This is a genomic window from Zoogloea sp. JDB1, from assembly GCF_056724025.1.
On the sequence record NZ_CM161496.1, the window covers coordinates 1265172 to 1376540 of the forward strand.

At 64.7% G+C, this 111369-nt stretch carries 104 protein-coding genes and 1 pseudogene (2 of these 105 running past the window's edge); 36 read left to right on the forward strand and 69 right to left on the reverse strand.

The window, feature by feature from the left end:
* Nucleotides 1–3963, forward strand: the 3' end of a protein-coding gene (locus AC1PPK_RS05550) for a calcium-binding protein (protein WP_481116840.1). 5106 nt of this gene lie to the left of the window's left edge; 3963 of the gene's 9069 nt are visible here — the last part of the coding sequence; its start codon lies off the left edge, out of view; its stop codon occupies nt 3961–3963.
* 75 nt (nt 3964–4038) lie between these two features.
* Here the strand turns inward: AC1PPK_RS05550 and AC1PPK_RS05555 are convergent.
* The 5 genes and pseudogenes from AC1PPK_RS05555 to AC1PPK_RS05575 all read right to left on the reverse strand — a co-directional run.
* Nucleotides 4039–4176 (reverse strand): annotated as a pseudogene (locus tag AC1PPK_RS05555) (ISAs1 family transposase); the annotation flags it as partial.
* 321 nt (nt 4177–4497) lie between these two features.
* Complete coding sequence (gene lipA / locus AC1PPK_RS05560; protein ID WP_481116841.1) at nt 4498–5445, reverse strand: lipoyl synthase; 948 nt, start codon at nt 5443–5445, stop codon at nt 4498–4500.
* 5 nt (nt 5446–5450) lie between these two features.
* Complete coding sequence (gene lipB, locus AC1PPK_RS05565; RefSeq protein ID WP_481116842.1) at nt 5451–6080, reverse strand: lipoyl(octanoyl) transferase LipB; 630 nt, start codon at nt 6078–6080, stop codon at nt 5451–5453.
* Nucleotides 6077–6346, reverse strand: coding sequence for a YbeD family protein (locus AC1PPK_RS05570; protein WP_481116843.1), 270 nt, complete (start codon nt 6344–6346; stop codon nt 6077–6079). The genes lipB and AC1PPK_RS05570 overlap by 4 nt, the downstream gene beginning before the upstream one ends.
* Nucleotides 6347–6463: 117 nt before the next feature.
* Nucleotides 6464–7588: a D-alanyl-D-alanine carboxypeptidase family protein gene (locus AC1PPK_RS05575; protein WP_481116844.1), complete on the reverse strand. Its 1125-nt coding sequence runs from the start codon at nt 7586–7588 to the stop codon at nt 6464–6466.
* 127 nt (nt 7589–7715) lie between these two features.
* Between AC1PPK_RS05575 and AC1PPK_RS05580 the strand changes: the two genes are divergently transcribed.
* From AC1PPK_RS05580 to AC1PPK_RS05600, 5 genes are all read left to right on the forward strand, one after another.
* Entirely contained in the window at nt 7716–8033 is a 318-nt protein-coding gene (locus tag AC1PPK_RS05580) for a hypothetical protein (RefSeq protein ID WP_481116845.1), read from the forward strand.
* A 138-nt stretch (nt 8034–8171) separates the two neighbouring features.
* Complete coding sequence (locus tag AC1PPK_RS05585; RefSeq protein WP_481116846.1) at nt 8172–9380, forward strand: TolC family protein; 1209 nt, start codon at nt 8172–8174, stop codon at nt 9378–9380.
* A gap of 14 nt (nt 9381–9394) precedes the next feature.
* Complete coding sequence (locus AC1PPK_RS05590) at nt 9395–10597, forward strand: efflux RND transporter periplasmic adaptor subunit (protein WP_481116847.1); 1203 nt, start codon at nt 9395–9397, stop codon at nt 10595–10597.
* 9 nt (nt 10598–10606) lie between these two features.
* Nucleotides 10607–13708: an efflux RND transporter permease subunit gene (locus tag AC1PPK_RS05595; RefSeq protein WP_481116848.1), complete on the forward strand. Its 3102-nt coding sequence runs from the start codon at nt 10607–10609 to the stop codon at nt 13706–13708.
* A gap of 57 nt (nt 13709–13765) precedes the next feature.
* Nucleotides 13766–14104, forward strand: coding sequence for a P-II family nitrogen regulator (locus AC1PPK_RS05600; RefSeq protein ID WP_481116849.1), 339 nt, complete (start codon nt 13766–13768; stop codon nt 14102–14104).
* 12 nt (nt 14105–14116) lie between these two features.
* Here the strand turns inward: AC1PPK_RS05600 and AC1PPK_RS05605 are convergent, their stop codons facing one another.
* Together AC1PPK_RS05605 and AC1PPK_RS05610 are read right to left on the reverse strand one after the other, a co-directional pair.
* Nucleotides 14117–16021 (reverse strand): TonB-dependent receptor plug domain-containing protein, encoded by a 1905-nt coding sequence (locus AC1PPK_RS05605; protein ID WP_481116850.1) that lies wholly within the window; start codon nt 16019–16021, stop codon nt 14117–14119.
* 316 nt (nt 16022–16337) lie between these two features.
* Entirely contained in the window at nt 16338–17843 is a 1506-nt protein-coding gene (locus AC1PPK_RS05610; RefSeq protein WP_481116851.1) for a DegQ family serine endoprotease, read from the reverse strand.
* Between the two features lie 202 nt (nt 17844–18045).
* On the opposite strand from AC1PPK_RS05610, the gene AC1PPK_RS05615 reads away from it, so the two are divergent.
* Nucleotides 18046–18963, forward strand: coding sequence for a hydrogen peroxide-inducible genes activator (locus tag AC1PPK_RS05615; RefSeq protein ID WP_481116852.1), 918 nt, complete (start codon nt 18046–18048; stop codon nt 18961–18963).
* On the opposite strand, the gene AC1PPK_RS05620 is transcribed toward AC1PPK_RS05615, so the two are convergent.
* A complete protein-coding gene (locus tag AC1PPK_RS05620; protein WP_481116853.1) occupies nt 18953–19570 on the reverse strand; it encodes a 5-formyltetrahydrofolate cyclo-ligase in 618 nt (205 codons plus the stop codon). The genes AC1PPK_RS05615 and AC1PPK_RS05620 overlap by 11 nt on opposite strands.
* 41 nt (nt 19571–19611) lie before the next feature.
* Here AC1PPK_RS05620 and AC1PPK_RS05625 point away from each other — a divergent pair, with 41 nt between their 5' ends.
* The 4 genes from AC1PPK_RS05625 to AC1PPK_RS05640 all read left to right on the forward strand — a co-directional run bounded on the left by AC1PPK_RS05625 (nt 19612) and on the right by AC1PPK_RS05640 (nt 25960).
* Nucleotides 19612–21576, forward strand: a complete 1965-nt coding sequence (locus AC1PPK_RS05625; protein WP_481116854.1) for a lytic transglycosylase domain-containing protein — start codon at nt 19612–19614, stop codon at nt 21574–21576.
* A gap of 70 nt (nt 21577–21646) precedes the next feature.
* The gene (locus AC1PPK_RS05630; RefSeq protein WP_481116855.1) at nt 21647–22600 is read left to right on the forward strand and encodes a complex I NDUFA9 subunit family protein; all 954 of its coding nucleotides are present in this window, start codon (nt 21647–21649) and stop codon (nt 22598–22600) included.
* Nucleotides 22597–23880: a multifunctional CCA addition/repair protein gene (locus AC1PPK_RS05635; protein WP_481116856.1), complete on the forward strand. Its 1284-nt coding sequence runs from the start codon at nt 22597–22599 to the stop codon at nt 23878–23880. Before AC1PPK_RS05630 ends, AC1PPK_RS05635 begins: the two co-directional genes overlap by 4 nt.
* Before the next feature lie 49 nt (nt 23881–23929).
* On the forward strand, nt 23930–25960 hold the full coding sequence (locus AC1PPK_RS05640; protein ID WP_481116857.1) for a transglycosylase domain-containing protein: 2031 nt from the start codon (nt 23930–23932) through the stop codon (nt 25958–25960).
* Here AC1PPK_RS05640 and AC1PPK_RS05645 read toward each other — a convergent pair.
* Nucleotides 25925–26122, reverse strand: a complete 198-nt coding sequence (locus tag AC1PPK_RS05645) for a DUF2905 domain-containing protein (protein WP_481116858.1) — start codon at nt 26120–26122, stop codon at nt 25925–25927. The two genes, AC1PPK_RS05640 and AC1PPK_RS05645, sit on opposite strands and share 36 nt — an antisense overlap.
* A gap of 190 nt (nt 26123–26312) precedes the next feature.
* Between AC1PPK_RS05645 and AC1PPK_RS05650 the strand changes: the two genes are divergently transcribed.
* Nucleotides 26313–27116, forward strand: a complete 804-nt coding sequence (locus tag AC1PPK_RS05650; protein ID WP_481116859.1) for an alpha/beta hydrolase — start codon at nt 26313–26315, stop codon at nt 27114–27116.
* Nucleotides 27117–27334: 218 nt separating this feature from the next.
* Complete coding sequence (locus AC1PPK_RS05655; protein WP_481116860.1) at nt 27335–27541, forward strand: hypothetical protein; 207 nt, start codon at nt 27335–27337, stop codon at nt 27539–27541.
* Between the two features lie 57 nt (nt 27542–27598).
* Here the strand turns inward: AC1PPK_RS05655 and AC1PPK_RS05660 are convergent, their stop codons facing one another.
* On the reverse strand, nt 27599–28759 hold the full coding sequence (locus AC1PPK_RS05660; protein ID WP_481116861.1) for a class I SAM-dependent methyltransferase: 1161 nt from the start codon (nt 28757–28759) through the stop codon (nt 27599–27601).
* 114 nt (nt 28760–28873) lie between these two features.
* Between AC1PPK_RS05660 and AC1PPK_RS05665 the strand changes: the two genes are divergently transcribed.
* From AC1PPK_RS05665 to AC1PPK_RS05675, 3 genes are all read left to right on the forward strand, one after another.
* Nucleotides 28874–29623 (forward strand): pteridine reductase, encoded by a 750-nt coding sequence (locus AC1PPK_RS05665; RefSeq protein ID WP_481116862.1) that lies wholly within the window; start codon nt 28874–28876, stop codon nt 29621–29623.
* Between the two features lie 67 nt (nt 29624–29690).
* Nucleotides 29691–30626: a tRNA 2-thiocytidine(32) synthetase TtcA gene (gene ttcA, locus AC1PPK_RS05670; protein ID WP_481118185.1), complete on the forward strand. Its 936-nt coding sequence runs from the start codon at nt 29691–29693 to the stop codon at nt 30624–30626.
* 89 nt (nt 30627–30715) lie between these two features.
* A complete protein-coding gene (locus AC1PPK_RS05675) occupies nt 30716–31579 on the forward strand; it encodes an FHA domain-containing protein (protein WP_481116863.1) in 864 nt (287 codons plus the stop codon).
* Nucleotides 31580–31660: 81 nt separating this feature from the next.
* On the opposite strand, the gene AC1PPK_RS05680 is transcribed toward AC1PPK_RS05675, so the two are convergent.
* From AC1PPK_RS05680 to AC1PPK_RS05760, 17 genes are all read right to left on the reverse strand, one after another.
* Complete coding sequence (locus tag AC1PPK_RS05680; RefSeq protein ID WP_481116864.1) at nt 31661–31879, reverse strand: PsiF family protein; 219 nt, start codon at nt 31877–31879, stop codon at nt 31661–31663.
* An 85-nt stretch (nt 31880–31964) separates the two neighbouring features.
* On the reverse strand, nt 31965–32900 hold the full coding sequence (gene hprK, locus AC1PPK_RS05685) for an HPr(Ser) kinase/phosphatase (protein WP_481116865.1): 936 nt from the start codon (nt 32898–32900) through the stop codon (nt 31965–31967).
* On the reverse strand, nt 32869–33354 hold the full coding sequence (gene ptsN, locus AC1PPK_RS05690; RefSeq protein WP_481116866.1) for a PTS IIA-like nitrogen regulatory protein PtsN: 486 nt from the start codon (nt 33352–33354) through the stop codon (nt 32869–32871). Before ptsN ends, hprK begins: the two co-directional genes overlap by 32 nt.
* Before the next feature lie 159 nt (nt 33355–33513).
* Nucleotides 33514–33837 carry a ribosome hibernation-promoting factor, HPF/YfiA family gene (gene hpf / locus AC1PPK_RS05695; RefSeq protein ID WP_481116867.1) on the reverse strand — a complete coding sequence of 108 codons (324 nt, stop codon included), beginning with the start codon at nt 33835–33837 and terminating at the stop codon, nt 33514–33516.
* A gap of 16 nt (nt 33838–33853) precedes the next feature.
* Entirely contained in the window at nt 33854–35314 is a 1461-nt protein-coding gene (locus tag AC1PPK_RS05700; RefSeq protein ID WP_481116868.1) for an RNA polymerase factor sigma-54, read from the reverse strand.
* Nucleotides 35315–35329: 15 nt separating this feature from the next.
* The gene (gene lptB / locus AC1PPK_RS05705; protein WP_481116870.1) at nt 35330–36052 is read right to left on the reverse strand and encodes an LPS export ABC transporter ATP-binding protein; all 723 of its coding nucleotides are present in this window, start codon (nt 36050–36052) and stop codon (nt 35330–35332) included.
* A complete protein-coding gene (gene recX, locus AC1PPK_RS05710; protein ID WP_481116871.1) occupies nt 36039–36488 on the reverse strand; it encodes a recombination regulator RecX in 450 nt (149 codons plus the stop codon). Before recX ends, lptB begins: the two co-directional genes overlap by 14 nt.
* 25 nt (nt 36489–36513) lie before the next feature.
* Nucleotides 36514–37545, reverse strand: a complete 1032-nt coding sequence (gene recA, locus AC1PPK_RS05715; RefSeq protein WP_481116872.1) for a recombinase RecA — start codon at nt 37543–37545, stop codon at nt 36514–36516.
* 217 nt (nt 37546–37762) lie between these two features.
* Nucleotides 37763–38248 carry a nicotinamide-nucleotide amidase gene (gene pncC, locus AC1PPK_RS05720; RefSeq protein ID WP_481116873.1) on the reverse strand — a complete coding sequence of 162 codons (486 nt, stop codon included), beginning with the start codon at nt 38246–38248 and terminating at the stop codon, nt 37763–37765.
* A complete protein-coding gene (locus AC1PPK_RS05725; RefSeq protein ID WP_481116874.1) occupies nt 38248–38727 on the reverse strand; it encodes a phosphatidylglycerophosphatase A family protein in 480 nt (159 codons plus the stop codon). Before AC1PPK_RS05725 ends, pncC begins: the two co-directional genes overlap by 1 nt.
* Nucleotides 38724–39692 carry a thiamine-phosphate kinase gene (thiL, locus tag AC1PPK_RS05730; RefSeq protein WP_481116875.1) on the reverse strand — a complete coding sequence of 323 codons (969 nt, stop codon included), beginning with the start codon at nt 39690–39692 and terminating at the stop codon, nt 38724–38726. Before thiL ends, AC1PPK_RS05725 begins: the two co-directional genes overlap by 4 nt.
* A gap of 31 nt (nt 39693–39723) precedes the next feature.
* Nucleotides 39724–40203, reverse strand: a complete 480-nt coding sequence (gene nusB, locus AC1PPK_RS05735) for a transcription antitermination factor NusB (RefSeq protein ID WP_481116876.1) — start codon at nt 40201–40203, stop codon at nt 39724–39726.
* Entirely contained in the window at nt 40200–40670 is a 471-nt protein-coding gene (gene ribH / locus AC1PPK_RS05740; RefSeq protein WP_481116877.1) for a 6,7-dimethyl-8-ribityllumazine synthase, read from the reverse strand. The genes nusB and ribH overlap by 4 nt, the downstream gene beginning before the upstream one ends.
* Nucleotides 40671–40706: 36 nt before the next feature.
* A complete protein-coding gene (gene ribBA, locus AC1PPK_RS05745) occupies nt 40707–41807 on the reverse strand; it encodes a bifunctional 3,4-dihydroxy-2-butanone-4-phosphate synthase/GTP cyclohydrolase II (protein WP_481116878.1) in 1101 nt (366 codons plus the stop codon).
* Nucleotides 41804–42415, reverse strand: coding sequence for a riboflavin synthase (locus tag AC1PPK_RS05750; RefSeq protein ID WP_481116879.1), 612 nt, complete (start codon nt 42413–42415; stop codon nt 41804–41806). Before AC1PPK_RS05750 ends, ribBA begins: the two co-directional genes overlap by 4 nt.
* Before the next feature lie 217 nt (nt 42416–42632).
* Nucleotides 42633–43067 (reverse strand): CBS domain-containing protein, encoded by a 435-nt coding sequence (locus AC1PPK_RS05755; protein WP_481116880.1) that lies wholly within the window; start codon nt 43065–43067, stop codon nt 42633–42635.
* A 93-nt stretch (nt 43068–43160) separates the two neighbouring features.
* Complete coding sequence (locus AC1PPK_RS05760) at nt 43161–43295, reverse strand: hypothetical protein (RefSeq protein ID WP_481116881.1); 135 nt, start codon at nt 43293–43295, stop codon at nt 43161–43163.
* Between the two features lie 197 nt (nt 43296–43492).
* On the opposite strand from AC1PPK_RS05760, the gene AC1PPK_RS05765 reads away from it, so the two are divergent.
* Nucleotides 43493–47404 carry a CheR family methyltransferase gene (locus tag AC1PPK_RS05765; RefSeq protein ID WP_481116882.1) on the forward strand — a complete coding sequence of 1304 codons (3912 nt, stop codon included), beginning with the start codon at nt 43493–43495 and terminating at the stop codon, nt 47402–47404.
* A 16-nt stretch (nt 47405–47420) separates the two neighbouring features.
* Here the strand turns inward: AC1PPK_RS05765 and AC1PPK_RS05770 are convergent, their stop codons facing one another.
* Together AC1PPK_RS05770 and AC1PPK_RS05775 are read right to left on the reverse strand one after the other, a co-directional pair.
* Nucleotides 47421–48437, reverse strand: a complete 1017-nt coding sequence (locus tag AC1PPK_RS05770) for a zinc-binding alcohol dehydrogenase family protein (RefSeq protein ID WP_481116883.1) — start codon at nt 48435–48437, stop codon at nt 47421–47423.
* Nucleotides 48434–49549, reverse strand: coding sequence for an alkene reductase (locus tag AC1PPK_RS05775; RefSeq protein WP_481116884.1), 1116 nt, complete (start codon nt 49547–49549; stop codon nt 48434–48436). The genes AC1PPK_RS05770 and AC1PPK_RS05775 overlap by 4 nt, the downstream gene beginning before the upstream one ends.
* Nucleotides 49550–49650: 101 nt before the next feature.
* Between AC1PPK_RS05775 and AC1PPK_RS05780 the strand changes: the two genes are divergently transcribed.
* Nucleotides 49651–50556 carry a LysR family transcriptional regulator gene (locus tag AC1PPK_RS05780; RefSeq protein ID WP_481116885.1) on the forward strand — a complete coding sequence of 302 codons (906 nt, stop codon included), beginning with the start codon at nt 49651–49653 and terminating at the stop codon, nt 50554–50556.
* Nucleotides 50557–50558: 2 nt separating this feature from the next.
* On the opposite strand, the gene AC1PPK_RS05785 is transcribed toward AC1PPK_RS05780, so the two are convergent.
* Complete coding sequence (locus AC1PPK_RS05785) at nt 50559–50999, reverse strand: NUDIX hydrolase (protein ID WP_481116886.1); 441 nt, start codon at nt 50997–50999, stop codon at nt 50559–50561.
* 348 nt (nt 51000–51347) lie between these two features.
* Between AC1PPK_RS05785 and AC1PPK_RS05790 the strand changes: the two genes are divergently transcribed.
* From AC1PPK_RS05790 to AC1PPK_RS05800, 3 genes are all read left to right on the forward strand, one after another.
* Nucleotides 51348–52523 (forward strand): ATP-binding protein, encoded by a 1176-nt coding sequence (locus AC1PPK_RS05790; RefSeq protein ID WP_481116887.1) that lies wholly within the window; start codon nt 51348–51350, stop codon nt 52521–52523.
* Nucleotides 52524–52607: 84 nt separating this feature from the next.
* On the forward strand, nt 52608–53531 hold the full coding sequence (gene ppk2, locus AC1PPK_RS05795; protein ID WP_481116888.1) for a polyphosphate kinase 2: 924 nt from the start codon (nt 52608–52610) through the stop codon (nt 53529–53531).
* A gap of 161 nt (nt 53532–53692) precedes the next feature.
* A complete protein-coding gene (locus AC1PPK_RS05800; RefSeq protein WP_481116890.1) occupies nt 53693–55312 on the forward strand; it encodes an inorganic phosphate transporter in 1620 nt (539 codons plus the stop codon).
* A gap of 79 nt (nt 55313–55391) precedes the next feature.
* Here the strand turns inward: AC1PPK_RS05800 and AC1PPK_RS05805 are convergent, their stop codons facing one another.
* The 17 genes from AC1PPK_RS05805 to AC1PPK_RS05885 all read right to left on the reverse strand — a co-directional run bounded on the left by AC1PPK_RS05805 (nt 55392) and on the right by AC1PPK_RS05885 (nt 70152).
* Nucleotides 55392–56969: a methyl-accepting chemotaxis protein gene (locus AC1PPK_RS05805; protein WP_481116891.1), complete on the reverse strand. Its 1578-nt coding sequence runs from the start codon at nt 56967–56969 to the stop codon at nt 55392–55394.
* A 146-nt stretch (nt 56970–57115) separates the two neighbouring features.
* Nucleotides 57116–57811: a hypothetical protein gene (locus AC1PPK_RS05810; protein ID WP_481116892.1), complete on the reverse strand. Its 696-nt coding sequence runs from the start codon at nt 57809–57811 to the stop codon at nt 57116–57118.
* A gap of 186 nt (nt 57812–57997) precedes the next feature.
* Nucleotides 57998–59281 carry an MFS transporter gene (locus AC1PPK_RS05815; protein WP_481116893.1) on the reverse strand — a complete coding sequence of 428 codons (1284 nt, stop codon included), beginning with the start codon at nt 59279–59281 and terminating at the stop codon, nt 57998–58000.
* Between the two features lie 9 nt (nt 59282–59290).
* Nucleotides 59291–59638 carry a DMT family protein gene (locus tag AC1PPK_RS05820; protein ID WP_481116894.1) on the reverse strand — a complete coding sequence of 116 codons (348 nt, stop codon included), beginning with the start codon at nt 59636–59638 and terminating at the stop codon, nt 59291–59293.
* A gap of 17 nt (nt 59639–59655) precedes the next feature.
* On the reverse strand, nt 59656–60342 hold the full coding sequence (locus AC1PPK_RS05825) for a hypothetical protein (RefSeq protein ID WP_481116895.1): 687 nt from the start codon (nt 60340–60342) through the stop codon (nt 59656–59658).
* Between the two features lie 166 nt (nt 60343–60508).
* The gene (locus AC1PPK_RS05830; protein ID WP_481116896.1) at nt 60509–61858 is read right to left on the reverse strand and encodes a sigma-54-dependent transcriptional regulator; all 1350 of its coding nucleotides are present in this window, start codon (nt 61856–61858) and stop codon (nt 60509–60511) included.
* Nucleotides 61843–63141: a sensor histidine kinase gene (locus AC1PPK_RS05835; protein WP_481116897.1), complete on the reverse strand. Its 1299-nt coding sequence runs from the start codon at nt 63139–63141 to the stop codon at nt 61843–61845. Before AC1PPK_RS05835 ends, AC1PPK_RS05830 begins: the two co-directional genes overlap by 16 nt.
* Nucleotides 63142–63247: 106 nt before the next feature.
* Nucleotides 63248–63703 carry a DUF4411 family protein gene (locus AC1PPK_RS05840; RefSeq protein WP_481116898.1) on the reverse strand — a complete coding sequence of 152 codons (456 nt, stop codon included), beginning with the start codon at nt 63701–63703 and terminating at the stop codon, nt 63248–63250.
* A gap of 10 nt (nt 63704–63713) precedes the next feature.
* The gene (locus AC1PPK_RS05845) at nt 63714–64862 is read right to left on the reverse strand and encodes an ImmA/IrrE family metallo-endopeptidase (protein ID WP_481116899.1); all 1149 of its coding nucleotides are present in this window, start codon (nt 64860–64862) and stop codon (nt 63714–63716) included.
* Nucleotides 64863–64987: 125 nt separating this feature from the next.
* A complete protein-coding gene (locus AC1PPK_RS05850; RefSeq protein ID WP_481116900.1) occupies nt 64988–65278 on the reverse strand; it encodes a YciI family protein in 291 nt (96 codons plus the stop codon).
* 172 nt (nt 65279–65450) lie between these two features.
* Nucleotides 65451–65711: a hypothetical protein gene (locus AC1PPK_RS05855; RefSeq protein ID WP_481116901.1), complete on the reverse strand. Its 261-nt coding sequence runs from the start codon at nt 65709–65711 to the stop codon at nt 65451–65453.
* A gap of 420 nt (nt 65712–66131) precedes the next feature.
* On the reverse strand, nt 66132–66707 hold the full coding sequence (locus tag AC1PPK_RS05860) for a DUF4166 domain-containing protein (RefSeq protein ID WP_481116902.1): 576 nt from the start codon (nt 66705–66707) through the stop codon (nt 66132–66134).
* Nucleotides 66704–67183 (reverse strand): DUF2269 family protein, encoded by a 480-nt coding sequence (locus tag AC1PPK_RS05865; RefSeq protein ID WP_481116903.1) that lies wholly within the window; start codon nt 67181–67183, stop codon nt 66704–66706. Before AC1PPK_RS05865 ends, AC1PPK_RS05860 begins: the two co-directional genes overlap by 4 nt.
* The gene (locus AC1PPK_RS05870; protein WP_481116904.1) at nt 67180–68046 is read right to left on the reverse strand and encodes a complex I NDUFA9 subunit family protein; all 867 of its coding nucleotides are present in this window, start codon (nt 68044–68046) and stop codon (nt 67180–67182) included. The genes AC1PPK_RS05865 and AC1PPK_RS05870 overlap by 4 nt, the downstream gene beginning before the upstream one ends.
* Entirely contained in the window at nt 68043–68387 is a 345-nt protein-coding gene (locus tag AC1PPK_RS05875) for a hypothetical protein (protein ID WP_481116905.1), read from the reverse strand. The genes AC1PPK_RS05870 and AC1PPK_RS05875 overlap by 4 nt, the downstream gene beginning before the upstream one ends.
* Nucleotides 68388–68519: 132 nt before the next feature.
* The gene (locus AC1PPK_RS05880; RefSeq protein WP_481116906.1) at nt 68520–69545 is read right to left on the reverse strand and encodes an AraC family transcriptional regulator; all 1026 of its coding nucleotides are present in this window, start codon (nt 69543–69545) and stop codon (nt 68520–68522) included.
* A gap of 169 nt (nt 69546–69714) precedes the next feature.
* A complete protein-coding gene (locus AC1PPK_RS05885) occupies nt 69715–70152 on the reverse strand; it encodes a hypothetical protein (protein WP_481116907.1) in 438 nt (145 codons plus the stop codon).
* 438 nt (nt 70153–70590) lie between these two features.
* Between AC1PPK_RS05885 and AC1PPK_RS05890 the strand changes: the two genes are divergently transcribed.
* Together AC1PPK_RS05890 and AC1PPK_RS05895 are read left to right on the forward strand one after the other, a co-directional pair.
* Entirely contained in the window at nt 70591–71058 is a 468-nt protein-coding gene (locus tag AC1PPK_RS05890) for a hypothetical protein (RefSeq protein WP_481116908.1), read from the forward strand.
* A gap of 407 nt (nt 71059–71465) precedes the next feature.
* Nucleotides 71466–72107: a hypothetical protein gene (locus AC1PPK_RS05895; RefSeq protein ID WP_481116909.1), complete on the forward strand. Its 642-nt coding sequence runs from the start codon at nt 71466–71468 to the stop codon at nt 72105–72107.
* 58 nt (nt 72108–72165) lie between these two features.
* Here AC1PPK_RS05895 and AC1PPK_RS05900 read toward each other — a convergent pair whose 3' ends face one another.
* The 11 genes from AC1PPK_RS05900 to AC1PPK_RS05950 form a co-directional block, all read right to left on the reverse strand.
* The gene (locus AC1PPK_RS05900) at nt 72166–72426 is read right to left on the reverse strand and encodes a hypothetical protein (RefSeq protein WP_481116910.1); all 261 of its coding nucleotides are present in this window, start codon (nt 72424–72426) and stop codon (nt 72166–72168) included.
* 469 nt (nt 72427–72895) lie between these two features.
* Nucleotides 72896–73291, reverse strand: coding sequence for a hypothetical protein (locus tag AC1PPK_RS05905; RefSeq protein ID WP_481116911.1), 396 nt, complete (start codon nt 73289–73291; stop codon nt 72896–72898).
* Between the two features lie 90 nt (nt 73292–73381).
* Complete coding sequence (locus AC1PPK_RS05910) at nt 73382–73753, reverse strand: hypothetical protein (protein ID WP_481116912.1); 372 nt, start codon at nt 73751–73753, stop codon at nt 73382–73384.
* 484 nt (nt 73754–74237) lie between these two features.
* On the reverse strand, nt 74238–74606 hold the full coding sequence (locus AC1PPK_RS05915; protein WP_481116913.1) for a hypothetical protein: 369 nt from the start codon (nt 74604–74606) through the stop codon (nt 74238–74240).
* A 15-nt stretch (nt 74607–74621) separates the two neighbouring features.
* The gene (locus AC1PPK_RS05920) at nt 74622–75017 is read right to left on the reverse strand and encodes a T6SS amidase immunity protein Tai4 family protein (RefSeq protein ID WP_481116914.1); all 396 of its coding nucleotides are present in this window, start codon (nt 75015–75017) and stop codon (nt 74622–74624) included.
* An 86-nt stretch (nt 75018–75103) separates the two neighbouring features.
* A complete protein-coding gene (locus tag AC1PPK_RS05925) occupies nt 75104–75616 on the reverse strand; it encodes a GNAT family N-acetyltransferase (protein ID WP_481116915.1) in 513 nt (170 codons plus the stop codon).
* Between the two features lie 233 nt (nt 75617–75849).
* The gene (locus AC1PPK_RS05930) at nt 75850–77229 is read right to left on the reverse strand and encodes an APC family permease (RefSeq protein ID WP_481116916.1); all 1380 of its coding nucleotides are present in this window, start codon (nt 77227–77229) and stop codon (nt 75850–75852) included.
* An 11-nt stretch (nt 77230–77240) separates the two neighbouring features.
* Nucleotides 77241–78014 carry a TIGR01458 family HAD-type hydrolase gene (locus AC1PPK_RS05935; protein WP_481116917.1) on the reverse strand — a complete coding sequence of 258 codons (774 nt, stop codon included), beginning with the start codon at nt 78012–78014 and terminating at the stop codon, nt 77241–77243.
* A gap of 39 nt (nt 78015–78053) precedes the next feature.
* The gene (locus tag AC1PPK_RS05940) at nt 78054–78473 is read right to left on the reverse strand and encodes a hypothetical protein (protein ID WP_481116918.1); all 420 of its coding nucleotides are present in this window, start codon (nt 78471–78473) and stop codon (nt 78054–78056) included.
* A gap of 60 nt (nt 78474–78533) precedes the next feature.
* Nucleotides 78534–80060, reverse strand: coding sequence for a gluzincin family metallopeptidase (locus AC1PPK_RS05945; RefSeq protein WP_481116919.1), 1527 nt, complete (start codon nt 80058–80060; stop codon nt 78534–78536).
* A gap of 172 nt (nt 80061–80232) precedes the next feature.
* Entirely contained in the window at nt 80233–83298 is a 3066-nt protein-coding gene (locus AC1PPK_RS05950; RefSeq protein ID WP_481116920.1) for a bacteriohemerythrin, read from the reverse strand.
* Between the two features lie 177 nt (nt 83299–83475).
* On the opposite strand from AC1PPK_RS05950, the gene AC1PPK_RS05955 reads away from it, so the two are divergent.
* Nucleotides 83476–84252 (forward strand): hypothetical protein, encoded by a 777-nt coding sequence (locus tag AC1PPK_RS05955; protein ID WP_481116921.1) that lies wholly within the window; start codon nt 83476–83478, stop codon nt 84250–84252.
* Between the two features lie 72 nt (nt 84253–84324).
* On the opposite strand, the gene gatB is transcribed toward AC1PPK_RS05955, so the two are convergent.
* The 4 genes from gatB to gatC all read right to left on the reverse strand — a co-directional run bounded on the left by gatB (nt 84325) and on the right by gatC (nt 88159).
* Nucleotides 84325–85785, reverse strand: a complete 1461-nt coding sequence (gene gatB, locus AC1PPK_RS05960; RefSeq protein WP_481116922.1) for an Asp-tRNA(Asn)/Glu-tRNA(Gln) amidotransferase subunit GatB — start codon at nt 85783–85785, stop codon at nt 84325–84327.
* Nucleotides 85786–85811: 26 nt separating this feature from the next.
* Entirely contained in the window at nt 85812–86330 is a 519-nt protein-coding gene (locus AC1PPK_RS05965; protein ID WP_481116923.1) for a hypothetical protein, read from the reverse strand.
* Nucleotides 86331–86341: 11 nt separating this feature from the next.
* The gene (gene gatA, locus AC1PPK_RS05970) at nt 86342–87796 is read right to left on the reverse strand and encodes an Asp-tRNA(Asn)/Glu-tRNA(Gln) amidotransferase subunit GatA (protein WP_481116924.1); all 1455 of its coding nucleotides are present in this window, start codon (nt 87794–87796) and stop codon (nt 86342–86344) included.
* A gap of 75 nt (nt 87797–87871) precedes the next feature.
* Nucleotides 87872–88159, reverse strand: coding sequence for an Asp-tRNA(Asn)/Glu-tRNA(Gln) amidotransferase subunit GatC (gatC, locus tag AC1PPK_RS05975; protein ID WP_374481529.1), 288 nt, complete (start codon nt 88157–88159; stop codon nt 87872–87874).
* Between the two features lie 110 nt (nt 88160–88269).
* Here gatC and AC1PPK_RS05980 point away from each other — a divergent pair, with 110 nt between their 5' ends.
* The 6 genes from AC1PPK_RS05980 (at nt 88270) to AC1PPK_RS06005 (ending at nt 95048) form a co-directional block, all read left to right on the forward strand.
* Nucleotides 88270–89313, forward strand: a complete 1044-nt coding sequence (locus AC1PPK_RS05980) for a rod shape-determining protein (RefSeq protein WP_079434790.1) — start codon at nt 88270–88272, stop codon at nt 89311–89313.
* Between the two features lie 111 nt (nt 89314–89424).
* Nucleotides 89425–90333: a rod shape-determining protein MreC gene (gene mreC, locus AC1PPK_RS05985; RefSeq protein ID WP_481116925.1), complete on the forward strand. Its 909-nt coding sequence runs from the start codon at nt 89425–89427 to the stop codon at nt 90331–90333.
* A gap of 3 nt (nt 90334–90336) precedes the next feature.
* A complete protein-coding gene (gene mreD / locus AC1PPK_RS05990) occupies nt 90337–90858 on the forward strand; it encodes a rod shape-determining protein MreD (RefSeq protein WP_481116926.1) in 522 nt (173 codons plus the stop codon).
* A gap of 15 nt (nt 90859–90873) precedes the next feature.
* Complete coding sequence (gene mrdA, locus AC1PPK_RS05995; RefSeq protein WP_481116927.1) at nt 90874–92778, forward strand: penicillin-binding protein 2; 1905 nt, start codon at nt 90874–90876, stop codon at nt 92776–92778.
* Nucleotides 92771–93913, forward strand: a complete 1143-nt coding sequence (rodA, locus tag AC1PPK_RS06000) for a rod shape-determining protein RodA (RefSeq protein ID WP_481116928.1) — start codon at nt 92771–92773, stop codon at nt 93911–93913. Before mrdA ends, rodA begins: the two co-directional genes overlap by 8 nt.
* Before the next feature lie 43 nt (nt 93914–93956).
* Entirely contained in the window at nt 93957–95048 is a 1092-nt protein-coding gene (locus tag AC1PPK_RS06005; RefSeq protein ID WP_481116929.1) for a septal ring lytic transglycosylase RlpA family protein, read from the forward strand.
* A gap of 431 nt (nt 95049–95479) precedes the next feature.
* Here the strand turns inward: AC1PPK_RS06005 and AC1PPK_RS06010 are convergent, their stop codons facing one another.
* The 3 genes from AC1PPK_RS06010 to AC1PPK_RS06020 all read right to left on the reverse strand — a co-directional run bounded on the left by AC1PPK_RS06010 (nt 95480) and on the right by AC1PPK_RS06020 (nt 101510).
* A complete protein-coding gene (locus tag AC1PPK_RS06010) occupies nt 95480–95899 on the reverse strand; it encodes a hypothetical protein (RefSeq protein WP_481116930.1) in 420 nt (139 codons plus the stop codon).
* Between the two features lie 52 nt (nt 95900–95951).
* Nucleotides 95952–99350 (reverse strand): FecR domain-containing protein, encoded by a 3399-nt coding sequence (locus AC1PPK_RS06015; protein WP_481116931.1) that lies wholly within the window; start codon nt 99348–99350, stop codon nt 95952–95954.
* Between the two features lie 165 nt (nt 99351–99515).
* On the reverse strand, nt 99516–101510 hold the full coding sequence (locus AC1PPK_RS06020; protein WP_481116932.1) for a CHASE2 domain-containing protein: 1995 nt from the start codon (nt 101508–101510) through the stop codon (nt 99516–99518).
* A 43-nt stretch (nt 101511–101553) separates the two neighbouring features.
* Between AC1PPK_RS06020 and AC1PPK_RS06025 the strand changes: the two genes are divergently transcribed.
* Together AC1PPK_RS06025 and AC1PPK_RS06030 are read left to right on the forward strand one after the other, a co-directional pair.
* The gene (locus tag AC1PPK_RS06025; RefSeq protein WP_481118186.1) at nt 101554–102201 is read left to right on the forward strand and encodes a Crp/Fnr family transcriptional regulator; all 648 of its coding nucleotides are present in this window, start codon (nt 101554–101556) and stop codon (nt 102199–102201) included.
* A 98-nt stretch (nt 102202–102299) separates the two neighbouring features.
* A complete protein-coding gene (locus AC1PPK_RS06030; protein ID WP_481116933.1) occupies nt 102300–102515 on the forward strand; it encodes a hypothetical protein in 216 nt (71 codons plus the stop codon).
* Between the two features lie 242 nt (nt 102516–102757).
* Here the strand turns inward: AC1PPK_RS06030 and AC1PPK_RS06035 are convergent, their stop codons facing one another.
* From AC1PPK_RS06035 to mnmG, 4 genes are read right to left on the reverse strand one after another with little or no spacing between them, the layout of a single operon-like run.
* Entirely contained in the window at nt 102758–103627 is an 870-nt protein-coding gene (locus AC1PPK_RS06035) for a ParB/RepB/Spo0J family partition protein (RefSeq protein ID WP_481116934.1), read from the reverse strand.
* A gap of 8 nt (nt 103628–103635) precedes the next feature.
* Nucleotides 103636–104406 (reverse strand): ParA family protein, encoded by a 771-nt coding sequence (locus tag AC1PPK_RS06040; protein ID WP_079434801.1) that lies wholly within the window; start codon nt 104404–104406, stop codon nt 103636–103638.
* A 2-nt stretch (nt 104407–104408) separates the two neighbouring features.
* Nucleotides 104409–105041, reverse strand: coding sequence for a 16S rRNA (guanine(527)-N(7))-methyltransferase RsmG (gene rsmG, locus AC1PPK_RS06045; RefSeq protein WP_481116935.1), 633 nt, complete (start codon nt 105039–105041; stop codon nt 104409–104411).
* A complete protein-coding gene (mnmG, locus tag AC1PPK_RS06050; protein WP_481116936.1) occupies nt 105038–106942 on the reverse strand; it encodes a tRNA uridine-5-carboxymethylaminomethyl(34) synthesis enzyme MnmG in 1905 nt (634 codons plus the stop codon). The genes rsmG and mnmG overlap by 4 nt, the downstream gene beginning before the upstream one ends.
* 360 nt (nt 106943–107302) lie before the next feature.
* Here mnmG and AC1PPK_RS06055 point away from each other — a divergent pair, with 360 nt between their 5' ends.
* The 4 genes in view from AC1PPK_RS06055 to AC1PPK_RS06070 are tightly spaced (at most 15 nt apart) and all read left to right on the forward strand, a layout consistent with a single transcriptional unit that may run on beyond the window.
* Nucleotides 107303–107668 (forward strand): response regulator, encoded by a 366-nt coding sequence (locus AC1PPK_RS06055; protein WP_481116937.1) that lies wholly within the window; start codon nt 107303–107305, stop codon nt 107666–107668.
* A gap of 5 nt (nt 107669–107673) precedes the next feature.
* Nucleotides 107674–108960, forward strand: a complete 1287-nt coding sequence (locus AC1PPK_RS06060; protein WP_481116938.1) for a methyl-accepting chemotaxis protein — start codon at nt 107674–107676, stop codon at nt 108958–108960.
* A gap of 15 nt (nt 108961–108975) precedes the next feature.
* Nucleotides 108976–109269: an STAS domain-containing protein gene (locus tag AC1PPK_RS06065; protein WP_481116939.1), complete on the forward strand. Its 294-nt coding sequence runs from the start codon at nt 108976–108978 to the stop codon at nt 109267–109269.
* Nucleotides 109266–111369: the 5' portion of a chemotaxis protein CheA gene (locus tag AC1PPK_RS06070; protein WP_481116940.1), read on the forward strand. 92 nt of this gene lie beyond the right edge of the window; 2104 of the gene's 2196 nt are visible here — the first part of the coding sequence; its start codon is at nt 109266–109268; its stop codon lies beyond the right edge, outside the window. The genes AC1PPK_RS06065 and AC1PPK_RS06070 overlap by 4 nt, the downstream gene beginning before the upstream one ends.

Sequence of the window (111369 nt, forward strand, 5' to 3'; positions counted from 1 at the left end):
ATCCGCTACAGCACGCCTGAAAATGACGTCATCTATCTGGAGAGGGGGTTCAGGAGTGTTCATGCGGACAGCGGCGACGACGAAATATGGGGAACCAGTGATCCCGACACGATTTATGGTGATGGCGGGAATGATAGCCTGCATGGAGCGCCCGGCGTAGACAGCCTGATAGGTGGAAAAGGGGATGACACCTATTGGGTCAGCAATCAGGGCGCTGAAATACATGCGGTAACGACGCCCGAATTCGAGGACATCGTTATCGAAGAGGTTGACTCCGGCATCGATACATTGATCGTAGACACCTTTAGCGCAACCCTTCCCGATAACGTTGAGAACCTCATCGTTTCAGACATCAAGCAGCTATCTAATCGTTACGCTGGCGATTCCTGGATGCCTTGGTACAGTGCCCACTGGTACCAAGGTAACAGCCTTGATAACGTAATCGACAGCTCGGCAGCCAATCGCCCCCCCATAATCTCAAATGTCACGCTTTACGGGGGGAGTGGGGCGGATACGTTGATCGGGGGGGCAAATGACGAAACCTATATTGTGGATGATCCAACCGATGTCGTCATCGAAACAGGCTCCGGAGACACCGAGTCCACGGATGGTGTTGAGGCATCGTTCAGCTACACCCTCTCCGACCACCTGGAGAACCTGAGGCTGACAACCGAGAATACCCGTGGAGAAGGCAATTCGCTCAACAACGTCCTGATCGGCCAAGGCGGCAGTACTCTCATTGGGGGAGAGGGGGACGACACCTACTTTGCGCCAGCATCGAGTACGGTGATCGAAGAGGCCAACGGGGGCCATGATGTTCTCCATATTGTTACAGACATGTCCCTTAGCGGAATCGACGGGACTGATGAGACGTTCCGGATCACGGACTACGCCAACATCGAAGGCCTTACTCTGGCGGGCGGCGGCAACGCCAGTCTCTTGGGGGGCGACGGAAATGATGTACTGGAAATAAGCGCTTGGGCGGGGACTATTGAGGGGGCGGCTGGAGACGACAGCCTCTTCCTTTTCGCAACCACTGGCGGGCAGGTTGACGGTGGAAACGGCAACGACTATATCGAAAGCCGTCCAGACAGTAGCCGATATTTACCGATGGGTCTCATCCTCGGAGGAGAGGGCAACGATACCATCAGTCTTTTCAGCTCGGACTATGTCGTCGATGGGGGGAGCGGCAACGATTTGATCGTGCTCGATGGGCTCGGTGCCTGCATCCGCTTCGGACTGGGGAGCGGCACTGACCGAGTCGAATGCGACGAAAACGAGCGGACCGAGATCCAGTTGTCCACGGGCATCCGGCCCTCCGATATCACCTTGGCCAGGGAGAATGGCGAAACCGCCCTGTCGCTATCGGACGGTAGTCGCCTGACCATCCAGGGATACTATCCGTCCATCCGCTTCGACAACGAGTTCTGGGCTGCCAGCATGGTCGAAGCCTATTTGAATGGTGGCCAGATCATCACCGGCACGACCGGGAATGACACGCTCTCCGGCGGCGCCGGATCCGATTCCATCATTGGTGATCTTGGTAATGACTCAATACAGGGGCTTGGCGGTGATGACACCCTCAACGGGAATGGCGGAGACGACATTATCGATGGCGGCCAAGGCAATGACTCCATCACTGGAGACAGCGGGCAGGATACGCTGTTCGGCGGCGATGGCGATGATACGCTTGAAGCAGGGGACGATAGCACCACGCTCGAGGGCGGGGGCGGAAATGACTTCATTTCGATGGGGCAAGGTAGCGATCGGCTGATCCTCTCCGGTGATTTTGGGAAGGACACGGTTCGGTGGTTCAGTGACACATCGGAGTGGGGGCAGGATTCCATTGTTTTTCCCGACATTCAAAGCTTGAGTGCCCTTAAGTTCTCCGAGGACAGATCGAGTGGGGATCTTCTTATTGAGGTCCTGGGTGCCGAAAACAGCGTCAATATCAAGGAATTCTTTTCCTTCGACTTCCTCAATAACCTGAACGACGCCAGGATAGGCATATCCGACAGCACTGGCGGAGTCAGGTGGCTGACTGGAGACGAGATCAGGGCCGATCTGCTGGCCGCGACCGACGGCAACGACACACTGGCGGGCTTTAGTGGAAGTAACGACATCATCTACGGCCTGAAGGGTGACGATGATCTGACTGCCCGTGGGGGGGCCGACACTCTGATCGGTGGAAGTGGCTCGGACACTTACCGATTCGCGCTTGACGGTGGCTTCGATCGTGTCTTGATCAACAATGGAGCAGTGGATGGAGCGCCCGGTGATATCGACACGATTGTATTCGGATCGTATTCATCGTCTCTGGACTCCGTCGAATACCTCCGCGTCAAAGATGATCTGATCCTCAACGTCAACGGCTATTCCGACTCCCGCCGCGTGCAGGTAGCTGGCTATTTCTCTCTGGATGGGGCGACGGATAGCACCGTCGACTTAATCGCACTTGGGGAGCCCGGCGCCCCTTCAAGTGGATGGGCCTACTCCCAAGTCAAGACAAAGGCCGTCACGGTAAATGGCTTGGCAATTGAAGGTAACGACGACGCAAACAGTATTGTTGGAACAGCAGGAGACGACACACTGGACGGCGGCGCTGGAAACGACTCAATCGACGGCGAGGCAGGCGACGACCTCCTGGCCGGAGGCCTGGGTGACAACACCTACTTCTTCGGCAAAGGAGACGGGCAGGACGTCATTTCCTCCTTCGACGATACGATGGTTGGCAGGCTCAACACCCTGCAATTGCAACCCGGCGTGCTCGCAGGTGAAATCCTGGTCAGCCGGTTAGGCGAGGATCTGTGTCTTCGCATCAGTGGCACCAGTGACTCGGTCACGGTCAAGGACTTCTTCTACCAGGACAACCCCCTCAACACCCGCAATCCCATTCAACAACTCAAATTCGCCGATGGCGCTAGTTGGGATCTAGACACTATCGTCGCCAAACTCCTCCCAGCTAATCTGGATCTTGCCGGCACGACCGGAGCGGACGCCCTGAGCGGGGGCGCGGGCAATGACACGCTCTACGGCTACGCCGACGTCGACCAACTGCACGGGCTTGGTGGCGACGACCAACTCTTCGGGGATTGTACCAAAGCCACTATCGTCGTTTCAGCTAAGGCCACGTTGGCCGTGGGTGTCGGCGCCCAAATGGAAGTCTGGCTGGACGGAAAAAAGATCGGGGCGGCAATGGTCGACTCCGCGGCCACCAAGCCCTATGAATTCCTTACTGACCTCAACGTCGGCATGGAAGCATCGAAGCTCGACATCCTGTTCTCCAACGATGCTGTCATCAGTGGGGAGGATCGAAACCTCATCGTCTCGTCTGTCAAGCTCAACGGCTATGAAATAAAGCCGACTGATCCAGGTGTCGTTCTCGACAAAGGCGTTGGCGCGGCGGCCTTTGACAACCAGAACGTTATCCCGGGGCAAGCCGGTCTTTACTGGAATGGCGCATTGCGCTTCACGCTCCCTGTCAGCGTCTTCGGCACTGCAGGCAGTGATTCGCTGTTTGGTGATCAAGGTAATGACACCCTCAATGGGGGGGCAGGCGACGACATGCTGGATGGAGGGGCCAATGACGACACTTACCTGTTCGGCCGTGGTTCCGGTGCCGATACGATTGTGGAGAACGATGCCACCGTTGGAAACACCGACGTCTTATCCATTGGTGCGGGTGTTGTGGCAGATCAACTGTGGTTCCGCCGCGTTGGTGCCGATCTGGAGGTGAGCATCATCGGTAGTTCCGACAAGACAATGATCGGAAATTGGTTCAACGGTAGTGCTTACCACGTCGAGCAGTTCAAGGTGACGGACGGTAAGACATTGTTGGACAGTCAAGTGGACGCCCTGGTCTCTGCAATGGCTAGCTTCGCACCGCCTGCTGCAGGCCAATTCACCTTGCCTGCCAATTACCAGAGCAGCTTGAACCCGGTAATCGCCGCCAATTGGCGCTGAGCCGATATCCGTGAGGCACTGCCCGCGGTGATCGAACCGCAACTACCCGGGGACGGGCCGGCGCGGCGTCCGCCGAGCCAGCTTGGCGAGCAGTTCCGGAATGGCGGTGATCTCGTTGGACTTTTCGGCTGTCGCGACCTGACCGAGCACGAGGCCGACGTCAGCGGCGAAGGCGCTGACCAGGTGCAAGGGACTTGCCGCCGCCTTGGGCGTGCCGGTGGCCTGGTTCAACCATCATCGGCTGCTCGCGCCTATTGGCTACATGCCGCCGGCTGAAGCTGAGGCAAACTATTACCGCAGTCAAACCGCTCAGGCTGTCATGGCCTGACTTAAACCAAGTGGCCTCCGCGAAACCCGGGGCGATTCAGTCCGCGGATGACACGCCGTCGGATAGTCAGGGGCAGGCGGGGTGACGATGGACGTGTTGCGGGAAACCAACCGCAGCCGACTGATGCCCGAAATGCAACAAGGGCCGGCTGCGCTAAGCAGGCCGGCCCTTGCCGTATGAGTGCTACGAACGCGTACGCGGCTTGGTTACACCACGCCGGCTCCATGCGCTTGCTGATCCGCCCAGTAACTCGAGCGGACCATCGGGCCGCAGGCGGCGTTCTTGAAGCCCATCTTCAGTGCTTCGGTCTCGAACATCTTGAAGGTGTCGGGATGGACGTAGCGCAGCACGGGCAGGTGGCCGCCGGAGGGTTGGAGGTATTGGCCGATGGTGAGCATGTCCACGTTGTGGGCGCGCATGTCGCGCATCACTTCGAGGATTTCCTCGTCGGTTTCGCCGAGGCCGACCATCAGGCCGGACTTGGTGTTGACCTCCGGGTGGCGGGCCTTGAACTGCTTGAGCAGTTCCAGCGAGTAGGCGTAGTCGGCTCCCGGGCGGGCCTGCTTGTAGAGGCGCGGCACGGTTTCCAGGTTGTGGTTCATGACGTCCGGGGTGGACTGGTCGAAGATGTCCAGCGCCACGTCCATGCGGCCGCGGAAGTCGGGCACCAGCACTTCAATGGTGGTCTTGGGGCTGGCTTCGCGGGTGGAGCGGATGCACTCGACGAAGTGCTGGGCGCCGCCGTCGCGCAGGTCGTCCCGGTCCACGCTGGTGATCACCACGTAGTTGAGGCGCATCGCGGCGATGGTCTTGGCCAGGTTGGCCGGCTCGTTGACGTCCAGTGGCTCGGGGCGGCCGTGGCCGACGTCGCAGAAGGGGCAGCGGCGGGTGCAGATGTCACCCATGATCATGAAGGTGGCCGTGCCCTTGCCGAAGCATTCGTGGATGTTGGGGCAGGAGGCTTCTTCGCAGACGGTGTGCAGCTTGTGCTCGCGCAGGGTGTCCTTGATCTCGTTGAAGCGTTCGGCTTCGACGCCGGCGCCGAGCTTGATGCGGATCCAGTCGGGCTTCTTGAGGCGCTCGGCGGGAACGATCTTGATGGGGATACGGGCGGTTTTTTCGGCGCCGCGTTGCTTGCGGCTCTCGGAATCCATTGAATCTAATCCTTTGGTAAGGCGGTGGGCGGTACTTCGGGAAAATGCCGCTGGAGGTGGCCGAGAAGCCGTTCGGCGACTTCGTCGGGGCCTTCAGTCACGCCGAAGTCCTTGAGTTGTATTGTCTTGAGCCCACTATAGCCGCAAGGGTTGATCCACGTAAACGGGGTTAAATCCATGTCGACGTTAAGGGAAAGGCCGTGATAGCTGCAGCCGTTGCGCACGCGCAGGCCGAGGGCGGCGACCTTCTCGCCGGCGATATACACGCCGGGGGCGCCGTCCTTGCGCTCGGCAACGAGGCCGAAGTCGGAGATGCAGTCGATGATGGCCTGTTCGAGCAGGTTCACCATCTCGCGCACCTTGAGGTGGCGGCGGTGCAGGTCGAGCAGCAGGTAGGCGACCACCTGGCCGGGGCCGTGGTAGGTGATCTGGCCGCCGCGGTCGATCTTGACCAGCGGGATTTCGGTGGCGTGCAGCAGGTGTTCGGGCTTGCCGGCCTGGCCGAGGGTATATACGGGCGGGTGCTGGACCAGCCACAACTCGTCCGGGGTGGTGTCGTTGCGGCTGGCGGTGAATTCCTGCATGGCCCGCCAGGTGGGCTCGTAGGGCACCAGGCCCAGGTGGCGGACGATCACAGTACGACCTTGACCATGGGGTGGGCGGTCAGCGCCCGGTAGAGGTCGTCGAGCTGGGCCTGGGAAATGGCATTGACGGTACAGGTGATGGACAGGTAGTTGCCCTTGGCCGACGGGCGCATTTCCATCAATGTGCCGTCGAAATCCGGTGCGTGCACCGTCACCACTTCCAGCACTGCCTGGGCGAAGCCGTCGACCCGCGCGCCCATGATCTTGATCGGGAATTCGCAGGGGAATTCGAGCAGGGTGGTGCGTTGTTCAGTCATGGCTGTTCCTGGTTGAGGGTGGGGCGTCAGGGCGCGTGCCGCTTTCATCTTCGTTAGATGCGGGCGCGGCCGCGCAACTTCAAGTCTCCCGACGCGCTACCACGAGCCGCGCGGTGTTCAGAACTTCTTGAACCACAGGCGGATGGCGTCCCACAGGCGACCGAACCAGCCGGCTTCCTGCACCTCGTCGAGGGCGACCAGCGGGTATTCGCCGATGGTTTTGCCGTCGACGGACAGCTGTACGCTGGCGATCTTCTGGCCCTTGGCGATCGGGGCGATCAGGTCAGGCGGGGTGACGATGTTGGTCTTCACCTTCTGGGCATCGCCCTTCGGCAGGGACAGCACCAGGTCGTTCAGCACGCCGACCTTGACGTTGTTCTCGGCACCCTTCCAGACGCGGAAATCGCTGACGGCCTGGTTGGCGGAATAGATCTTGGCGGAGTCGTAAGCCAGGTAGCCCCAGTTGAGCAGCTTCTGGGACTCTTGCGCACGCACGCTGTCGCTGGCGGTGCCGACCACCACCGAGATCAGGCGGCGGTCGTTGCGCTTGGCGGAGGAGATCAGGCAGTAGCCGGCGCTCTCGGTGTGGCCGGTCTTGAGGCCATCGACGGTGGGGTCGAGGGACAGCAGGCGGTTGCGGTTGGGCTGGCGGATCTTGTTGTAGGTGTATTCCTTGATGGAATAGATCGGGTAGAAGTCCGGGAAGTCGCGGATGATCGCGGCGGACAGCGTGGCTAGATCGCGCACCGAGGCTAGGTGGGTCGGGGCGGGCAGGCCGGTGGAGTTCTCGAAGTGGGTGTTCTTCAGGCCGAGGCGGGCGGCTTCCTTGTTCATCAGCTGCACGAAGTTCTCTTCGGAGCCGGCGATGGCTTCGGACAGCGCGATGCAGGCGTCGTTGCCGGACTGGATGATCATGCCGTGGATCAGTTCCTTCACGGTGACCGGCATGTTGGGCTCGATGAACATCTTGGAGCCGCTGATCTTCCAGGCCTTTTCAGATACTGGCACGATCTGGTCGAGGGTTATGGTCTTGTTCTTGATCGCCGCGAACGTGAGGTAGGCGGTCATCAGCTTGGTCAGCGAGGCCGGTTCGATGCGCTCGTCGGGGTTCTCGGACGTGAGCACCTGGCCGGAGCCGACATCGACAAGCAGCCATGCCCGTGCGGCGACGGTCGGCGGGACCATCTGGGCGAAGGCGAGGGTGGGAATCAGCAGCAGGAGCAGGACGAAACGACGCAACATGGTGGGGTGGGGAGAAGCAAAAGCGCAATTATAGACACCCCGTCCGGTGCCCGACGCCCGAGTTTGTAATGGTTTTTTTGCGCTGCAGCGGGAACTCCAGTAGTGTGTCCCTGTCTGGTTTGAAGCAATGCAACTCATTCGCCGCGGTCTCTCCCTCGTGCTGGCCTGTCTCGTGCTCATATGGGCAGGGGCGGCCTTTGCCGACGATTGCGTCGATGCGGCGGAAGACCTGGCCGACTACATGCAGAGTGCGGAGCAGTTCCATCCGGAGGTCGAACCGCAGGTCCCCGATCTGCATGGCGCCGACCCGCAGGACTGCCCGGCACTTTCAAGCGGCGTTCCTCTCCCTGTCCTCCATCTCGTAGAAGTCCGCCCGGAAGCCGTTCCGCCGGTGTGGCACTCCGTCTTGCCGCAGCCCGCGGCTCCGCCTCCCAGAAACGCCTGAACGACCTGCCCGTCAGGGCCGGTTGCGCCTTCACGTCTTGTTCCGGACGGGCCTTGTGTCGCCTGTCGGTTGTCGCATAACAAAACGAGAGCAGCGCCCGCTGGGTGCTGAAGAATCCGCATGTTCAGGAAGTCCTTTATGGCGGCCGCCCTTTTGCTGGCTGCCGCCCACGCCGTCGCTGACGGTCCCGCCACCTATTCCCTGCAAGCCCTGCGTGATGCCGCGCGGGCTGCTCATCCCTCGCTGGCGGCCGCCCGCGCGGCTGTCGAGGCCGGACAGGCGCAGGTGACCAGTGCCGGCGCCTATCCCAATCCCGAGGTGGAGTTTCTTGCCGGCCGCACGCGGGCCCGCACGCCCGGCGCCACCACCGGGGCGGTACAGAGCCTGGAGATCACCCAGCGCATCGATAACCCCTGGCAGCGGGAAGCCCGCATCGATGCCGCCGGTTTCGCGCTGAATGCCCGCGAGGCCGAGCGGCGCAGTTTCGAGAACGATCTGCTGGCCCGCCTCGATCAGCGTTTCTATGAGCTCCTGCGCCGGGAGGCGGAAGTGCGCGCGGCGAAGGAAGATCTGGGGCTCGCCGAGCAGATCCGTGCCCGCGTGGCGGTGCGCGTGCAGACCGGCGAGTCGCCGCGTTATGAACTTATCAAGGCCGACACCGAACTGCTCAACGCGCAGAAGTCGGCCGAAGGCGCCGCGCTGCGGGTGTCCCAGGCACGGGCGGGCCTGCGCGCGCTGGTCAGCCCGGCGCTGCCGGCTGAGTTCGCGGTGGACGGTTCGCTGGCGAGCAGTCCGGTGGTGCCGTCCCTCGACAGCCTTCGTGCCGAGGTGCTGGCCCGCAACCCGGAACTGGCGCGCAGCCAGGCCGAGGTGAAGCGTGCCGAGCGCCAGCTGGAGCTGGAGCGCCTGCGACGCCAGCCCGAGCTGGCCGTCAAGGTGACCGAGGAGCGCGACAGCGAGCTCCGTGACAGCCGCGTCGGTGTGATCCTCAGCGTGCCGCTGTGGGATCGCCGCCAGGGGCCGGTGGCCGAGGCCGGTGCGCTGCTGAGCAAGAGCCGCAGCGAGCAGGCCGGCCAGGAGCTGGCGCTGACCCAGGCGCTGGAAGGTGCCTACCGGCAGTACGAGATCGCCCGCACCCAGGTGAATGCCCTCGAGAACGGGATCATCCGCGAGGCGGAGGCCGCGCTGAAGGTGGCCGAAGCCGCCTACCGCTTTGGCGAGCGCGGCATCCTCGACTACCTGGATGCTCAGCGGGTCTTCCGCGCCGCCCGCAATGAACTCATCGCCGCCCGCTACGAACTGCAGCTGGCCGTCATCGAAATCGAGCGCCTGCGCGCTGCTCAATGATCCGGATCGCTCCCATGAAGCTTCGACCGACCACCCTGGCCACCCTGCTGGCCGCCCTCATGATTTCTGCGTGCAGCAAGGATGCTGCGCAAACCGCCGACAAACCGGCTGCCGACACCAACGGCACGGCCGCCATCGCCGAAGGCGGTGTGGTCAATGCCAAGGCGGCGCCAGCCGACCCGGCCCTGGTCACCGTACCGCCGGGTTTCGGCGCTGAACTGAAGGTGTCGCCGGCCGGGCAGAGCGCCGTTGCCGACACCCTGCGGGTGGCCGGCAAGGTGGACTTCGACGCCCAGCGCGTGACCCGCATCGGCGCGACGGTGACCGGCCGCGTCATCGACATCCAGGCCCATCTGGGCCAGGCGGTGAAGGTCGGCGACACGCTGGCGACGATCAACAGCACCGAGCTCAGCGCCGCCCAGCTCACCTACCTGAAAGCCCGCGCCCAGGCCGACCTGCAGGCTCGCAGCGTGGAGCGGGCGCGTCAGCTGTTCGCCGCCGACGTGATCGGCAAGGCCGAGCTGCAGCGCCGCGAGAGCGAGCTGGCCATCGCCTCCGCCGAACAGCGCGGCGCGGCCGACCAGTTGCGCGTGCTCGGCATGTCGTCGGCGGCGATCAATCGGCTGGGTAGCTCGGGCAGCATCAATTCGGTGATCTCGGTGGCCTCGACGATGGCCGGGGTGGTGGTCGAGCGGCCGGTGGCCCAAGGTCAGGTGGTGCAGCCGGCCGATGCGCTGTTCGTGGTCGCCGATCTGTCCCGCGTGTGGGTTACCGCCGAAGTGCCCGAGCAGCAGGCGGCGCTGGTCAGGGCCGGCCAGGCCGTGGATATCGAAGTGCCGGCCCTCGGCTCGCGCCTGACCGGCAAGCTGATCTACGTGGCCGATACGGTCAATCCGGAAACCCGCACGATCGCAGTGCGCAGCGTGGTGGACAACGCGTCCCGCCAGCTCAAGCCGGCGATGCTGGCGACCATGCTGATCCAGGCCGCGGCGGTGGAGCGGGTGGTGGTGCCGTCCCAGGCCGTAGTACGCGACGGCGACGCGGACAACGTCTTCGTCGAGGTGGCGCCGCAGCAGTTCCGCCTGACCTCGGTGCGCCTCGGCCCCGACATGGATGGTCGCCGCGCGGTGCTGTCGGGCCTCAAGGCCGATCAGCGGATCCTCGTGTCGGGGGCTTTCCACCTGAACAACGAGCGCAAGCGCAAAGAGCTGGAATAAGGACGGACCATGATCGAATCCCTTGTCCGTGCCGCGCTCCGCCAGCGCCTGGTGGTCGTGGTGGTGGCCGTGGTGCTGCTCGCCTTCGGCCTCAACGCGGCGCGCAAGCTGTCGGTGGATGCCTTCCCCGACGTGACCAATGTGCAGGTGCAGATCGCTACCGAAGCCAAGGGGCGTTCCCCTGAGGAGGTGGAGCGCTTCGTCACCGTGCCGCTGGAAATCTCCATGACCGGCCTGCCCGGCTTGGAGGAGATGCGTTCCCTCAACAAGCCCGGCCTGTCGCTGATCACCCTGGTGTTCACCGATGCGACCGACGTGTACTTCGCCCGCCAGTTGGTGATGGAGCGTCTGCTCGAAGTGGGTAGCCGGATGCCGGAGGGCGTGGTGCCGGTGCTCGGCCCGGTGTCTACCGGCCTCGGCGAGGTGTACCAGTACACCCTCGACCGTCCCGACGACGGCAACCGGGAGCTGACCGAGAAGGAACTGACCGAGAGGCGCATTGCCCAGGACTGGGTGGTGCGCCCGCTGCTGCGGTCGATCCCCGGCGTCGCTGAGATCAACTCCCAGGGTGGCTTCGCGCGCCAGTACCAGGTGCTGGTGAACCCCGACCGCCTGCGCCATTACAAGATCACTGTGCGTGACGTGTATGAGGCGGTGGCCCGCAACAACGCCAACTCCGGCGGCGGCGTGCTGCCTCAGTACGCCGAGCAGTACCTGATCCGTGGCGTCGGCCTGGTGAAGAGCCTGTCCGACATCGGCGCCATCGTGCTGAAGGAGGTCGGCGGCACGCCGGTGTATGTGCGTGACGTGGCGGAAGTGACCTTCGGCCACGAGGTGCGTCAGGGCGCGGTGGTGAAGAACGGCGTCACCGAGTCGGTGGGTGGTGTGGTGATGATGCTGCGCGGCGGCAACGCCAAGGAAGTGGTCAGCCGCATCAAGGCCCGCGTAGCGGAGATCAACGAGAAGGGCATGCTGCCCGACGGGCTGCAGATCGTGCCCTACTACGACCGCTCGGAGCTGGTGGATGCGGCACTGCATACGGTCATCAAGGTGTTGCTGGAAGGCATCGCGCTGGTGGTGGTGGTGTTGTTCCTGTTCCTTGGCGACGTGCGTTCGAGCCTGATCGTGGTGGCCACGCTGGTGCTGACGCCGCTGCTGACCTTCCTGGCGATGAACCATTACGGCATCTCGGCCAACCTGATGTCCCTCGGTGGCCTGGCGATCGCAATAGGCCTGATGGTGGACGGTTCGGTGGTGGTGGTGGAGAACGCCTTTGCGCGCCTCGGCCATGCCACCGAGCGCGGCGAGAGCAAGGTGCGGATCATCTTCGATGCGGTGCGCGAGGTGTCCACGCCGGTGATCTTCGGGGTCAGCATCATCATCCTGGTGTTCCTGCCGCTGATGACGCTGCAGGGCATGGAAGGCAAGATGTTCGCGCCGCTGGCCTATACCATCGCCATCGCGCTGGCGGTGTCCCTCTTCCTGTCCCTGACCCTCACCCCGGTGCTGTCGTCCTATCTGCTGAAGGGGGGCGCCGAGCACGACACCTGGCTGATCGCCAAGATCAAGGCGCCTTACCTGAAGCTGCTGCACTGGGCAGTGGCCAACAGCCGCAAGACCGTCACCGGCGGGGTGGTCCTGCTGGTCGTCACGCTGGGCATGTTCCCCTTCCTCGGCACCGCCTTCATCCCCGAGATGAAGGAAGGTTCGGTGGTGCCCGGCATCAACCGGGTGCCGAACATCTCGCTGGACGAGTCCGTCAAGATGGAAATGGAGGCGATGCGGCTGGTGATGCAGGTGCCGGGCGTCAAATCGGCGATCTCGGGCGTCGGCCGCGGCGAATCGCCAGCCGACCCACAGGGCCAGAACGAGTCGACCCCCATCGTCAGCCTCAAGCCGCGTGACGAGTGGCCGGCCGGATGGACCCAGGACGACATTGCCACGGCGATGCGCGAGAAGCTGAAGGCCCTGCCCGGCGTGCAGGTGGTGATGGCACAGCCGATCTCCGACCGGGTGGACGAGATGGTTACCGGCGTGCGCTCCGACGTGGCGATCAAGGTCTTCGGCGACGACCTGGACGAACTGAAGAAGAAGGCCGAGGAGATCGCCCGCGTGGCGGGCGGTATCACCGGCTCCGAGGACATCCGCGTCGAGCGGGTCACCGGCCAGCAATACCTGTCCATCGAGATCGATCGCCAGGCCATCGCCCGCCATGGCCTCAACGTGTCGGATGTGAACGACACCATCGAGGCGGCCATCGGCGGCAAGCAGGCGACCGAGGTGTATGAGGGCGAGCGGCGCTTCGCGTCGGTGGTGCGTCTGCCGGAGAGTTTCCGCGACAACGTGGAGAAAATCGGCGACATCCTGATCAGTACGCCGGGCGGCGCCCAGGTGGCACTGGAGAACCTGGCGACGATCCGCGTTGCCGACGGGCCGGCGCAGATCTCCCGCGAGCTCGCCAAGCGCCGCATCGTGGTCGGCGTGAACGTGAAGGACCGGGACCTGGGCGGCTTCGTCGCCGAGCTGCAGAAGGCGGTGGATGCCAAGGTGCAGCTGAAGGAAGGCTATTACCTGGAGTGGGGCGGCCAGTTCCAGAACCTGGAGCGGGCCATGGGCCACCTGACGATCATCATCCCGGTGACCGTCGGTGCGATCTTCTTCCTGCTCTTCCTGTTGTTCGGCTCCCTCAAGCTGGCCAGCCTGATCATCCTGGTGCTGCCTTTTGCGAGCGTCGGCGGGGTGATCGGTCTGCTGGTGACTGGGGAATACCTGTCGGTGCCGGCTTCAGTGGGTTTCATTGCGCTGTGGGGCATCGCCGTGCTCAACGGGGTGGTGCTGGTGAGCTACATCCGCAGCCTGCGTACCGAGGGCGTGCCCTTAGCTGAGGCGGTGGTGAAGGGGGCGACGCTGCGTTTCAGACCTGTGATGATGACCGCAACGGTGGCCCTGCTGGCGCTGGTGCCCTTCCTGTTTGCCACCGGTCCGGGCTCGGAGGTTCAGCGCCCGCTGGCCATCGTGGTCATCGGTGGCCTGATCACCTCGACGCTGCTCACCCTGGTGGTGTTGCCGACCCTCTACAAGTGGTTCGACGACACCCCCTACGAAGCCTGATCAAGACTTGAAAGGGCTGCCCTGCGGGGCAGCCCGCCGCAGTACGAAGGAGACATCATGAAAGAGATACGTGCCGTCATCCGGCCACAGAAACTGCCCCGCCTGCGCGAGGTACTGCGGGCCGTGCCGGGCTTTCCCGGGATGACCATCAGCAAGGCGGTGGGCTGCGGCGCCACAGTGCGTCACATACCGGCCACCATCAAGGACGAGCTGACGGATTTCAGCGACAAGGTACGGGTTGAGATCATCGCGCCCGATGAGCTGGTGGATGCGCTGGTCGAGCAGATCGTGCAGGTTGCCAGCACCGGTCAGACCGGTGATGGGTTGGTGTGGGTGGTGGATGTGGACCGCGCGGTGTTCATCCGCAAGACCGTCGACGGCGCTCCGCAGGTCTGAGGCGCCGGGCGCTCAGAGATCGATGGCGACGGACAGCCAGATCATGCTGGAGGCTGGATTCACCGGCCGGTCGGGGTGCAGGAACTGCTCCGAGCGGTCGGTGATCTCCTGGTGCGACGAGCCCAGGTTGATTCCGTTCAGCGCCACTTCCACCAGGCGTCCATCCATGCGGAAGTTGCGCGCGATGCGCAGGTCGAGGGTGGTGTAGGGGCGCGACACGTAGTCATAGCCCGCCACGTAGCCGTAGCCGCCGGCCAGCGGGCCCATGCGCAGCAGGCTGGCCGTGCTCTTCCAGCCACTGCCGTAGTCCTGCAGCCAAGTCAGGCTGGCCGAATAGGGCGAGGTGCGTTCGGCGATGGACCGGTCATTGACGCGGCGATCGATCAGCGTGTGGCTGAACAGCACTTCGCCGCCGGTCCAGGGTTTGGTGCGGAGCTGGTATTCGATGCCGCGCAGCTCGACCGGGATGTCCACATTGACGAACTGGGAGCTGGGCAGCGGTAGCGGCAGCGGGCCGGCCGGGGAGGGCACCGTCTGCCGGACGACGAAATCGGTGATGCGTTCGTTGAAAATGCGCACGTCCAGCGTGGCGTCGAGGGCCGGGAAGCGGCCGAGGTAGCCCACTTCGACGGTATCCACGTACGGCGTGCGCAGATTGGGATTGGACACGTAAGGCCAGGACACCAGGATGCCCGATTTGGGATCGTAGGCCCGCACATCGCCGTACAGGTCGAACAGGTTGCGCTGCTGCCAGGCCCGCGCGTAACCGGCCCGGAAGGTGTCACGAGGACTTGCCTGCCAGTTGAGGAAGGCGCGCGGGATGAACTGGCCGGCCATCCCGCTGTTCTTCTCCAGCAGGCCGCCGAGGTTGAGCTGCCACTCGGGGGTCAGGTGCCAGTCAAGGTTGGCGAATCCGCGATACAGGTCGAGAACCGGTGGTTTCTGGCCTGCGAACAGGAAGGATGCGTCCGTCGAATCGCGGCGCGCTTCGAGACCCCACACCATGCGGGCCTGGGAGGTCAGCGCGAAGCGATGCTGGATCTCCGCGTTGGTGCGATCACTGTCGCGGCTGCGATTCAGCGGGACGGCCGGAAAGGCGGGGGGCGCCGAGGCCAGCCATTTCTCCGTGCCGGCTTCGTGGTTGCGGTACAGGCTGACGAGCCATTCCTCGTTCTCGTCGAGCGTCCGGCGCCATGTCATATGGATTGTCGACGCCTCGGAGTCGCTATTCCGTTCCGCATTGTTGTCGAACAGCGAATCGGGATAGCCGAGCCCCCGCTGGGCGCGGCTGTACCCGGCACGCAGCGTCAGCTCGTCGCGGGCATTCAGGCGATAGTCGCTGCGCAGGCTGAGGGTCTGGGTGCGGCGGGAGTCGTTCAGGGCGCTGAAGCCGTTGTCCCGCGTCTGGGCTGCGGACATGCGGACGCCCAGCCCGTCGCTACCACCCGTCCAGCTCGCGTACAGGTCGGCGATGCCATGCTGGCCGACATTGACCTGGCCGGATGCGCCGTGGTCCTGGTGGCTGTGGCGGGTAATGATGTTGATCACGCCCAGGAAAGCGTTGGCGCCGTAGGCATTGGAGTTGGTGCCGCGGACAACCTCGATGCGCTCGATTTCCTGGATGGTGAGGGGGAGCGCGGACCAGTCGACGCCGCCGAAGGAGCTCGGCGCATATACCGAGCGGCCATCGATGAGGACCTGGATCTCCGTCGGATAGTCGCTGCCGAGGCCGTGATAGGTCACCCACTGGGCGTGGCCGCGTTCCTGGCCGACCTGCATGCCGGGAACGAGACGCAGCAGGCGGGCGACATCCCGGTAGCCGGTGGCACGGATGAACTCACGGTCGAGAATGGTCACTGCACCCGGTGCCTCGTTGAGGACCTGAGGCAGGCGGGATGCCGACAGAACTGTGGGCAACTCTTCGAAAAAAGGGGACTCCGCACTGTCAGTCCGGCTCTGCGCATGGGCATGGAGCGTGGGCAGACACAGTAAACCAGCCAGCGCAGCAGGTAGGGCCTGCCGAATAGTCAGCAAGGGCATTGAGCGATTTTTTATTGTGGTGGAAGTGGGGGTCTCCCTGACGTTCCACGTCGCCCCCATAATCTTCCAATTATATCGACCCCGCCCTTGTCGGGTTGTGAATCATGTCATCCGTTGTAAATGAGTTATCACACCAGTTTGGTGGCTCATGCGGGCAGCCCCACACCGGCTGGTATGGGGCTGCTTGTCGGGCTCAGGACAGACGTACGGCCACGAAGATCCGGCTGCCGCCGCGCTGAACCAGCAGCGCGAAGCGGTTGCCGGCCGCGTCGAGGAGCTTGCGGAACTGCTCTGCAGTGGTGATCGGCTGGTTGTTGATCCCAAGGATCACATCGCCGGCCTGCAGTCCGGCCTTGGCGGCGGGGCCCGCGGCGTCTTCGACCAGCAGGCCGCCGGATACGCCGAGGCGGGAGGCTTCCTGGGTGGTCAGCGCGCGGCCGGTCAGGCCCAGCTTGCTGCTGGTTGCTTCGGACTTGTGCTCCGGGGTGGAGGCGAGGCTGCGTTCGGCGACCTGTTCGCCAAGGGTGACGTTGAGCTCCCGGGCCTTGCGGTCGCGCCAGATCGACAGGCGCACCACCGAGCCGGGTTTCAACTCGCCGATGATGCGCGGCAGATCGGCGGAGCTGTCCACCTTCTGGCCATTGACGCCGAGGACCACGTCACCCGCCTGCAGTCCGGCCTTCTCTGCCGGCGAGCCCGCTTCAACGTTGGCGACCAGCGCGCCGGTCGGCTTGTCGAGACCGAAGTTCTGGGCCAGGTCGGCGTCGAGGCCCTGGATGGCCACACCGAGGCGACCACGGGACACCTTGCCGTACTTCTGCAGCTGATCCTTGACCTTCAGCGCCACGTCGATGGGGATCGCGAAGGAGATGCCCATGAAGCCGCCGGAGCGGGAGTAGATCTGCGAGTTGATGCCGATCACTTCGCCGGCCAGGTTGAACAGCGGCCCGCCGGAGTTGCCCGGATTGATCGCCACGTCGGTCTGGATGAAGGGCACGTAGGTCTCGTCCGGCAGGCGGCGCGCCTTGGCGCTGATGATGCCGGCGGTCACGGTGTTCTCGAAGCCGAAGGGCGAGCCCATCGCGACGACCCACTCGCCGACCTTGCTGCGTTCGGCATCGCCGGTCTTCACGTAGGGCAGGCCGCTGGCGTTGATCTTCAGCAGCGCCACGTCGGTGCGCTTGTCGGAACCGATTACCTTGGCCTTGAACTCGCGCTTGTCGGTCAGCCGGACGGTGACCTCGGTGGCGCCGTCCACCACGTGGGCGTTGGTCAGCACGTAGCCGTCGGCGCTGACGATGAAGCCAGAGCCGACGCCCCGCTGGATCTGCTCGGGCATCCGGCCACCGCGTCCGCCACCGTTGCCTGGAGCACCGGGCACGGGGATGCCGAAGCGGCGCAGGAAGTCGTAGAAGGGGTCGTCCGCGAATGGGTCGTCGCCGGAGGTGGCATCGCCGCGGCTGACCTTCTGGGTGACGCTGATATTGACGACTGCCGGCCCCACCTGTTCGACCAATCCCGAGAAATCCGGCAGTCCGTAGCGGGTGGCCGCAGCGGCGGACGGGGCCGCAGGGGCGACCGCCGGTGGCGTGCTGACGGCGTGGGACGGGGAAATGGCGCCGCCCTCCTGCAGGCAGCCTGTTAGGGCCAGGACGACGGCGGAAAAGGCGAGGCTGGAACGAAGCACGGCAGATTTCATGCGCAACTCCTGTAGTTTTTATCCGGATTTATGGACGCCGCGCCGCGGCGTCGTGTTCCCTGCTACAACAATCGCTTACAAAAGTGGGGTTGATCGGACAGACTGCAAGAGGGCTGCTTTACTGTCGTCCTGCATACACAAACGCTGTTTTTTGGTGCGGGCGTTGTATAGTTAATCTCTATCACCATTGCAGGTGTGTTCCATGACGTTGACCGATCTCCGCTATCTCGTTGCTCTGGCCCGCGAGCGTCATTTCGGGCATGCCGCCGAACGTTGTAATGTCAGCCAGCCGACCCTGTCGGTGGCGATCAAAAAGCTCGAGGAAGAGCTGGCCGTGACGCTCTTCGAGCGCAGCGCCGCCGATGTGAAGATCACCGACATCGGCGCCCGCATCGTCGCCCAGGCCGAAAAGGTGCTGCTCGAGGCGGGCCAGATCAAGGAACTCGCCACTGCCGGCCGCGACCCCCTGTCCGGTCCGCTGAAGGTCGGCGTGATCTACACCATCGGGCCCTACCTGTTGCCGCACCTGATCCCGCGTGTGCATGAGGCGGCACCGTCGATGCCGCTGCTGATCCAGGAAAACTATACCGCCCGGCTGGCCGAATCCCTCAAGCGCGGCGACCTGGACGTGATCGTCGTGGCACTGCCGTTCGAGGAGCCCGGCATCGTTACCCAGGCCGTCTATGACGAACCTTTCCGCGTGCTGATGCCGGCCGGCCATGCGTGGGAGAAGGAAGAGGCGATCGCCGCCTCCAGCCTGGCCGAGGCGCCGCTGCTGCTGCTCGGGGCCGGCAACTGTTTCCGCGACCAGGTGCTGGAGGTGTGCCCGATGTGCCGCAGCGGTGAAGGTCTGCAGCGCACGCTGGAAGGTAGTTCGCTGGAGACTATCCGCCACATGGTGGCCACTGGTGCCGGCATCACCGTGCTGCCGAGTAGCGCGGCCGACCCACTGCCGGACGGCAATGCGTTGCTCAGCGTGCGTCCCTTTGTGGTACCGGAGCCGTTCCGTCGCGTCGCACTGGCCTGGCGGGTTACCTATCCGCGTAGCGGCGCCATCGATGTGATCCGCTCGGCCATCCTGGCTAGCCCGCTGGCAGGTGTGCGGCCGGTCAATCGCTAACGGCCCGGAAAGCCCCGGCCTCGGTAACGATCCAGTCCATCGGATGATCGTGGATCTGGGGAAAGGTGTCGTCCACCCGCGCCAGCTCGAAGGCCACGCCGACACATAGCGGCGCCGGTTGCAGGGCCGCCAGCGTGCGGTCGAAATAGCCACCCCCGTAGCCGAGGCGGTAACCCGCCGCATCGAAGGCGTTGAGGGGCACCAGGATCAGCTCGGGCTGCAGGATTTCAGAGCCGGCGGGAATCGGGATGCCGTGGTGATCTGTTTCCATCGGCACCTCCGGATGCCAGTGCAGGAAGACCATCGGCGTGCCCGGTGTCCGGACCACCGGCAGTGCCATCTGTCGCGTCGTATCGGCGGCCAGCCAGCGTTGCGCCCATGGCACCAGATCCACTTCTCCGCGCCACGGCCAGCAAAAGGCTGCGATCTTCGGCGTGAGCTCGTCCAGCAGGCGGTCCAGATGATCCTCTATACGGCGCGTAAGGGCTGCGCGTTCGGCGGCAGGGAGTTGTTCCCGTGCGGCGATGCGGGTTTTTCTTAAATTTTGTCGCAGCGCGGCAACGGTAGCGTCCGGATCCGCACTTGGGCGGGGGAGGGGAGGGGTCACTGTGCTATTCTCCGATGGCATCGATGCAGGACGTAAAAGCAATGAAGAATAGCGTGTGGGCCGTGCTGGCGGCAGTGTTGTGGTTGGCCTTGCCGGCCGGTGGTGATCCTGGTGACGAGAGGATACTGCTCGCCAAGGATGCTGCGCGCAGCGGCGACCGTAACCGTCTCGTCCAGCTTGCGCCTCCCACGGGGCACGTCCTCGATCCCTATCCCGAGTACTGGGCGCTGTCCAACCAGGTCGCCCGGTCCGCCGACGTGGATGCAGCGCGTATCCAGGATTTCCTGCAGCGCTATTCCGGCAGTTGGCTGGCCGAGAAGCTGCGCGGTGAATGGCTGCGCAACCTCGGCAAGCGCGGTGACTGGGTCCAGCTGGCCGGAGAGTTCCCGAACATGGAGCAGCCGGAGCAGGACCTGAAGTGCTACCAGTTCCAGGCTCGCCTGCAGAACGGTGACCGGACGGCGCTAGAAGACGCCCGTCCGCTGTGGTTCGTGCTGGTGGATACGCCCGACAGCTGCGTACCGGTGCTGCAGGCCTTGGTCCGCGAAGCCCTGGTCAGCCCGGACGACATGTGGTTCCGCATCCGTCGCCTGATGGAGGCCAAGCGCCTCGCCGGTGCGCGCGCGGTGGCGAGCTGGTTGCCGGCGGACCAGCAGCCCGCCCCGTCCGACCTTGACAAGGCCAGCACCAATCCGACGACCTATTTCGACCGCCTGCCGATCAATTTCTCGGCGTCTCGCCAGGGACGCGAGCTGGCGCTGATTGCCCTGGCCCGCATTGCCCGTGATGATCCGCCGGCCGCCTATGTGCGCTATGCGCGCATCGACGAGCGTTTGTTGAGCAGCGACCGCGCCTATGCGCTGGGGCAGATCGGCTGGCAGGCGGCGGCGCGCCTGCTGCCGGAAGCCAACGCCTGGTTCAAGGCCGCCGGCGATACTCCGATGTCCGACGAGCAGGCTGCCTGGCGCGTGCGCGCGGCGCTGCGTGCAGCGGACTGGCGTGCGGTGCGCAGCGCCGTCGAGGCCATGCCGCCGTCCCTGCGCGAGCAGCCGGACTGGGGCTACTGGCTCGGCCGCGCCCAGCAGGCCCTCGGCAACCGCGAGGCTGCCCGCAAGGAGTTCGCGCGCATCGCCGGCCATCCGACCTTCTACAGCATCCTGGCCGGCGAAGAGCTAGGCCAGACCTTCACGCTGCCGGCCAAGGCGCGCGCCACCAGCGCCGACGAGGCCGAGCTGGCGCGCCAGACGCCGGGCCTGCAGCGGGCCATCGTGCTGTTCCGCCTGGACCTGCGCACCGAAGGCACCCGTGAGTGGAACTGGACGCTGCGCAACAAGGACGACCGCTTCCTGCTCGCCGCGGCTCAATTGGCCCAGCAGCTCGGCATCTACGACCGGGCCATCAACGCGGCGGACCGCACCCGCAACGAGCACGACTACAGCCTGCGCTACCTGGCGCCTTTCCGCGACCGCATCGAGCCCAACGCGAAGAGCCGCGATCTGGACACCGGCTGGGTCTATGGCCTGATGCGCCAGGAGAGCCGCTTCGTCACTGCCGCCCGCTCCGGCGTCGGTGCCCAGGGGCTGATGCAGATCATGCCGGCCACCGGCCAGTGGGTCGCCGGCAAGCTTGGCATGAAGGGCTTCAACGTGGGCTGGTTGCAGGACCCGGACACCAACGTGATGCTCGGGACTACCTACATGCGCATGGTGCTGGCTGGTCTCGACAACCACCCGGTGCTGGCTTCCGCCGCCTATAACGCCGGCCCTGGCCGGGCCAAGAAGTGGAAGGACAGCAAGCCCCTCGAAGGTGCGGTGTACGCGGAAACCATTCCCTTCAACGAAACCCGCGACTACGTGAAGAAGGTGATGGCCAACAGCGTCATCTACTCCGCGCTGCTCGACGGGAAGGCGCCGTCCCTGAAGGGGCGTCTGGGCACCATCTCGGCCAGCGACGGCAGTGGCGGCAGCGACCTGGGCAGCCCCGCGCCGGGAGCTGGGCTGGAATGAGTGTTGCGGAGGGAATTCTTTTGCGGTATGGCGATCTGTAGAGCAGTCGCATTGCTCGGGAATCGTCATCATGTTCATCCGCACAGTTCTCCTCATCGGCGGTAGCGGTTTCGTCGGTACCGCGGTCGCCGCCCGCCTGGCCGCATCCGGCAAGACCCTGTTGATTCCCACGCGCCACCGCGAGCGGGTGCGCCACCTGCTGGCCCTGCCGACCGCCGACGTGGTCGAGGCGGACGTGGGCGATCCGGCTGAGCTGGCGGTGCTGATGACCGGCGTCGATGCGGTGGTGAATCTCGTCGGCGTGCTGCATTCCCGCTCCGGCCATCCCTATGGGCCGGATTTCGCCCATGCCCACGTAGTCCTCCCGGAAAGCATCGTCACCGCCGCCCGCGAGGCCGGCGTGCAGCGCATCGTGCATATCAGCGCCCTTGGCGCGGCGGCGGACGGACCGTCCGAATACCTGCGCTCGAAGGCCGACGGTGAGGCGGCGATCCGCTCCGCGGCGCCCGACATCGGCTGGACCATCCTGCGCCCGTCGGTGATCTTCGGGCCCGGCGACCGTTTCCTGAACCTCTTTGCCGGTCTGCTCCGGCGTTTCCCGGTGCTGCCCCTCGGCGGCGCGAAGGCGCGCTTTCAGCCGGTTTATGTGGGTGACGTGGCGGAGGTGGTGGCCGAGGCCCTCGAACGGCCGGATGCCGCGGGCCAGACCTTCGAACTGGCCGGTCCGCGGCCGTATAGCCTGCAGGAGCTCGTCGAATACGTCGGCCTCATTACTGGCCACCCGCGTCCGGTGATTCCGCTGCCGGAAGGCCTGGCCATGCTGCAGGCGGTGCTGCTCGAATGCCTGCCTGGGCCGTTGATGAGCCGCGACAACGTGCGTTCGATGCGCGTTCCCAACGTTGCCAGCGGCCCACCCCAGCCGTGGGGCCGCCATCCGACGGCCCTCGAGGCGGTGGCGCCGTGTTACCTCGGATCCCTCAACAAGCGCGGACGCTACACCGCCTTCCAGCTCCATCGCCCATGAAAATCTACTGTGTCGGTGGCGCCATCCGCGACGAGCTGCTCGGCCTGCCGGTCAAGGACCGGGACTGGGTGGTCGTCGGCGCCACCCCCGAAACCCTGCTGGCCCAGGGCTATACGCCGGTCGGCAAGGACTTCCCGGTCTTCCTCCATCCCCGCAGCCACGAGGAGTACGCACTCGCACGCACCGAGCGCAAGACCGCGCCCGGCTACGCCGGCTTCGTCTTCCACACCGAGGCGGATGTCACGCTGGAGGAGGATCTGGCCCGCCGCGACCTGACCATCAACGCGATTGCGCGTGACGACGACGGCATGCTGGTGGATCCCTACGGTGGGCGCCGCGACCTGGAAAGCCGAGTGTTCCGCCATGTCAGTCCGGCCTTTGCCGAGGACCCGGTGCGCATCCTGCGACTGGCGCGTTTCGCTGCTCGCTTCGCCGATTTCACGGTGGCGCCGGAAACCCTCGAACTCATGCGCGCGATGGTCGCCGCCGGCGAGGTGGATGCGCTGGTGCCGGAGCGGGTCTGGCAGGAGCTCGCCCGTGGCCTGATGGAGGCGCGTCCGGCGCGGATGATCCAGGTCCTGCGCGACTGCGGCGCGTTGGCCCGGCTGCTGCCGGAGGTGGATCGCCTGTTCGGCGTGCCGCAGCCGCTGCAATACCACCCGGAAGGTGACACCGGCGTTCATGTGCTGATGGTCCTCGACCGGGCCGCTGCCTACGGCCTGGCCCTGCCCGGGCGGCTGGCCTGCCTGTTGCACGATCTGGGCAAGGGTGTCACGCCGGCGGATGTGCTGCCTCATCACTACGGTCACGAGGCGGCCAGCGAGAGGCTGGCGCGGGACGTTTGCCAGCGCCTCAAGTGCCCGGTCGACTGCCGCGACCTGGCGCTGATGATGGCCCGTGAGCACGGCATCGTGCACCAGGGCGAGGTCCTGCGTGCCGAGACCGTGGTCAAGCTCATCGAGCGCTGCGACGGCCTGCGCCGGCCCGAGCGCTTCGTCGCACTGCTCGACGCCTGTGCCTGCGACTACCGGGGGCGAGGCACATACGAGGCGCGACCCTATCCCCAGCGCGAGCGCCTGCTCGCGGCGCTTGCCGCGGTGCGCGGCGTCGATGCGGGCGCCATCGCCCGCGGCGTGGCGGACAAGGCGCGTATCCCGGTCGAGGTCCATGTGGCACGGGTGGCGGCGGTGCGTCAGCTGGAAGGCCGCGGAGTGAGCGAGGGAGATGCCGTCGGAGATGCAGGCGAGGGGCGGGGCGTCTGTCCGGAGGAAACTCGTTAGCCATTCCACGCACGCCGCCGTCATTGCAACCTACAATGCGCGCACTTCCATGCGCTCGCTCATCGATTTGCCTGTCGCGTCCTATCTGGTCCGGCGAATAGCCCTGCTGGCTTGCGGCCTGGGTCTGGCCGTTTCTGCCGTCGCAATGCAGCCGATCCCGGCCTTTTCCGAGGTCAAGGCCGGTGCCGTGCCGTCGGTGGGTGTCCTGCTCGCCCGGGATGGAACACCATTGGCCGAGAGGCGCCTCAATCCCCATGTGCGCCGCCTGGAATGGGTGGGGTTGCACAGCCTGTCCCCATCGTTGAAGGAAGCCCTGCTGGCAGCGGAGGACAAGCGTTTTTTCGAGCATTCCGGCGTCGACTGGAAGGCCTTCGCCGGCTCCCTGTGGCACAACCTGTGGTACGACCGCAAGCGCGGCGCCTCGACCCTATCGATGCAGGTGGCGGGCCTGCTCGACCCGGAACTGGCGCTCGGCCGTGATGGCATGCCGCGGCGCAGCCTCGGCCAGAAGTGGGACCAGGCCCTGGCCGCGCAGGCGCTGGAGACCCGGTGGACGAAGGAGCAGATCCTCGAAGCCTATCTCAATCTGGCGCCCTTCCGTGGTGACCTGCAGGGCGTCCATGCGGCGGCACGGGCGCTGTTCGGTAAGTCGCCGACCGAGCTGGGGCGCCCCGAGGCGCTGATCCTGTCCGTTCTCCTGCGTGGCCCCAATGCCAAGCCCGACGTGGTGGCCCACCGGGCCTGCGTGCTGGCGGAGCGCCTCAATGCACCATCGGCTTGTACCGCAGCCCAGCGCCTGGCCGCCAACAATCTGGATCGCCAGCATACCGGGCCGCGCTGGGAGCTGGCTTCCCAGGCCGGACGGCTGCTCCTTCAGCATCCCGGCGACCGCCTCACGACCACGTTGGATGCGGACATCCAGCGTGGCGTGACGTCGGTGCTGCATCGCCTAGGTACGCTGGAGGCAGCTGCCGTTGTGCTCGACAATCCCACCGGCGAGGTGCTGGCCTATGTCGGGGCGCCCGATTACGCGGCGCCCGACCACGCGCTCACGCCACGCAATCCGGGCAGTCTGTTGTCTCCCTTTGCCTACGGTCTGGCGCTGGAGCGTCGGTTGATCACGGCGGCCAGCCTGATGGAGGAGTCGCTGGCCAATCACGCTCCGACGCTGCCCGACGAGCGCATGTGGGTCAGCGTGCGGCGGGCGCTGGTGGAGGGCATGAGCGATCCGGCCCTGGCAGTGGGCCGGTTGGTGGCGGATGGCCTGCCGGATCGTCTGCGCCAGGCCGATGTGGATGTGCGCGGTGGTGGCGCCGAACTCGCCTTGCTGCCGCTGGCGGCCCTCTACCGCAGCCTGGCGGTCGGTGGGCAATGGCAGGCGCCGCGCTTCCTGGCCGCCTCGGAGCGCCCGTCACGCCGTGTGCTGCGCCCGGAGGCCAGCTTCATCGTGGCCGATATGCTGGCCGCGCCGGATGCCGACGGCAATCCGCAGCCTTTCGCCTTTCGGCAGTACGCAGCGGACAGCCGCGAGACGCTGGCGGTGGGCTTCTCCGAGCGTTTCACGATCGTCCTGTGGGTCGCCGGCTTGCGCAACGCTCCGCAGGTTGGCAGCCAGGCCTGGCACGACATCCTGCGCGGCCTGTTGCGGGGCCAGACGCCGTCTCGACCGTTGCCGCCACCGGGGGTAGTGTCGAGTCTGGTGGTGTTCGAGCCGCCGGTCGAGAGTCCGCGACGGGAGTGGTTCATCCGCGGCACCGAGGTGGAACGGGTTGCGGTACCGCGACTGCTGCCGCGCATCGCTCAACCTCTTAATGGCGTACTGGTGGACGCCATGGCGCTGCTGCGTGACGAGGGTTTCAAGGTGTATTTCGAGGCCACTCACATGCCGGCAGGGGCTAGGTGGCGTCTCAATGGTGAGGACCTCGGGAGCGGCGAGCGGATTGCCTGGCGGCCGGTGGCTGGTCGGCACGTGCTAGAGCTGATGTCAGCTGACGGCCAGGTTCTCGATAGCGTGATCTTTGCCGTGCGGGCACCTCTTGAGCCGCTACAGCGCCCGGATCAGCAGCCAGACAGCCAGTGACATCAGCAGGGTGCTGGTGAGTGGGATGTGGATGTGCCGCCCGAAGAGGTCGAAATGCAGGTCGCCAGGCAGGTGCCCGATGCGCCAGCGCCGCAGCGGCAGGCTGGAGCCGAGTCCGGAAACCACGGCCACCACCACGATGGCCAGCAGCCATTTGAGCATTGCCCGTCGCCTTCCGTCATTCAAAGTCCCGATTTAACCGCAGTTTTCTGCGCAGCAACATGTTTTCTGCTTTCGCCCCGCCCGTGTGTGCTGTAAGTTCTGGACCTACAACAATACATATTCATGTCCACCCCATGACGCCGATCTCCCGCCTGCCATTTCCAACCGTCTCTCTTCAGAGGGCGTGTGCATGAACCGCTCCCGTTTCGGTGATCTGGAAGTCCTCTGTCGTGCGCCGGCCGGCGCAGCCCACGAAACGCCCCTGCTGTTCGTCCATGGCGCCTACACGGCCGCCTGGTGTTGGGATGAGTTCTTCCTGTCTTGGTTTGCCGAGCAGGGCTACACGGCGTATGCCATATCCCTGTCGGGGCATGGGAAGAGCCGCGGGCGGGCCTACCTGGACAGCTTTTCCATCGCCGACTACGTGGCCGACGTGGCCGAGGTGGCGGCCGCGCTGCCGGCGCCGCCGGTGCTGGTCGGGCACTCGATGGGCGGTATGGTGGTGCAGAAATTCCTCGAGAACCACTCGGCGCCCGGCGTGGTGCTGATGTCCTCGGTACCGCCGCAGGGTTTGCTTGGCTCGGCTTTCGGCCTGGCGTTCGCGCGGCCGCACCTGCTCGGCGATCTCAACCGCCTGATGGGCGGCGGCCAGCCGCAGATGGAAACCCTGCGGGACGCGCTGTTCCACGAGGCGATCGAACTGGACCGTCTGCAGCGCTATTACCACCTGTGTCAGCCGGAATCCCACCGTGCGATATGGGATATGTCGCTGTTCGACCTGCCCTTCCTGACGCGCATGCAGATTCCGCCAATGCTCGTGCTCGGTGGCGAGTACGATGTGCTGATCCCGCCGGACCAGGTGCGCATGACGGCGGCCCGCTACGGGGTCAAGGCGCAGATCCTGCCGGGCCTCGGGCATGGTCTGATGATGGAGTCGGACTGGCGCCTGGCGGCCGAGCCGATTGTGCGCTGGATGAAGGAAAAAGGCCTGTAAAGGCACCGAACGGGCCGTGTCTCGCCCGTGCTGTGAAGTCTGTCATGGCGGCGCGCCGCGCCGTCGACCATGCTGAAACCGTGAACGAGAGGGTGCGGAGGCGGCTGCAGGGGTTCCGTACCGATTTTCCTTCAACCTTTGGAGGCTGCAGCCGTTAGATACATCAGCGGGCCTGATTTTTTCCCTTACCCGCAACGGAGGCCGATATGGTGATCAGCATGGATATGGAAAGTGGTACTCGGATCTACGGCGAGCCGGTCGAAGAGGTCGGCATGGCGTACGGGGATGAGGTGCTGAATGCCAACCCCTTGCCTCCCGAACTGGCGCTGGGGCTGCAGGAGGTGGCGAGCGTCGGGCGCGGGCAGCATGCCGTGCCCACTGACGTGGAGGCCTTCTTGGCTGCGGTCTATCGCTACCAGGAGTAGGACTCGTGGTTCCCGTCAGGCCTGCCGGCTCATCGAGCCCGCAGGCCTTTTTACCTTTTAGAGCGCGTGGAGGCGGTCGCCGCGGAGGAAACCGAGAAGCGGCTGGGTGATGTCCTTGCCGAGCGCGATAACCTTGAACAACTCGCCCATTTCGTGGGGGCCGGTGAGGCGTTGTACGGCCTTGGAGGCGCGGATGTAATCCACGCTGTCTTCCGGTCCTCGGCGGGCCAGGCAGTCCAGCACGCCGCAATTGAACAGCAGCGTGGCTTGGTTTGTGTAGCCGAGCACGTCGAGCCCGGCCTCGAAGCCGGCTTCGGCTATGGCGGTGAAATCCACGAAGGCGGTGATGTCGTTGAGCCCCGGCCACAGGAAGGGATCGCCGTGGGCGTGATGGCGGAAGTAGCACAGCAGGGTGCCGGTGGCACGGCTGTCGAGGTAGTACTCGGCCCGCGGATAACCATAGTCCACCAGCAGCATGGCCCCGCGCTCCAGGCGTGCCGCCCATTCGGCGATCCACGCCCGCCCGGCGAGGTTGATCTCGCTGACGTATTCCCCTTCTTCGGGCAGCGGCACGTCGAGGGCGGCGGCGGCCTCGGCGATCTTGCCCGTTGCCGGCTTGTCGGCCCACACGAAACTGCCGTCGGCGCCGAGGGCCACGCCCCGCTCGAAGATGCCGTCGGGCCGCCAGGCGACGAGATGTACCGGCATCACGTCGAGCACTTCGTTGGCGACCAGCACACCGGAGAAGCGCTCCGGCAGGCTGTCCAGCCAGCGGACGCGGGATGCCAGGTGGGGCGCCTTGGCGGCGAGGGTGTCGAACTGGCGTTCGCGTAGCTCACCGGATACTTCGAGGATGCCGTAGCTGTCCGGCAGCGTGCCGCTGCGCTCCAGTTCCAGCAGCAGGTCGGCGGCCAGCAGGCCGGTGCCGGCACCGGCCTCGATGATGTGCGGTGTCGACAATCCCATGACCTGCTGGACCTGGGCTGCCAGGGCCTGCCCGAACAAAGGGGTGAGTTCCGGTGCGGTGATGAAGTCGCCGCCCGGCCCGAACTTGTGGGCACCGCCGCTGTAGTAGCCGAGACCAGGCGTATATAGGGCTTCGGCCATGTAGGTGGCGAAGGAGATCCAGCCGTCCTGGGCCTCGATCAGGCTGCGCAGGCGGGAAACGAGGCGCGCGCTCTGTTCGAGGGCGTCGGGCGAGGGCTGGGGCAGGTTCATGGCAGCGGCGGATAGGGGAAAATCCGCATTTTACCCGTTCGTTGCAGTGCACCGTCGAGGGGGTGGGCACCGTATGATTACGCCCTTCGCTTGAATTTGCTCCCCTTGGTAGTCATGATTGAAGATCCGATCGCCCCGGTCGTGCTAGTGACGGGCGGTGCGCGGCGCGTCGGCGCCGAACTAGTGCGATGCATCCATGCGGCTGGTGCGCGGGTGGCCGTGCATTATCGCCACTCCCGCAGCGAGGCCGAGGCCTTGGTCGCCGCGCTGGAACGCGTGCGTCCGGGCTCGGCGGTAGCGCTGCAGGCGGACCTGCTGGACTGCTCGTGCTTGCCCGGCTTGGTTGAGTCCGCCGTGGCGCATTTCGGGCGACTCGATGGGCTGGTCAACAATGCGTCGAGTTTCTTCCCGACCGCGCTCGGCGAGATCGACGAAACGGCATGGATTGATCTGATCGGTTCCAATCTGAAAGCGCCGCTGTTCCTGGCCCAGGCTGCGGCACCACATCTCATGGCGAGTGGTGGCGCGATCGTGAACATCATCGACATCCATGCCGAACGGCCGTTGAAGGGCTACCCTTTGTACTGTGCCGCAAAAGCTGGCCTGCTGGGGCTGACCCGTGCGTTGGCGCAGGAACTGGCGCCTCGTGTAAGAGTGAACGGCGTCGCGCCGGGGGCGATCGAATGGCCTGACGATGGACAGTTTCCGTCGCTGGAGCGGGAGCGCATCGTCGCCCATACCTTGCTGGGGCGGGTCGGCTCGCCGTCCGACATCGCGCGTACTGTGCGCTTCCTGCTGTTCGACGCACCATACGTTACAGGGCAGATTTTATCGGTGGATGGTGGGCGAAGCGCCCATTTATAAGCCATTTAACATTTATGCCGATCGGCAATTGTGTGATCGGACTATAATCTTCGGAAATTTGATTGACATGGAACAAGTAGTGCCAGCCCTCGCCAGCCCCGCCGCCGAGCAACCCGAAACGGAAGGTCGCCACTCCAATACGCTCCTGCGCCTGAAGAAATTCCTGATGCGCAAGGTCGGCGAGGCAATCGGCGATTACAGGATGATCGAGGACGGCGACGTGGTCATGGTCTGCCTGTCGGGCGGGAAGGACTCGTTCACACTGCTGAGCCTGCTGATGGAAATGCGGGAGCGCGCTCCGATCGACTTCCGTATCGTCGCGATGAACCTCGACCAGAAGCAGCCCGGCTTTCCGGATCACGTGTTGCCGGCGTACTTCGAATCGGTGGGCGTGGAATACCGGATCGTTACCGAAGACACTTATACAATTGTCAAGGACAAGATTCCTGAAGGTAAGACGACCTGCTCACTGTGTTCGCGCCTGCGACGAGGCATCATTTACCGCACGGCAAAGGAACTCGGCGCAACCAAGATTGCCCTCGGCCATCATCGCGATGACATGATCGAAACCATGTTCCTGAATATGTTTTTCGGAGGCAAGATGAAGGGAATGCCGCCGAAGCTGGTCAGCGACGACGGGCAGAATGTGGTGATCCGGCCGCTGGCTTACTGTTCTGAGAAGGACATCGAGCGTTTCGCCCGTGGCATGGAGTACCCGATCATTCCGTGCAACCTGTGCGGTAGCCAGGAGAATGCGCAGCGCAAGCAGATCAAGGCCATGCTGCGTGACTGGGACGAGCGTTTTCCGGGGCGTATTGTGTCGATTGCCACCGCCATGAAGAACGTCGTGCCATCCCACATGGCGGATGCCGAATTGTTCGACTTCCGTAACGTGTCGCGAGACACGCAGGTCGAGCAGGGCGACATCGTTTTCGACAAACCGGAATTGCCGGTCCATCCGGAGGGGGCTGCAGCCATCCCGATCGGAATCTGGAAGAGCTGATGTCATGAACCTTTGCACCGCTCTGGCCGAAGGCCGTGCGATCCGGGCCAACTTTCTTCCGCCTAGTGCGGATTACGGAGTCGTTCAGCATGCCTGATCGCGCCAAGGCGCCCTGCCTCCTCCTTGCCGAAATTGCCGGCGGTATTCTCCTTGCCGAAAAGCTGGGTGAGGCCGAGGCGGCCTATGCGGTCGAACGCAGCCTGAATCGTATGTCGCGCTGCGCCGAGGCCTATCAGGCCATCGGCTTCGCGGTCAAGAAGGCATCGCTGGTGGCGCACTTTATGGATGCGGATGCAGCCCTGTTGGCCGCGCGGGAGATGCGTGAGCGGGTGCGGGCCCTGCCGCCGATGAGCGGTATCAAGCTGATGCTGAAAGCTGGGGTGGTGCTGGAAACGGAAGCCGATGGGCTGGGGCTGGAGGCTGAAAAGCTGGCCGTGCTGCTGGTCGAGAGTCATGCCCCTGACAGTATCGCGGTATCGGAAAACCTGGGACGGATATTAGCGCCGTCGCTGCGTCGCATGCTGGGACAGGCAGGGGATGGAGCAGGCGAAATGCCCATTCCCGTTCTCGAACTGGGGGAGGCTCCACCGCCCACGCCTGCCGAACTGCGCCATGAGGCACTGCAGGCTCATAAGCACATGCGAATCAGTTATCGCGGGCGCAGTTGGGTGATCGATGTGGCCCGCCCGGCCCTGCTGTTCGGGCGTGATACCGGTAACGATATTGTGATCACCGATCCGCGTGTATCGCGTCAGCATGCCCGTCTCGAGCTTCGTAATGGGTTGTTCTATCTGGCCGATTCGAGCACCAACGGCACCTTCCTGCTTGAGGAGGGCAGCCCCGAACACTGCGTCAAGCGCGAGGAGTTCATCCTCGGCGAGAAGGGGCATATCGGCTGCGGCTTTTCCGTCGGCGACAACATGTCGGACGTGGTGGCGTTTGCCCTTGGATGATGTTGCTGGAGGCGTGTTGGATCAAATGACAGAGGGCCGCAATTGCGGCCCTCTGTTCATGTATGAAGCCTGTGCGGCAATTCAGACTTTCAAGCAGCCGCTCATGACCTTTTTGCGTTCGTCGCCCTTCAGTGCCTTCTCGTCGGCTTCCTTGTTACAGGACTTCATCTCGTTCTGCTGGCCTGTCGTGGCAAAGGCTGCGGGGGCCAGGCCGGCAGCAAACAGAGAAATGACGACGCTCAATATCATTTTTTCATCATGCCACTCTTCTCGTATGGACGGTTTGTCGGCATTGCGCACGGATCACAAACGTACCGTGAGACCCGCAATTGACGGTGGAGAGGTGCGTCGATGCGTCGTTTGCGACGAGTTGTGGCAGCGGCGGCTAGAAGCCGCTTTCTTCCATCGCGCGACGTTGGCGGTCGACGAATTCCTGCGTGGAGTCGATGCCGCGCAACAGCAGGATCGTCGAGCGCACGGCGGCCTCGAGCAGTACGGCGAGGTTGCGGCCGGCCGCAACCGGCAACACGACACGGCGCACCGGCACGCCTAAAATGGGTTGCTGTTCGCCGTCGAGGGTCAGGCGCAGCGGGTCTTCCTGGCCCGGTTGGCGGCGCTGCAGGTGGACCACCAGCTTGAGCTTCATCTTCCGCCGGCAGGCCGTTTCGCCAAATATCGTGCGGATATTGAGGATGCCGAGACCGCGCACCTCTATGACGTCCTGCAGTAATTCGGGGCAGCGTCCTTCCAGTACGGTCGGGGCGATGCGCGAGAACTCGACGATGTCGTCGGCCACCAGACCGTGGCCGCGGGAAATCAGTTCCAGCGCCAGTTCCGACTTGCCGGCACCTGAGTCGCCGGTAATGAACACGCCGAGGCCCAGCACGTCCATCAGCACCCCGTGCAGCGCGACCCTTTCGGCTAACTGTCGCGACAGGTAGCTGCGCAGCAGGTCGATGACGTTGGCGGACGGCAGCGGGCTTGCGAAGAGGGCGATGTCCTCGTTCGCGCACAGCGTGCGGATGATGCTCGGGATCTCCTCATCGTCGGCGACGATGAGCGCCGGCGGGGCGTAGGAGAGAATCTCCCGGACGTGGTGGATGACCTTCTCGCGGGTTTGGCGGCGGGCCCAAGCCATCTCGGAGGCGCCGAGGATCTGCAGGCGGTCCGGGTGGATCAGGTTGAGGTGGCCGACCATGTCGGCGGGCCAGATACGGTCTTCGGAGACCGAAATGCGGGTCGCCAGGCTGCCGCATATATGGCGCAGCCGGAGGCGCTCCAGATTGTCGTCAAACAGCCGGCTGACCGTCGTCTGACGCATGGCTGCCCCATTGGGCGAAAAGGGTATGGGCGGCCTGGGCATCGGGCGCGCTCATTAATTGTTCTCGGAAGCTGCGGTCGCTGAACATCTGAGCCAGTTCGGACAGCAGTTGGAGGTGGTGCTCGTTGGCCTGCTCGGGTACCAGCAGCACGAACAGCATCGATACGGGACGCCCGTCGGGGGCGTCGAAGGGAACCGGGTCGGCGAGGCGGATGAACGCACCCAGCGCCTCCTTGAGGCCCTTGATACGGCCGTGAGGAATGGCGATGCCCTGGCCGAGGCCGGTCGAGCCGAGCTTCTCGCGGGCAAACAGGCTGTCGAAGACGGTGCTGCGGCCGATGCCGTGGTTGTTCTCGAACAGCAGGCCGGCTTGCTCGAAAGCGCGCTTCTTGCTGCTCGCCTCGAGTCCGACGACTACATTGGTCGGCGGCAGAAGTTTGGCGATGAGGTTCATGCGAGGACTCTCCCGTGTGCGGAACGGGCCGACACAGGTTGCCGGTGAAAGGCGATTCAGGAAGATCCGGAGGCGGAGGCCGCCGGGGCCGTTGTGTCAATTGGGGCGCATTATAGCCACAACGGTCCCGGGGAAAAGGGTATTACTCGACGCCGGGAATCAGGACTCGGCGAGGTGCTGCTTCAGGGAGTCGTGACCGTGGTCGCTGGTCTTGTCCTTGTACTTCAGGACCTGACGATCAAGCTTGTCGATCAGCCCGTCGATGGCTGCGTACATGTCGGCATCTTCGTTCTCGACGTAGATGTCCTTGCCGCGCACGTGCACGGTGACTTCGGCCTTCTGACGCAGCTTTTCCACCGAGAGGATCACGCCGACGCTGGTGACGTTGTCGAAGTGACGGATCACGCGGTCCAGCTTGCTCGTGACGTACTCGCGGATGGCCGGCGTAACTTCGACGTGATGCCCCGTGATGTTGAGGTTCATGGTTGCTACCTTTCTGTCAGATGGTTTTGCGCAGACTGACCGGCGGAATATCGAGGGACTCGCGGTATTTTGCAATTGTCCGACGAGCCACGACGATACCCTGCTGGCCCAACAACTCGGCAATCTTGGCGTCGGACAAGGGTTTCTTCTTGTCTTCCGCTCCCACGAGCTGGCGAATCAGCGCCCGAATCGCCGTCGAGGAAGCAGCCCCACCGCTGTCGGTGGCAACGTGACTGCCGAAAAAATACTTGAACTCGAAAATGCCCCGCGGTGTGGCCATGTACTTTTGGGTGGTCACCCGCGAAACGGTGGATTCGTGTAGATCCAGTTGTTCGGCAATTTCCCGCAGGGTCAGCGGTCGCATTGCCACATCGCCATAATCGAAGAACTGGCGCTGGCGGTCAACGATCGCTTGCGAAACCCGCTGGATGGTGTCGAAACGCTGTTGCACGTTCTTGATCAGCCAGCGCGCCTCCTGCAGGTGGCTGGACAGGGAACCGCTGGCGCCACGGTTGTCGCGCAGGATCTGGGCATACAGCTGGTTGATGCGCAAACGCGGCATCGCATCTGGGTTGAGGCTGACGACCCAGTTGCTGCGCTGTTTGCGGACCACCACGTCGGGCACCACGTAGCGGGTGTCGGCCTGGGAGAACTGGGCACCGGGGCGCGGGTTGAGGCCGAGGATCAGGGCGTGGGCTTCGCGCAGGGTGTCGTCGCTGCAGCGCAGTGCGCGCTTGATCTTCAGGAAGTCGCGGGCGGCGAGCAGTTCGAGATGCTCGCTGACGATTGCGATGGCCAGTTCACGGGCCTCGCTGGGGGGCAGGGTGTGCAACTGCAGGGCCAGACACTGGCCCACGTCCTGGGCGCCGATGCCGGCCGGGTCCAGGCTCTGGATCTGGCGCAGGGCGATCTTGAGATCGTCCAGTTCGATTTCCAGTTCGGGGGGCAGCAGCGGCAGCAGATCGGCCAGATCCTGGCTGAGGTAGCCGTCGTCGTCGAGGGCCTCGATGAGGAAGCGCACCAGCGCCCGGTCCCGGTCGGACAGCGGCGTCAGCGCAACCTGGGCGTCCAGGTGGTCGCGCAGGGACGGCACGGCGGCCTGGAACTCCTGGAAGTCGGTCTCGTCATCGTCGTCGCGTTGCCCACCACTGCCCGCTGCAGCCCATTCACCGGCTTCGCCGCTGCTGTCGAAATCATGGTCCGGTTCGCGCTCGCGTTCCGACTCCCGGGATTGCTCCTGCTCGCGTTCGTGCGCGGCTTCGCTGCCTGCCGGCGCCACGGGGCCGGGGGCCTCGACGCGGCTCGAGCCAAGGTCGCCCTCGGGCTCTTCCCGCTCGAGCATGGGGTTTTCCAGGAGGATCTTCTCGATCTCCTGGTTGAGTTCGAGGGTCAACAACTGCAGCAGCTTGATGGACTGCTGCAGCTGAGGTGTCAGCGCGAGATGCTGGGAGAGTTTTAGCTGGAGGCTGGGCTTCATGAGTCGTATCGGGCCTCAGAGCCTGAAGTGCTCGCCGAGGTATACCTGGCGGACCTGTTCGTTGTGAACGATCTCGTCCGGGCGGCCACTGGCCAGCACCTCGCCGGCGTTGATGATGAAGGCACGGTCGCAGATGCCGAGGGTTTCACGGACGTTGTGGTCGGTGATCAACACACCGATCCCCTTGTCCTTCAGGAAGCGGATGATCTTCTGGATGTCGATGACGGCGATCGGGTCGACGCCGGCGAAGGGTTCGTCGAGCAGGATCAGGCGCGGGTCGGTGGCCAGGGCACGGGCGATCTCGCAGCGTCGGCGTTCGCCGCCGGACAGGGAGATGGCGGTGCTGTCGCGCAGGTGCTCGATGCCCAGCTCGTTCAGCAGCTCGTCAAGGCGGCTGGCGATCTGCGCCTTGGAGAGGCTCTGCAACTCGAGCACGGCCTGAATGTTCTCGGCCACCGTCAGCTTGCGGAAGACACTCATCTCCTGCGGCAGGTAGGACAGGCCCAGGCGTGCGCGCTGGTGGATCGGGCGATGGGTCAGCACCTCGTCGTCGAGGGTGATCTCGCCGCCGTCGGCGGCCACGAGACCGACGATCATGTAGAAGCAGGTGGTCTTGCCGGCGCCGTTGGGGCCGAGCAGACCGACGACCTCGCCGCTGCCGACGTTGAAGGAAACGTCGTGAACGACCGTGCGGGCCTTGTACTTCTTGCGTAGGTTGCTGACTTTAAGCAGGCTCATCGCCGGGGTGTTCTTTCAGGACTCTACGAATGATTTCGGTGGAAAAGCCGCGACCTTGAAGGAATCTCGCCTGCCGTGCCCATTCTCGCGCGTCTGCGGGTGGTGTGGTGAATTTTCGGCGGTGGATGTCGCGGGCACGTTCGAGTTCGCTTTCGCCGGTGTTTTCGTCGATCGCGTCGCCGATCAGTTCGGAGGATACGCCACGGCGGCTCAGTTCCAGTTTCAGGCGGGCGGCGCCGAAGCGGCTGGCCTTGGCGCGCACGTAGGCGTCGGCGAAACGGGCATCGGACAACAGGCCGAGGTCCACGAGGCGGTCGAGCTCGGCATCGACCTCCTCGGGGCTGCCGAGCGCGCCGAGCTTGCGCGCCAGCTCCGCGCGGGAGTGTTCCCGCTGGGCCAGGCAGCGCAGGGCGCGTTCATGCAGGCTTGCGACCATCGGCGTAGCGTTCTCGTCCGCGTCGTCAGGCCGCTGCAGCTGCCGCCGGCGGCAGCGCCGCCATCTCGGGCAGGCCGACGGCCACGCGGATCTTGTTCTCGATCTCGCGGGCGATGTGCGGGTTGGTCTTCAGGAACTCGCGGGCATTGTCCTTGCCTTGGCCGATCTTCTCGCCGTTGTAGGCGTACCAGGCGCCGGACTTGTCGATGAACTTGTGCTGGACGCCCAGATCGATGATCTCTCCTTCGCGGGAGGTGCCTTCGCCGTACAGGATGTCGAACAGGGTCTCGCGGAACGGCGGGGCGACTTTGTTCTTGACGACCTTGACCTTGGTTTCGGAGCCGATCACCTCGTCGTTCTTCTTGATGGTGCCGATGCGGCGGATGTCCATGCGCACCGAGGCATAGAACTTGAGCGCGTTGCCGCCGGTGGTGGTTTCCGGGCTGCCGAACATCACGCCGATCTTCATGCGGATCTGGTTGATGAAGATCACCAGGGTGTTGGTGCGCTTGATGTTGGCGGTGAGCTTGCGCAGGGCCTGGGACATCAGGCGGGCCTGCAGGCCGGGCAGCTGGTCGCCCATCTCGCCTTCGATTTCGGCCTTCGGGGTGAGGGCGGCGACGGAGTCGATGACGACCACGTCCACGCCGCCGGACCGCACCAGCATGTCGGCGATCTCGAGGGCTTGTTCGCCGGTGTCCGGCTGGGAGATCAGCAGGTCGCCGATGTTCACGCCGAGCTTCTGGGCGTAGGTGACGTCCAGCGCGTGTTCGGCGTCGATGAAGGCGGCGGTGCCGCCGAGCTTCTGCATCTCGGCTACGACCTGGAGGGTCAGCGTGGTCTTGCCGGAGGATTCGGGACCATAGATTTCGACAACCCGGCCACGGGGCAGGCCGCCGATGCCGAGGGCGATGTCGAGGCCCAGGGAGCCGGTGGACACGGTCTGGATGTCGCTTTCGACCTCGCCGTCACCGAGGCGCATGATCGAGCCTTTGCCGAATTGCTTTTCGATCTGCGAAAGAGCAGCGGCGAGAGCCTTGGCCTTGTTGTCATCCATTTGTCTTGATCCTTGTGATAAGGGTTTTGGAGATTATGGCACAGAGTTTGCGTAGGAGTGGACGCAGGTGCCGCAGCAAATTTTCGCCACGAGGTATGTGGCGATGCTGGTATTTTATACAGTCATTGGCGGGCGTCCAGCGAAATTGCTGAGCATTATTGCAATCAGCATGCCAGGCGACTTTTCTTGATGCCGCGCGCGCCGGCGTCAGAGATCTTCAGCGGTAGCGGCGGAGCAGTTCTTCGAGGGCAAAGACGACGGCCTGGCGGCGCACAGCCTCCCGGTCGCCGTCGAAGTGGCAGGTGGCGGTCTGGGCCGCCTCGCCGCTGCGGATCCAGCCGAAGCAGACGGTGCCGACGGGTTTTTCCGGGGAGCCGCCAGTGGGGCCGGCGATGCCCGAGATTGACAGGGCCAGGTCGGCCTCGGCGCGTTCCAGCGTGCCGCTGGCCATTGCCGCGGTGGTTTGTTCGCTGACCGCGCCGTAACGCGCCAGCGTCATCGGCGAGACGCCGAGCAGTGCGCACTTGGCGTCGTTGGAGTAGGTGATGAAGCCGCAGTCGAACCAGGCCGAACTACCGGCCGTGGCGGTGACCACTTCGGCGACCCAGCCGCCGGTGCACGATTCGGCGCTGGCGAGCCGCCAGCCCTTGGCCTGCAGATGCTCGCCGACGAGGCGGGACAGGGTTTCCAGTTGAGCGTCCATCAGCCGGTGATTCTCATCAGGATGGCCAGCACCAGCAGGGAATAGCCGGCGGCCAGCAGGTCGTCGAGCATCACGCCGAAGCCGCCACGGGTGCGTTCGTCCACCCAGCGGATCGGTGGCGGTTTGACGATGTCGAAAAAGCGGAAGGTCACGAAGGCGGCGGCCTGCCAGGCCAGCGTGGTCGGGGTCAGCCACAGCACCAGCCAGATCGCGACGATCTCGTCCCATACGATGCTGCCGTGGTCGGCCACGCCGAGGGCCCGGCCGGTGCGTTCGCAGGCCAGCACGCCGAACAGGAAACAGGCCACCAGCAGCGCGGCGAACATCGGGTCGGACAGCGGCGCCGACACGAAGGGGAACAGCGCCCACCCGGCCAGCGTGCCGAAGGTGCCGGGAGCCTTCGGTGCCAGGCCGGAGCCGAATCCGAGGGCCACGAAATGGGCCGGATCGGAAACCAGGAAGCGCGGCGTGGGCTTCATGCGCTGCGGCCGAAGTGGTCGTAGCCGCTGGCCCGCGCCAGTCGCAACTGGCCGTCGCGAGTGCGTAGCGAGAGTTGTTCTGTCTGCGCCGTGATGCGGCCGATGCAGTGCAGTGGCAACTCCAGACTCTGCGAGATAGCCTCGATGCCGCCACGGCGGTCGGCCGGCGCGGTGAACAGCAGTTCGTAGTCGTCACCGCCGGCGCTACAGGCGGTGAAGGCCCGCGCTGCGTCGCCGCAGGCGTCGGTCAGCATGCTGAGGGGTAGCCTGGCCTCGTCGATCTCGGCGCCGACGCGGGACAGTTCGAGAATGTGGTTCAGGTCGCCGAAGAGGCCGTCGGAGACGTCCAGCATTGCGCTGGCGAGCCCGCGCAGGGCCAGGCCGAGGGCGACCCGCGGCTGCGGCCGTTGCAGGGCCGCCAGGCAGTCGTCGCGGTAGGCCTTGGCCAGGCGGATCTCGCCGCGCAGGTCGGCGAGGCCGAGGGCTGCACGTCCCGGTGCGCCGGACACCCACAGGTCGTCGCCGGGGCGGGCGCCGGAGCGGGTGATGGCGGTGCCGGTGGGCACCTCACCAAAAATGGTTGGGCACAGGTTAAGGGGGCCGCGCGTGGTATCGCCGCCGATCGCGTCGATGCCGAAGGCCTCGCAGCAGGCGAAGAAGCCCCGTGCGAAGGCTTCTATCCATGCTTCGTCGGCGTTCGGCAGGCTGGCCGCAAGGACTACCCAGCGTGGTTCGGCGCCCATCGCGGCGATGTCGGAGACGTTCACCGCGAGGGTCTTCCAGCCCAGGTCTTCCGGATCGGTGTCGGCGAAGAAATGCGTGCCGGCCACCAGCATGTCGGTGGAGATGGCCAGCTGCATGCCGGCCCGGGGTCGGACCAGCGCCGCGTCGTCGCCCACCGCCAGGTCGGTGTGGCGGGCGGGACGCGTGAAGTGCCGGCGGATCAGGGCGAATTCGGAGGGCATCGCGCAGGGACTGTCCGGCGGCGGGGCCGGATCAGTTCGAATTGCCGTTGTTGCGGGGGGCGCGACGCTGCTGGGCGTTGGCTTCCACCTCGTCGGCCCGCACGCGGGCAGCGAGCTTGTCGAGCACCCCATTGACGAACTTGTGGCCGTCGGTGCCGCCGTAACCCTTGGCCAGCTCGATGGCCTCGTTGATGATCACGCGGTACGGCGTTTCCGGGCGATGCACCAGCTCGAAGGTGGCCATCAGCAGGATGCCGCGCTCGATCGGCGACAGCTCGTTGAGGGGACGCTCGATATAGGGAGCAAAGGCCACCTGCAGGTCCGGCGCATTGCCAATGGTGCCGCGAAGCAGGCCGAGGAAGAGGTCGCGATCGCACTTGTCGAAACCGCCCACTTCGCCCATCTGACTTTCAATGGAAGTCAGCGAGGACTGGCTCAGCAGCCACTGGTAGATGCCCTGCAGCGCGAATTCGCGGGCGCGGCGGCGGGGAGACTTGTTCGGCGTGCTCATGCCAGTGCCTTCAGCAGCCGGGCCATCTCGACAGCGGCCTGGGCGCAGTCGGCACCCTTCACCTGCATGCGGGCCAGGGCCTGGTCATCGTCCTCGGTGGTGAGAATGCCGTTGGCGATGGGCACGCCGGTGTCCAGGGTGACGCTGGTGATGCCGGCGCCCTGCTCGTTGGAGACCAGCTCGAAGTGGTAGGTCTCGCCGCGGATCACCGCGCCGAGGGCCACCAGTGCGTCGTAGCGACCGCTCTTGGCCATGACCTGCAGGGTCAGCGGGGCTTCGAGGGCGCCGGGCACGGTGGCAATGGTGATCGCGTCGGGGGCGACGCCGAGGCGCAGCAACTCGGCGGTGCAGGAAGACAGCAGGCCTTCGCAGACGTCGATGTTGAAGCGGCACATGACGATGCCGACGCGGAGGCCCTGACCGTCGAGGTTCGGGGCGATTTCGGGGATGTTGTCGTAACGGGGCATGGGTTTACCTGAAAGGAGGATTCGTGGGCCGGTGGCTCAGGCTTCGGGCGCGACGTGGCCGACGACGGTCAGGCCGAAACCGGCCATGCTCGGGATCTTGCGCGGGCTGGCCAACAGCTTCATCTTGCCGACCTTGAGCTCGCGCAGGATCTGGGCGCCGATGCCGAACAGGCGCGGATCCCACTTCTGGGCCGGCTTGGCGGCGGCGGGATCGCCGGACAGCTGGGCGAGCAGCTCCTGGCCGCTCTGTGGGCGGTACAGCAGCACCATCACGCCGTTGCCGTGCTCGGTGATGCGCTTGAGGGCGGCGTCCACCGGGAAGCTGTGGCGGCCGCTGGAGGTGTCGAGGAAGTCCAGCACCGACACCGGCTCATGAACGCGGACGAGGGTTTCGACGTCCGCAGTGATGTCGCCGTACACCATCGCCAGGTGGACGTCACCGGAGGTCTTGTCCTCGAAGGCGCACAGGCGGAAGGGGCCGTGGGCGGTGCCTACGGTCTTCTCGCTGACCTTCTCGACCAGCTTCTCGGTGCGCGCGCGGTATTCGATGAGATCGCGGATTGCGCCGATCTTCAGGCCGTGTTCCTGGGCGAACTCGATCAGCTCGGGTAGGCGGGCCATCGTGCCGTCGTCGTTCATGATCTCGCAGATCACCGATGCCGGTTCCAGCCCGGCGATGGCGGCCAGGTCGCAGCCGGCTTCGGTGTGGCCGGCGCGGATCAGCACGCCGCCCGGCTTGGCCATGATCGGGAAGATGTGGCCCGGCTGCACGATGTCGCTGGGCTTGGCGTGGCGGGCCACGGCGGCCTGCACGGTGCGCGCCCGGTCGGCGGCGGAGATACCGGTGGTGACGCCCTCGGCGGCCTCGATCGACACCGTGAAGGCGGTGCTGAACTGGCTGCGGTTGTCCCGCGCCATGTGGTTGATGCCTAGCTGGCGGCAGCGCGCTTCGGTCAGCGTCAGGCAGATCAGGCCGCGCGCATGCTTGGCCATGAAGTTGATGGCTTCCGGCGTGATGTACTCGGCGGCGATGACGATGTCGCCTTCGTTCTCACGGTCTTCCTCGTCCACGAGGATGACCATCTTGCCGGCCTTGATGTCGGCGATGATGTCCTGGATCGGGGCCAGTGCGCTCATGCGGAGGCTCCTTCGTCGCTGTTGCGCCAAGCCTGCATGCGCTCCACGTAGCGGGCGATGAGGTCGATCTCCAGGTTCACGGTGCTGCCGGCGGCGAGGCGCTTGAGGGTGGTGACCTGCACGGTATGGGGGATCAGGTTGATCGAGAACTCGCGGCCTTCGACGCGATTGACCGTCAGGCTCACGCCGTCGATCGTCACCGAGCCCTTTTTGGCGATGTAGCCGGCGAGCGTGGCCGGGGCGCGGATGACCAGTTCGTGGCTTTCGCCGATCGGTGCGAACTTGACCACTTCGCCGATGCCATCCACGTGGCCGGTGACCAGGTGGCCGCCGAGGCGGTCGGCCAGGCGCAGGGCCTTCTCAAGGTTCACTTCACCGGGCTCGGCGAGGCCGACCGTGCAGTTTAGAGTTTCGCGGGACACGTCGAAGTGGACGGTCTTGCCTTCGCGGGCAATCACCGTGAGGCACACGCCGTTGTTGGCGATGCTGTCGCCGAGCTGGACGTCGTCCAGGTCGAGGGTGCCGACGTCCACGGCGAGACGTACGCCGTCTTCAAGGGGCGACACGCTCAGGATGCGGCCGGTAGCGGCAACGATTCCGGAGAACATGGGATTGGGGACTTGGAAAGGGGAAAACGCGATTCTAGGCGATTTCCGCGCGGGGCTGGCGCTTTGTGCGGACGGCGAAGTGTCCGGTTTCCATCCGCGGACAACGCTTCATTCGTCCCGAAACTCTGTTCGACTGCGCGTCTGCAGGGCGTGGGGCCCGACAAGAACAGGCCCTGCCAGGGGCGCCAATCCCTGGCAGGGCCTGATCGTCAGGGTCTTAAAGAATTTCGGCGATGTGGTCGCGTTCCTTCAGTTCCTCCTCGAACTGGCAGATTTCGCGGCCCAGCGCATTGCGCGCCGACACCATCCCGACCGGCCGGCCGTTGTCGACTACCGGTACGTGGCGGAAACCGCCCTCGAACATCATGTGCAGCGCGTGGTCGAGCAGCTTGTCCGGGCTGGCGGTCTGCAGGTTCACCGACATCACGTCGGCGAGGGGTGTCTTGTCCGGGTCGAGGCCCCTGGCCACCACCCGGTTGAGCACGTCGCGTTCGGTGAACAGGCCGGTCAGCAGGCCTTCGTCGTCTACCACCAGAATCGCGCCGACCTTGGCATTGGCCATGGCGACTGCCGCGGCACGGACGCTGGTTTCGGCGATGGCGCAGGTGATGGACTGGCCATTGATGACGTCACGCAGGGTTCTATTCGGCATCGTTGTCTCCTTTATAGGTGTGTGTTGAAGATGCGGACAGGAAAGCGCGAAGGCGGGGTGCATGGGCGCCCAGCCGGGAATTCGGAATGCGGGTCAGGCTCCTGCCGGAGGCTGGGCCGGTTTGCTGATGTCAGGCTTGGTGTGCTTGCCGCTGGAGGTGCTGCAGGCCTGCGCTGCGGAGATGCATCCCAGGGCCAGTGCGAGGAGTAGGGCGACGGAGCGGGTCATGGGGGCTGCTCCTCGTGGAGGGATTCGATGATTAATCATGGAACGTTCGGGGCACTTTCGCAAGCTGCGAAAAAGTACCGCCATACCTGTGTTGGGTAGCGTGGTACGGGCCCGTACTTAGGCATACCATCATCCGGTGGTGGATGGCGTGTAGCCGTCCGGACTCCGATGCGTATACGACGGGCAATGCAAGAACAATGACAAGCAGTCCCGAACCATCCTCTCAGGGGGAGGCGGAAGCCTACCGTGCCCTGCTCGAACTGGCCTCCCGGCAAACCGGCGTGGACCTCGAGCGTTATAAGGAAGGCGGCTTGCACCGCCATGCCGTGCGGCGTTGCCGGATGCTGGGCTTGAACACCTTTGTGGACTACCTGGCCTACGCGCAAACGTACACGGAGGAACTGACCCGTCTGCTGCAGGGTTGTATGGTGTCCGTGTCGTCTTTCTTCCGCGATGCCGAGGTGTTCGGCGAACTGGCGCACAGCCTGCATGAACTTGTCGCCCGACAGCCAGCCGGCTTGCCGCTGCGGGCCTGGGTGCCGGCCTGTGCGACGGGCGAGGAAGCGTATTCCGTCGCGATGCTGCTGGCCGAGACCGTCCACGAGCACTCGGTGCCGCGTCAGGTTCGTATCTTCGCTACCGACATCGACCAGGAGGCCCTCGAGTTCGCCCGAGCCGGCCGTTATGATGCCGCCGAACTGGAAGGCCTGGGGGCCGAACGCCTGGCCCGCTGGTTCGTTGCTGACGGGGAAGGTTGGCGGGTCGGCAAGGCCCTGCGGGAACTGTGCGTCTTCTCGCTGCACGACCTCACCGGCCATCCGCCCTTCATTCGCATGGATCTGGTCAGCTGCCGCAACGTGTTGATCTATTTCAAGCCCGAGCAGCAGGCCGAGCTGATCAGCAGCTTCCACTTCGCCCTCAACCCGGACGGGCTGTTGTTTCTCGGCAAGGCCGAATCCGTTGGCTCCGCACAAGCTCTGTTCGAGCCCGTCGATGCCGCCGGCAAACTGTATCGACGCCGCACCTCCACCGGCACGGAGCACGTGCCCGGCTTCCGCTATGGCTTGCCTGAGCGCTTTACCCGCGTGGCGCCGCGCCAGCACGCCCGGCTGCAACGGGACGTGCTGGCCGAACAGGCGCGGGATCTGGTGGCGGAAGCCTATGGCCCGCCGGGGGTGCTGGTGGATGCCCATTTCGAACCCCTGCATTTCTTTGGTGCGTCGCGGCGCTACTTCGCGCTGCCGGTGGCCAGTGCCGACTTCTCTGTGTTTGCGCTGGTGCTGCCGGAATTGCGCGGTGAGCTCAAGGCCCTGGGCGTGCGCATGCGCCAGGATGCTGCCGACGTGTTGCGCGGCATGGGTGCCCAGGTGCGCATCGGTGACGAAACCCTGAAGGTGCGTCCGGTACTGCGGCGGGTGGCTGGGCCGGATGGGGCGCCATCGGGGGCTGTGCTGATCAGCTTCGAGGAAACCACGGTCAAGCCGATGCCGCCGGTGGATGCCGCGGGAGAAGGGCTGGCGGCTGCCGAAGCGGTGGACGAGATTGCCCGCCTGCGCCAGGAACTGGCCGACACCCGGGAACACCTGCAGGCGGTCATCGAGGAGCTGGAAAGCTCCAACGAGGAATTGCAAGCCCTCAACGAGGAGATCCAGGCCGCCAGCGAGGAGCTGCAGGCCTCCAACGAAGAGCTGCAGGCCTCCAATGAGGAGCTCACTACGCTCAACGAGGCACTGCGCCTGAAGTCCCTCGAATACGTGCAGCTCAACACCACCCTTGCCAACATCCAGGACTCCATCCGCTCCAGCTTGGTCGTGGTGGATCGGGATGGGCGGGTGACCCGCTTCAATGCACTGGCCGGACGCATCTTCGGCCTGTTGCCCGATGACATCGGCCAGTTCCTGTACGGCGTGCCCTGCCATCTCGACCTGCCGCTACTGCGGCAGTGGGTGAGTGGTGTGGTGGCGGGCTGGGGCTCGCGGGTCGAGCACGTGCAGCAGCGCGACCTGCATTATCTGATCCAGGTCGATCCCTACCTCGACGATGCTGGCGGCACGGCAGGCGCCGTGCTGACATTCACCGACATTTCCGACCTGCGCCGCGCCGAGGATGCCCGGGCTCATAGCGAGGCCCGTTTCCGCCAGGTCTGGGATTCCAGCGTCGAAGGCTTGCTGGTGGTCAAGCCCGACGGGGAGATGGTGCTCGTCAATCCCTCCATCGCGCAGATGTTCGGCTATGCGGAAGACGAATTGGTCGGCCAGCAGGTCGACATGCTGGTGCCGGAAGCCCAGCGGAAAGGCCACGGCCTCCAGCGCGAGCTTTATCACCACAGCCCCGCGCAGGCCCAGGCCCTGATGTCCCGACGCAACCTCCGTGGTTGCCGCAAGGACGGTAGCGAGTTCGCCATCGAGCTCAGCCTCGGCAGCCTCAACATCGATGGCGTCGATCACGTGCTCGCCACCGTTTCGGATGTCACCGAGCGCAGCCTGGCCGAGGAGCTTCTCAAAGCCAGCGAGCGCCGCCTGCGCTTGGCCCTCGATGCGGCCCGGGCCGGATCGTGGGAATGGTTCGTGGACAGCAACAACAACTTCTGGTCCGACGAACTATGGGCGCTGTACGGTCTGGAGCCCCAGGCCATCACCCCTTCCTACGATGCCTGGCTACAGCTCGTGCACCCCGTGGACCGGGCCCGGCTGGAGTCCGTCGTGACGGGAGCGCGCGCCCGGGGTGAGCGTTTCGAAGTGGAATGGCGCGTCAATCTGCCGGGCGACCCGCCGTCCCGCTGGTTGCTGTCCATCGGACAACCGGTGTGCGACGATGCGGGCCGGGTGGGCAGCTACATCGGCATCTCCACCGACATTACCGAACGCAAGCGCGCCGAACACGAGTTGCTGCGCCACCGCCAGAACCTGGAAAGCCTCGTGGAGGCGCGCACCCGCGAACTGCTGCAGGCCAAGGAGGCCGCCGAGTCCGCCAATCGGGCCAAGAGCGCTTTCCTCGCCAACATGAGCCACGAGATCCGCACGCCGCTCAACGCGGTGCTCGGCATGGCGCGCATCATGCAGCGGGACGGCGCCAGCCCGACCCAGGCCGAACAGCTCGGCAAGATCGACGGCGCCGCCCAGCACCTGCTCGGTGTAATCAACGACATCCTCGACCTGTCCAAGATCGAGGCTGAGAAGTTCATCCTCGAGGAAGGGGAGTTCGCGCTGGACGGGGTGGCCGCCAACGTTGCCTCGATGATCCACGACCGCAGCACTGCCAAGGGCCTGTGCCTCGTTGTGGACACGGAGAGCGTGCCCTGCCTGGTGCGCGGTGATTCGACGCGCTTCACGCAGGCGCTGTTGAATCTGGCCAGCAATGCGGTCAAGTTCACCGAGTCGGGCGCCATCACCCTCAGTCTGCGCATCGACGAGCGCCAGGGCGATGCGCTGCGCGTGCGCGCCGAAGTGAGCGACACCGGCATCGGCATCCCGCGGGAGGTCCTGCCCAAGCTGTTCCGCCCCTTCGAGCAGGGGGACGCTTCCACCACCCGCAAATACGGCGGTACCGGCCTCGGGCTGGCGATCACCCGCCGGCTAGCCGAACTGATGGGCGGCGAGGCCGGCGTGACGAGCGATGTCGGGAAGGGCAGCACCTTCTGGTTCACCGCTTGGTTGGGGGCCGGGCGTTCCGTCCAGCAGGCGCTGCCGGATCAGGATGACCGCGATTGCGCGGAGAGCGTGCTGCAGAAGGAGTACGCCGGTGCGCAGGTTCTGCTGGTGGAGGACGAACCGGTGAACCAGGAGGTCGCCAAGCTGTTCCTGTTTGATGCCGGCCTGGATGTGGCCGTTGCCGGTAATGGCGCCGTGGCGGTGGACATGGCGGCCGGCTCGCCCTTCGACCTGATCCTGATGGACATGCAGATGCCAGAGATGGATGGCCTCGAAGCGACTCGCCGGATCCGCGCGCTGCCGGCCTACAGCCAGGTGCCGATCATCGCGATGACGGCCAATGCCTTTGCCGAAGACCGCGCCCAGTGCATGGCTGCCGGCATGGATGATTTCCTGTCCAAGCCGGTCGATCCGGACCGCCTGTTTTCGACCATCCTGCGCTGGCTGCGGCGGCGCTAGCCGCCGCCGGCACGCCTCAGGCGAAACCCTCCAGCACCACCTTGCCGAGGGCCGTGCCGCTCTCCAGCAGGGCGTGGGCCTTGCGCAGGTTGGCGGCGTTGATGGTGCCCAGATGCAACTGCGCAGTGCTGCGTACGGCGCCCTGGTCCACCAGCCCGGCCAGTGCGTCGAGCAGGCGGTGCTGGGCCACCATGTCCGGCGTGTGGAACAGGCTGCGGGTGAACATCAGCTCCCAGTGCAGGCTCAGGCTCTTGCGCTTGAGCAGGCGCACGTCGATCGGCTCCGGATCGTCGATCAGTGCCAGCTTGCCCTGGGGCGCCAATACCTCCACCAACTGCGGGAAGTGGGTGTCGGTGTGGGTCAGGCTGATCGCCTGGTCCACCGGTGGCAGGTTCAGCGCCGCCAGTTGTGCCGCGAAGGGCTGGTGGTGGTCGATGACGTGGTGCGCGCCGAGGCTCGTGACCCAGGCGCGGGTTTCGGGGCGGGACGCCGTCGCCACCACCGTCAGGTCGGTGCGCTGGCGGGCCAGCTGGATCAGCACCGATCCGACCCCGCCCGCCGCACCGACGATCAACAGCGTGCTCGGCCGGCCGCTGCCGGCCAGCGGCACCTGCAGGCGGTCGAAGAGCAGCTCCCAGGCGGTGATGCCGGTCAACGGCAGGGCCGCCGCGTCGGCCGCCGACAGGGTTTCCGGCTTGTGCCCAACCAGGCGCTCGTCCACCAGCTGGAATTCTGCGTTGCTGCCGGCGCGGTCGATGGCGCCGGCGTACCACACCGCGTCGCCGGGGCGGAACAGGCTGACCTCCGGCCCCACCTCGCGCACCACGCCGACCGCATCGTAGCCGAGCACCTTGTATTCCCCGTCCGCTGGCGCTGCGCTGCGGCGCACCTTGGTATCGACGGGATTTACCGAGATCGCCTGTACCTCCACCAGCAGGTCGTGGCCGGTGGGCTGTGGGCGCGGCAGTTCGATGTCGATCAGCGCGTCGTCCCGCTCGATGGGGCCGGGGTGCCGGTAACCGATGGCTTTCATGCGGGGCTCTCCTCGGTGATCGCGGCGTGGAAGGGATAGCTGGTGTAGCCGTGGGCGTTGCCGCCGAAGAAGGTGGTGGCGTCCGCGGTGTTGAGGGGCCATCCGTGCTGCAGGCGGGCCGGCAGATCCGGGTTGGCGATGAAGGGCCGGCCGAAGGCCACCAGGTCGGCGTGCCCCTTGGCCAGCACCGCCTCGGCGCGGGCCAGCGTGTAGCCGCCAGCGACGATGATCGGGCGCGGAAAGGCCGCGCGCAGCTCGGCATGGAAGGCTTCCGCCGCCGGGTTGGGTTCGGGCTCTTCCGGCTCGTTGGTGTGCAGGTAGGCCACCCCGCGCTCGGCCAGCAAGGCCGCCGCGGCGAGGGCGGTCGGCAGACTGTCGGGGCAGTCCATGCCGCGCGCCTGGTTGCGCGGCGACAGGCGCACGCCGGTACGTTCGGCGCCGATCGCGCCGATCACCGCATCGACCACCTCGCGCAGGAAGCGCAGGCGATTCTCCCGGCTACCACCATAGTCGTCGTCGCGGTGGTTGGAGGTGGTGCGCAGGAACTGGTCGATCAGGTAGCTGTTGGCGGCGTGGATCTCGACGCCGTCGAAGCCGGCCTCGATGGCGTTCAGCGCCGCCTGGCGGAAGGATGCGACGATGGGCGCGATCTCGGCCCGTTCGAGGGCACGGGGCACCGGGCAATCCACCATGCCGCCCTTGCCATCCGGCCCGGCCAGCCAGATCTGGCCCGGGAAGGCGACCGCCGACGGCGCCACCGGCGTCGTGCCGCCGCGCAGGTTCGGGTGGGACATGCGGCCGCAGTGCCAGATCTGCAGGAAGATGCGCCCGCCTGCCGCATGCACGGCGTCGGTGACGAGGCGCCAGCCGGCGATCTGCTCGGCGCTGTGCACGCCCGGCGTCAGCGAATAGCCCTTGGCGTCTGCCGAAATATCGGTAGCCTCGGCGATGATCAGCCCGGCCGAAGCGCGCTGGGCGTAGTACTCGGCGTTCATCGCGGTCGGTACGTTGCCGGGCTGGCCGGCGCGGGCGCGGGTCAGTGGCGGCATCACGACGCGGTTGGGCAGCGTCAGGGTGCCGAGGGAGAAGGGCTGGAAGAGGGGAGAGTTCATGATGAAGGTCTGAAGGAGGTGGAGACGGAGCCAGTCTAGGCAAGGGCCTGCCGTTTGATAATTGGGCTAGGATTTGATGCATTCTCAAACGAGGTTTGAAAATGATTCATCTGGCCGACGTTCAGCTCTTCATCCGCGTCAGCGAACTGGGCAACATCAGCGCCGCCGGGCGGGCCCTCGGCCTCAGTGCTGCCGCCGCCAGCGCCGCCATCAAGCGCCTGGAACAGCGCGTGGATAGTCAGCTCTTCGAGCGCTCCACCCGCTCGCTACGCCTCACCCAGGCCGGCGAGAACTTCCTCGCCTACTGCAGCCAGTCCCAGCAACTCCTCGAAGAAGGTCTCGCCGCCCTGCGCGAAGGGCGCGAGCAACTCAGCGGCGACATCCACCTGGGCGCCTCGTCCGACCTGGGGCGCGGCCGCCTCGACGCGCTGCTCGACGTCTTCCGCCTGCGCCACCCGCAGGTCCGGCTGGTGATGCACCTGTCCGACAGCCTCACAGACCTTTACCGCCACCCGGTGGACCTGGTGCTGCGCTACGGCCTGTCGGCGGACTCCAGCCTCATCGGCCGCAAGCTCGCCGACAATTGCCGTGTGCTGGTCGCCGCGCCGGCCTACCTGGCCCGCCACGGCAGGCCGTCCACCATCGAGGAGCTGGTCGGTCGCAACTGCATCTGCTTCTACCGCAATGGGGAGCTGTTCGACCGCTGGAGCCTGTTCCACCAAGGCCAGCAGAGGGAGATCGAAGTGCGCGGCGACCGCGCCGCCGACGACGGCGCGCTGGTGCGCCAGTGGGCCGTGCAGGGCCACGGCATCGCCTACAAGTCGCGCCTGGATGTGGAGGACGACCTCGCTGCAGGCCGCTTGGTAGAACTCTTCCCCGACGCCCGCGGCGAGCCTTCGCCGCTGTACGTGGCCTATCCGAGCCGGCGCTATCAGCCGGCGCGCATCAAGGCCTTGCTGGGCTATCTGGAGGAAGCCTTCCGCGGTGCGGTGCCGGCTGCGCCGTGAGCTCAGTGCTCAAGTTTCTTGAGCAGACCGCGCTTGATCGCCGTGGTGGTCGGCCGGTTGAATTTTTCGGGCAGGCTGCTGCGCTTGAACCAGCGGAAGTTGGAATGCTCGCGGTTCAGGCGCGGAGCGATTTCCTGGCTGACGCGCAGCAGGTAGTAGTGCATGTCCCGGTCGGCCACGTTGCCGCTGATGGACGATACGCGGCCGAGCTTGATCAGCTGCTTTTCCTTTACGCGCAGGCCGGTTTCCTCCACCAGCTCGCGCATCAGCGCCTTGCGCGGTGCCTCGCCGCGATCGACACGACCCCCGAAGAAATTCCACAGCCCAGAGTTGTTGACGACTTCGGAACGCTTGCCGAGCAGGAACTTGCCCGTCTCGATGCACTGGATGATGGCCCAGGCGCCGGTTTTGGCGGGCGAGGGCTTCACGCGGTCTTTTGCCATGACTGTCGGGGCTTCGCTGATGGATCCAGGGTGATACGAATATCTTATAACGAAGTAGGGTTTCCTTAATGTGACGGTTTTGCGTCACCGCGTTGCAATACTCACGCTGGGGCCGATATTAGCCTGCAAATTTCCTGTCACCAAAGTGGGTTAGCCTTGATTGTCCATGGATAGCCAACCCGTTGAGGCCCAACCAGGCCCTGTCAGCGTCCGCCAGCAGCGCGCCATCTCCCTCCTTGTCTTATCACGTCGTTCATCGTGGCCAATAAAAGCGCTTATTCCGGCAAAGCGTCCCCCGCGCAGGATGGGGACACACTGGCGTGTAACGCGGCTGACCTGTGCCATGCAGTGCGTTTCATCGATGCCGGCACCCGCAATTCGGAAGTCTTCGAGATCTTCGAGGCCGCGCCGCAGATCCAGTGTCTGCCGGTGCTGGCCGACGGTCTCCTGGTCGGGCTGATCAACCGGCAGAGCTTCATGGTGCAGATCGCCGGCCGTTTCCACTGGGAGGTTTACGGCAAGAAACGCTGTACCAAGGTCATGGACGACGCACCGGTGCGCATCGACGCCGCAATGCGGATCCACGAGATCGCCGACCGCCTGGTCGGTGACGTGCCGGGCGGCCTGCCGGAGAGCTTCGTCATCGTCTGCGACGGCAAACTGCAGGGCGTCGGCTTCACCAGCGACGTGCTTGCCGCGCTGCGCCAGCACGAGCGCCGCGCCGCCGATGAGCTGCGGCAACACCGCGACCGCCTGTTCGCGATGATCGAGGAGCGGACCCGCGACCTGCGGCTGGCCAAGCAGGAGGCCGAGCGCGCAAACCGGGCCAAGAGCGATTTCCTGACGCGGATGTCCCATGAGCTGCGCACGCCGCTGCACGCCATCATGGCCTTCTCCCAGTTGGGCACCCAGCGGCATTCCGATGCCGCCCGGCCCAGGCTCGGCAGCTTCTTCGCCCGTATCCATGAAAGCACGGTCACGCTGTCGCTGCTCGTGGACGACCTGCTCAGCCTGTCCCGGCTCGATACCGGGCGCATCGTGCTGGATCTCGGCTACACCGATCTCGGCGAGTTGCTGGCTACTGTCCGGGACACCTTTGCCGACACGGCAGGGCACCGCAACATCGTTGTCCGTGTCGACCGGCCCGAGGCTCCGACCCCGTTGCGCGCCGATGCCCAGCGCATCGGCCAGGTGCTCACCAATGTGCTGGGCAATGCGCTGAAGTTCTCGCCACTCAACTCGGAAATCGTCCTCCGTCTGGCCGTCGAGTACAGCGGCACCGCGGAGCCTGCGGTCGGCTATCGCCTCGACGTCATCGACCAGGGGCCGGGGATTCCCGACGACGAGATGGAGAGCATCTTCGAGAGTTTCAACCTGTCGAGCCGGACGCAGATCGGGGCAGGGGGCGTCGGTCTCGGGCTGTCCATCTCCCGCGAGATCATGAACCTGCACGGCGGCAGCATTACGGCCCGCAACCTGCCGGCGGGCGGGGCGTGTTTCTCGCTCCATTTTCCCCGCGCCTGAAATACCTGCCGGCCCCTTGCTGTAACACGCGTGCTGCACGCTTCCGCTCGAATCTGCATCGACAACCAGACAGAGAGAGCACCCATGGACAACGACGACATCCGCGATCTTCATCGCCGCCTCGAGCGGGAATTGCTGGACAGCTACGACGAGGAACTGGAACTCGAAATGGACGACGCCCGCTTCGACGCCATCGGGGCGGGGGAGAGCCGGCCGGCGTCCGACGAGGACAAGCTGCGGCGCCAGCGCTACTTCAAGGAATTGCTCCGCCTGCAGGGCGAGCTCGTCAAGCTGCAGGACTGGGTGGCGACCAACAAGCGGCGGGTGGTGATCCTCTTCGAAGGCCGCGATGCGGCCGGCAAGGGCGGCGTCATCAAGCGCATCACCCAGCGCCTCAACCCCCGCGTGTGCCGCGTGGTGGCCCTGCCGGCGCCGAACGACCGGGAGCGCACCCAGTGGTACTTCCAGCGTTACGCGTACCACCTGCCGGCGGCTGGTGAGATGGTCCTCTTCGACCGCAGCTGGTACAACCGGGCCGGCGTGGAGCGAGTGATGGGTTTCTGTTCCGACGACGAGTACGAAGAGTTCTTCCGCTCGGTGCCGGAGTTCGAGCGCATGCTCGTGCGCTCGGGCATCCAGCTCATCAAGTACTGGTTCTCCATCACCGACGAGGAGCAGCACTTCCGCTTTCTGTCACGCATCCATGACCCCCTCAAGCAGTGGAAGCTCAGCCCCATGGACCTGGAGTCTCGCGCCCGCTGGGAGAAATACACCGAGGCCAAGGAAGTGATGCTGGAGCGCACCCACATTCCGGAAGCCCCCTGGTGGATCGTCCACGCCGACGACAAGAAGGCCGCCCGCCTCAACTGCATCCAGCACCTGCTCGACCAGATGCCCTACGAGGAAGTGATCCGCCCGCCGGTCGATCTGCCGGCGCGGGTGCGCCACCCGGACTACGTCCGTCATGCGGTGTCCGACGACATGATGGTGCCCGATTACTTCGGCTGAGCGCCGCTTACCTACCCACGGGGGGCCCGTTGCGGGGCTGGGGCCGCCGGGCCGGTTTGCCATTTGTTGCAATCGACACCATGACATGCCATGCGCTCATCATTGAATCGTCATGAGTGGCGATGACAATGCGGCGACCCCCATCAACAGGTAATAACCGCATGAACCCCAGCACTGACATGGCCGCTACGCCCGATGCGTTGCGTGCCGCATCCAAACCCAACCTGGACCGCGGCAGCGGGCCGCGCAGCCGCGCGCTGTTCCTGGTCTTCATCTTCGGTGGCCTGCTGTTCACCGGCTACAGCGTCTTCGCCGACATCGCCGAGTCGAGCACGCCGATGGGCTCCCTGCTGCCCTACCTGCTGCTCGGCGTCGCGCTGTTGATCGCCCTCGGTTTCGAATTCGTCAATGGCTTCCACGACACCGCCAACGCGGTGGCCACCGTCATCTACACCCACTCGCTGCCGCCCCATTTCGCGGTGGTGTGGTCCGGCGTCTTCAATTTTCTCGGCGTGCTGGTGTCCAGCGGCACGGTGGCCTTCGGCATCATCTCCCTGCTGCCGGTCGAGTTGATCCTGCAGGTCGGCTCCAGCGCCGGCTTCGCGATGGTCTTCGCGCTGCTCATTGCCGCCATCATCTGGAACCTCGGCACCTGGTGGTTCGGCCTGCCGGCTTCGTCGTCCCACACCCTGATCGGCTCGATCATCGGCGTCGGCGTGGCCAACGCGCTGATGCACGGCCGTGACGGCACCAGCGGCGTCGACTGGGCCCAGGCCACCAAGGTCGGCTACTCCCTGCTGCTCTCCCCGCTGGTCGGCTTCTGCTGCGCGGCGATCCTGCTGCTGGTGCTGCGCAGCCTCGTCAAGAACCGCGAACTGTACGACGAGCCGAAGGGCGAAACCCCGCCGCCCTGGTGGGTCCGTGGCATCCTGATCCTCACCTGCACCGGCGTCTCGTTTGCCCACGGCTCCAACGACGGCCAGAAGGGCATGGGCCTGATCATGCTGATCCTGGTCGGCACCGTGCCGCTGTCCTACGCACTGAACCGTGCCATGCCGGCCAGCGAAGTCACCCAGTTCGCCGCCGTCGCCCACGTCACCCAGGAAGCCCTGGTCAAGGCCGCCCCGATGGCGCCGCCGGCAACGCCCCGCGACGTGCTGTCGGACTACATCCGCAGCAAGAACCTCACGCCCGAGGTGCTGCCGGCCCTGGCCGCGCTGAGCGGCGCCATCGAGGAACAGGTGAAGCAGTCCGACTCCCTCGCCAAGCTGCCGGCCGACTCCGTGGCCAACGTGCGCAACGACATGTACCTGGCCTCCGAAGCGATCCGCTTCATCGAGAAGAGCGAGGCGGTCAAGCTTGACGACGACACGCGCACCAACCTGAAGGCGTTCAAGAAGGAGCTCGACGCGGCCACCAAGTTCATCCCCCTGTGGGTCAAGGTGGCGGTGGCCATCGCCCTCGGCCTGGGCACCATGATCGGCTGGAAGCGCATCGTGGTGACCGTCGGCGAGAAGATCGGCAAGACCCACCTCACCTACGCCCAGGGTGCGTCCGCCGAGCTGGTGGCCATGGGCACCATCGGCGCCGCCGACATGTTCGGCCTGCCGGTATCCACCACCCACGTTCTCTCTTCCGGCGTGGCCGGCTCGATGGCGGCCAACCGCTCCGGCCTGCAGATGTCCACCGTCCGCAACCTGCTGATGGCCTGGGTCCTCACGCTGCCGGCGGCGATCATCCTGTCGGGCAGCCTGTACTGGCTGTTCGTGCAGATCTTCTGAAGCGCACTGGTTTCTTGCGTTGCGTTGTCCCTGCCCGGGCCTTTCGGCCGGGCAGGGTTTTTTCGTCGGTGAGGGGCTTTCAGACCCGGAAGCGCGCCACTTCGGCCTGCAGATCGTGGGCCAGCCGCTCCAGTTGCGCGGCCGACGAGGACACGTCCGACGCCGATGCGCGGCTGGCGTCGGTCATCTGGGCGATGCGCTCCACGTTCCTGGCGATCTCCGCGCCGGCGATGCGCTGCTCCCGCAGCGCCGTCGAAATGTCGGTGACCGCCCCCAGCACGCCGGCCGAGCCGTCGCTGATCTGCTGCATCGACGAGCCCGCCGCCTCGATCTGGCGCACGCTGTCGGTCACGGACTCGTTGCCCGTCTGCATCACCGCCGATGCCGCGCCCGTCCTGTGCTGCACGGATGCCACCTTGGCGGTGATGTCCTGGGCCGAGCTGGCCGTCCGCTCCGCCAGCTTGCGCACCTCGTCGGCCACGACGGCGAAGCCGCGCCCCTGCTCGCCCGCGCGGGCCGCCTCGATGGCGGCGTTGAGCGCCAGCAGGTTGGTCTGGTCCGCCACCTCCTTGATCACCTGCACGATGCTGCTGATGTCCTGCGCTTGCTGCCCGAGGGCCTGCATCTGGCCGGTGGCGTCGTTCACCACCTGAGCGACCCGCTGAATGTCGGCGACGGCCTTAAGGACGTCCTCGCCGCCCTGGCGCGACAGCGCCCCCGCCTGCTGGGCCCGCTGTTCGGCCTGGCTGGCGTTGTCCGCCACCTGGTCGATGCTCACCGAGAATTCCTCCACCGACGCGGCCACCGACGAGGTGGCGTCGTTCTGCTGGCTGGTGGCCTGCAGAACGCCGTTGGCGGCCGAACTCAAGTGCTCCGCCGCACCGGAAAGCTGCTGCGAACGGTCCCGCGTGCGCTGCACGATGGACTGCAGCTCGGCGACGAAGGCATTGACCTTGTCCGCCACCTCGTCCAGTTCGTCCTGGCCCTTGTTGGGCAGGCGCTGCGTCAGGTCGCCCTGGCTCAGCGGCACCAGCTGTTGCAGCATCCCTTTCAAGCTGGACTGCAGCGACACGGACACGGCGAGAATCGCCAGCGTGGTGAGCGTGATGCCTACCGCCAGCAAGCCGACGACGATCCAGAACACCTCGGACGACACCGTCCGCGCCGCTGCCACGCCCTGGGCCGACTCCTCCCGCCGCTGGGCGATGAAGCCGTCCAGCTCAGTCTGGAAAGGCTTGAACTGCTGGCTGTAGATCCGCGCGAGCGTCTCGTTGGCGGCCTTCGGATCGTTTGCCGCCGTGGCGAGCAGCGTGAGCGAGCTGTCCCGATACTGCTCCCAGTGTTTCAGTATCCCGGCTAAAGCCTCGCGGACCTCGGCCCGACGGATGGCGGTCACCGCGCGCTGGCCGTTCCGCTCGATGCTCTGTGCCGAGGCAGCGAAGATCTCCTTCGCCTGAGGCTGCGCCGGATCGAGCATGACCGTCATTGCCGCACTGGCCTTCACTTCAAGCAGGTCGGCCACGTAGCTCTCGCGCCGATGGGCCGTGTCCTCGACGCTCCGGATGGCGTTCAGCCCCCAGACGGTGGCAGCAGCAATGATGAGCAGGCCGGTTGCCGTAACAGCACCAAGGGCCCTGAGTTTGTTGCGTATGTTCATGAATAGCCTCCCTGAAGCAAGGAAAGAGGAAACGATCGCCAGGAATGTTAAGTGAGTATGGACCCAATTCGGGGAGGGTGGCCCGAAGGTTGGCAAACGGCGTCCTTCCTTACCGAACCCGTCCCGCGCCAACCGGCAGCGCGCGTTCAGAACAATCTGTCGGGGGTGTAGCGGATGCCGAAGGACAGCCAGTGGCTCTTGGCGGGTCCGGCCAGCTGCTGTCCGGCGGTGGCATCGACCTGGAACAGATCGGGAATCACCGAATAGCGGACCCCCAGCTGCCCATAGGACATGCCATGGTTGTCGCCGTAGGTCTCGGCGATACCGAGCAGCCTGGCGTACAGGTGGAACTCGCCGCCTATTCCCCACGACGCGCTGTTGCGCCCGGAAGCCCGATCCTTCAGCCAGCCCAGGTTGGTATGGACGACGAGCTGGTCGTCATTGAAGGAAATGGATACCGGGATATAGGCGTAGGTGTTGCCGAGCAGGTTCGGGCCGGGGGCGATTTCCGGATGTCGGATGGTGCCCGCCGCCAGGCCCCAGCCCCAGTCGTTGGTTTCCAGCGGGCGGAACAAGGTCTTGGCCTGGAAGACGAAATCCCGCGTCGGCGATTCGCCGTCGTATCGGGCCCGCCCGCCGCCAAAGGTGAATTCGAAATTGCCGGTCGGATTGCAGGCCGGCAGCGCCCAGACCTCCCGGCTGTGCTGATAGACGCGCGTCCAGCTCTCGAACTGGCAACTGCCATCTGTCGTCAAGCGCGCATCGTCCGTGACGAACGGACGGGCGGCGAAGACGCAGGATGGAAAGATCAAGGCCGCCAAGGCCCAGGCACCGGATTTCATCGGGCCATTCTATTGGGCAGACATGGCGTCGATATTTCTCGATTTCCCCTGATCTCCGGGGCGATGTTCGCGCCCTACACCTGCATCAATCCGTCGCGGTGACGATCATTGGCCGCCGCGACCAGGGCACCGGGCCGTTCCCGCGGCTCATGCCGTCGCTGCTGCTCTGCATCGGTGGTGCACTGGTTACGGTTTCTCGACCTCTTCGAGCAAAGCGTCCCCGGGCCCTGCAAAGAGGCTTTCCAGGTTCTCCGGATGCACTTTGGAAAGAATGCCGGAGAGATAGATGAGCAGCCCGGTTGCGGCAACGATGCCCAGGACGACGAAGGCCGCGCTATAGCCGAAACGATGTGCGATCCAGCCCGCGAGTGCCGGACTCATGGCTGCCCCCGCGCCCTGGATTGCCATCACGGCGCCGAGCCCGGCATTGACGCTCCCGGTGCCCTGCAGGATGGAAGCAACAAGTCCAGGCAAGGCGACCCCCAGCAGACCTGCTCCGATTCCGTCGAGGGCCTGAACCGGAATCAGTGCCCACGGGGATTCCCAGCAACCGGCGATCAGTCCCCGAAAGGTCAAAGCCAGCAGGGCGGTAATGATTAGCGTCCGGTATCCGCGCCGGCTGGCATGCCAGCCGGCCCAAAGGGCCGCGGGAATCATGACCAGTTGGGCCACGATGACGGTCGATGCCGTGAAAATGCTGGGCTCCGCCAGCCCACGCGTGACCACCGATTGCGCAAACAAGGGCAGCATCGCGGCATTACCCAGGTGGAACAGCAGCATGGTGATCGCGAGAAGGCCCAGTTCGTGCGAGTCCGTCAGTACCCACCGGATGGACGGCGGGGCGCTGCAATCTTGTATTGGCGGGCTGGGTGCCGGATCACCGCCACGAGCACGCTCGTGATCGATGTCCTGCGGATGGATCATCCACAAGCAGATGAGCGCCGCGCAGGCCATCACCACCATCAGAACGAATACGGCCGACAGCCCCCAGCGGTAGCCTGCCAGCCCGGCCAAACCGGCTGCGACCAGGTTGCCGGCATGGTTCCAGGCCTCGTTGATGCCCAACTGCAGGGACAGATCTCGTCGATCAACGATGCCCAGGGTGATACCCGTGATGGCGGCCCCCATCAAGGCGCCCACGGCACCGGTCACCACCTGGGATGCGGCCGCGACCTCGAACGACGGCGCCGTCCATAACGCTGCGGTGGCGAGCGTGAGCACGATGGCGCCACTCGCCAGCAAAAGCCGCTTGTGGCGCGACGCATCGACCCAGGCCCCCATCGGCGTGGTCGCCACCATGCCTGCGACGCCGCCTATGGCCATCACATAGCCAATCTCATCGGCCCGCCAGCCCTGGCTGGCCAGAAGCACACCGAGAAAAGGCCCCAGACCGTCACGGACGTCGGCCAGGAAGAAGTTCAGCCCGCAAAGCCAGTTTCGCGAACTGGCGTGTGTCGAGAGCATGGCCATCACCGGTTCCTAGTTCAACGGGCCTTTGAAGACGAAGAACGCGCCGAGGCAGATGAAACCAAAGCCCACCAGATGGTTGAGCGTGAGCCGCTCACCGAGATAGACGACGGAAAAGACCGCAAAAACAACCAGCGTGATGACCTCCTGCATCGTCTTGAGCTCTGCGGCGCTGTAGATGGCGTGACCGATCCGGTTGGCGGGAACCGCAAAGCAGTATTCCGCCAGGGCGATCAGCCAGCTCACCAGGATCGCCAGGTAAAGAGGGCGTTCTCCGAATTTCAGGTGGCCGTACCACGCAAACGTCATGAAGGCGTTGGAGACGAGAAGAAGGGCGATGGGTAAGACCTTGGGGGACATCGGGGGGATTCCAGTATTTACGGTGCGCGGTCGTAGAGCGGTTGCAGAGCGGACAGCGTGGAGCCCATGCTCACGGCTTCCAGGGATGTGCCGAACGCATTGCGCGTGCCAAGTCCGGACGCCGCGAACGGCGCACCCGCCCGCACCGAAAGATGCAGGCTTTCAGGCGGGAAGCGAACGATGCTGCCGTCGCTCAGAATGACGCCGTTGGCCTCTCCCCGCGGCCCGGTGAGCACCGTCTCCACGCGGCCCTCCACCTGCTGGGGCTGCAGTCGCTGGGCGCGCAGGTGTGGCGGCAGGGCCCGGCCCGCGCCAACCGGCGGTGGCTGGTCGTACAGGGCACGCCCGCTGCCGGTGTGAACAATGGCGTCAGCTCTGAGCGTGCCTCCCGCTTCCGCCCGTCCGATGATCCGGACGGCATCGCCGACCTTGACCGTCGCCGTGAGTGCATCGGCCAGATGCGGCGGGAACTTGGCAATCGTTCCGTCGCTCAGGCGCAGTCCGTCAACCTCACCATAGGGATTGATGAGCATCCGCTGGACCTGGCCTTCCACGGCGTACTGGCCTGCCGGAGCAGGGGCCTCGAGCCGCTGATGCGGTGGCGGGGGCAGATCGGGGGCCGGGCCGGGCGGCACGGCATGTGCGCTCGGGTTGCACAGGCCCAACGCCAGCGCGACGGACGTGGCGGTGAAATGTGCGGACATGGAGAAGCTCCTTGGGTTGGGGAAAGCACCCAACCCGTAGCGCAAACACCATGCCAAAGAGAGTCTTAATTAAATCAACGGTTTGAAATCGCGCGATGGCATCCGGTGTCCGCTCCGGCGACATCAGGGTGTCACCGGAGCGGACACCGGCCTCCGTGCGGCGGATTCAATCGAGCTTGAACTCGGCCAGCTTGCGGTAGAGCTGCTGGCGCGACAGACCGAGGCGCCGCGCCGCCTCCGCGCGGTTGCCGGCCGTTGCCGCCAGGGCCCGCACGATCATTTCCCGTTCCACGCGGGCGACGGCCCGTTCCATCGGGCCGTTCCAGTCGATGTCCAGGCCCGGGGCGGGTACCGAGGGCGTCTGCAGGCCGATATGTTCCACATCGATGACGGCGCCGTGGCTGAGGATGGCTGCACGTTCCATGGCATTGCGCAGTTCGCGCACGTTGCCGGGCCAGGGGTGGGCCAGCAGCAGCCGGGCCGCCGCCGCGCTCAGCCGCTTGGGCGCGTCGCCGCCCAGCAGGCGCAGAAAATGTTCTGCCAGCGGCAGCACATCGCCCAGGCGCTCGCGCAGCGGTGGCAGCCACAGCGGCACCACCTGCAGGCGATACCACAGGTCTTCCCGGAAGCGCCCCTCCTTGACCGCCGTGGGCAGATCCCGGTGCGTTGCCGCGACGATGCGCACATCCACCGGCTGGGCGCGGTTGGTACCGACGGGGGTGATCTCGCGTTCCTGCAACACCCGCAGGATCTTCGCCTGTGTGGACAGCGGCATGTCGCCGATCTCGTCGAGGAACAGGGTACCGCCATCGGCCTCGCGAAAGCGCCCGATGCGCTCACTGACGGCGCCCGTGAATGCCCCTTTGACGTGGCCGAACAGCTCGCTCTCCATCAGCTCGGCGGGAATCGCCGCGCAGTTCACCGCGACGAAGGGCCTTGCCGCTCTGCCGCTGTTGCGGTGCAGAGCGCGTGCCACCAGTTCCTTGCCCGTCCCCGTCTCGCCGAGGATCAACACCGTGGCCTCGCTGTCCGCCGCCAGCCCGATGCGCTTGAAAACCTGGCGCATCGCTTCGCTGCTGCTGACTAGTTCGCTGCTGTCCGCGGGCTCTTGTGCGACAGGCGCGGCGCCAGCCTCCTGATGCCGGTCCGGGGCATTGGCCTCCTGTCGCAGGGCACGCCCGAGCGTTTCGACCAGGGTCGCCCTGGCCACCGGCTTGGTCAGATGGTCGAAGGCCCCAAGGCGCATCGCCTCGATGGTATTGCCGCCGCTCGCGTAAGCCGTGAGCATGATGCAGGGCACCTGCGAGATGTGCGCCGCCCGGCGCAGGAATGCCAGGCCATCCTCTCCCGGCAGCCGCAGGTCGACGATGGCGGCATCCACCGCCTCGGTGCGCAGCCTGTGCAGGCCCGCGTCGGTGGTTTCTGCCTGCAGCACTTCGTGGCCCAGGTCCTGCAGCATTTCTGCCAGACTGTCGCGAAACGCCGCGTCATCGTCAACGATCAGGATTCGGGCCACGGCAGCTCCATTTCAATGCGTGTTCCCCTGGCCGCCTCGGCCAGTGCAACCTTCCCGCCATGGCCCTGTACGATCTCGCGCACCAGCGCCAGCCCCAGGCCGGTGCCGCCTGCGCGGGACGTGGCGAAAGGCTCGAACAGCGTATCGCGCAGCTCGGCCGGTATGCCGCAACCATCGTCGGCCACCCACAGCAGCAGGGCGCCGCGGCGCGTGCGATTGGCGCCGAGCTCGATCTCGCCGCCTTCTCCCGTGTGCGCCAGCGCGTTGAGCAGCAGGTTGTCGAAGACGCGCGCCATTTGTACCGGATCGAACAGCGCGAGTCCTTTTGCGGCGGCGGCCAGTTCCGGCTCAAGCGCCAGCGTGATCCGTACGCCATGCCTTTGGGCAGCCTCGGCGTGGGCGCTGCGCCGCGCCTCCAGCCAGCCCTGCAGATCGACGGCCTGACGCTCGGCGCGGAACGGTTGCGTCAATGCCAGCAGGCTCGACACCAGCGTCTCCAGGCGCGCCGTCTGGGACAGCACGGCATCCAGCGCACCCTCCACGCGCGCCTCCCGCAACTCCGCCGGAGCCGCCAGCGCGTTCTCCACCTTCATGCGCATCGTGCCCAACGGGTTGCGGATCTCGTGCGCCAGCCCGGCGGAGACGCGTCCCAGCGTAGCCAGGCGTTCGGACTGGGCCAGCTGCCTGCGCAGATCGCTCGACTGACGCTGCCAGCGCGAAATCATCCAGCCCAGCCACGCACCCGAGACCACGACCAGTGCCAGCAGCAGGCTCACCGCCAGGATCAGGGCGTTGACCGTGTCTGCCGCCAGCAGCGGCACGCGCATCAGCGTCCACGCCACCAGGCGCCGGTCATCGGTTTCCACGGGGCATGCCGCAAAGGCCACCGCCTCGCGCAGGCCCGGTCGCACATCCGCCACGAGGCTTGCGGAATCCTGTGCACGCTGCGCGGTGGCGGCTATGCGCTCCAGTTCGGCGCTCGGCGGATCGCGCTTGATGCCCGTACCGTCATAGGTTGGAAAGGCGTAGGCCACCACCCCCGCATCCGCGCGCCAGAAGCCGCCCTCCATGCCCGGCTGGTCGCGTAGCGCAAGGTCGAGCACCGCCTGCGCCGCGGCCGGGGCCATGGGACGGGACCGACCGTTTGCCGGCGGAAACTGCTGACGCATGCGCGCCGCACCCGCCTGCAGCGCCTGGCAACTGGTCGAGGTAAGCTGGCGCGCCCGCGCAATCTGGGGGCCGGCGCTCTGGCGGCCGATCAACAGCAGCAACCACCCCAGCACAAGCGCAACCGCAGCGATGGAAAGCCAGAGGATCAGCAGATCGCGTCGGACGGAGGGTTGCTGCGACAGATCAGGTTTCCTTGGTAAGGCGTGCCACCTTGATGAATCAACCAAAGGTCGCGCCGGTTCGCTTGAGGTAGTTGAGATAACTGATCCACGCGACATGAACCGTGTCCATATCGCAGACCGCCGGGATTTTCCAGTTTTGTCTTTGCTTGTTGCCCGAAAGCTGAACCGCCTCGTTGGTCACCAATTCGTATCCTTTCATCTTCGCGGTTGCGATGATGATGAGATCGTTTTCGTCGACGCCCTTTCCGTAACGCTCTTCCTCAATCCCGAGCAGGGCTTTGACGCGCATGGCTTCCAGCAATATGGCCTCGGAAACGGGCAGTTTTTGCAGTTTGGCGTTCTTGAGCCACGCTGCACACTCAGGCACTTTGTGCTCCACTTCCTCGACCGCCACTTCAGACATCTGGATCAAGCCTCGTACTATCCGATCCGCCATCCAATTCCACACCCCTGGAAACTGCTCGATGGGATAGTTATCCCATGCGTGGATCATGGACGACGCATCAAATGCTTGCATAGTGCTGTTCAAGCTTGTGCAGGTCGCTGATCTTCAGGTTGTCGAGATAGGTGCTCGCCTTGGCCAAGGAGATGCGCTGGGCGTTGAGGGCATCGAGCACGGTACGTACATATCCATCGCCAAAAATATGCTTGGGCTCGCGATTGCGATACTCGCGGCTGCCGCCCGTCTTTTGGGGCGATTGACGTGTCGCACACCATTGCCGGTATGCGCCGTACTGCGCCTTTGAAAGCCGGCCAACATCCACCAGGCGACGCAGGATGACCTCGCCGCTCACGCCCCACTGACGGCGCTGCGGCGCCAGCCATTCGTCGTATGCGGCCACGTCGTCGGGGCGCTCGAAATCCCGGATGCTCAGAAGGAAGGCATCTGGAACCAGCAGATGGCCCGCAAAGGCATTGGCCTCCTGCTCGACACCCGCACGCGCATGCAGGTCGCCTTCGTCATCGATTGAACTGGTCTTGTGCAGCAGCAGATGGCCCAGCTCATGCATCAGCGTGAAACTCTGGCGCGCATCCGAGTCCTGCTTCTTGACGAGGATCACCGGGCACGCCGGGTCATACAGCGAGAAACCAAGGACCGGACTTTCCTTGGCGATCTGCCACTGACCGTGATAACCGTTGCTCTGGAACACCAGTAGGCCCCGTGCCTCGATGGCCGCACGGTAGCTGTTGAAATCGTTGCGATCGGCAAGTCCGAGCCAATCGCGGACCCTGCGCGCGGTATCAGGAACGCTGAGCCCGACCAGATCGGGCGGCGCAAAGTGGACAACCCCTTCCGGATCAAGCTCGCCCCGCAGGGCGAGATAGATTTCCCGCTGGTGCTCCACTCGTTCTATCAGCAACTTCATGCGTGCCGACAACTCGGGCTTCTGGTTGGCGAGTGTGCGGAATTGGGGCGTATGGGCAGCCGCTTCGTTGACCGGCTCCGGTGCAAGAAAGAACAGGGTGCCGCGCCCAAAGTGCGAGGCAAGCCTGCGCAACTGCTTGAAGGTCAGCCCCGCTTCTCCCTCGAACACCTTCGCCAGTATCGCCGGCCCAATATCAACCTCGCGGGCGAGTTCATCCCGTGTCATGCCGCTGTCGGCAAGACACCAGTCGATACGGGCCAGGTTGATGGATTGGATGCGCTCCATGGGGTAATTATATGAGCCATGTCATGTTCCTCCTACTGCCCAAACAGGCTGATATGCCTACACCCCGCGTGGTCGGAAAGTCGCTAATTGCAGACCGGACAAGCAGACGTTCGGGAGCGTTTGAATCAAGGCACGACAAGATCGGCAAGGTGCTCGGCCGACATGGACGGCAGGAACTCGACGATCTCGTAGCTGGCGATCTTTTCCCGGTGAAATGGGTCGTTCTGGATAATCCGCTCGACTTCGGCACGGGATCCTGCGGTCGCAAGGATGACGCCGCCCGTACGCGGCTCCTTGCGCCCGGAGAGCAGGAAATGCCCCGCCGCGTAATGGCGCTCCAGGAACTGGCGATGTTCTCCAACGAAACGATCGACTTCGGATAAGGGCTTAACGTAGTTCAGCAGCACGACGAACATGGACGATGACTCCGAGGGTGTGTGTCGGTGGGAGCGTACACGGGGCTGGGGGTGAGCGCATCATGGGTGCATAGGCGGACCCTTGGGGCCGCCTATGCACCCACGAGTGGAATCGACTTTGCAGACTACCTTCCGAGAAAGAGATCGGTGAGCAGGAGAGCCGGCACCGTGCTCATTCTGGCCGCGCCTGCAACGCCTCGATCAGATCCCGCGCCTCCGCCGCGATCATGCTGCAGGCCCACAGATAGTTTTCCTGCTGGCTCGGCGCCTGCTGCCGGAAAACCTCCCACGCATCCCCGCAGGTCATTGCCAGCAGTGCATGCAACTGCTGCTGGCGCGCCGACAACTGGTCGAACAGGGCCATGCGCCCCACGTCGTCGGCTAGCCGGTACAGGCCCTCGCCGGGCGCCGGAAAACTCAGTGCGTGACTCATGCCGGCGCCCTCCCGTTCAACAAGACGACAGGCCGACCCAGCGTGGTCGGGAGGTCGGGGAAATGCTGCAGGGGAGGGGGCGAAGCGGATGCGTGCGGACGTGCGCACGCCAGGGCGGGAAATGCCATGGTGTGATGCTCCTCGGTTTGCTGGACAGTTCCGCCCCTCGCTTCCAAACGGGGGGCGGGCCAAAGCGAGGTTGGAAGACCGGAACCAAGGGACCGGCAGGCCGAAGCCTCCCCGCCCGGCCCACCATTGATCAAGGCGCACCACGGGCGTGACGGACGAAAAAATAGCCGCGGCGCGGCTAATCGGTCCGCCTTGGTTCTCGGGCTTCCAACCCCGATCGTCTCTGTTTCGACGACGCGGCGAGTATTGACCGGAGGGCGGGGGGAGGTCAAGAAGGGTCGGGATTGCTAATTAGTTTGATGCAGCCTCGAATTTGCCGGAATAGCGGAAAAGTTGCCCAAACAACGGATGAGTGAGGCGGAAGTCCATGACGAAATGGCTTTCATCTATCGCTTCCTCGACGATAGTGGTGTGGCCCAGCACCATCCATTCCGGGATCGGCAACAGGACCGGTCCCAGCTTCATGACGAACCGGACGCCGCGATAATGGAGTCGGTTTCCTGTCACGTACGGGGCCATCTGTAGTCCGAGCACAGGATTGACGAATTCGATCACCTGGTCGTGGCCAGCCGATATCCAGAAGCTGTCGAAATAGATCACCCTCCCGTCCGGGTAGGTGATTGTGCGCCGCCAATGCTGCCGCTCGCCTACGACGTTCTTTTCAACCACCGTTGGCACCTGCTGCCCACGGCGATTGACCAGCGCCCCGAATACCCTCAGCACACTCAGAAACGGCTGCATGAACCGAGGATACTCAATATCCATCCGACCCGTGTCAGTCGTCGTACCGAACCGGTAATGGGCCTGGAGGGCCGGCGGCAGCTTGTCCCAGTCGGCGCCGAGCGCCTGTTGCATCAAGCTTTTCATGATCCAATTCCTGGAATGTATTTGAAGACCATCAGCGCGACTACAGCGACCATTGCCGTAAAGGCGGGTACGCCAAGCCAGAACCACCAGCGTGCCATCCGCCAGTAAAGCGCCGGTAAATCTGATCCTTCGGCTGCTGCATCGGCAGAGATTTTCTGCATGCGAATCTGCAGCCAGACCACGGGGAGCCAGCAAGCGCCAGCGAAGAAGAAGAGGGAAAGGCTGGCCGCAATCCATGGTGTCGTCAGCGGCACATCGAGCAGATGAGCCATCCACAGGCCGCTGATGGGCTGCAAGATGACGGTCGGCGTGGTGAAGATCCAGTCGGCCAATACGACATGGCGGTTGGTGACCGCGATATGGGCAAGGTTGCCGCTGCGGTCGGCCATCCACTTGTAGAACGCACTGCCAAGACCGGTGCCGAAGAGAAGCACGAGGCTGAGAATATGCAGCGTTTTGAGAAGGGTGAAGGTCATGACGCCCCCCTTGTGGGTACGCCTTCGGAGAAAAACAGGCTGGGCTTGGTGGTCAGGGGCGGGCGTCCCAAAAACTGCTCCAGTGGTCGGAAATCAGCCCGGTAACCGGTCTTCAGCATGCGCAAATTCTCTGGCTGCAGCATCGGGTTGAAGTACCGTCCCACCTGGGCAATCGCCATCGCCACCCGGAATGGGATGGGAATAAGCCGGGCACGGGACAACCCCAGCGCCTGGCGCATCGTTTGCAGCCACTCGGCGAAAGTGATTATTTCTGTGCCTACAATGTCCAGCGTCTGCATCGTCTTGGGCGACGTGAGGCCTTGCATGACTGTGGCCACTACGTCGCTGATATGGACAGGCTGCAGTTCTTGTTGCCCGTTATCGATGACCGGGATCCGCGGCAGCGCCGCCAGGCGCATGAACAGGTCTGCACTCTTGCCTCCGAGGCCGTAAATCAACGAAGGGCGCAGCACGAACCAGTCGAGATCGAGGCTGCGCAGGCAGTCGTCGGCAGCTCGCTTGCTCAGGTGGTAGGCAGAAAACGCCGCCTTGTCGGCTCCCAACGCCGAGATCTGCAACACCCGCCGGACTCCGGCCTGGGCGCAGGCGCGAAACAATGCCGACGGAGCGAGGGTGTGCAGGAGTTCAAAACGCTGGGAGCCGCTTTCCCCGATGATGCCAACGCTGTTGATAACGGCGTCGACGCCTTCGAGCTGCGGCAGCCAGTCCGCCGCCGACAGCATCCGGCTCAAGTCGATTCCCTCGCTACGGCATACCGGCTTGATGCGGTGCCCGGCAGCGGTCAGTTCAGTGACGAGATTGTGGCCAATGAAGCCACTCGCCCCGGTCAGCAGGATGTTCATGATGCGCTCCCCGGCTGCCGCGGTACCGTAATGAACTGGCCCAGACGCTTGCCGATCGAGCGAAGGCCGATCAGCAACCCGACTAGGGCTGCCACCAAGGCTAGACGGAAGCTGTCTATCGGGTTGCTGAAGTGCGAGAACATATCGACCATCAGTACCAGCAGCAGCGGGGCGATCATCAGCATCACCTTCGTGTAGCTCAACCAGAAGGAAGCAGCCTGCTCATCGGGGCAGACCCGGTTAAGGACATTCACGAGGGGACGGGACAGCACGTGCAGAACCGCGAGGCTCGCGGCTACGCAGATGAAAGATTCAGCAAACAGCAGAACGTAAGGATTCATGAAAGGCTCCCGATTGGTTACTGGAGCCCCCAGGTTGGAGATCAGACCCCCTGAATTCTTCCGTTCTTATCGAAACGGAACATTTTTCGGCTCCGGAAAGATCATTCCGGAGCTTCGGTCAGCCAATCACGGCTATTTGGATGGCCCGCTCTTGGCGTGGAGCTTGCGGAACTGGCCGGGGGTCATGCCCTCGATCTCGCGGAAGGCCTCGTAGAAATTCGACTGCGAGGTAAACCCCACGCTGAGTCCAACGGACAGGACAGAGGCGGACGGTTCATCACACAACATGGCTTTGGCGGCTGCCACGCGCAGTTCACGCAAGTAGCGGGAGAAACCCTTCCCCAGCCGGGCATTCATCAGCTCCGAAAGTTGGTGAGTGTTAAGTCCGAGACGTTCAGCCAGTCCGGGAAGGTTCAGGTCCGGATCCACATAGGTTCGGTCCGCGGTCATAAGGGTGTTCAGCTTCGATAGAGCCGCATCGCAATCCACATTGGTCAGCGTGGAGCTGACATAGGCAGTCTGTACGGTTTCCTTGACCTCAACGGATAGTTCTGGCCTGAGGCCGAGTGTGGTTTGCACCAGGAAAAAGGCGGCCCCGATCGAGACCGCGTACAGGCTGAAAAACAGTTTGCCAGGCAGCGACGCCTGGGCCAGCCCGAGCACCGAGACGCCGATAGCTATACCGAATACGCTGCCCAGCAGAATCATCTCCCGGTGGAAGCTCGCCCGCTCGCAGCGCAAGGCGTAGAGACTGCGCGCCAGCCACAGCAAGTAGCCGGCGCCAACGCTGAAAGCCAGCGGCAAGGCCAGATCGTCAGGCAGGAAGGGGGAAATCCCGATTGGCAGCGCGTGACCGAGAAGCGCAGGTCTAATCAGAGGGGGCGCCTTGGGGTTCAGCAAGGGCTGGCTGAACAGGAAGAAAGATGGCGCCACGGCAAACAGGGTCATGCGGTACGGCAGCGTTGCCACCCATTCCTGATCGAGGTACAGCCACACGAAGTGGACGATTTGCAGACCGCTTAATGCCATCAGCAGGACAAGTCCCATCAAGCGCGACATCGGCTGGTCTTGGTATTGGTCGCCGCGGAAATGCGTCAGGGCAAGGCTGATTGCGCTGAATATCGAGAAGCCGGTGAGAAGAATGGCGAGAGAGGTCACTGCGGGTGAAAAACGATATTGTCAAAAGCAATAAATGGAAATGTATGCCGGCAATGCGAAATCAGCCTCTGTTTCCAGTATTTTCTTTCAAGCTGGACCTCGGTTAGTAAGAGTCTGCCGCGCTTGCGAGACATCTCGGCGATCGAGGGAAACGAGGCTGAGTACGGGTTCAGCGAAATGGTGTGTAGTCAATGGTGACCCCTTCTGATTTCGGCTCCGTGCGAATTAGATGCGCAAGATGGTGGTGCTGGATCTCGAGGTGGTCGTCATCCCTCCAAGTGACGCGAACCTCTGGGCCGCCGCCTTTCCCGGTCGGTGCTTGACCACGGTTTGCATCGGCGACAAAGAAACTTTGGGGCAGAGAATCCTTCTTGGAGGTGTCGGTGTCAGCGGGCACGATAGAAACATGGCTGTTGAAGCTGGTTGTGGCCCCACAATCTATTTGAAATACAACAGCTTTCAATTTCCCGCTGGGTGACGGGAACTGGTCAGTTATTGTTTCTGCGCACATATCCGTGCCAAGGCGCGCTAACAATGCAGCGCAGCCACCAAACATTACTAGGGGGGTACCGATAACCCAAAGGACTACTTTTTTCCAAGTGGTCATGTGCTATTGCTAACAGTCTTTACACGAACGCTGGGGCTCGCATGACAGATGATCCCGGAGGCGCCCGGGTGGTTGTACTTTGCTCATGAAATTCAGATGTTTCGAGTTTACGTTTTAAGCATAAGTGTTCAAGTATGTCAGACAACTTAATGGGAGCGATGCCCGCTTGGCGGGAGGGTATCTGAGGAGCCGCGATTGGTCGTATTGCACCACTTCATTGTCATGACTGCCATGTTCCCATGTGCTGCCAAGCGCTTCAGTTGAGTACGTCACTCCGCGGACGGCGGGCCGATGAGGGGGCTGCCGAGATGGTCCACTTTGCTCGTCAATGTATGCATTTGACGTAATCTCATCGTAATATTCCGGCGCGTCGGCGATGCCTGTCCGCTTCCCGGACCTGCCCGGCGCGATCTTCCCTATCTCACCCGGAGCCACGCCATGACGCAGAACCTCGTTTCCCTCGATCTGTCCGCCGAAGCCCTTGCCGCACTGGATCAGGCACTCACCACCATCGAGCAGATCTTTTCGCCCTTCATCAGCCTGTCGGCCGACGAGGTGCGGGCGCTCAACAAGATGGGCGACAAGTCGGAGCAGTTCTGTCGGCAGACGGCGCTGGTGCTGGAGCACAACCGGGAGATCCTGCCGCCGAGTTTTTCGGTGGCCGAGGTGCAGCGCGATTTCGCGGCCTTCGATGCGTTGCGGCCGCGCCTGATGCGGCTGCGGGAGGTGGTGGCAAAGGCGGAGGACACCGAGACGGCGCTGGGCAGCGACATCCTCGTGGCCATGCTGGAAGGGTATGCGCTGATGAAGATGTACGGTAAGAGCGAGGGGCTCGAGACCCTGCGCAAGGCGATGCTGGTGCGCAACCCCGGCCGCAAGGCCAAGCCGGCTGAAGCCACGGCCTGATTGCGGGCTGCCGCGCGGAGCTGCGGCGTGTTTCGGACTCGGTTGTCGATAGCTGGATGGCATTATTCCGGTGGTGGAAAGCAAGCATCCGTTTTTCGGTGATCGAGTCCGAAGTTTCGGTGGCAATCACCGAATGTTCGGTGTTTCGATCCGAATATTCGGTGTCGCCGGTCGAAGTTTCGGATTCAAAGTCCGAAGTTTCGAATCCGGAATCCGAAACTTCGATGGCCGAGTCCGAAACTTCGGGCTTCATGTCCGAAAAATGGAAAGTGAATATCCACCCCGGTGCGCGAGGTGCCGGATGGCCCCCGGCCCCCTGTCCTTCGCGGCAAAAATCCCGGAAGATCGCGCCTCTTGAATCGCTCCGCCCCATTCCGGCGGCGGGGCTGCCATGGGGGCCGACTCACATGAAGTTCCTTCGAACCGCTGCCGCGCGCCTTGCGCTGCGCAGCCTGGCGCTGGCTTGCGGGCTGGCGGCGGCGCCGGCCTTTGCGGACATGAGCATCGTGATCCTGCGCCACGGGGAAAAGCCCGCCGACGGGCTGGGGCAGCTGACCTGCCAGGGGCTCAACCGCTCGCTGGCGCTGGCGCCGCTGCTGCTGTCGCGCTTCGGGGTGCCGGACGCGGTGTATGCACCCAATCCGGGGGTGCTGAAGAAGGACAAGGGCGTGCCCTTCAACTACGTGCGCCCGCTGGCCACCATCGAGCCCCTGGCGATCCGCGCCGGCAAGCCGGTGACCCTCGGCGGTGGCATGGAGGACATCAAGCCGCTGGTGCACCAGGTGCTCGCCCACCCGGCCGGCACCCACGTGATCGCCTGGGAGCACCACTGGGGCGAATCCCTGGCCCGCCTGTTCCTCAAGACCCTCGGCGCCGACCCCAAAGCGGTGCCCAAGTGGGCCGACGACGATTACGACAGCCTCTACGTGATCCGCGTGCAGCAGGCCGGCCACGATGCGCCGGTGGCCCGTTTCAGCGTCGAAAAGCAGGGCCTGGACGGGCTGCCCGACGCCTGCCCGGTGCTGGCGCCCGCGCCGGCTGGCGGGTGAGGCGGGCTTGCTTCACTTACGCCCGGGCGGGCTGTGCCCAGCCCGCTCCCTACTGCGCTCAGGCCTGCCGGGCCTGCTGCGCCTCGATCAGATCCCGTGCCTCCGCCGCGATCATGCAGCAGGCCCACAGGTAGTTCTCCTGGTGGCTCGGCGCCTGCCGGCGGAAAACCTCCCACGCATCCCCGCAGGTCATCGCCAGCAGTGCATGCAACTGCTGCTGGCGTGCCGACAACTGATCGAACAAAGCCATGCGGCCCACGTCGTCGGCCAGGTGATACAGCCCATCGCCGGGCGCCGGAAAATGCAGTGCGTCATTCATGCCGGCGCCCTCCCGTTCAAGAGGGCGACGTGCCGACCAATCACGGCCGGGCAATCAGGGAAATGCTGCGGGGGAGAAGAGGAAGCGGATGCGTGCGGACGTGCGCACGCCAGGGCGGAAAATGCCATGGTGTGATACTCCTTCGTTTGCTGGATAGTTCCGCCCCTCGCTTCCAAACGGGGGGCGGGCCAAAGCGAGGTTGGAAGACCGGAACGAAGGGACCGGCAGGCCGAGGCCTCCCCGCCCGGCCCACCATTGATCAAGGCGCACCACGGGCGTGACGGACGAAAAAATAGCCGCGGCGCGGCTAATCGGTCCGCCTTCGTTATCGGGCTTCCAACCCCGATCGTCTCTGTTTCGACGACGCGGGAAGTATTGACCGGGGGGCGGGGGGAGGTCAAGGGTGGGGGCGGCTATCGACCCAATGCTGCCGTTGAGCTTTCAGGGAAGGTGTCATTCAACGCTTGAGTTAGGGCTCAGCCAGCGAAACCTGCGGCTCACCCCAGCTGAGGATGCTGACACAATCGTTCACACCCAAGAGCAGGTACTCATTAGGTCGCCACTCGCCTTCGCTGGCAAACGCACCCATGAGAAAGCCACTGCGTTGGGCTTCCTGATCGAACCAGCCGCCGGACTCAATGCGCCAAAGCCAACCTGGCGCTCGCTCTTCCTTACCCCAGTAATCCAGCAGCTGACCCTCGTCGAGCACGCGGAAGCCGACGCTGTTGAAGCTGAGGTAGACCGGCTGCGACTGCCCTTCGAAGACCACCGTGATTTGAAGGCTCCAGAGGTCGTAGGAGACGTGGACGACCTCTGGTACTGAGTCAGGTGTCCCGGCGACCTTGTACTGACTTGCGATGAACATGCTTCTGAGCCCTAATTTAGAGCTAACCGTCGCTGCGCGGCTTTATCGCGCAGCCTCCGGCGACCGAAGGGAGCGAGGTTGAGCGCCATGTTATGCATGGACGAACACTCTGTGTTCTTTGCCACGATCATCAGTGGTGGAGACAATGATTTCGTGCCCCATCTTTACCAGCCTGTAGCGGACATGAATCTCTGACAGGCGCTCCGGCTCAAGCCTATGGTTGGCGATGTGCTTGGGCAACCAGTCTTTCCAGTATGAGATGGATTTGTGGAGTGCCACCGGATACTCACCGGGTGGCGAGACTTGTCCATTGCCAAAGTTGATGTCGATTTCGTGGCCCGGAGAATGACGCGCCAATTCAGGTAGAACATCAAGAATGTACTGATCATCGACGTAGTTCATGAGGCTCACAAATGAATAGCCGAAGTTGTGAAGCATGGCGTCAATGTGCTTGTACTTCATGATGAATAACTTTGTTTTCTGGCGACAGTTCTGCCGCATAGCATCGAAATGCCGAATAACTTGTCCTGCAAGTTACTGTGTAGATGCAGGAACCACGCGCAAGGCAAGACAACAAGACAGGAATAGCAGTAGCCGACAGCTTAGTGAGCTGATGCGACTCATCTAGCGCATAGGCGTATAGCATACAAGCCTGCCCGGATGGCCGCTATCTGGATTGAATGGCGAGTGTCCGCTCCTGGTTGACTCTTGCCTGATGCCAAAGCATCAACTCCGTCATACGTATGTATTGCTTCGGCAAGGACTGGCGATGTCCGGGCTGGAGCCCGTCAGAGCCCTTGAAGTGATCGCCCCTCTGTCGCAGGGGCGCAGCAGGGTGTTGGCGTGCCGCCGGACGGCTGGCGGAGGGGCGATCAGGCTTCCGGCTTGACGACGCTGCGCGGTTTGCGGGAGAGGCGGGTCTGCATGGATGTCCTGAGGGTGTGCTTTAGCACGGTGTCCCCTCCCGCCAAATGAACAGAAAACCTTGCCACCATTCACCAACCGACTGCGGTGACGCCGGATAGAACGGGCCAACGGACGCCATGACGGTGAAGAACAGAACATCAATGGCAAGATAAAAGCCAAGGCACAAGCCGATAGTGGGAAGAAGCCGGCGTTCCGCGATGGGCGTGTTTCGATAGATGTAGATGGTGGAAGCAACCCAGGCCGTCAACGTGGATAACTCCAAGAGAGCTTGAAGTTGCCAATGCCAGTAATAGCCGCCACACGCGAAGAGGCCGAAGAATACGCCGCTGGCGATGGCGAGGGTTATGCAAGTGGCGAGGATCAGCGAGCGAACGTTACGTGCAGTCATGAGCGCCTTGCTGTCTTATCGCTTTCGGTTCATGGGAGCCGGGTGGGACTGTCTTGTCAGCTTGATCGTCAGGTGCTCGAGCACGTCCGAGTTGTAGAGGTCGATGCACTTCATTGTGTTGAATGCACCCGGGATCGAACCCGCGTACTTCCTGGCTGTGTACCGGTTGACCAATTTCCTCAGTGCGTCATAGGCTTCGATGCCTTGGCGGCCTGCCTCCATGTAGGCGCTGGCGGTGGCGTCGGCGTCTGCACGGTCACCCGCATCCTTAGCCACGGTCGCCAGACACACGCTGAGGGCCCAGTTCTTCAGCAGCGCCTTCTGCGTGTAATTGCGCGTAGCAGAACCCTCGCTGGCCACAGTCGGGAACGCCAGGGCCAGGAGGGTCAGGCCCACATAGGCGAATTTCAATGGAGCACCCTGTTATGCATGATGTGTTCTTAATGAAGGTGATTGGAAATGGATCCTGCATGCATCGTGAAATGGGCAGGTAAATGCTATCGGCAATTGTCACGGCGAATCAAGGTTTCCGATTCCGCCGGATTCGACGGGAGGGCCTGGGTTTCGTCGGTGGCGACGAAGCCTTGCCTGCGATAGAAGGCCCAGGCCCTCGAGTTGGAGTCGGCGACCCAGGCCAAGATGCTTCTGGCGCCCCGGCTGACCAGCCACGCGACGGCGGTATCCAGCAGCATGCTGGCGGCTCCGGAACCCCGGTGCGGCGGCGCAACCCAGAACGCGCAGATGAAGGCTCGCCTGGGTTCCGGGCCGTCGAAGAAGGCTCCAATGCTTCCGACGGGTTCCGGTCCGTAGAACGCGAAGAAGGAGGTGGAGACCTCGGATCGGCTGTGGCTTTGCGCGATCTTCTCGAATGCGTCATACGGCTGGGCCAGGACGTCCTCCAGCCTGGCGCCGAAGGCGTGGGGCGCATCCGTCAGGGAGGCGATGCGGAGGCGGCGGATGAGGTCGGCGTCGGTGGCGGCCGTTCGGCGGACAGTCAGTGTTTGCGTCATGGTGGCGGCCGAGGCGCGCTGTGGTGATGCCGGATCATCCGTGTCGCATGCCCGTGCGTCGACCGGCCTCAGAGGCCGACCGGCAGTGACAGCCGGGTGCGCCCGCGCCGGCTGGCGGGTGAGGCGGGCTTGCTTCACTTACGCCCGGGCGGGCCGAAGATGGTTACCGCGGGGATGGGGGGCAAGGATTTCGGATCGCGGAATGAGGATTTACGTCAAGGCGTGACGAGGGACTAGTGTGCCCGATTCAAGCGCCGTAGCCGGCCCAGCAGCAGGGGCACCAAGCCGATGAGGATGCCGCCGATGCCCATGATGTCGGTGATGGCGTCGAAGGTCGGGACGCTGTAGAGGGCGATGAAGACCATGAACAGCGCCGCCAGCAGCGGCCACAGCACGTAGGACACGGCATCCAGCGGGCCGGCCGTCAGCCTGGCGCGGTAGTGCCAGGCGCAGGCGAAGCCGGCCAGGCTCATGTAGAAGCAGATCTGGAAGCCGATGGCGAGGATGGAGCTTTGCAGGATGCGGCTCACCGACGGCATGTAGGACGCGCTGAACAGCAGCAGTACGCCGAGCAGCCAGATCACCAGCGTGGCCACCCATGGGGTCTGCCATTCAGGGTGGATGTCGGCGTAGCGCGGGTGGAGCATGTCGTCGCGGGCCATCGCGAACATGCTGCGGCTGAACTGCAGGATCTGGGTCTCGATGGTGCCGATGGTGCTGAGGATGGTGGACAGCACCGCCAGGTAGTTCCACGGCGGCGGGAGCAGCTTGTTGGCGATGGCGTACAGCACGTTGGTGTTGGCGCGGGCGATCTCCTCGTCGGTGAGCACGATGAGCACCACGACCATCATGATGATGAAGAACAGGATCAGGTTCACCATCGCCCAGAAGGCGCCCTTGCCGGCCGGGTGGGCGCCGTCGGTGGCGGCGTGGCGGGTTTCCTCGCTGAGGTTGAGGGTCACGTCCCAGCCCCAGTAGAAGAAGATCGCCGTCAGCGCGCCGGTGGCGAACAGCTGCGGGGTGAAGGAGAAGGGCGAGAACCAGATGACCGACGGCACGTGGGCCGGCCGGCCGCCGTATTCGACGAAGGCGCCGACGATCAGCGCCAGCACTACGGCGGTCTCGGTGCCGGTGAGGAGCATCTGCGCGTAGCTGGAGTGCTTGATGCCGCGGGTCACCACGGCGGTGACGAGGGTCAGCCAGATCGCCGCGGTGAAGGTCACCCAGGCGGTGCTCTCGACCTTGCCGGGGGCCAGCAGTACCAGCGTCGACGTGGCCGCCGGGACGGTGGCCGAGACCATGAAGAAGATCGACGCGACCAGCAGCCCCCAGCCGGCGAAGAAGCCCCACTTGCGCCCGAAGACGTGGCCGACCCAGGCATAGGCGGCACCGGCGTCGGGGGTGATTTTGCACAGGTGGAAGAAGGCCAGCATGATGCCGAACATGATCAGGCCGCAGTACAGGATGCTGCCCACCGACAGCACGCCGACCGCGGCGACGATGGTGGCGGTGGTGACGGCGACGCTGAAGGCCGGCGCGGTGCCGGCAATGCCCATCACCGCCGACTCGAAGGCGCCGAGGGCGTCCCTGGCCAGTTCGCGCCGGGTTTCCATGGCGGCCGGGCTCAGGCGGCGGCGGTCAGCAGCGCGACGGCGGCGGCGAAGTCGTCCGCGACGGCGGCCGGGTGGTGGCTGGGATGGTGCTCGTCGGCGGGGCGGAACTTGCCGGTGCGCACCAGGATGCCGGGAATGCCGGTGGTGTGGGCGCCGCCGATGTCGTCGGCCAGGTCGTCGCCGATCAGCACCGCATCGGCCGGGGCCACGCCGAGTTCGTCGAGCACGCCGCGGAAGAAGGGTTCGGCCGGTTTGCCCACCACTTCGGCCTGGCGGCCGCTGCTGTATTCCAGGCCGTTGACGAAGGCGCCCATGTCGAGGGTGAGGCCGTCGCGGGCCATGAAGTAGCGGTTACGGGCCATCACGATGAAGGGCAGGCCCTGCATCAGCAGGCGGAAGACGGTGTTCAGCGCGTCGTATTCGAAGTGCGGGCCGGCGTCGCCGATCACCACTGAATCGGGATTGCTGTGGCTGGCGCCGATCTCGTCGGCGATGTCTGGATGGACCAGGTAGTGGGGATGCAGGCCGCGCTGTTCGACCAGTTGGCGGGTGGCCAGCACGGCGGTGTGGATCTCGTCGGCGTCGATGTCGAAGCCCATCTCTCGCAGGCTGGCGACGATGCGCCCGCGCGGGCTGCGCGTAGTGTTGGTGAGGAAGCGCAGCGGCAGGCCGCTTGCGCGCAGGGTCTGCAGGGCCTGCACTGCGCCAGGGATGGCCTGGTCGTCGATGTGCAGCACGCCGGCCAGGTCGATCAGCACGGCACGGGGGGCGGTGGGCAGGGGCATGGATGTCTCTCCGGTCGGTAGCGGTCCGCCGAGGGGCCTTCAGTGGAAGCCCAGGCCGAAGCGGGCGCGGCGTACCACCGGGCGGCCGGCGGCGTCGGGTTCGATGCGGTGGGTGGCGCCCGGCGGTAGTGGCGCGCCGGCCGGGGCGAGTTGCTGGTTGGCGATCAGCATCGACAGCCAGGCCTGGGCGTCGGCCCGGGCGGCGTCCGCGGCGGCGTCGCCGTCCAGCCAGTCGAGCTCGCCGGCTGCTGTCAGGCGGACCCGGCAGGGGAAGCGTACCGGGGCGTAGAGGGTGTGGCCGTGCCCGTCGTCGAGGGCCTGCAGGCGGGTGACCTGCAGCTCGTAGCTGCCGTCGGGTCGGAGCACGTCGATGCCGGCCAGTTCCAGCCCGCGCCGGGCCAGGCCGGCATGCAGCAGGGCTTCGTCCGGGGGGGCGGCGGGGGCTTGCGGGTCGGTCACGGGGCTATCCGAAGTGTTGGTGGAGGCCGGCGGGGCCTGCGTCCCGCCGGAGCGGCTGGCTCAGTGCTGCGGGCAGCATGGGCCACAGTCTATGCGCAGGCGGCGGAGGACGAGGTCCTTGCCTTCCCGGCGCAGCTCGTGGGTGTGGGTCTCGTGGGTGTCGGGAGCGGTGGTCCGGGCGATCAGGCCGCGGGTCTGCCCGCCTTTCTCTTCCTGGGGCTTGAGGCGGCCGCGGCGCAGCAGGTGTTCCAGGAAGGCCCGGGCGGCGTCGGTGGGCGCGGTGTCGGGCGACGAGCCCATGCCCCGCGCTCCACCGGCGACAGCCAGTTGGGCGGCCTGGGATGGTGCATAGACGTGCACCTCCTCGTCGCTGAGGCCATATTCGGCCACCGAGAGGCTTACGCGTGCCAGCTCGGCCGCTGGTTCGGCCATGCCGCGGGGGCTGGCCGCTTCGGTGGTGGCGGCGGCGGCGGGGGACAGGATGCCGTGGCGGACGAAGGCGCTCTTCAGGGCCTGGGCGTAGGGCTGGGCGGCGAACTGCTGTTTGGCGGCGAGGATCATCTGCGCCGCCACCTGGCTGTAGAAGGCCGGTACCACCGCCGCACTACGAATGCCGGCGACGAGCAACGTGGCGGCGTCGTGGCTGGCGCTGAGCAGGCCGTTCTCGTCCTGGCTGGCCTGGGCCTTGAACATGCCGGCCAGCCCTTCGAAGAAGGCGGCGGTGAACACGCGGGAGAAGGAGTGCGCTTCGGCGCTGAGCACCGACGCGGGCCCCGAGCTGGGCAGATGCTGGGGCGCGGTGTAGGAGAAGGAATTGACCGCGTTGCGCAGGCAGTCGCTCTCGACGGCGTCCGGGTAGCTCTGCCGGATCGCCCAGCCGAGCTGTTCCGCCAGGCGCGACAGGGCGCTGGAGCGGTAGAGCACGCCCTGGGTTTCGGCGAGCGCGCTGTGGCGCACGGAGGGCAGTTGCAGGGCGGTGAGCAGGGCGCTCATGTCGCCGAAGGATTCATGGAAGGAAGCCACTTCCAGGCTGGCGGCGTCCCATAGCTGCGGCTTGATCGCATCGAGGAGGGCGTGCCCGAGTTCGTGGCAGACGACGTCAGGGCTTTCGCCGGAATAGACGGTGCGGCCCCGCACGCTGCCGTGGAAGAAGCGCAGGCCGACCCGGTCGTAATAGGCGTTGAGGTCCACCCCGTGGTCGAGATCCACCGGCAGGGTGGCGCCGACCTGCCACTGGACGCCGGGGATGAGGCCGCCCCAGAAGTCGGAGCCGCGGCGCAGCGCGTCGGCACAGGCCCAGTAGCGGAACTCGGCGGTAGCGGGCATGTACACCCCGGCGGCGGGGGCGGAGGACGGGTGGGTGATCTTGGTGGGCAGGGGTGTGGCGGACAGCGTGGGCACGGTGCGCTGGACCAGCGTGCCGCCGTCGGCGGCGGCACTGGCGCCCGGGTCTTGCTCCCAGGCGTTGATGAGGCTGGCCGGTGGGGGCGGCGTCTTGTGCGGTTTGGGAGGCTTCGGTGCCTTGGGAGGCTTGGTGCTGCTCTTGGAGGGTTTCTTGCTGCCCGCGTCTGAAGAAGTCTTGGCCATGATCATCCCCATTCCAGGTGTGAGCCCGGCGGTGGGGCCGCGGCGCGGCGCTGTCCGTCCAGGCCGGATTGTTTGGCCCGCTTGCTTGGTTCTGGCGGGCTAAGGCCAGTCTAGCCCACAATGGGTTAATGTAAATGTGCTTGCGCGGAGGATGCGTCCCGCATGGTAGAGGTCATGTTCCGCGGTTGGCGAGGGACTGGAGCAGTGTCGCAAACAGTTGCTCGGGGGCGAAGGGCTTGGCGATGAAGTCGTCCATACCGGCGGCCAGGCAGCGCTGGCGGTCGTCGGCAAAGGCGTTGGCGGTCATGGCAATGATCGGGGTATGGGCGTGGCCGGGCAGACGGCGGATCTGGCGGCTGGCATCGAGGCCGTCGAGGTGCGGCATCTGCATGTCCATGAGGATCACGTCGTAGGGGCGGGAGCGGGCCCGGGATACGGCCTCGAGGCCGTCCACGGCGATATCCACGGTCAGTGCCACGTCCTCGAGGAAGAGCTTGGCGACCTCGCGGTTGGTGGGTTCGTCCTCAACCAGGAGCACACGGCTGCCGGCGAAGCGTCGGCGCAGGGTGCTTTCGGCGTCGGTGAGGTCTGCCGTCGGGCACGCAGCACCGGCCGTGTGTGCTGCGTGCTTGAGGCGGGCGGTGAACCAGAAGGTGCTGCCTTCGCCGGGGGTGCTCTGGGCGCCGGCTTCGCCGTGCATCAGTTCGGCCAGCTTGCGGGTGATGGCGAGGCCGAGGCCGGTGCCGCCGTACTGGCGGGTGGTGGAGTTGTCGGCCTGTTCGAAAGCCGAGAACAGGCGGGCCAGCGCATCGGGGGCGATGCCGATTCCGGTGTCCTGGACGGTGAAGCGCACCCAGGTGCTGTCGCCGTCGTCTGCGGTGATCTCGCAGCTCAGCCGGATGTGTCCGGCTTCGGTGAACTTCACCGCATTGGCGAGGTAGTTGAGCAGGGCCTGCTGCAGGCGGGTGCTGTCGCCGCGCAGCGGTGGTGCCGGATCAGGCGAGAGGGTGATGCTCAGCTGCAGGTGCTTGCCGTGCACCCGCTCCTGGACCATCGCGGCGGCACGCTGCAGCAGGGCGTGCAGGTCGATGGGGTCGTCGGCGAGCTCCAGCTTGTCGGCTTCGATCTTCGACAGGTCGAGCACCGCGTTGATGATCTCCAGCAGGTGCTGGCTGGCGTCCTCGATCTTGGTCAAGCGGCCTTCCTGTTGCTCGTCCACGCCGTCCCGGCGCAGCAGGTGCACCATGCCGTTGATGGCATTGAGCGGTGTGCGGATCTCGTGGGACATGTTGGCGATGAAGGAGCTCTTGGCCTGGTTGGCGGCGATGGCGGCCTCCCGTTGGGCACGGGTGCGCAGGGCCCGGATGCCGAAGCTGAGGTTGGCGGCCAGTTCTTCGAGCAGTGCGATCTCGTCCCGGGCAAAGACGTTGGGTTCCGCCGCATAGATGGTCAGCGCGCCGAACACCGTGCCGTCGTGGCGGAGCGGCAGGGCGATCGACGAGCGGTAGCCCCGCTGGCTGGCGGCCTTGCGCCAGGGGGCGAGGCCCGGACAGCTCGCCACGTCCTGGTTGATCTGCGTTTGGCCGGACCAGATGGCGCTGCCGGTCGGGCCGCGGCCAATGTCCACGTTGCTGTCCCAGCTGATCCGCACATTGTCCAGATAGCCCTCTTCATGGCCCGAGCGGGCGACGGGCCGGACCGACTTCTGCGGGTCGTTGTCCGCGTAGCCGACCCAGGCCATCACGTAGCCGCCGGATTCGACCACCAGGCGGCAGATGTGGTTGAGCAACTGGCTTTCGTCATCGCCACGGACCAGGGCCAGATTGCATTCGCTGAGCAGGCGCAGGGCGCGGTTCAGGCGGCGTTGTTCTTCGCTGGCTTTCTTGCGGGCGGAGATGTCGGTATGGATGCCGATCATGCGCAGCGGCTTGCCGGTGGCATCCCATTGCACGATCTTGCCGACGGACTCGAGCCAGATCCAGTCGCCGGAGCGGGTACGACGACGGTATTCCATGCTCTCCGGGCCGCCACCCTGCAGGCAGGCGGCGAACTTGCGCTGCAGGGCTTCCACATCTTCGGGGTGGATGTTGGCGAACCAGTTGGAGAGGTTGGTTTCGAAGTCGCCGTCGGCGTGGCCGATGATGCTGGCGTAATTGGGGCTGAGGTTTACCCGACCGCTGGGCAGATCCAGGTCGAACCAGCCCTGGTTGGAGACGCCGAGGGCCAGGCGCAGGCGCTCCTCACTTTCGTGCAAGGCCTTCTGGGCTTCGGTTCTGTCGGTGATGTCCTCGTAAATGCCCAGTACCCCGATGATGTCGCCATCGGACCCGGTGAGCGGTACCTTGGAGGAGCGCAGGTAGATCTGGTGGCCGTCCGGCGTGGTCTGCGGCTCTTCGTAGCCGAGCTTGGCCACGCCCGATTCGATGACGGCGCGGTCGTCGGCCCGGTAGATGTCGGCTTCGGGTGCCCAGGTGAGGGCGTAGTCGTCCTTGCCGATCAGTTCCGACGGGGCCGACTTGCCGGCATCCCGCGCGAAGACCGGGTTGCAGCCGAGGTAGCGCAGGTCCCGGTCTTTCCAGAAGACGCGCATCGGCACCGTATCGATGATGGTCTGCAGCAATCGACCGGATTTCTCCAGGGCGTCCTTTGCTTCGCTGAGGGCGATCCGGGCCTGGCGGTGTTCGGTCAGTTCGCGCAGCAGGCGCAGGGTGTTGCTGGACAGGGTGGCGTAGATCGACAGGATGATGTCGACCAGCGTGCGGGTGGCCCCGCTCATCTGCCGTGCGGCATGCTGTTTGGCGGCTTCCAGCGGCATGCCGTCCTGAATGGCGCGCACGGCGTAGGCCATGGCCCGGTCGGTTTCGAGGATATGGGAGGCCAGCCAGCGAGTCAGGAACCCCAGGGCTTCTTCGGCGACTTCCGTCTGCGGGCGGGTGTGCAGGCTGTTGCGGGTCTGCTGGACGTAGTGGACGAAGGAGGCGTGGTTGTTCCGGTGAGCGATCTCGTGGGCGTCGCCCCCCATGAACGTGCTCCAGATCCGTTCTTCGGTTTCGAAGTGATAGACGGTATAGGCGACCAGTTCGTCGAACAACGACGCCAGGTCCAGCTCGTCCGCTTCCAGCGCGAGCTGGCCGGCCAGCCGGTTGAGCAGATGCACCAGCTTGCGGTGTTGCTCATCGATGGTGGGCAGGCCCGTGTTGAAGTTATCGTCCCACGGAAAAATGTCGATGGTATTCATGGCGGGGCTGCGACGGCGGCGTGCAGGGGATTATTGCCCGAATTGGGGGTGCGTGCGGGGCAAATCGTGTGAGCGGCCGGACCTTTTTCGCATCTTTGTTGCCGGTGCGGGGGCTGTGCGTTGCGGATGGGTGGGGAGGCCGGGTACAGTCGCCCGGTCGTCGTCGGGTGGTGATCCATGAACAAACTGGTTGCGGAACTGCAGCGGCTCTTTTTCTACCCCGGCCTGTCGCCGGACGAAGAGGCCTTGCTGAGCGGTGTGGCGCAGGTCTTCGATCCGCTGGGGCCGGACGGGCTGCTGCGGGCGATGGTGCTGGGGGTGAACGGTGCGGACGCCTGGGACTGTGTCGCAGCTCTGTGGCAGGCGGTGCAGGATGATCTGCAGCTGCCGGCGCCGGTGATGGCGGTAACGGGAGCCGATGGTTTCCAGCTGTGGTTCCCGCTGGCCGATCCGGTATCGCAGGCGAAGGCGGGCAGCTTCCTGGCCGGGTTGTGCCGGCGTTATCTGGCCGAGGTGCCGACGGCGCGGCTGACGCCGTGTCCGGGAACGACGGTGCACGTGGTGCCGGGCATCAACGCCGCCAGCGGCAAGTGGTCGGCCTTCATCGATCCGTCGATGGGGCGGGTGCTGGCCCATGAGCCGTGGCTGGACATCGCGCCGAATCCGGAGCGCCAGGCCGACTTGCTGGGCAATTTCCTGCGCATCGACCGGATGGCCTTCGAGCGGGCCCTGGTGCAGCTGGCGCCGCCGCCGGTGGTGACAGCGCCTTCGCTGGTGGCTGCAGCGCAGCCCGGCCTGCCGGTGCTGCCAACGATGGGGGGCACCGAGAGGCTCGGTGTTGAAGGTCATTTCGGTGATCCGCAGAGCTTTCTGCTGGCGGTGATGAACGATCCGACGGCCAGCGCGGCCCACCGTATCGACGCGGCGAAGGCGCTGCTGCCCTACTGGAAATAGGGCGCCATTCATGCAAAACGGGCCGTCCCGAGGGGCGGCCCGTTGCGTTTCTTGCAGGCTGGCGGCTGAGGTTCAGCCGAGCTTCTTCTTGAGCAGCTCGTTCACCTGGGCCGGGTTGGCCTTGCCCTTGGAGGCTTTCATGCACTGGCCGACCAGTGCGTTGAAGGCCTTTTCCTTGCCGGCACGGAATTCCTCGACGGACTTCTGGTTGGCGGCCAGCACTTCGTCGATGATCGCCTCGATGGCGCCCGTGTCGGTGACCTGCTTGAGGCCCTGGGCTTCGATGATGGCGTCGGCGGAGTCGCCTTCCTTGTTCCACAGCGCCTCGAAGACTTTCTTGGCGATGGCGTTGGAGATGGTGTTGTCGGCAATGCGCTGCACCAGACCGGCCAGTTGCACTGCGCTGACGGGGCTGGCGGTGATGTCCAGCTCGGCCTTGTTGAGGCGACCGGCAAGCTCGCCCATCACCCAGTTGGCGCAGGTCTTGGCGTTGGCGGCACCGGCCGCAGCGACGGTGTCGAGGTAGAACTGCGCGACTTCGCGGCTGGCGGTGAGGGTGGTGGCGTCGTAGGCCGACAGGCCGTATTCGCCCTGGAAGCGGGCCGACAGGGCTTCCGGTAGCTCGGGCAGCTCGCCCTTTACGCGCTCGATCCACTCGCTGGAAATCACCAGCGGCAGCAGGTCGGGGTCGGGGAAGTAGCGGTAGTCGTGGGCGTCTTCCTTGCTGCGCATGGCGCGGGTTTCGCCAGTGTCCGCGTCGAACAGCACAGTGGCTTGCTGGACCTTGCCGCCGTCCTCGATGAGATCGATCTGCCACTGGATCTCGTAGTCGATGGCCTGCTGCAGGAAGCGGAAACTGTTGAGGTTCTTGATCTCGCGGCGGGTGCCGAACTCGGCCTGGCCGCGGGGGCGCACGGAGACGTTGGCGTCGCAGCGGAAGGAGCCTTCCTGCATGTTGCCGTCGCAGATGTCGATCCAGCGCACCAGGGCGTGCAGGGCTTTGGCGTAGGCGACGGCTTCGGCCGACGAACGCATGTCGGGCTCGGAGACGATCTCGAGCAGCGGCGTGCCGGCGCGGTTGAGGTCGATGCCGGTCATGCCGTGGAAGTCTTCATGCAGGCTCTTGCCGGCGTCTTCTTCCAGGTGGGCGCGGGTCAGGTTGACGACCTTCTCGTAGGCGCCGCCCTTGCCGTCCGGCACCTGCAGGGTGATCTGGCCGCCTTGGACCACCGGCAGCTCGTACTGGCTGATCTGGTAGCCCTTGGGGAGATCCGGGTAGAAGTAGTTCTTGCGGGCGAAGACGCTCTTCGGCGCGACGGTGGCGCCGATGGCCAGGCCGAAGCGGATGGCCCGCTCGACGGCGCCCTTGTTGAGCACCGGCAGCACGCCGGGCAGCGCGATGTCCACCGCACAGGCCTGCGCGTTGGGTTCGGCTCCGAAGGCGGTGCTGGCGCCGGAGAAGATCTTGGACTGCGTGTTGAGCTGAGTGTGGATTTCCAGCCCGATGACGACTTCCCAGTCGGTTCTGCTCATGTTTGCTCTCTAGATTTCTTGGTCGTTCAGTCGCACTTGCCGGTGTTCTTGTCGATCAGCAGCGGCCACACGTAATCCTGGGCGCTGGACGGGGAACACATGGTGTGGCAGCCGGCGAAGGCGACGGTGATCTGTTCGCCCTGCTCCCACAGCCGCACGCGGCAATCGCGGGGGCCTTCCAGTTCGATGGACGGTAGGGCCTGGGTTTGATGGAAGCTGGCCAGCTCATAGCGGCAGACGCCGTGCTTGGGCATGGTCAGTTCGACGTTGAGGGCCCGCACCTTGGATTCGATCACATCCACGGTGGCCTTGCCGGCGCTGCCGGTTTCGTCGCGGAAGCGGCAGTCGGTGGCGACCGTGAAGGTGCGCAGCGGCATCGGCTTGAGGCGGCCCGACGGGGCTGCCAGAACCTCGGACGGCTGCTGTTCGGCCGCCGGGGCTGACGGCGCCGTCGAGGGGCGCGGTGCGACCACGCTACAGCCGGCCAGCACGGCCACGGCCAGGCCGGCGGCGATACGGGTGGTGGAGGCGCGTAGGGCGGTCATGCTGCGTGCCTTCACAGGCTGGCAGGCACCCGGGTGTGCCAGTCGGTGTGCTGCTGGTACTGGTGGGCGGTGTTCAGCAGGCGAGCCTCGCCGAAGTAGTTGCCGATCAGCTGCAGGCCCACCGGCAGGCCGCCGACGCCGAATCCGGCCGGATGGGACAGGCCCGGCAGGCCGGCGAGGTTCACCGCGATGGTGTAGATGTCCGACAGGTACATCTGAACCGGGTCGTCGCTCTTCTCGCCGATGCCGAAGGCCACCGTCGGGCTCACCGGGCCGGCGATCACGTCGCACTGCTGGAAGGCGGCGGCGAAGTCGTTGGCAATCAGGCGGCGCAGCTTCTGGGCCTTGATGTAGTAGGCGTCGTAGTAGCCGTGGGACAGCACGTAGGTGCCGACCAGGATGCGCCGCTTTACCTCGCCGCCAAAGCCTTCGGCGCGGCTCTTGCAGTACATGTCGTTGAGGTCGCCGTAGTCGGCGGCGCGGTGGCCGTAGCGTACGCCGTCGAAGCGGGACAGGTTGGAGCTGGCTTCAGCCGGGGCGATCACGTAGTAGGCGGGGATCGCCAGGCGGGCGTTGGGCAGGCTCACCTCGACGGTGGTGGCGCCGAGCTTGCGGTATTCGGCGATGGCGGCGTCGACGGCGGCACGCACGTCGTCCGACATGCCTTCGGCGAAGAATTCCTTCGGCAGGCCGATGCGCAGGCCGGCGAGGGGTTTGGCCAGGTCGCGGCCGAAGTCTTCGGCGCCCTGTTCGAGGCTGGTGGAGTCGCGCGGGTCGTGGCCGGCCATGGCGGACAGCAGCACGGCGCAGTCCTCGGCGCTGTAGCCGAAGGCGCCGCCCTGATCCAGCGACGAGGCGTAGGCGATCATGCCGTAACGGGACACGCGGCCGTAGGTCGGCTTGATGCCGGTGATGCCGCACAGGGAGGCCGGCTGGCGGATCGAGCCGCCGGTGTCGGTGCCGGTGGCGATCGGCACCATGCGCGCTGCGACCGCCGCGGCAGAGCCGCCGGACGAGCCGCCGGGCACCTTGTCGGTGTTCCAGGGGTTGCGGGTCGGGCCGAAGTGGGAGTTCTCGTTGGAGGAGCCCATCGCGAACTCGTCCATGTTGGTCTTGCCGACCATCACCGCGCCGGCCTGCTTGAGCAGGCTGACCACGTGGGCGTCGTAGGGGCTGACGAAGTTGGACAGCATCTTCGAGCCGCAGGTGGTGAGCACCCCTTCGGTACAGAAGACGTCCTTGTGGGCCAGCGGGATGCCGGTCAGCGGGCCGGCGGTGCCGGCGGCCAGGCGTTCGTCGGCGGCCTTGGCGGCGGCCAGCGCACCGTCCCGGTCGACGGTGACGAAGGCGTTGATGCGGGCGTTGCCGGCTTCGATGCGGGAGATGCTCTCGGTGGCGAGTTCGACGGCGGAGACCTTCTTGTCGCGGAGGGCCGCGGCGATGTCCTTGAGGCTGGATTCGATCATGGTGCGTGGGGCTGCGGTTTGAGCGGTGCTGGGGCGCCGGCCGGGCCGGCGGCGGTCAGAGTCCGGTGGCGGGCCTTATTCGATGACCTTCGGCACCAGGTACAGGCCGGCTTCGGTCTGCGGCGCGACGGCCTGGAAGGCGGCGCGGCGGTCGGTTTCGCTGACCGCGTCGTCGCGCAGGCGCTGGGCCAGTTCCTGAGGGTGGCTCATCGGCTCGACCCCGTCGGTATCGACTGCCTGCATCTCCTCGATGAGGCCGAAAATTCCGTTCAGTTTGGCCTGCGTGGCCTCGGCGTCGCCGGCGGCGAGTTCGAGGCGGGCGAGCTTGGCGATGTGGCGGACTTCGTCGAGGGAAAGAGACATGGCTATTTACAAAGTTGCTTAAACGACAAAGGTTTGTAGGTTATCATAAGCGATTCTTCGATTGCCCAATTCCCACCTCCAACCCCTACGGTTTCCGGGATTCTCCACCGATGTTTGGTTCTCTGCGCTCCTACTTTTCGAATGACCTCGCCATTGACCTTGGCACCGCGAACACGCTGATCTACGTCCGGGGAAAGGGCATCGTCCTCGATGAGCCGTCCGTGGTCGCCATCCGCACCGAAGGCGGGCCGAATGCCAAGAAAACCATCCTCGCCGTGGGGATGTCCGCCAAGCAGATGCTGGGCAAGACACCGGGCAACATCACGGCCATCCGGCCGATGAAGGACGGCGTGATCGCCGACTTCACCGTCACCGAGCAGATGCTCAAGCAGTTCATCAAGAAGGTCCATGACACCCGCCTGTTCTCCCCCAGCCCGCGCATCATCATCTGCGTGCCCTGCGGGTCGACTCAGGTGGAGCGTCGGGCGATCCGCGAATCCGCCCTCGGAGCCGGTGCCAGCAATGTGTACCTGATCGAGGAGCCGATGGCTGCGGCGATCGGTGCCGGCATGCCGGTGGCAGATGCGACCGGCTCGATGGTGGTCGATATCGGCGGCGGCACCACCGAGGTGGGCGTGATTTCCCTCGGCGGCATGGTCTATGCCGGCTCGATCCGTGTCGGTGGAGACAAGTTCGACGAATCCATCGTCAATTACATCCGCCGCAATTACGGCATGCTGATCGGCGAGACCACCGCCGAGGCGATCAAGAAAGGCATCGGTTCGGCCTTCCCGGGCTCCGAGGTGCAGGAGATGGAAGTCAAGGGGCGCAACCTGGCCGAGGGTATTCCGCGCGCCTTCACGATTTCCTCCAACGAGATCCTCGAAGCGCTCACCGAGCCCCTCAACCAGATCGTTTCTGCAGTCAAGATCGCCCTCGAGCAGACGCCGCCCGAGCTGGGCGCCGACATCGCCGAGCGCGGTATGGTGCTGACCGGTGGCGGTGCGCTGCTGCGCGACCTGGACCGCCTGCTGATGGAAGAAACCGGTCTGCCGGTGATCGTCGCGGATGATCCGCTGACCTGTGTGGTCCGCGGCTCGGGCATGGCCCTTGAAAAGATGGACCAGCTCGGTTCCATCTTCACCAGCGAGTAAGCGTCGGCGACGATCGGTGCGCCCGCGGTGAACGCTTCGTTCATTCGCGTGCGCCGGCGACCCGGGCCGGTCCCGGGCGCGGTCGTTGCATGATCGCAAGCGAACTGCCCCATGGTCGGTCATTCGCCTCCTCCTTTCTTCAAACGCGGGCCTGCGCCGCTGGCCAAGCTCGTGTTCTTCGTGCTCGTCTCGCTGGGGCTGCTGGTCAGCGACCTCAACTTGCGTTACCTGGACGCCTTCCGCCGGGGGCTGTCGGTGCTGGCCTATCCGATGCAGATGGCGGCGGCCACTCCGGCGGATTTCGTGCGCAATGCGTCGGACTACTTCGCGTCGCTGGTGCGCCTGCAGATCGAGAACAAGGAGCTCAAGCGCCAGCAGTTGCAGGGCGCCGAGCGTCTGTTGCGCCTGGATCAGATCGAGCAGGAGAACCGTCACCTGCGTGAGTTGCTGGAGGTGCGCGCACGCCAGAAGGTCAATACGGTCGTCGCCGAGATCATGTACACCGCCAAGGACCCTTTCTCCCGCAAGGTGATCCTCGACAAGGGTACCCAGGCCGGCATCGAGGCCGGGCAGGCGGTGGTGGACAACGTCGGCGTGGTGGGCCAGATTACCCGCGTCTTCCCGATGCAATCTGAACTGACGCTGCTCACCGACAAGGATCAGGCGATTCCGGTGATGATTGTCCGTAGCGGTTTGCGGGCGGTGCTGTTCGGTTCGGGCAACGGTCTGATGGAGTTGCGCTACCTGGCGGCCAATGCCGACGTGCAGCCCGGCGACAAGGTGGTGACCTCGGGCCTCGACGGCGTCTTCCAGTCGGGGCTGCCGGTGGCGACGGTGGCGCGCGTGGAGCGCGACCAGGCCCAGGCCTTTGCGCGTATTCCGTGCCTCCCGGCAGCGGGCGTCGAGCAATTCAGCCACGTGCTGGTGCTCGGCCAGCGGCCCAACGTGCTGCCGCGGCCGCCCGAGCCGGAAGTCATCAACAAGGGCAAGGGGCGCAAGTCCCGCGCGGTGAAGGACTAGGCGATGCAACCTACCAACCGTTCGAGCCGGATCCTGTTGCCGGTGAAGATGTGGTTCGTCTATACGACACTCTTCTTCGCGCTGTTCCTCAACTACATTCCCACCGGCCATCTGCCCGCCGTGCCGGACTTCGTGGCCCTGGTGCTGGCTTTCTGGTGCGTCCGGGAGCCGCTCAAGATCGGCATCGGGGCGGGTTTCGTGTTTGGCCTGCTGACCGACATCGGCGTCGGCGCGGCGTTGGGCCAGCATGCCTTCGCCTACGTGCTGTTGGCCTATGCGGCCAATGAGCTGGCCCGTCGGGTGATGTGGTTCACGCCGGTGGAGCAGGCCTTGCACGTGTTGCCGCTACTGTTCCTGACCCAGGTCGTGATGGTCATCGTGCGCCTGCTGGCGGGAGCCGAGTTCCCGGGGTGGTGGATGTTCTTCGGCAGCTTCGTCGGTGCGGCGTTGTGGATTCCGCTGCATTATGTGCTCTTGCTGCCCCAGTACCAGCCGGTCGAGCGGGACGAGAACCGGCCGATCTAGCGCCGGCGACATGTCATGAGCGGTATTCGTACTCCCGAGCAGGAACTGGCCCGTTTCCGCAGCCGTCTGGCGGTGGCCGGCGTCGTGGCGGTGGTGTGCTTCGCGCTGCTGGCGGCGCGCTTCTTCTACCTGCAGGTGGTCCGTTACGACTACTACTCCACGCGAGCCGAAGACAACCGGATTTCACTTGTGCCGGTAGTGCCGAACCGTGGGCTGATCCTCGATCGCAACGGTACGGTACTGGCCCGTAACTACTCGGCCTATACACTGGAGATCACACCGTCCAAGGTGGCGGACCTGGATGCGACGATCGAGGCGCTCTCCAAGCTGGTGGACATCCAGCCGAAGGACCGCCGGCGTCTCAAGAAGCTGATGGACGAAAGCAAGAGCTTCGAGTCGCTGCCGATTCGCAACCGCCTGTCGGACGAGGAGGTGGCCCGCTTCATCGCCCAGCGCTATCGTTTCCCGGGCGTCGAGCTGAAGGCCCGTCTGTTCCGCGATTATCCGATGGGCAACCTGGGTGCCCATCTGGTCGGCTACATCGGCCGCATCAACGATCGCGATCTGGAGCGCATCGAGGAGAACGACGATTCGGCCAACTACCGTGGCACCGACCACATGGGCAAGGCCGGCCTGGAGAAGAGCTACGAGCGGGAGTTGCATGGCACGACCGGCTTCGAGGAGGTCGAGGTGGATTCCGGTGGGCGCGCAGTGCGGGGCTTGCGGCGGACCAATGCGACGCCGGGCAACAACCTGATCCTGACCGTCGACCTGAAGCTGCAGGAGGTGGTCGAGAAGGCCTTCGGCAACCGGCGCGGGGCCCTGGTTGCCATCGAGCCAGGTACCGGCGGCATCCTGGCGCTGGTGTCGGTGCCGACCTTTGACCCCAACCTGTTTGTGGATGGCATCGGGGCTCAGGACTGGGATGAACTGAACAACTCGCCCGATCATCCGCTGGTCAACCGGGCGCTCAATGGTGCCTATCCGCCGGGCTCGACTTTCAAGCCTTTCCTTGCATTGGCGGCGCTGATGAGCGGCAAGCGCACGCCGGGCCAGGCAATCGCCGATCCGGGGTTCTACGATTTCGGTGGTCACCATTTCCGCGACGACAAGCCGGGTGGTCACGGCATGGTGGACATGTACCGCTCCATCGTACAGTCCTGCGACACCTACTATTACCGCCTGGCCAACGACATGGGCATCGACCTGATCGCGTCGATCATGGGTCAGTTCGGTTTCGGTAGCCGCACCGGCATCGACATCGAAGGCGAGAGCACTGGCGTGCTGCCGTCGCCGGAATGGAAGCGCAAGCGCTTCAAGCGGCCGGAGCAGCAGAAGTGGTTCGGTGGCGAGACGATCTCCATCGGCATCGGCCAGGGCTACAACGCCTACACGCCGCTACAGCTGGCGCATGCCACCGCCACGTTGGCGGCGGGCGGCGTGATGTACAAGCCGCACCTGGTCAAGTACATCGAAAGCGCGAAGGATGGTTCCCGCCGCGCCATCGAACCGGAGCCGATCAAGACCATCCCGATCAAACCGGAGCATCTGGAGACGATCCGGCGGGCGATGGTGGGCGTAAACAAGGAGGGGACCGGCGCACGGGCCTTCGCTGGTGCCCCCTATCTGGCGGCTGGCAAGACCGGTACGGCCCAGGTATTTTCGCTGAAGGGCGGCAAGTATTCGGCGAAGATCAATGAGCGCCTGCGCGACCACGCGTTGTTCATTGCCTTTGCGCCGGCTGACAAGCCGACCATCGCGCTGGCGGTGCTGGTGGAGAACGGCGGCTTTGGAGCCCAGTCGGCGGCCCCGATCGCCCGTGCGGTAATGGATTACTACCTGCTTGGCAAGCTGCCGGCCGGAATGGCGGCGGAGGATCCTGCGGCGGAAGGTTCGACGGGGGATAGCGGCGGTGACTGATTTCCGCTTCAGCTTCCGTAAGTGGCTGGCGGGAATTCTCTCGCCGCTGGATGGGCCGCTGGCCCTGATCGTGCTGGCGATCCTGAGCTTTTCCACGGTGGTTATGGTCAGCGCGTCGCCGGATCGCCTGGATACCCTCGTGATGAATATCGGGGTGGCATTCGTGGTGATGTGGATTGCCGCACGTATTCCGCCCCAGCGCTTGATGAGCGTGGCCCTGCCGCTGTACGTGCTGGGCGTGCTGCTGCTGATCGGGGTGGCCTTGTTCGGTGATGTGTCGAAGGGAGCGCGGCGCTGGCTGAACATCGGCGTGGCGCGCATCCAGCCGTCCGAGCTGATGAAGATCGCGATGCCGCTGATGCTGGCCTGGTATTTTCAGAGTCGGGAAGGCATGTTGCGGGTGCGGGATTTCTTCGTGGCTGCGGCGCTGCTGCTGGTGCCGGTGGGTTTGATCGCCAAGCAGCCCGACCTGGGCACAGCGATCCTGGTGGCGGCGGCGGGCTTCTACGTGCTGTTCTTTGCTGGCCTGACCTGGCGTCTGATCCTGCCAGTGGCGCTGGTTGGCATCGTCGGTGTCGGGGCGATTGTTGCGATGGGCGACACCATCTGTCAGCCGGATGTGGTGTGGCCGGGCCTGCGGGATTATCAGAAACACCGGGTGTGCACGCTGCTCGATCCGACTTCCGACCCGCTCGGCAAGGGCTTCCACATCATCCAGTCCACCATTGCCATCGGTTCGGGCGGCGTGACGGGCAAGGGGTGGGGCAAGGGCACCCAGACACACCTGGATTTTCTGCCTGAACGTCATACGGACTTCATCTTCGCGGTGCTCACCGAGGAATTTGGACTTGCCGGCGCCCTGCTTCTTGCGGTACTTTATATCCTGTTGATCTTTCGCGGCCTCTTTATTGCCGCGGGTGCCCCGACCCTGTTCTCGCGCCTGCTTGCCGGCGCCCTGACGCTGATCTTCTTTACTTATGCGTTTGTGAACATGGGCATGGTGAGCGGAATCCTTCCCGTTGTTGGAGTTCCGCTACCCTTCGTCAGTTACGGCGGCACTGCACTCGTTACCCTTTGTCTTGGCGTTGGCATGCTCATGAGCATACAGCGTCATCGGCGTCGGGTAGGCACCTGAACCCGCGCGCGCCGAAGCGCGTGCCCGAACAGGAAGAGCGTCCATGCCCCCTGTAGCGATGTTACGTCGCGCCTGCCTTGCGCTGGCGCCCTTTGGTAGCGCTCTGCTCCTAACCGGCTGTGCCGGTCTCCCGCAACAAGGTCCGGTGGTCGATGCCCCGGCTGCCGGGGTGCTGCATGCCCAGACCCTGCAGACAGGCCTCAGGCCGGCTCAAGTGTCGTCCTTCACTAGTGGCCGCTTGCGTTATGGAACAGGCGAGGATGCGTCGGCCCAGTCCGACGAAAGCGGAGAGCTGATCGCCCCGGTGTATGAAGGGGGCGACTACGCGCTCGCCCGTGGTGCCGTGCTGGGGAACAATGCGGGAGCCTTCCGCGAGAGGGGGACGGCCAGCTGGTACGGCAAGGCCCTGCAGGGGCGCCGTACGTCCAGTGGTGATCCCTATGACATGTACGCGCTGACCGGTGCCCATCCGACCCTGCCGATCCCCAGCTATGTGCGGGTGACCAATCTGGCCAACGGGCGTTCGGCGATCGTCCGTATCAATGATCGTGGCCCAGTTCATCCAGGGCGGATCATTGATCTCTCCTATGCCGCCGCCTACAAGCTCGGCTTTGCCGACCAAGGGCACGCTAGTGTAGAACTTTCCTTGGTCTTGCCCGAAGGGGTGGCGATGGTCCAGCCCCGTCAACCGGTGCCGCCGCTGGCGCGCCGGAAGGCGGCTGTGCCGGCTGTCGTGCATGCGTCCCGTCCCCAGCAGGCCGCTGCGCCGGCCAGTGTGGCGGCGGTTGTTCCTGCTCCTGCTGCGCCGAGGGTTGCGGCTGAGCCCGTGGTGGCGGCGACGGCGGTGCCGCAGCTTGCACAGAGTCCGGGTTATTCCAGCGTGCCGCGCCCGGAGCGTGAGGGGGTGTTCCTGCAGTTGGGGGCGTTTGCCTCGTCCGTCAATGCCGAGAACTTCAAGGGCTTCGTCGAGCATGAGCTCAAATCGCTCAAGGAGTCAGTGTCGGTGCTGGCTTCCGAGGGTAAGTACCGGCTTCAGCTGGGACCATTCGCGTCTGCGCTGGAAGCGCGGGAGATGGCCGACCGCATTGCCACGACTTTGAAGTTGAAGCCGGTCGTCAAGGGGCGGACTGATTAAGCGTCAGCCAGTGTTCCTTCGCTGAGTGACACCCTTCACATGGGAAGGGTGACTTTGCCGGCTTCGTGTTCCGGGTGTTGCGCCTAAGCTTCAGGGCTACGGGTCGAGTCAGTTGTTCCCTATGACTCTTCTAATTCGATGGCCCGTGCTTTCCGGACGCATGGAACTATGGCCCAACTACTTCATTACCGCCCTGCATTACCCTGTGCCGCTGGCAACCTGAGTTCCAGCAATTCGCCGGGGGGCGGCGAGACATGCCTGGAGTTTGATCTGGAGAATATTCCGGACGAAATCGATTTGCTCGCGGTGCTTTGGGGGCACATCCGCAGCTATCATCTTCGGTTTCATCCGAGCCGCTTGCCGGGGCATTGAATTGCGCAGGCCTCCAAATGAAATGGGCCGCCGATGCGGCCCATTTCGTTGCGGGAAGATCAGTACGGAGGGGTGCAGCCGGCGGGGTACCAGACCCTGATGGCAACGCCACCAATCCAGACGATGTACGAGCCTTGGCAGGGCGTGCCGTCCTTGGATTTGGGGCTGTCGGAGCCACCTTGGGCGTTGCCGCTTTCACATTCCGGCAGCGCGACCTTCTTGGCCTTGGCCGCATCAGTTGCCAGCTTGGACATCACGCAGGCCTTGGCAGGTTTGCCCTTGGCGTCGAGCGGGATGACTTCCCCGTTCTTGCCGAAAACCACGGCGCCGGTGATGTCGGCAGGGGCCAGCGCGCCCTTGGTGAATTGCCCCAGGTTGCCGGTGGCAAACGCAGGCGCTTGGATCAGCGCACAGCCCATCAGGCCAGCGGCGATCAGCGTGAGTTGCCGGAAGGTGCGTTGAGTCGGAAACAGCCTCATTCTTTTGGTTCTCCAGATGGTTTATACGATGAACGAGCGGCAAGCTCCGTGTTCAGAAACGCAGATTGCCCTGCAGCAGCACGGTGCGCTGGGGGTAGAACAGGGGGACCCGAGGGTCGCCGTTCAGGTCGGTATTCTGAAAGCGGAATTGACGATCGAATACATTGTATATGCCGAGAGACAGGGTTAGGCGATTGCTCGCCATGGGCACGGAGAAACGAAGGTTGGTGACCGAGAATTTCGATTGGGCGCGGGTTTCGCTCCCCGCACTGGACAGCAGTGCGGCATGCTGATCGACGGTCCAGTGCTCGAGTAGAGTGTCGGTGGGACCGGTCTTGAACCACAGCCGGGCCGGAATCAGATTGGTACGGACCTTGTAGGGATTGAAGCTGTCTCGCAGGGCAGTGTTGTCCGGGGCCTTGATTTCTTCATGGCGCCATTCGAGGCTGAACGCAACCTTCTGGCCGAGAGGCAGGGTGAGATGCGCACGATGAAGTTGCTCTTTCCAGGCCTCGAGGTCATTGGAACTGCTGAAGAAGTTCGGTATCGGTACGCCCATGTGGCGGGCGGAGATTTCCAGACCGGTGTTGATGCCATTGCCGAAGCGTTGTTCGACCCCCGCAGCAGCGCGTCGCCAACGAGTGCCGTTGGGGTCGTCGAAGACTTGGTTGAAGCCGGCAAACTGCGTGGGGGCGAGGCTTTCCCGATCGTATTTCGAGCCGGAAACACCCTGGAAGAACGCTCCGCGCAAGGTGGTGCCGTTGTTCAAGCGAGCGACGATCCCCAGCTTGCCGTTGATGCGTTCGCTCTTGGTGTTGTTGAGTTCGTCCAGACGGACATACTCGGCGCCGCCATGTAGGGTCACGACCGGGGTCAGCCTCCACTGGCCGTAGCTGAACACGGTGTCTCGGTCGCTCCGGAGTTGCACGGTCGGGAGCGTATAGGCGCCCAGGAGCATGTCAGGGGCTGCGCTGGGGGCGAAGGACAGATTAGCGTCGCGGGCTCCGGCGAGGCGGAAGGCCGTGGCGCCAGTGGCGACGCTACCCCATTCCCGTTGCCGCGAATACAGGGCCGACATGGCTTTGCTGCGCTGCCCCAGCGTTGCATCGATGTTGTTGTCGATCCCGCTACTCTGGAAGAGATCCTCGACGCGCTCCCGGATGCGCTGGGTACTGGCTTCTGCGATGAATTCTTCGCCGTTGCCGACGGTATGGCGGAGGGCAACGCGGTACAGGTCGTTGATGATGCGATGGTCTGTATTGATCGGGCCATCGAACAGGGACTTGTCGATATCGCCGCCGTTGCGCTCGCTGTGACGGATCTCTCCCAGAACCATGGTATCGGGCGTCAGCGCGAACTGGGCATTGATGCGGCCGCCGCTCAGATGGGTGTCGGCCATGCGTTCCTTGAGGCCGCGGCCGCGGTAGTCGAAGGCTCCAAGGGAAATTTGTCCGCGTTCCCACGAATGGGAGGCGAGCAGGCTTCCCGACTGGGTTTCGCTGGTCCCGACCGCCAGCGTGGCGGCAAAGCGGTCCGGCTTGCGGTCGAAGAAGGAGGTGGCTTCTTCCGGGGACGCGGCACGCGGTCCGTCGAGAGTGGGCAGCGGCGGCATCACGAACTGGGGCGGCAGGGGCCACTGGCCGATAGGCTGACGCAACTGGGCCTGTAGCAGTTCGCCCAGACGGGCCGTCTCGAAGCGTGGTGTTTCCGCATAGGCGTCAGCTAACAGGCGATGAGCCGATGCGCTCTGCACGTCGTCGTTGAGTGCGTTGATCGCCGTCGCCTGGGCCGCGGCGGCAAAGCCAACCTGCTGGTAGGCTGCGCCGAGACTGGCTGTGCGTGCGGCCCGATCCTGGTCGAGCAATTCGCTGGAGCGCAGTATGCTGCGGTTGTCGTTGCGGGCGAGGGCCTCTTCGCCGTTGCGGATGGCGGCCAGGGGTTCGCGTTCGAGCAACTTCAGAAAGGCGTCGAAGTACCAGGGCGTCGGCGAAGCCGGATCGAGGCGACGGGCCAGATCGAACTGGGCGCCAGCCACCTTGTTGCGTGCTTCTTCTAGATAAGCGCGCCCCAGATAGCTGCGAAGTTCGGCATTGCTGGGGTCGAGGAGGGCGGCGATCTCGACTTCACGGCGCCCACCTTCGGTGTCGCCGAGGCGCATGAGTGCCAGTCCGAGCCCGAAATGGGTCAAAGGGTCGCTGTCGTCAGTCTCGAGTGCTGCCAGGAATTCGTCGCGGGCGGCGTCAGTCTCGCTGCGCAGCAGGCGAGCGAAGGCGGCCAGCGCACGGGCCCGCTGGGTGTCAGGATCCAGGGACAGGACGCGGTGGGCAGCTTCTCCACCGGCGGCGGCATTGCCGAGATTCAGTTCGAGCTCGGCACGTCGCGCCCATGCCACAGGGTCGTTGGGGGCCAGCAGGGTGGCATGCTCCGCCACGGCACGGGCTTCCGGCAGGTGGCGGGTGGCTTGCAGGACGTAGCTCAAGGCCAGTTGGGCGGCAACGGACGTTTCGTCGAGGGCAACCGCTTGCCGGGCTGCTGCTTCTGCCTCGGCATTCTCGTTGCGGGCTACGTGCACGATGGCCGAGGTTGCCGCCAGCGACGGGTGGTTTTGCTGGGTGTGGGACGACAGCAGGGCACTGGCTTCGTCGACTCGGCCGAGGCCGAGGAGGATGCCGGCTTTGAGGGCTGCGACTGCGGGATCGGGGGTCGGTGTCTGTCCGAGGGCATCGAGGGCGGCCAGGAAATGGCCCCGATCAGCTTCGCGCTGGGCTGTTTCGAGTTTCTGTCGCAGCGCCTCGGGGTGGAGGGAAAGCTCCTTGCTGCCAAGGCGCGCGACCTGGGGGTAGTGAATGGCCCAGGCGACCGCATCCAGGGGGCGTACTGTAATACTGCCGGGCGCGCTGCCAGCGCGGGCCTCAATGGCCTCGCCAGGCCCCAGGACTTTCTCGCCTGCGGCATTGCCAGTACGGACGCGGCCTTCGGCGACCACGACCTGGGCGTCTTGCTCATGGCTGGCGACGGTGAACTCGGTACCGTCCACCATCGCATTGACGAACGGTGTGATCACGCCGAAGCGTTTGCTGAAGCGGCTGATGACGTGAACGATCCCGCGGCTGAGGCCCAATTCCCCACTATCAGCGGCTGGCGGCAGTGTCAGCGTGGTGTTCTGGTCCAGACGGACCAGAACATTCTGGCTCAGCACCACTGCCGCGCGACCAGGGCCACGTACGGCAACCTGGTCGCCTGGACACAGGGGTTGGCGGAGTGTTGCAGCCTGCCAGTTACCGCCTGTGTTGCTACGGACTTCGACTCGCCCTTCGACGGCGGTCAGGGTACCGGCTTTCGGTTCGCAGGTAGCTCCCGCTTCGAGCGCCACGACGGCGCACGCGATAGCTAGGCCAAACTGGTGTGGGCGTAGCAAAAAAGTGCCCTGGGCTGGGAGGGTAGGCTCCATTACAACTGTACCGAATCGAATTTATGAAGCATTTGACTAGATGTTTCAGACGCAATACTAACTGTAAATCGCCGCGAAATGCGCATTTGATCGGTCTTTAAGTCATTGTCTTGTTGAGAAAAAATGCTAACTGTATCGATCTGTTACATGGCTTTCGATGTCGGCCTATTTGCTGGTCATGACGATATGCCCGTCGCGGTCAGGAACTGGTGAGCCAGCCAGGCGGTCATGACAGCGCTGCAGGTAGAAGCGAGCCGGACCATCGTTTGGCAATTGCTCCAGCAGACGTTGCAGGTGGGGAACTGCGGCCTCCGGTGCGTCGCTGATGTAAGCATTGCGCGCCGTTTCGAAGGCATTTCCCAAGTCCGGAGAGAGTGGTGCGGGAAGGATTTCATGGAGTTCCAGTGGCGCCCGTTTGCCGATCAGGGCGAAAGCCCCGAGGGCGCGGGCATAACCTTGTTCCGCGCCGTCACGGCCGTGGGATACGACGGCCGCAGATGCCAGGATGCGCGTCCCGAGTGGCTTGTTGCCGCCCTGGATGCGGCTGGAAGTATTGACGATGTCGCCGACCACTCGCAATTCCCGATGTTGATCGCTTCCGACTTCGCCGAGAAAAACCGGGCCATAGTGGAGGCCGAAGCGTGTTTTCAGTGTCCCTGGCGCTCTGCTCTCATTCATGTGCAGATGTAGGGCCAGAGCAGCGGCCCGGGCCCGGCTGCAGGCGTCCGCGGCGGAGTCGTCGGCCAGCCAGAGGCACATGGCGGAGTCGCCGACGATGTCCATGACATGCCCGCCATGGGCTTCGATGAGCGGGATGAATATCGCGAAATAGCTGTTCAGCATGTTGCGGGTAGCTTCCGGGCTAAGCCCCTCGGACAGGCTGGTATAGGATTCGATATCGCTGCATAGGCAGACCCCGTGGGCCGTGCGGCCACCATCGTGGCCCTGCAGCAGTGCTGCGAGCTTGGCATTGCCCTGGTGGCTGAGCCCCCGGTCGAGGGCCCTGACGAGTTGGCGTTCCCGTTGCCGGGCGGCGCGCATCTGCAGGGTGATGCCCCCGGCCGAGGCAATCAGCGGGGCAATGACGACGGGCAGGATCACGGGCAGCCATAGATACGCCCAGGTGAAGCAGGCCCAGGCGACGACGAGCCAAGCAAGGGCAAGGCCCAGCGTGATCGCCAGGGCTCGCCGAGTGCCGGCAAAGCGCCACGGGAGTGCGAGCAGCAGTCCCCAGATGAGTACTCCAGCGGCCGTGGCCCCTGTGGGAGGGCGCTCCAGGCTGGAGTCTTCGAGCAGATTGCCCAGCGCGGTGGCGCACAGTTCGACGCCGCTGAGGTCGAGGCCGTCCGGTGTGCTGTAAGGTGTTCGGAACATGTCGGCCTGGCGCGACTGGTTGAACTCGGAAAAGCCAATCAGTACCGCCTTGCCACGGAATGCCGCGTCCCCGGCAGATGGGTCGGTGAGCAGTTCCAGGGCGGTGGAATAGGGGATCGTACGAATGCTGCCGATCGGGCCATAGAGGTTGAGAATGCGGCGCTGCGCATTCGCCGACCGGGCGTCGTGATGACCCATGCGCCGAGCCATCAGGAATGGGAGGGAAGGTCGGTCGCCGACGCTGGGGACGGCACTCCAGAATTCGATGACGCCGTCCGGCGTTTTCGGCATGATGAAGGGGCCGTTGGCCCAGGCGGCATCGCGCAGCAGGGGCTGGGCCTGGGTAATGTGGTCTATGCTGGCCAGGATTTCACCGCGGGGGCCGGTGACGGACTCGCGGCTGACGCCTTCAATGAGCGTTACGTTGCCCGCTTTGCGCAAGGCCGCGGCTAAGGCCTGATCGTCGGTGGGTTCGCGTTCCCTCTCGAAGAGCACATCGAAACCGATGGCTTTGGCGCCCCGCTCGGCCAGGCCATTGACGAGGCGCGCATGTAAGATGCGGGGCCAGCGTTCGGGACGGGGGGACTGACCGAGGTCCCGGGCTGAGCGGGAATCGAGGGTTATAATCGCAACGGATTCAGGCGCCGGGCGAGGACCACGGAGCGCATAAAGCAAATCGAGGCCTGTGCCGTTCTCGAGTTCCTGGGCTGGAGAGAAAAAAACCACTGCCAGTACGAGCAGTGTGGTCAGAAGAAGCCCGGTGAGGGGTTTGTCGGGGAACGGCACGGGACAGGGGTCAGAACTGTTCGGTCATGGGGGAAAGTCGGTGATGTATCTTGAGCGGGTGGATCTGTTTGCAGGCCTGAATGACATACAGGTCAAGACGCTGAAGGAGCGTTCGCGCATACGCAGCTTTGCAGCCAACACCATCGTGGTCAACGAGGGGGATGAAGGCAGCAGTCTGTTTGTTGTGCAAAGCGGGTCCCTCAAGGCCTTTCTCACGGATAACAATGGGCGGGAGGTCACCCTTTCCCTCCTCGATCCGGGGGATTACTTTGGTGAACTCGCCCTGCTGGACGATTCGCCACGTTCTGCATCCGTCATTGCGGTGACGCGCAGTGAAGTACTGCAGATCCCGCGCACGGCCTTCCTGAGTCTGATCGAGTCTGATCCGACCTGCATGCAGATGGTGGTACGTAACCTGGTGGCACGGATCCGCCTGCTCACTGACAATGTCCGGGCACTTGCGCTCGTCGATGTGTTCGGGCGGATCGCCCGGCTCTTCGAAACGATGGCAGTCGAGCGGGATGGCATGATGCTGATCGACCGCCGCCTGACCCAGCAGGACCTCGCCAATATGGTGGGCGCCTCGCGAGAGATGGTGAACCGTATTCTCCGCGATCTGGTTGCCGGTGGTTACATCGAGATCGAGCAGCAACGCATTATCCTGTGCAAGAAATTGCCCCAGAGCTGGTAAGGCATGGTGGATGTGCTCTGGTGAGAGTAAAACCCTTCTCTTTGCAAGGAAATTTAACACGCCTGGGCTACACTGGAAGCATCGACGGGAGGAATATCATGAGCTTCATCGATTCGCCCATCAGTCGCTGCGAAGCCGTCCATGAGATGGTTTTGACTGACCAGACCCAGCTTCAGTGTGCCTTGGAGCATGGTTGTCCGCCGGGCCGTGAGTGCCCGCTCGATACTTGTTTCGCCGAGATTTCCGGTGTGACGGAAGCCGCCACGCTGGAGGAGCTCGCCGCTGTCGGCGCAGCCCATCGCCGCAAGCCCTGACTGCGCGATGGCCAATCGGACTCTCGGTACGCGTCAGAAGCTGGTGTTCCGTAATCCGGACGGTGTTCGGAAGGGCGGGCCGCGGAATCCCCTTGTCGTTCCGGCCTTGCTGCGCAAGGCGGGCCCCCATGAACAATCGGGTGGGGCCAAACGGCAGGAGGTCAAGCGCTCTCTGCTCAAGCAGTTGCTGGGGCAGGACAAGTCGTAGGGGCGAGTGAACTCGCCCGCACGAGCATTTTTGCTTACTTCAGGTTCAGCTTCTCGAGCAGTCCATCGAGCTGGTCCAGGCTGCCGAACTCGATCGTCACTGCGCCAACCCCTTTCTTGTTGGCCTTGATCTTCACCGTTGCGCCGATGCGGTCGGCGATGTCTTCCTGCAGGCGCAGGATGTCCCGGTCAGGTGGCGGGGGCGGCAGCTTGTTGTGGGGATTGAGTGCTTGATTCACCAAGCGCTCGACGTCGCGTACCGACAGGCCCTTGGCGGCAATCAGGTTGGCCAGGCCGATTTGCGTAGCGCCATCGAGGGGCAGCAGCGCCCGCGCATGGCCCATGTCGATATCACCGGCCATCAGCAGTTCCTGCACAGGCGGGGCCAGTTGCAGCAGGCGCAGCAGGTTGGAGGCGGCCGGGCGGGAGCGCCCGACGGCGTCGGCGGCTTGCTGGTGGGTCATGCCGAACTCGTCGATGAGGCGCTGGATGCCGGCGGCCTCTTCGAGGGGGTTGAGGTCTTCCCGCTGGATGTTCTCGATGAGGGACATCGCCAGCGCGGCTTCGTCCGGAATATCCCGCACCAGGCAGGGCACGGCGGACAGGCCGGCGATCTGAGCGGCGCGCCAGCGCCGTTCGCCGGCGATGATCTCGTAGCGCTTGGCGTCGAAGGCGCCACCGATCTGGCGTACCAGGATGGGCTGCATGACCCCCTGAGACTTGATGGAGGCGGCCAGCTCTTCCAGGGAGCCCGGGTCCATGCGCGTGCGCGGCTGGCACTTGCCGGGCTGCAGTTCGGAGGCGGGGAGGATCTGCAGTTCGCCCTCGGCCTTTTCCGGCTCGGCATTGCCGCCGAGGAGCGCGTCGAGACCGCGGCCGAGGCCTTTGAGTTTCGGAGATGCCATGGTGTCGGTTAGAGGGTTTTGACCCGCTGGATCAGTTCTTTGGCGAAGGCCAGGTAGGCCTGGGCGCCCTTGGCGCTGCGGTCGAACACCACGCCGGGCACGCCATGGCTGGGGGCCTCGGCGAGGCGCACGTTGCGCGGTACGACGGCCTTGAAGACCTTGTCGCCGAAGTGCGATTCGAGCTGGGCGGAAACCTGCTGCTGCAGCGTGACGCGGGGGTCGAACATGACGCGCAGCAGGCCGATGATGCCCAGTTCGCGGTTCAGGTTGGCGTGCACCTTCTTGATCGAGTTGACCAGGTCGGACAGGCCTTCCAGCGCGTAGTACTCGCACTGCATCGGGATGATGACGCCGTGGGCGGCGCACAGGCCGTTGAGGGTCAGCAGCGACAGGGACGGCGGGCAGTCCACGAGGATGAAGTCGTATTCCTGGGCGTGCAGCGCAAGCGCGTCACGCATGCGGTTCTCGCGTCGCTCGAGGCCGACCAGCTCGACTTCGGCGCCAGCCAGATCGCGGTTGGCGGGGATCACGTCGTACTTGCCGGCTTCCGAGCGCACGCGGGCCTCGGCGACGGTGCACAGGCCTACCAGCAGGTGATAGACCGACTTGCCGAGGGTGCGCTTGTCGATGCCGCTACCCATTGTCGCGTTGCCCTGGGGGTCCAGGTCGATCAGCAGTACGCGCTGCTTGGCGGCCGCCAGGCCGGCGGCGAGGTTGACGCAGGTGGTCGTCTTGCCGACCCCACCCTTTTGGTTGGCGATGCAGAAAATGCGGGCCATGCTCAAGTCCGTTTCACAATGATGAGATGGCGTTCGGCGTCGAGGCCGGGCACCTGGAGTTTCGCGCTGCGTTCCATGGCGAAGCCTTCCGGAATGCGGGCGATTTCGTCTTCAGGGTATACGCCCTTCATGGCGAGGATGCGTGTCTGCGGTCCGGCCAGGTGGGCGGTGAGGTTCACGAAGTCGGCCAGATCGGCGAAGGCGCGCGAAATGATGCCGTCGGGGGCATCCGGCGCATAGACCGGTTGCCAGTTTTCGATGCGGGCGTGGTGGGCGCGGAAGTTGTTGAGCTTGAGCTCGATCCGCGCCTGGTTCTGGAAGGTGCTTTTCTTTTGCACCGTCTCGACCGAATCCACCTGCAGGTCGGGTCGGCAGATGGCCAGCACGACACCGGGCAGGCCGCCGCCGGAGCCGACGTCTACCAGTCGGGAAATGCCATCCAGCTGCGGCAGCACCGACAGGGAGTCGAGCAGGTGGTGGGTGACGACCTGGGCTGCGTCACGAATGGCAGTGAGGTTGTAGACCTTGTTCCATTTGATCAGCAGCTGGCCGAAGGCGAGCAGCTTTTGCGGGGCGTCGGTGGGCAGGTCGAGGCCCAGGGCGGCGATGCCCTGTTCGAGGGTGCGGCTGCTCATGCTGATTTCTGCTCCCGTCCGCGGGCCAGTTCGCCGCGTTTCAGCCATACCAGCAGCAGGCTGATGGCCGCCGGCGTGACGCCCTGGATGCGGCTGGCCTGGCCGATGGTTTCCGGCTTGTGCTGGTTGAGGCGGCCCTGGACTTCCTTCGACAGGCCGCGCACGGTGGAATAGTCCAGATCCGGCGGCAGGCGGGTGGCCTCGGCATCGGCCTGGCGCGCCACCTCGTCGAGCTGGCGGTCGATGTAGCCCTGGTACTTGGCGGCGATTTCCAGTTGTTCGACGACCTGAGGATCGGTTTCCGGTGCTTCAGGGGCGCCGGGCAGGGTCATCAGTGCCGCGTAGCTGACGCCGGGGCGGCGCAGCAGGTCGAAGAAGGAATACTCGCGCTCGATGGACTTGCCGAGCACCGCTTCGGCGGCCTCCGCCGGTACCTTGGCAGGTGTCGCCCAGGTGGCGCGCAGGCGCGCGGTCTCGCGCTCGATGGTTTCACGCTTGGCGCAGAAGGCGGCCCAGCGTTCGTCGTCCACCAGGCCCAGCTTGCGGCCGGTTTCGGTGAGGCGCAGGTCGGCGTTGTCCTCGCGCAGGGACAGGCGGTATTCGGCGCGGGAGGTGAACATCCGGTAGGGCTCGGAGACACCGCGGGTGATCAGATCGTCTACCAGCACGCCCAGGTAGGCCTCGTCGCGGCGCGGGCACCAGGCCTCCTGGCCCTTCACCTGCAGTGCGGCGTTGATGCCGGCCAGCAGGCCCTGGGCGGCGGCTTCTTCATAGCCGGTGGTGCCGTTGATCTGGCCGGCGAAGAACAACCCGCCGATGGACTTGGTTTCCAGGCTGGACTTGAGGTTGCGCGGATCGAAGTAGTCGTACTCGATGGCGTAGCCGGGGCGCAGGATATGGCAGTTCTCAAGGCCCTTGATGGAGCGCACGATGTCCAGCTGCACGTCGAAGGGCAGGCTGGTGGAGATCCCGTTGGGGTAGATCTCGTGGGTGTCGAGGCCTTCCGGTTCGAGGAAGACGTGGTGGCTGTCCTTGTCCGCGAAACGGTGGATCTTGTCCTCGATGCTCGGGCAGTAGCGCGGGCCGACCCCTTCGATCACGCCGGAGTACATCGGTGAGCGGTCGAGGTTGGCGCGGATGATGTCGTGGGTGCGGCTGTTGGTGTTGGTGATCCAGCACGGCAACTGGCGCGGGTGCTGGCTGGCCTCGCCGAGGAAGCTGAACACCGGCACTGGATTGTCACCGGGCTGCACCTCCATCACCGAGAAGTCGATGCTGCGCGCGTCGAGGCGCGGCGGCGTGCCGGTTTTCAGGCGGCCCTGGGGCAGCGCGAGTTCCTTCAGGCGCTGGCCGAGGCTGATCGCCGGTGGGTCACCCGCGCGACCGGCGGAGTAGTTCTGCAGGCCGACGTGGATCAGGCCGTTGAGGAAGGTGCCGGCGGTTAGCACCACGGCGGGCGCCTCGAAGCGCAAGCCGATCTGGGTGACCACGCCGGTGACCCGGTCGCCGACCACGGTGAGGTCGTCCACGGCCTGCTGGAACAGCCACAGGTTGGGCTGGTTTTCCAGGCGCTTGCGGATGGCCGCCTTGTACAGCACCCGGTCGGCCTGGGCGCGGGTGGCGCGCACGGCCGGGCCCTTGCTGGCGTTGAGGATGCGGAACTGGATGCCGCCTTCGTCGGTGGCCGCCGCCATGGCGCCGCCGAGGGCGTCCACTTCCTTGACTAGATGGCCCTTGCCGATCCCGCCGATAGACGGGTTGCAGCTCATCTGGCCGAGGGTCTCGATGTTGTGGGTGAGCAGCAGCGTGGCGCACCCGGCCCGCGCGGCTGCCAGAGCGGCCTCGGTGCCGGCATGGCCGCCGCCGACCACGATGACGTCGAAACGGGTGGGATGAAGCATGGGGAAACCGGGAATGGTGAAACGGGGGAGCCGCATGATACGACCTTGCGCCGCAAAAATACAGCCTCAGTACCTTGTGGAAGCCCGAAAAACAAAGGATTTACAACGGTTTACAGGAAGTCTTGAAGCCCTTGGAACGCTCTTTCGCGTATCTCCAGTGAGGTATTGCTAGGTGGATTGTGTCCTGTTTCACAGTTGGTCGATATTTGTCCGGGGAGTCTAAAGTTTGCGCCCCATCATCCGTAGAACGATGCAATATATGGGTGTCAGGAAGCCTTTTTCGCTTTGGGTTTCCACCCTGCTGCCCCATGAGTCTTGCTGTCCCGATACCCCGGATTTTCCCTGCCGGGAGGAGAAAAGATGAAAACAATCATGTTGGTCGATGATTCGGCCACCGTCCTGCTGTCCATTTCCGGAATTCTCTCCAAGGCAGGTTTCCAGGTTGTCACCGCCAACAGCGCCGAAGACGGCCAGAAAAAGCTGGCGGCGGGGACCAAGCCTGATCTGTTGATCACCGATCTCAACATGCCCGGGATGAATGGCATCGAGTTCATCAAGCTTGTCCGTCAGAGGCCTGAACTGCGCTTCATGCCGATCCTGTTCCTGACTACCGAGTCCCAGCAGAGCAAACGTGCGGAGGCCAAGGCCGCAGGAGCGTCGGGCTGGATCGTCAAACCGGCGACGGCTGACACGCTGCTCAATACGATCAAGCTCGTCCTGCGTTGAAGCCCATGTCGGACATCGGCGATAAATCCCGGCGCCGGCGCCTGCTGTTGTCCTTGCTGACGGCGGTGGGCGTGTTCGTCGTCGTGTATTTCGGCAACGATGCCTACCACAGGCTCCTGCTCGACGAGTTGGGGCTGAGTCAGTCTCTTGTGGATGCGATCGGCGCTATCGCGGCGGTGCTCCTCAGCTTCGAGGCGCTCAGCATGCTGTCGATCATGCGTTACCGGGATGCGTTGTATGGCGCGGAACGTGCGCTTGGCAAGACCAAGGATGAGCTTGAGCACAAGAGCGAAGTGGCGACCGAGGTGAGCCGTTCGTTGGACCAAGTGCCTCATCTCAATGGCATTCTCGTCGGGCAGCTCAATGCCGTCACCGACCAGACCGAGGTGGCGGCATTGGGCATGGTTGAGCGTCTGCAGGCAGTGGATGCCGTCGTGCAGGATCTCGATCAGGTCGTGCAGGCCTTCTCGCAGGAATCCAGCCAGATCGTCGAGGCTGCCAACACGCGGGCGGTTGGCAACCAGCAAACCCTCGCCGCATTGCAGGACTACATCCATCGTCGTCTCGAAAACGTTGGCGAAGAGCAGGAACATGTGATGGCGGCGCTAGAGGAGGCCAAGTCCCTCGCTCAATTCGTCAATTTGGTCCGTGATATTTCCGGCCAGACCAATCTGCTGGCCCTCAATGCGGCCATCGAGGCGGCCCGGGCCGGCGAAGCCGGGCGTGGTTTCGCGGTGGTGGCGGACGAGGTGCGAAAGCTGGCCGGGCAGACCGATCAGGCCGTGCTGAAGATCAGCGAAGGCATCGAGCGGGTCGTGCATACCATCCAGTCCAAATTCAGCGCCCAACTGGACCAGAGCATTTCGAATGCCGAAGAAGATGCGCTGCGCACGGTGGCCGATCAATTCCATGAGGTCAGCGCCAGCTATACGCAACTGCTCGATCACGAGAACCGGATTCTCAGTGTGTTCCGCGAATCGAGCCATCGGCTCGCCGAGATGTTCATGGAAACCATGGCCAGCGTGCAGTTTCAGGATGTCACCCGCCAGCAGGTCGGCCACGTGATCGAGGCGCTGGAGCGTCTCGACGAGCACGTCTTGAAACTGTCCGCCTGCCTGAACGGCACCGCCGCCATCAGCGACATCCCGGCAATGACCGAGCAGATCGACCGCCTCTTCGAGAGCTATGTGATGGAGCGTGAGCGTGAGGAGCATGCCCGGCGCAGAGGTATCTCTCTGTCTCGTTCTGCGTCGGCCTCGGCAGGTGATGGACCTGCCGTCGAACTGTTTTAACCGTCAGAGGGCAGCATGAGTGTCATTCGTCAGGCTTTTGCCGAGGATTTCACGATCTATCGCGTCGCCGAGCTGAAACCAGGCCTGCTTGGCCTGCTGGGCGGGGCCGAGCGCATCGAGCTGGACCTGTCCGGCGTTGAGCGCATGGATTCGGCCGGCTGCCAACTGCTGATGCTGGTCAAGCGGGAAGCCAGTGCCGCCGGCAAGACGCTGGCGATCGTCGCCCATAGTCCGGCGGTGCAGTCCCTGATCGAGTTCTACAACCTCGCGGCCTGGTTTGGCGACCCGCTGGTCGTACCCGCAGAATGACTTCAGCGCTCACCATGGACGAACTCAAGCAAGTTTTTCTGCAGGAAAGTGGGGAGCAGCTGGATGCGCTCGAATCCCTGCTGCTCGAACTGGAAGCCCGTCCCGACGACGAGACCACCCTCAACGGCATCTTCCGGGCGGCCCATACCATCAAGGGGGCGGCCGGAATGGTCGAGGCCGCTGCCGTAGAGTCTTTCGCCCATGTGGTCGAGAACGTGCTTGACCGCCTGCGTAACCACGAGATTGCCGTCACCACGGATCTGGCCGCGCTGATGCTGGCGTGTACCGACCACTTGCGCGTGCTGGTCGCCAGCGAGGCCGGCATGGAGCAGGTGAGCGCCGCCGACATCGAGGCCCAGACGGCCAGCCTGCTGGCGCGTCTGCGGGCCTTTGGGCCGGGGGGGGAGGTGCAGGCGACACCCAGGGCTGAGGAACCCGGCGTGCAGCGCATTCCCTCTCCGCAGACCAGCCACAACTGCTGGCACATTTCGGTGCGCTTCGGCTCCGACGTGCTGCGTCAGGGCATGGACCCGGAGAATTTCCTTCGCTTCCTTGAGACGGTCGGCAACATCCGTCACATGGAAACTCTAGCCGATAGGATGCCGGCCGCCGCCGAGATGGACCCGGAGCTGTGCTACCTGGGCTTCGAGATAGCGCTGGAGTCCGCCGCCGACAAGCAGACCATCGAGGATGTCTTTGCCTTCGTGCGCGACGAGTGCCAGTTGTCCATCCTGCCGCCAAACAGCAAGGTGAACGATTACGTCGAGCTGATCGAGAGCCTGCCGGAAGACACCCTGCGCCTGGGGGAAATCCTGGTGCGCATCGGGGCGCTGACCGCCGACGAGCTGAGCGAGGGCTTGCGTGCCCAAGCCATGGACGACGGCGAGGCGCCGACGGCCGAACGCCATGACAAGCCGATCGGCGAGATTCTGGTTGCCCAGCAGGTCGTGCAGCCTGAGGTCGTTGCCGCAGCGGTGGCCAAGCAGACCCAGGTCAGCGAGAAGAAAGCCCAGGATGCCAAGCTGATCCGCGTGCCGGCCGACAAGCTCGATCACCTGATCAACCTGGTCGGCGAACTGGTGATCGCCGGCGCGGCGACCAGCCTGCTGGCCCACAAGCGCAGCGATGGGGAGCTGATCGAGTCCTCGTCGTTGCTTACGAGGCTGGTGGAGGAGATCCGCGATGCGTCGCTGCAGCTGCGCACCGTGCAGATCGGCGAAACCTTCAACCGCTTCCACCGTCTCGTGCGCGATGCCTGCAAGGATCTGGGCAAGGACGTGGAGCTGCTGATTTCCGGTGGCGAGACCGAGCTCGACAAGTCCATTGTCGAGAAGATTGGCGATCCGCTGATGCACCTGGTGCGCAATTCCCTCGACCACGGCATCGAGGCGCCGGCCGTGCGCGAGGCCGCCGGCAAGAGTCCGCGTGGCACGCTGCTGCTCAACGCCTATCACGATGCGGGCAACATCGTCATCGAGGTGGCCGACGATGGTGCCGGCCTCAACCGTGACAAGATCCTGGCCAAGGCTGTCGAACGGGGTCTGGTGGAGCCGGATGCCCACCTGTCGGACCGGGAGGTCTATGACCTGATCTTTGCCCCTGGTCTATCTACCGCCGACCAGGTCACCAACCTGTCCGGGCGTGGCGTCGGGATGGACGTGGTGCGCCGTAACCTGCTGGCCTTGCGCGGCACCATCAACGTCAGCAGCCAGCCGGGCCAGGGTACGCGTCTGGCCCTGCGCTTGCCGTTAACGCTGGCGATCATCGACGGTTTCCTGGTGGTATCGGCCAACCGTTCCTACGTGATTCCCCTCGATGCGGTGGTTGAGTGCGTCGAGCGGCCCGAGGCAGAGCATGAGCGCAACTATTTCAACCTGCGTGGCCAGGTTTTGCCATCGGTGTGCCTGCGGGAGAGCTTCGGCCTGCCCGGCGAGCGCCCGGCCCGGGAGAGCGTGGTGGTAGTCCAGTACGCCGGCCAGCGCGCCGGTATCGTGGTGGACCGCCTGGCCGGCGAACTGCAGGCCGTCATCAAGCCTCTTGGCGCGATCTTCCGTCACCTGCAGGGCATCGGTGGGTTGACCATCCTCGGCAGCGGTGAGG

What these genes read in the sequence shown, in the direction of transcription:
- lipA (WP_481116841.1), bottom strand. Translation starts at nt 5,445, where the DNA reads ATGGATTCCGAGAGCCGCAAGCAACGCGGCGCCGAAAAAACCGCCCGT.
- AC1PPK_RS05570 (WP_481116843.1), bottom strand. Translation starts at nt 6,346, where the DNA reads ATGACTGAACAACGCACCACCCTGCTCGAATTCCCCTGCGAATTCCCG.
- AC1PPK_RS05575 (WP_481116844.1), bottom strand. Translation starts at nt 7,588, where the DNA reads ATGTTGCGTCGTTTCGTCCTGCTCCTGCTGCTGATTCCCACCCTCGCC.
- AC1PPK_RS05580 (WP_481116845.1), top strand. Translation starts at nt 7,716, where the DNA reads ATGCAACTCATTCGCCGCGGTCTCTCCCTCGTGCTGGCCTGTCTCGTG.
- AC1PPK_RS05585 (WP_481116846.1), top strand. Translation starts at nt 8,172, where the DNA reads ATGGCGGCCGCCCTTTTGCTGGCTGCCGCCCACGCCGTCGCTGACGGT.
- AC1PPK_RS05590 (WP_481116847.1), top strand. Translation starts at nt 9,395, where the DNA reads ATGAAGCTTCGACCGACCACCCTGGCCACCCTGCTGGCCGCCCTCATG.
- AC1PPK_RS05595 (WP_481116848.1), top strand. Translation starts at nt 10,607, where the DNA reads ATGATCGAATCCCTTGTCCGTGCCGCGCTCCGCCAGCGCCTGGTGGTC.
- AC1PPK_RS05600 (WP_481116849.1), top strand. Translation starts at nt 13,766, where the DNA reads ATGAAAGAGATACGTGCCGTCATCCGGCCACAGAAACTGCCCCGCCTG.
- AC1PPK_RS05610 (WP_481116851.1), bottom strand. Translation starts at nt 17,843, where the DNA reads ATGAAATCTGCCGTGCTTCGTTCCAGCCTCGCCTTTTCCGCCGTCGTC.
- AC1PPK_RS05615 (WP_481116852.1), top strand. Translation starts at nt 18,046, where the DNA reads ATGACGTTGACCGATCTCCGCTATCTCGTTGCTCTGGCCCGCGAGCGT.
- AC1PPK_RS05625 (WP_481116854.1), top strand. Translation starts at nt 19,612, where the DNA reads ATGAAGAATAGCGTGTGGGCCGTGCTGGCGGCAGTGTTGTGGTTGGCC.
- AC1PPK_RS05630 (WP_481116855.1), top strand. Translation starts at nt 21,647, where the DNA reads ATGTTCATCCGCACAGTTCTCCTCATCGGCGGTAGCGGTTTCGTCGGT.
- AC1PPK_RS05635 (WP_481116856.1), top strand. Translation starts at nt 22,597, where the DNA reads ATGAAAATCTACTGTGTCGGTGGCGCCATCCGCGACGAGCTGCTCGGC.
- AC1PPK_RS05640 (WP_481116857.1), top strand. Translation starts at nt 23,930, where the DNA reads ATGCGCTCGCTCATCGATTTGCCTGTCGCGTCCTATCTGGTCCGGCGA.
- AC1PPK_RS05645 (WP_481116858.1), bottom strand. Translation starts at nt 26,122, where the DNA reads ATGCTCAAATGGCTGCTGGCCATCGTGGTGGTGGCCGTGGTTTCCGGA.
- AC1PPK_RS05650 (WP_481116859.1), top strand. Translation starts at nt 26,313, where the DNA reads ATGAACCGCTCCCGTTTCGGTGATCTGGAAGTCCTCTGTCGTGCGCCG.
- AC1PPK_RS05655 (WP_481116860.1), top strand. Translation starts at nt 27,335, where the DNA reads ATGGATATGGAAAGTGGTACTCGGATCTACGGCGAGCCGGTCGAAGAG.
- AC1PPK_RS05660 (WP_481116861.1), bottom strand. Translation starts at nt 28,759, where the DNA reads ATGAACCTGCCCCAGCCCTCGCCCGACGCCCTCGAACAGAGCGCGCGC.
- AC1PPK_RS05665 (WP_481116862.1), top strand. Translation starts at nt 28,874, where the DNA reads ATGATTGAAGATCCGATCGCCCCGGTCGTGCTAGTGACGGGCGGTGCG.
- ttcA (WP_481118185.1), top strand. Translation starts at nt 29,691, where the DNA reads ATGGAACAAGTAGTGCCAGCCCTCGCCAGCCCCGCCGCCGAGCAACCC.
- AC1PPK_RS05675 (WP_481116863.1), top strand. Translation starts at nt 30,716, where the DNA reads ATGCCTGATCGCGCCAAGGCGCCCTGCCTCCTCCTTGCCGAAATTGCC.
- hprK (WP_481116865.1), bottom strand. Translation starts at nt 32,900, where the DNA reads ATGCGTCAGACGACGGTCAGCCGGCTGTTTGACGACAATCTGGAGCGC.
- ptsN (WP_481116866.1), bottom strand. Translation starts at nt 33,354, where the DNA reads ATGAACCTCATCGCCAAACTTCTGCCGCCGACCAATGTAGTCGTCGGA.
- hpf (WP_481116867.1), bottom strand. Translation starts at nt 33,837, where the DNA reads ATGAACCTCAACATCACGGGGCATCACGTCGAAGTTACGCCGGCCATC.
- AC1PPK_RS05700 (WP_481116868.1), bottom strand. Translation starts at nt 35,314, where the DNA reads ATGAAGCCCAGCCTCCAGCTAAAACTCTCCCAGCATCTCGCGCTGACA.
- lptB (WP_481116870.1), bottom strand. Translation starts at nt 36,052, where the DNA reads ATGAGCCTGCTTAAAGTCAGCAACCTACGCAAGAAGTACAAGGCCCGC.
- recX (WP_481116871.1), bottom strand. Translation starts at nt 36,488, where the DNA reads ATGGTCGCAAGCCTGCATGAACGCGCCCTGCGCTGCCTGGCCCAGCGG.
- recA (WP_481116872.1), bottom strand. Translation starts at nt 37,545, where the DNA reads ATGGATGACAACAAGGCCAAGGCTCTCGCCGCTGCTCTTTCGCAGATC.
- pncC (WP_481116873.1), bottom strand. Translation starts at nt 38,248, where the DNA reads ATGGACGCTCAACTGGAAACCCTGTCCCGCCTCGTCGGCGAGCATCTG.
- AC1PPK_RS05725 (WP_481116874.1), bottom strand. Translation starts at nt 38,727, where the DNA reads ATGAAGCCCACGCCGCGCTTCCTGGTTTCCGATCCGGCCCATTTCGTG.
- thiL (WP_481116875.1), bottom strand. Translation starts at nt 39,692, where the DNA reads ATGCCCTCCGAATTCGCCCTGATCCGCCGGCACTTCACGCGTCCCGCC.
- nusB (WP_481116876.1), bottom strand. Translation starts at nt 40,203, where the DNA reads ATGAGCACGCCGAACAAGTCTCCCCGCCGCCGCGCCCGCGAATTCGCG.
- ribH (WP_481116877.1), bottom strand. Translation starts at nt 40,670, where the DNA reads ATGCCCCGTTACGACAACATCCCCGAAATCGCCCCGAACCTCGACGGT.
- ribBA (WP_481116878.1), bottom strand. Translation starts at nt 41,807, where the DNA reads ATGAGCGCACTGGCCCCGATCCAGGACATCATCGCCGACATCAAGGCC.
- AC1PPK_RS05750 (WP_481116879.1), bottom strand. Translation starts at nt 42,415, where the DNA reads ATGTTCTCCGGAATCGTTGCCGCTACCGGCCGCATCCTGAGCGTGTCG.
- AC1PPK_RS05755 (WP_481116880.1), bottom strand. Translation starts at nt 43,067, where the DNA reads ATGCCGAATAGAACCCTGCGTGACGTCATCAATGGCCAGTCCATCACC.
- AC1PPK_RS05760 (WP_481116881.1), bottom strand. Translation starts at nt 43,295, where the DNA reads ATGACCCGCTCCGTCGCCCTACTCCTCGCACTGGCCCTGGGATGCATC.
- AC1PPK_RS05765 (WP_481116882.1), top strand. Translation starts at nt 43,493, where the DNA reads ATGACAAGCAGTCCCGAACCATCCTCTCAGGGGGAGGCGGAAGCCTAC.
- AC1PPK_RS05770 (WP_481116883.1), bottom strand. Translation starts at nt 48,437, where the DNA reads ATGAAAGCCATCGGTTACCGGCACCCCGGCCCCATCGAGCGGGACGAC.
- AC1PPK_RS05775 (WP_481116884.1), bottom strand. Translation starts at nt 49,549, where the DNA reads ATGAACTCTCCCCTCTTCCAGCCCTTCTCCCTCGGCACCCTGACGCTG.
- AC1PPK_RS05780 (WP_481116885.1), top strand. Translation starts at nt 49,651, where the DNA reads ATGATTCATCTGGCCGACGTTCAGCTCTTCATCCGCGTCAGCGAACTG.
- AC1PPK_RS05785 (WP_481116886.1), bottom strand. Translation starts at nt 50,999, where the DNA reads ATGGCAAAAGACCGCGTGAAGCCCTCGCCCGCCAAAACCGGCGCCTGG.
- ppk2 (WP_481116888.1), top strand. Translation starts at nt 52,608, where the DNA reads ATGGACAACGACGACATCCGCGATCTTCATCGCCGCCTCGAGCGGGAA.
- AC1PPK_RS05800 (WP_481116890.1), top strand. Translation starts at nt 53,693, where the DNA reads ATGAACCCCAGCACTGACATGGCCGCTACGCCCGATGCGTTGCGTGCC.
- AC1PPK_RS05805 (WP_481116891.1), bottom strand. Translation starts at nt 56,969, where the DNA reads ATGAACATACGCAACAAACTCAGGGCCCTTGGTGCTGTTACGGCAACC.
- AC1PPK_RS05810 (WP_481116892.1), bottom strand. Translation starts at nt 57,811, where the DNA reads ATGAAATCCGGTGCCTGGGCCTTGGCGGCCTTGATCTTTCCATCCTGC.
- AC1PPK_RS05815 (WP_481116893.1), bottom strand. Translation starts at nt 59,281, where the DNA reads ATGGCCATGCTCTCGACACACGCCAGTTCGCGAAACTGGCTTTGCGGG.
- AC1PPK_RS05820 (WP_481116894.1), bottom strand. Translation starts at nt 59,638, where the DNA reads ATGTCCCCCAAGGTCTTACCCATCGCCCTTCTTCTCGTCTCCAACGCC.
- AC1PPK_RS05825 (WP_481116895.1), bottom strand. Translation starts at nt 60,342, where the DNA reads ATGTCCGCACATTTCACCGCCACGTCCGTCGCGCTGGCGTTGGGCCTG.
- AC1PPK_RS05840 (WP_481116898.1), bottom strand. Translation starts at nt 63,703, where the DNA reads ATGATCCACGCATGGGATAACTATCCCATCGAGCAGTTTCCAGGGGTG.
- AC1PPK_RS05845 (WP_481116899.1), bottom strand. Translation starts at nt 64,862, where the DNA reads ATGGAGCGCATCCAATCCATCAACCTGGCCCGTATCGACTGGTGTCTT.
- AC1PPK_RS05850 (WP_481116900.1), bottom strand. Translation starts at nt 65,278, where the DNA reads ATGTTCGTCGTGCTGCTGAACTACGTTAAGCCCTTATCCGAAGTCGAT.
- AC1PPK_RS05855 (WP_481116901.1), bottom strand. Translation starts at nt 65,711, where the DNA reads ATGAGTCACGCACTGAGTTTTCCGGCGCCCGGCGAGGGCCTGTACCGG.
- AC1PPK_RS05860 (WP_481116902.1), bottom strand. Translation starts at nt 66,707, where the DNA reads ATGAAAAGCTTGATGCAACAGGCGCTCGGCGCCGACTGGGACAAGCTG.
- AC1PPK_RS05865 (WP_481116903.1), bottom strand. Translation starts at nt 67,183, where the DNA reads ATGACCTTCACCCTTCTCAAAACGCTGCATATTCTCAGCCTCGTGCTT.
- AC1PPK_RS05870 (WP_481116904.1), bottom strand. Translation starts at nt 68,046, where the DNA reads ATGAACATCCTGCTGACCGGGGCGAGTGGCTTCATTGGCCACAATCTC.
- AC1PPK_RS05875 (WP_481116905.1), bottom strand. Translation starts at nt 68,387, where the DNA reads ATGAATCCTTACGTTCTGCTGTTTGCTGAATCTTTCATCTGCGTAGCC.
- AC1PPK_RS05885 (WP_481116907.1), bottom strand. Translation starts at nt 70,152, where the DNA reads ATGACCACTTGGAAAAAAGTAGTCCTTTGGGTTATCGGTACCCCCCTA.
- AC1PPK_RS05890 (WP_481116908.1), top strand. Translation starts at nt 70,591, where the DNA reads ATGACGCAGAACCTCGTTTCCCTCGATCTGTCCGCCGAAGCCCTTGCC.
- AC1PPK_RS05895 (WP_481116909.1), top strand. Translation starts at nt 71,466, where the DNA reads ATGAAGTTCCTTCGAACCGCTGCCGCGCGCCTTGCGCTGCGCAGCCTG.
- AC1PPK_RS05900 (WP_481116910.1), bottom strand. Translation starts at nt 72,426, where the DNA reads ATGAATGACGCACTGCATTTTCCGGCGCCCGGCGATGGGCTGTATCAC.
- AC1PPK_RS05905 (WP_481116911.1), bottom strand. Translation starts at nt 73,291, where the DNA reads ATGTTCATCGCAAGTCAGTACAAGGTCGCCGGGACACCTGACTCAGTA.
- AC1PPK_RS05910 (WP_481116912.1), bottom strand. Translation starts at nt 73,753, where the DNA reads ATGAAGTACAAGCACATTGACGCCATGCTTCACAACTTCGGCTATTCA.
- AC1PPK_RS05915 (WP_481116913.1), bottom strand. Translation starts at nt 74,606, where the DNA reads ATGACTGCACGTAACGTTCGCTCGCTGATCCTCGCCACTTGCATAACC.
- AC1PPK_RS05925 (WP_481116915.1), bottom strand. Translation starts at nt 75,616, where the DNA reads ATGACGCAAACACTGACTGTCCGCCGAACGGCCGCCACCGACGCCGAC.
- AC1PPK_RS05930 (WP_481116916.1), bottom strand. Translation starts at nt 77,229, where the DNA reads ATGGAAACCCGGCGCGAACTGGCCAGGGACGCCCTCGGCGCCTTCGAG.
- AC1PPK_RS05935 (WP_481116917.1), bottom strand. Translation starts at nt 78,014, where the DNA reads ATGCCCCTGCCCACCGCCCCCCGTGCCGTGCTGATCGACCTGGCCGGC.
- AC1PPK_RS05945 (WP_481116919.1), bottom strand. Translation starts at nt 80,060, where the DNA reads ATGGCCAAGACTTCTTCAGACGCGGGCAGCAAGAAACCCTCCAAGAGC.
- AC1PPK_RS05950 (WP_481116920.1), bottom strand. Translation starts at nt 83,298, where the DNA reads ATGAATACCATCGACATTTTTCCGTGGGACGATAACTTCAACACGGGC.
- AC1PPK_RS05955 (WP_481116921.1), top strand. Translation starts at nt 83,476, where the DNA reads ATGAACAAACTGGTTGCGGAACTGCAGCGGCTCTTTTTCTACCCCGGC.
- gatB (WP_481116922.1), bottom strand. Translation starts at nt 85,785, where the DNA reads ATGAGCAGAACCGACTGGGAAGTCGTCATCGGGCTGGAAATCCACACT.
- AC1PPK_RS05965 (WP_481116923.1), bottom strand. Translation starts at nt 86,330, where the DNA reads ATGACCGCCCTACGCGCCTCCACCACCCGTATCGCCGCCGGCCTGGCC.
- gatA (WP_481116924.1), bottom strand. Translation starts at nt 87,796, where the DNA reads ATGATCGAATCCAGCCTCAAGGACATCGCCGCGGCCCTCCGCGACAAG.
- gatC (WP_374481529.1), bottom strand. Translation starts at nt 88,159, where the DNA reads ATGTCTCTTTCCCTCGACGAAGTCCGCCACATCGCCAAGCTCGCCCGC.
- AC1PPK_RS05980 (WP_079434790.1), top strand. Translation starts at nt 88,270, where the DNA reads ATGTTTGGTTCTCTGCGCTCCTACTTTTCGAATGACCTCGCCATTGAC.
- mreC (WP_481116925.1), top strand. Translation starts at nt 89,425, where the DNA reads ATGGTCGGTCATTCGCCTCCTCCTTTCTTCAAACGCGGGCCTGCGCCG.
- mreD (WP_481116926.1), top strand. Translation starts at nt 90,337, where the DNA reads ATGCAACCTACCAACCGTTCGAGCCGGATCCTGTTGCCGGTGAAGATG.
- mrdA (WP_481116927.1), top strand. Translation starts at nt 90,874, where the DNA reads ATGAGCGGTATTCGTACTCCCGAGCAGGAACTGGCCCGTTTCCGCAGC.
- AC1PPK_RS06005 (WP_481116929.1), top strand. Translation starts at nt 93,957, where the DNA reads ATGCCCCCTGTAGCGATGTTACGTCGCGCCTGCCTTGCGCTGGCGCCC.
- AC1PPK_RS06010 (WP_481116930.1), bottom strand. Translation starts at nt 95,899, where the DNA reads ATGAGGCTGTTTCCGACTCAACGCACCTTCCGGCAACTCACGCTGATC.
- AC1PPK_RS06015 (WP_481116931.1), bottom strand. Translation starts at nt 99,350, where the DNA reads ATGGAGCCTACCCTCCCAGCCCAGGGCACTTTTTTGCTACGCCCACAC.
- AC1PPK_RS06025 (WP_481118186.1), top strand. Translation starts at nt 101,554, where the DNA reads ATGTATCTTGAGCGGGTGGATCTGTTTGCAGGCCTGAATGACATACAG.
- AC1PPK_RS06030 (WP_481116933.1), top strand. Translation starts at nt 102,300, where the DNA reads ATGAGCTTCATCGATTCGCCCATCAGTCGCTGCGAAGCCGTCCATGAG.
- AC1PPK_RS06035 (WP_481116934.1), bottom strand. Translation starts at nt 103,627, where the DNA reads ATGGCATCTCCGAAACTCAAAGGCCTCGGCCGCGGTCTCGACGCGCTC.
- AC1PPK_RS06040 (WP_079434801.1), bottom strand. Translation starts at nt 104,406, where the DNA reads ATGGCCCGCATTTTCTGCATCGCCAACCAAAAGGGTGGGGTCGGCAAG.
- rsmG (WP_481116935.1), bottom strand. Translation starts at nt 105,041, where the DNA reads ATGAGCAGCCGCACCCTCGAACAGGGCATCGCCGCCCTGGGCCTCGAC.
- mnmG (WP_481116936.1), bottom strand. Translation starts at nt 106,942, where the DNA reads ATGCTTCATCCCACCCGTTTCGACGTCATCGTGGTCGGCGGCGGCCAT.
- AC1PPK_RS06055 (WP_481116937.1), top strand. Translation starts at nt 107,303, where the DNA reads ATGAAAACAATCATGTTGGTCGATGATTCGGCCACCGTCCTGCTGTCC.
- AC1PPK_RS06060 (WP_481116938.1), top strand. Translation starts at nt 107,674, where the DNA reads ATGTCGGACATCGGCGATAAATCCCGGCGCCGGCGCCTGCTGTTGTCC.
- AC1PPK_RS06065 (WP_481116939.1), top strand. Translation starts at nt 108,976, where the DNA reads ATGAGTGTCATTCGTCAGGCTTTTGCCGAGGATTTCACGATCTATCGC.